This window comes from Massilia sp. PAMC28688 (assembly GCF_019443445.1).
Classification (GTDB): Bacteria; Pseudomonadota; Gammaproteobacteria; order Burkholderiales; family Burkholderiaceae_D; genus Telluria_A.
In genome coordinates, this window is record NZ_CP080378.1 from 4,246,644 (window position 1) to 4,361,193 (window position 114,550).

Below are 114,550 nucleotides of genomic sequence, written 5' to 3' on the forward strand. Positions count from 1 at the left end.
GCCGGCGCCTTGCCCTCGTTCATGCTCGACAAGCGCATCAAGCTCGACCGCATCGGCAGCGTGGACTGGACCCCGGCCAACCTGGAAAAGCTGCGCCTGGGGCGCATCGAGGCGGCCTATTTTTCCAACCACTACACGCCCCAGTACTTCGCCGCCCGCACCGGCATGAAGCTCAAGATCCTCACCCTCCCCACGCGCGGCCTGAGCCTGCAGGGCGCCTTTGCCCCCGGCACGCCCACGGCGCTGCTCGAGCGCTTCCAGCGCGCGGCCGACCAGGCGTTTGCGCACGAGCGCTTCAATGCCTATGTCGACCGGGCCCTGGCTGCCGAACCGGAGCCGGCCGCCACGCCCTGAACGGGCTGCGGTGAGGGCAGGCGGCGCCACTGCGCGTTATAGTTGCGTCATCCATATTCACACACACCATATGAGCGACACGATCGACACCCAGGGCGATGACGACACCCTGCTGCAGGAACTGGCCCTGGAACGCCTTGGCGCGCGCCTGGTCAAGATGGAAGGGCGCGTCTTTGTGCGCCTGGCCGGCGAAGTGGAGGCGGGCGGGCTGGTGGTGCCGTACGACCTGGTCCCGGCCCAGGGCGTGCTGGCCAAGCCGAGCAAGTGGCGCAAACTGGAGCGCGACGCGCGGCGCAGCCTGCTGCTGGAGCGGGTCACGCCGGCCGCCGCAGCCGCCCTGAATGCGAGCGTGGCCGCCTTTGTGGACGATATCTCGGCCCGCTGCGAAGAGCACAACATGGACCCGGTGCTGTTTTTGAGCCAGCTGGCGGAGCTGGAAACGTCGGAGCCGGCCGCCCATGTATTTGAGCGCATCGAACAGCGCCTGGTCCATGCGGTCGAGCGCGAGCAGGAGGAGCGGCATGCGGCCCGCACCAAGGAAAGCATCAACCTGGCCGAGTATCCCGATTCCTTTCACGTGGCACGGCGCATGGCGCGCCGCTTCATTGCCCTGCTGGGCCCGACCAATTCCGGCAAGACCCATCGCGCCATGGAGGCGCTGGCCAGGGCGGACACGGGCGTCTACCTGGCGCCGCTGCGCCTGCTGGCCCTGGAAAACTACGAGCGGCTGCAGCAAGCGCGCCCCGACGGCGAGCCGATCAAGGTCAGCCTGGTCACGGGCGAGGAAAGGCGCATGGTCGAGGGAGGCACCCACGTGGCCAGCACGGTGGAAATGCTCAATACCACCACGCCGGTGGATGTGGCCGTGATCGATGAAATCCAGATGCTGGCCGACCGCGACCGCGGCGCGGCGTGGACGGCGGCCGTGTGCGGGGCGCCGGCCAGGGTGGTGTACCTGGTGGGGGCGCCGGAAGCGCGGCGCGCCATCGAGGCGCTGGCCGAGCGGCTGGAAGTGCCGCTGGAGGTGCATCTGCACAAGCGCATGGGCCCCTTGTCGATGGAAAAGACGGCGGTGCGCAAGCTGCGCAAGCTGCAGCGCGGCGACGCCGTGATTGCCTTTTCCCGGCGCGAAGTGCTGATGTGGCGCGACATGATCACCGAGATGGGCCTGTCGGTGGCCACCGTGTATGGCAACCTGGCGCCGGAAGTGCGGCGCGCCCAGGCCGAGCGCTTTCGCGACGGTTCGGCCGACGTGGTGGTGGCCACCGACGCCCTGGCCATGGGCTTGAACATGCCGATTGCCCGCATCGTCATGACCACCACCGTCAAGTTCAACGGGGTCGAAGAAGAAGAAATTTCAGCCTCGCTGGCGCGCCAGATCGCCGGGCGGGCAGGGCGTTATGGGGTGCATGAAGAGGGCCTGGTGGCCGGCTACGATGACGATACCCATGAAGTGATGCGCGCCTTGCTCAAGGAGAAAATCCCGCCCCTGTCGGCCACCGGGTTTTCGGTCGCGCCCTCGCTCGAACACTTGAACCGGATTGCCTCGGTCACGGGCGAGACCTCCCTGTCCAAGCTGCTCAAGCGTTTCATGCACAATATCGACGTGCCCGACGGCTTTTTCTACCCGCGCATCACGGAGGAGCAATCCGAGCGCGCCCTGTGGCTCGACATGCTGCCATTGTCGGTGAATGAAAAGTTCATGCTCTCGCTGGTACCGGTCTCGACCAAGGTGCCCGCGCTGCAGCGCGCCTGGGAACAATGGGCGCATGCGCTGGCCAAGAAAAAGGTGTCGCGCCTGCACGCCGAGCATGGCGAGCAGGGCGGGGGGCTGAAATGGGCCAACCTGCAAGAGGTGGAAGACACCTGCCGCCTGTATTCGGCCTACGCCTGGCTGTCCTATCGGCTGCCCGAGTATTTTCCCAGCGGGGAACTGGCGCAGGAATTGGCCCGCGCGGCGTCGGAGCGGGTCGATGCCATCCTGCATGCCCAGAACGCGGCGGCGCGCAAGAAGCACGATAAGAAATTCCGCTAGCCAGACCGACGTGAAAAAGCCGCCGGGCGCATGCCGGGCGGCTGGCAGCACGCGCCCCAGGGGCGCGGCGTGGTGCATTACATGGTGATTTGCGCCTTGCGCTCGGCAATCTGCTGGCCCAGCATGGCCATGTCCAGGCCCGCCTTACGCGCTTTCGGGAACATTTCCTCTTCCTCTTCCTTGACGTGGTGCTCGATCATCTCGGACAGCACCTTGACCTTGGCGTCAAACAGGTCTTCGCTGGCGTCCATTTCCATGATCTGGGCGATCAAGTCCTTGGCAGAGGCGTGTTCGACCGTGGCTTCGTCGACCAGGTCTTCCTTGTCCTTGCCCGCTTCGCGCACGGCCGGATAGAAGATTTCTTCTTCGGCCGTGGCGTGCTTGGTCAGCTCCATGCAGATTTCCGTGGCCAGTTTTTTCTTGCTGACGGTGGCGCGGTCACCCAGGCTTTCAAATTTTTCAAACATGGCCTTGACGTTGTCATGATCTTCCGTCAGCAGCTCGATCGCATCGATGCCCTCTTTTCCTTCAGGCATGGTTTTAGGGGTGTTGCGGGTAGTGGTAGATGAGGTTCGCATGATTGCTCCTGTTGTTGTATGGGTCACGCTAGAGTCGCTGGACACGCTAGAAACATTGGGACCGGTGTCCCTTGCTGTTTCATGGCAGGACTTCATAGTAGGCCAACTCGTGGCGCTGTTCAGTAGGCGCACCTGCAGTAACGGCGTAGGACTGCATCCCACCCTCGCGTACGGGAGAAACGATGCAATTCGTCAAGGACCAAGGCCTCGGATATACTTGCCCGCAGGATTAATCACTTCAAGACAAGGCAACAATAGTGGATCAAGACACCAAGCCGGCCGGCCGCGCGCGCCAGGTATATCGCCATGCGGGGCACTTCCTTGGGCAGCGCTACGAACAGCTGCGCGCTTCGCTCATGGCGCGCGCGCCCCTGCAGCGCGCCCTGTTCGTGGTCCTGTGGGGCGGGGCCCTGCTGGTGGCGCTACTGATCCTGTATGCGCTGATCCTGATTCCCTTGACGCCCGGCATTCGCGACCTCAAGCAGGCGCGCGGGGCCAAGGCATCGGTGCTGCTCTCGGCCGATGGCCGCCAGCTGGCCAGTTTCGACCAGGGCTTGCACGAGACGGTCAAGCTGGACCAGATTTCACCGCACGTGCTGGCAGCCCTGGTGGCAACGGAAGACCACCGCTTTTACGATCACAATGGCATTGACTTCAAGCGCACCCTGGCCTCGGTTGCGTACAGCCTGGCCGGCGACGCCCAGGGCGGTTCCACCATTACCCAGCAGCTGGCGCGCAATATGTTCCCGGAAGAGATTGGCCGCTCGCGCAGCATCAACCGCAAACTCAAGGAAATGATCACGGCAGTCAAGATCGAGGCCACCTTCACCAAGACGGAGATCCTGGAAGCCTATCTCAATACCGTGCCCTTCCTGTACAACACCTTTGGCATTGAAACGGCGGCGCGCACCTATTTCGACAAGTCTTCCGCCAAGCTCGACATCCTGGAAAGCGCGACCCTGGTCGGCATGCTCAAGGGCACCAGCTACTACAATCCCGTCAGCAATCCCGAACGCAGCGTGCAGCGCCGCAATGTGGTGCTGGGCCAGATGCTCAAGCACGGCGTGCTCGACAAGAAGCGCCATGCAGCCCTGGTCAAGCGTCCCCTCAAGCTCAATTTCTCGCGCCTGCCCGAGCGCACCGGGTCCGATACCCATTTCACGGCCCACGTGCGCAAGTGGCTGATCCAGTGGGCCGACGAAAACGATTACAACCTGCAGCTTGACGGCCTGGTGGTCCACACCACGCTCGACCATGCCCTGCAGACGGCGGCCCTGCGCGCCGTCGAGCGCCAGGCAGCCCAGCTGCAGATGGTGGCCGATGTGGAGTGGGGCCGGGCCGGCCTGGCCACCTCGTCCTCGGCCGGGGCCTACGCCGCCATGCACGGCAGTGTGCGGCCGTTTGAATATTTCTGGCGCTCCAAGACGGGCCTGGTCAATGCCTTTGTCCGCGAGAGCGCGCAATACAAGGCCGCTGTCGACGCAGGCACCCCGGCGGCCACGGCGCTCAAGACCCTGCGCGCGGACCGCGCCTTCATGGCCCAGCTGCGCAAGACCAAGACGCGCCTGGAAACGGGCTTCGTTGCGCTCGACCCGGCCAGCGGGGAAGTACGGGCCTGGGTCGGCAGCCGCGATTTCCAGAAGGACCAGTATGACCACGTGGCCCAGGCCCAGCGTCAGCCGGGCTCGACCTTCAAGCCCATCGTGTATGGCGCGGCCCTGGAGCAAGGCTTGTCGGCCGACAAGCTGTACCGCGACGAAGTGACCAACATCAAGGCCGGCGATGGCAAGATCTGGCGCCCGACCGATATGAGCGGCTCCACCGGCGCCGACATGACGCTGCGCGAAGGGCTGGTCTTGTCCAAGAACACCATCACGGCCCAGGTCATGCAGGATGTGGGACTGCCCGGGATTGTCAAGCTGGCGCGCGACCTGGGCGTGCGCGACAGCACCCTGGCATCGGTGCCCTCGCTGGCGCTGGGCACGAGCCCGGTCACGCTGCTGGAAATGGTCAGTGCCTATTCCACCATCGCGGCGCTGGGAGAATACCGCAAGCCCGTGTTCGTCAAACGCATCACCGACCGCGACGGCAAGGTCATTGCCGAATTTGGCGACGCCACCGTGGAACGGGCCATGTCGAGCGACTCGGCAGTCATGCTGATCGACATGATGCGCGGGGTGATCAACCGGGGGACGGGCACGGCGATCCGCTATCGTTTCGGCATTTCCGCTGACGTTGCCGGCAAGACCGGCACTACCCAGAACAATACCGACGGCTGGTTCATCATGATGCATCCGCAACTGGTGGCCGGGTCCTGGGTGGGCTTTAATGACAACCGGGTTGCCATGCGCAGCAGCTACTGGGGCCAGGGCGGGCACAATGCCATCCTGGTGGTGGGCGACTTTTTCAAGACCGCGCTGGAAACGGGCAAGATCAGCACGGCGGCGACCTTCCCCGGCGCGCCCCGTGCCGCCATTACCAGCGAGGAAGAGCCGGACATCTTTGAAGAAGGCGGCGACATCCAGCCCGAAGGGGCGCCGCCGCCGGTGCCGGAATACGAGGAAGATCCCAATCCGCCGGAGGAAGAAGAATTGTCGCCGCCCGATGACGAGGAGATACTGCTGCCCCCGCCGGAAGAACCCCAGTACCAGACGGGCGACCGACCGTTCCCCGTCGACGAGCTGCGCTGACGCTCAGCCTGCCATACTAGGGTGCCGGCAGCACTGCCTGCCTTGCACCCAGCCGCCTGAGTAGTAGACGCAGGCGCCCGGTCTGGGCTTCGAAAGGCAGGTGGAACAGCCATGCCGCCAGCACCACGGCGCCCAGCAGCAGGGCGTAGACCAGGAGGCTGGACGGATCGTCGGGCGACAGGCGCCCCTTGTCGAGCCCCGGGGCGAGCTTTGTCTTTGCGAACAGCAACAAGGGCACGTGCACCACGTACAGGGTGAAGGAAAATGCGGCCAGGCGTTCGCCCCAGCGCGCCAGCCAGGCCACGTCGCGCCGGGCCAGGTTGGCGCGCTGCTGCAGGCTGCACAAGAACACCAGAAAGGCCAGGCTGAACACGAGGTCGTGCAGCAGCGAGCCGCGCAGCGTGCTGTCTTCACTGCCCAGCAGGCGAGCCCACACGGCCACTGCCGCGCACAGCGCGGCCAGCAGCCAGATCACGCCCTGGGAGGCGTGCAGGCGCACGCGCGAAAAGAGCACGCCCAACAGCCACAGGAAAAAGTAGAGCTGGATGTCGGGCGCGAGCAGGCTGCCGATTGCCAGCATGGTCAACAGGGCGGCAGCGCGGCGCCCCTGGGTGCGCGCCACGCAGCCCAGGACCAGCAGGGGAAACAGCAGGTAGTACCACACTTCGTTGGCCAAGCTCCACAGCGCGAAATTGCCGCCGAAGCGGGGCACCAGCATGCCCTGCAAGCCCAGCAGATTGCCGACAAACGCCGTGCCGGAAAATTCGTTGGTCGCCGACCAGTCCGCACTGCCGGTGGCAATCGCCCCTTCGGCCGCGCCCAGCGCCAGACTGAGCAAAAAGGCGGGAATCAGCACGATCCACAGCCGCGTGAGCCGGTCGAGGGCGTAATCGACAAATACCCGGGGCCGGTGCAGCTTGTTGAGCAGGCTGCCACCGACCAGCCAGCCGCTCAGCAGGAAAAACACGATCACGGCCAGGTGGGCAAAGCCGGTCAGGAAGGACAGGCCCTGGTACCACAACGTGGGATCGTCCAGCGTGCTGAGGCCAGGATAGAACTGGGCGCGCAGGTGGGCCATGGCGACCTGGAGCGCCGCCAGGCCGCGCACCACCGAGATGACAATGGCGTGGTAATACTGCTGGCTCAAATTCGTTTCTGCCAACAACTCGACGCGGGGAAAGTGGACGCACGGCATGATCAATATCTCGACGGAAGGTATCCGTCATGCTAGGGCCGTCACAGCGGGGCCCCTTGAGGCGCCGCAAATTGCCGGCCGCGAGCGTCTATTGTCTTGCGGGAACCCCGCTTGCGTAGTCCAGCAAGTCTTCGCGCGGCATGGACCAGCCGGGCACGCCGCTGCTGCAGGGCTGGCCGGCAAAGCGCGCAAAGGCGAAGCTGGTGAAGTTCTCGCCCCGATTGCCATAGCGGATATCGGCCGCGCTGTCCTGTTCGACGTGGGGCAGGCGGGCAAAGCGCAGCCATGCGGCAAAATGGCAATTGCGGGCGCGCGCGCGCAGCCTGGCCAGCGGCGTGTGTGCTTGCCACGCCATGCCGACGGCGGCCGTGCCGCCGCTGACGGCCAGGTTCAGCCCGGCAGGACAGGCGGCCTGGGGCAGCAGCGCCGGTGCAATGCTGAGCACGCCGCGGCGCAGGCGATACACTTCGCCTTGTGCGCCCGGCCCCGCTTCCCCCGTCAATTCCACGGTGGCAAAGGTCCAGCATGCGGGATTGGCGGGAAACGCGGTGAGGGCCGCGTCCAGCAGGCGGCTGCCCGGGTCCAGCGTTTGCAGGTGGGCCGCCAGCACCCGCTTGCCGTGGCCGGACGACCAGCCCTGGACACCGACGAACACGGCGGCCAGGGCCAGGCCGGCCACCAGGGGATGGCGCGCCCGTCCGGCCATGGCGGCGCGCGTGCCCAGCAGGGCACTTAGCAACATGGCCAGTGCCGCCGCCGACGCCCAGTGCAGGTAGGCGTGGTACCAGGCCCAGGCCAGGAACAGGGGGAACAGGGCCAGCAGCGCCAGGCGCAGCCAGCGTGCCTGCACCATCAGTACCAGGGGCAGGCCGAAGGCAAACCAGAAAACCGGTTCAAGGATGAAGACCATGTCGCCGTACAGCCAGCGGCCATCGAGCGGGTAGAAGGGATGCAGGCCGTAGCTGTTTAAGTAGTCGAGCAGCAGGTGGCTTCCCAGGCCGATCAGGGCGGCAGCGCACAGGCCGATGCGCGCGCTGCGGCTGGCGCCAAGCAGGCGGCGCGCGCCCGGCCACAGCAGCCACAGCAGCAGCATGAGCGCCAGCGCCTGGGCCAGCGCAAATACGATGGTATGGGTATGGCCGCGGTGGTGGAGCAGGTAGCCCAGCGGCGCCGGGAGCAGCCCGGTCAGTACCAGGTCGAGGTCGGGCAGGTTGGCGCCCAAGGCGCCGGTAAGGAGCAGCAGGCGGCGCCGCAGCCGGCCCGCATGGGGATCGGCCTCCGGCGCCAGGCTGCGCTCGATCAGTTCTCCGATGGCGAGCCCGGCCAGGACGTGGCTGAGATTATCCATCGCTGCACAGGTCGGCGCTGGCGGCGCCGGTCAAGCCCTGCAGCTGGGCCGGGGTCAGGCTGAACACGGCGTGCGGATGGCCCGCGGCCGCCCACAGGAGGGGAAGCTGGAGCAAATGCCTGTCCAGCATGACCAGCACGCCGGTCGCGTGGCCGATGGGGCACACGCCGCCAATGGCGTAGCCTGTTTTTTCTTTCACAAAGCGCGCATTGGCCTTGCCAATGGGGCCCACCAGCGCTGCCACCTTGTCTTCATCGACCCGGGTGGCGCCGCTGGCAATGACCATGACGGCTGCCTCGTCCGCCAGGCGCCGGAACACAATCGACTTGGCAATCTGCGCCACGTCGCAACCCAGGCCGGCCGCTGCCTCGGCCGACGTCTTGCCACTGGCGGGGAGCATGATGACGGGCCGGTCATGGCCCAGTGCCGCCAGGCGGGCGGCAACCCGCTGGACACTGTCGGGAAGCGGAATCGATGACATTGCAATAATGTTGTATGGCGAAGTGATCATTATGCCGCCAATTCCTGTTGTTCGTTGTACGCCTTTCTTGCGGGTATCTTCAAGGTTGGGTAAGCTTGGCGCAACAGCGTGATCAACAGTGAGCGTGACATGAGCAAGGAAGGCGCGGTAAGCGCAGGCACTATCCAGACTGACCAGCGGCTGCGGGAACGGCGCATGCTGGTCGGTTCCCTGTCCTATCTGGTGACCCTATCGCTGGTGCTGGCGTTCTGGTATTTGGGTGACTACAGCTTTGATGTGGTCCGAAACTACATCGCTGCCGTGCTGAGCCTGGTGGCCTTCTTTTTTGTCATGTTTCGCACCAACCAGAACCTGCGCTTCGTTGACCCCAGCATGACGCTGGCCCAGGTATCACTGTCGATCCTGCCGGCCTATTACGTGATGTTCCATTCCCAGCAGTCGCGGCCGGTGTTCCTGATCCTGTGCATCTCGGCTGCCATGTACGGGCTGTTCCAGTTCCGCATGCGCGACTTCCTGACCTTGAGCTCGGTCGTCATCGGCGGCTACGCCCTCATGATTGTGCTCATCTGCCTGTACCGTCCGGCCGAGATCAACCTCAAGTTGGAAATCCTGCAATGGTTTTCGCTCACCGCGACCTTCCTCCAGTTCAGTGGCCTCGGTGGTTTCATTGCCAATCTGCGCAAGAAGGTCAAGGACAATTACAAGGAGCTTGCCACACGCAATGGCGAGCTGGAAACGGCGCTGCAGCGCATTGAAGACCTGGCCATGCGCGACGAGCTGACCGGCGTGTTCAACCGCCGCTTCCTGATGGAGACGATTCGCAACGAAAAGTTGCGCTGCGACCGCACCGGCAGCATGTTTACCTTGTGTATCCTGGACGTGGACCATTTTAAGCAGGTCAATGACCAGCACGGCCATATCGCGGGCGACCAGGTGCTGCAGCAAATTGCCAAGACGGCCAGCGAAGCGCTGCGCCAGACCGATTACTTCGGCCGCTACGGCGGCGAGGAGTTCGCCATGGTGCTGACCGGGACCATGAGCGAGGGGGCGATCATTACGGCCGAGCGGGTCAGGCGCCACATTGAACAGATCGATCTGAGCTCCATCAGCCCGGGCTTTCACGTCACGGTCTCGATCGGCATAGCCGACGCCCGGCGCGGTGAAGACCCGGCGGCGACCTTCAAGCGCGCCGACGAAGCCCTGTATCTGGCCAAGGAAGGCGGGCGCAATCGTTGTATAGTAGCGGAACTGGCCGGCACGGCTGCAGAGCCTGCCAATCCGATGATCGTCAACGCACTACAGGATACATGATGTCCGTTCAACTGACTGTTAACCGCAGCGCCCTGGCGCTTGCCTGCCTGCTGACCCTGGCCGCCTGCGGCGGCGGTGGCGGGGGCGATCATTCGCATGGTCCGGCCCCGAGCCCGACACCGGCGCCGCCGAGCGGGAATGTCGGCGGCAAGGTGCTGGCCAACGTGGTGCGCAGCGGCGTGGCCGGTACCTGGGGCTATACGGCGCCGGACGGTTCGCGCTACGCGCTCATGGGCACTGCCAAGGGTATCCTGGTGCTCGACCTGCGCGATACGGCCAACGTGCGCGTGGTCGATGAAATCGACGGTCCCACCAATACGTCCTCGCCCGGTACCTACTGGCGCGAGATGCGGGTGTACGGCCAGCATGCCTACATCGTGTCCGAGCAGGATAATTTTCGCGGCGGGGTGATGATCCTGGACCTGTCGCAGCTGCCGGCGTCGGTGCGCTACGTGAAAAGCTTCACGCCCCAGGACGGGCGCCTGACGGCCCACACCATCGACATCGACACCGTGCGCGGCCTGGCCTACATCCAGCGCCGCAATGGCACGGCGGTGACGCCGGTGCAGGGGCCCCTGTACGACAGCCCCGGCGGCATGATCTTTGGCGGCGGCGCCCTGCGCGACCCGGGCGGCGAGCATGGGGCAACACCGAACGTGGGCGCCATCGAAGTATGGGACCTCAAGACCGATCCGGAAAATCCGCGCTACGTCACCACCTTCAACCGCGGCCGCAATGTGCACGACATGACGGCGGTGGGCGAGAAGGTGTACGTGGCCGAGGGCGACGCCCACAGCTTTTCGATCTGGAACGTCAGTAACCCCAGCGCGCCGGTGATGGAAGTGCGCTGGAGCGTGCCGGGCAACTACGCCCACAACATCTGGCCGAGCGGCGACGGCACCTTTGTCGTCACCACCGAAGAAGTGCCGCAAGGCTTGCCGGCACGCGTGTGGCGCCTGAACGGCACGGCCGAACCGACCCAGCTGTCGAGCTTCAAGGTCGGTTCCGGCACGCCGCACAATGTGGTCATGGAAGGGCGCATGGCTTACGTCAGCCATTACACGGAAGGCGCGGTGGTGATGGACCTGACCGATCCCGCCAAGCCGAATATGGTGCTGCGCATCGATACCAACCCGGCCACGGGATCGGGCTACGCCGGCTGCTGGGGCGTCTACAAGTTCCCCAACCAGCCGCTGATGGCGTGCAGCGACATGACCACGGGCTTTCACCTGATTGGCATCGGCCAGTAACTGCGATGAGAGCGAGCCATGCAATTTGAGACCCTGGGGGTGTCGCTGGAGCGGCACGTTGCCTCCATCACGCTGAACCGGCCCGACAAGGCCAATGCCATGAACCTGCAGATGTGGCACGACATCCGCAGTGCCTTTCGCTGGGTGGACAGCACGCCGCAGGCGCGGGTGGCCATGCTGGCCGGCGAAGGCAAGTGCTTCACGGCCGGCATCGACCTGCACATGATGATGGGGATGGGCGGCACCATCGCCGACGACTGCGAAGGCCGCATGCGCGAAAAACTGCGCGCCGTGATCCTGGACCTGCAGGATTGCCTGACCGCTCTTGAGCGCTGCCGCAAGCCGGTGCTGGCGGCCGTGCATGGCGCCTGCATTGGCGGCGGCATGGACCTGATCGCGTGCGCCGACATGCGCTACTGTTCCAGCGACGCGTATTTTTCGATCAAGGAGATCGATATCGGCATGGTGGCCGACGTCGGTACCCTGCAGCGGCTGCCGCGCCTGATAGGCGAGGGCATGGCGCGCGAACTGGCCTATACGGGGCGCCGGGTCGACGCTGCCGAGGCGCGCGAGATGGGCCTCGTCAACCGCGTGTTCGGCAGCCGCGAAGCGCTGTATGAAGGAGTGGGCGAGATTGCGGCGGCAATCGCTGCCAAGTCGCCCCTGTCGATCCGCGGCAGCAAGGAAATGATGAATTACGCGCGCGACCACAGCGTGGCCGATGGCCTCAATTACGTGGCGACCTGGAATGCCGCCATGCTCATGTCCGACGACCTGCAGCAGGCCCTGATGGCCGGCCCCGGCGGCCCGGCGCCCACGTTTCGCGACTGAGCGCCGGCCTCAGGGCGCGCTGGCGCTGGAGCTTAGCAGCACCGTGCTCACGGTGCCATTGTCGTGGATGCTGACCTGGTACAGGCGGTCGTATTCATCGTCCCCGATCGGCGCCACCGGCGCGCCGCCCAGCATCCGGACCAGGTCGGGCACGGTGTTGGAGTGGCCCACCAGCAGCGTGGGGCCGCCGAGCGCCTTGATCCTCTCGATGGCCGGCGCCGGCCTGGCGGCGTCATACACTTCCACATTGAGCTTGACCCGCTCGGCCAGCGGCTGGGCCGTCTGGCGCGTGCGCCGCGTGTCGGAGCTGAACACGTATCGGATGTCTGCCCTGTGCAGCAGGGCGGCCAGCATGCGGGCCCGGGCCGCGCCCTGCGCCGTGAGTGCGGGGTCCTTGTCGGCGCCGGTCTTTTCGGCGTGGCGCGTCACGTAGACGACATTGGGCGCGGCCTGCGCCAGCGGGGCCAGCGTGGCGCAGGCGAGGAGCAGGGCGGACAGGGTCAGGGAGATGGACAGGGTCGGTTTCGGCATGGTGGCTTCGGCGTGCAAAACCCTATGTATACCATGCTGGCGCGCTGCTGGCGCACAAATTGCTAACAACAGGTGGCCGGGCGACTTTCACGCCCGCTCCACTGTCAGAATCATGCCAACTACTACCAGCTCTTCCGAACGCAAGCTGCGCATTGTCGTCGTCACCTCCGCGCTGCTCGAAGGCGATGAGCACGAACCGGCGCTGGCCGAGCAGGTGCGGCGCGCCGGCGCCCTGCGCATTGGCTTGCTGGAGGCCGGGTACGACATCGTCGCTTCGCTTCCGGCCGACATGTACCTGCCCGAGCGCGTAGGCCAGCTGCAGCCGGACATGATCATCGTCGACGCCCGCTCCGACGCGCGCGATGTGCTCGAACATATCGTGGTGGCCACGCGCGACGAACGCCGCCCCATTGTGCTGTTTACCGAAGACCAGCGCAGCGGCAGCATGGATGCGGCCATGGCCGCCGGCGTGTCGGCCTATATCGTGGCCGGCCTGCAGCCCGAGCGCATCGAACCGGTGCTGAAGGTGGCGCTGGCGCGCTTTCGGCAGGAGCAAAAGCTGCTGGCGGAGCTCGACGCCACGCGCCACAAGCTGGCCGAGCGCAAGGTCATCGATCGCGCCAAGGGCATCCTCATGGGCAGTCAGCGCCTGACCGAAGAACAGGCCTATCAAAAGCTGCGCAGCATGGCCATGAACAAGAACATGAAGCTGGCCGAGATCGCGCAGCGCATCCTGGACGTGGAAGACCTGCTCTAGGGTCCTCTGCCGATCCACACGGGGCGCACCTTGATAACGCACCGTTTTGGCTGTTGTGCACCGCAATAGAGCGGTCCTGCCGTGCTTTCGCCAATCCTCCCCCTCGATTGCCTGGCACGGCTTTTGCTGAAGCTGTAGTAACGGATCAATGGCGATCCCCTGAATAACGCAGCCGCTCCAACGAAGGAGCGGCAGGACAACGGCGTCCGCCCAGCCCCGGTTCATCGCTGGCGGCTGGCCGGACGCCTTTTTGTTTTTAACAGGATAGATCATGGCCACCAAAGCAAATCACATCGCACTTTTCAGTTTCAACACGCCGCAGATGCGGGCCTTTCACCTGACCTGGATGGCCTTTTTCGTCTGCTTCTTTGCCTGGTTCGCCTGCGCGCCTTTGATGCCGGTCATTAAAGGCGAATTTGGCCTGACCATGGCGCAGGTGGCCAACATCAATATCGCGGCCGTCGCCATCACCATCCTGATCCGGCTGATCGTGGGACCCATGTGCGACCGCTACGGGCCGCGCAAGACCTATACCGCGCTGCTGCTGCTCGGCTCCATCCCTGTGCTGGGCGTGGCCGCGGCCCAGACTTATGAAAGCTTCCTGTTCTTCCGCCTGGGGATCGGCGCGGTGGGCGCGAGCTTTGTCATCACCCAGTACCATACCTCGGTCATGTTCGGACCCAGGGTGGTCGGCACGGCCAATGCGGCCGCTGCCGGCTGGGGCAACGCGGGCGGCGGCGCGGCGCAGGCACTCATGCCATTGTTGCTGGCGGCCGTTGTGATGCTGGGCGTGAGCGAGACCATGGGCTGGCGCGTGGCGCTGGTGGTGCCCGGCGTGCTGATGATCGTGATGGCGGCGCTGTACTGGACCTTCACCCAGGACTGCCCGGAAGGGAACTATGCGCAGCTGCGCGCCGCCGGCGTGCCGCTGGAAGCGGGCAAGAAGGGTGGCTGGGAAAGCTTCAAGGCAGCCAGCGCCAACTACCGCGTGTGGCTGCTGTTTGTCACTTACGGCGCCTGCTTCGGCATCGAGATCTTCATTCATAACGTGGCGGCGGTCTACTACGTCGACCATTTCGGCCTGTCGCTCAAGTCGGCCGGGCTGGCGGCCGGCAGCTTTGGCCTGCTGGCGCTGTTTGCCCGGGCGCTGGGCGGCTACCTGTCCGACAGGATGGCGCTGCGCGGCACGCTCAACAGCCGCGTGACGCTGCTGTTCATCCTCATGATCGGCGAGGGCATTGGCCTGCTGTGGTTTGCCAAGGCCGACACGGTGACCTACGCCGTCATCGCCATGCTGGTATTCGGCCTGTTCACCCACATGGCTTGCGGCGCAACCTACGCGCTGGTGCCGTTCATCGACAAGAATGCCCTGGGCGGGGTGGCCGGGATCATCGGCGCCGGCGGCAATGTGGGCGCGGTGGCCGCGGGCTTTCTGATGAAAGGGACGGGCGACATTGCCCAGACCCTGACGATCCTGTCGGGCCTGGTGCTGCTGTCGGCCCTGTGCGCAATTGCGGTGCGCATGGCACCTCCCGCACCGGCCATGGAAGGAGCGGCGGCATGAAGATCATCGTGATTGGCCACGGCATGGTGGGCCACAAGTTCCTGGAGTCGCTGGCGGGACCGGCGGCCTCGCACCTGGAGGTGACGGTGCTGTGCGAAGAGCCGCGCGCGGCCTACGACCGCGTGCATCTGTCGGAGTTTTTCGCCGGGAAGAGCGCGCAGGACCTGTCGCTGGTGGCGCCGGGCTTTTTTGACCGCGACAATCTGCTCCTCAAGCTCAATGCGCGCGCGGTGCAGGTTGACCGCACGGCCAGGACCGTCACGGTGGCCAGCGGCGAGGTGCTCGGCTACGACAAGCTGGTGTTTGCCACGGGCTCCTATCCCTTTGTGCCGCCGCTGCCGGGAAAGGACCGGGCTGACTGCTTCGTGTACCGCACCATCGAGGACCTGGAGGCGATGCAGGAATGCGGCAAGCGCGGCCGGCGCGGGGTGGTCATTGGTGGCGGCCTGCTGGGCCTTGAATGCGCCAAGGCGCTGCGCGATATGGACCTGGAAACGCACGTGGTGGAATTTGCCCCGCGCCTGATGGCGGTGCAGGTCGATGATGCCGGCGCGCGCGTGCTGCGCACCCGCATCGAGGAACTGGGCGTGACGGTCCATACCCAGAAAAACACCCTGGAAATCACCGATGGTGTCGATGGTACGCACCGCATGGTGTTTGCCGACGGCGGCCACCTCGATACCGACATGATCGTGTTCTCGGCCGGCATCCGGCCGCGCGACGACCTGGCCAGGGCTTGTGGCCTGGTGCTCGGTGCGCGCGGCGGCATCGCGATCGACAACCACTGCCTGACCTCGGACCCGGACGTGTACGCCATCGGCGAATGCGCGCTGTGGGGCGGCCAGGTATTCGGCCTGGTGGCGCCCGGCTATGACATGGCCCGGGTGGCGGCGCGTCATCTGCTGGGCGAGCACGAGGCGCAGTTCGGCGGCGCCGACATGAGCACCAAGCTCAAGCTGATGGGCGTGGACGTGGCCAGCATTGGCGACCCGCACGGCAGCACGCCGGGCAGCCGCTGCTACCAGTTCACCGATGAGCGGCGCCAGATATACAAGAAGATCGTGGTGTCGGAATGCGGCAAGTACCTGCTGGGCGGCGTGATGGTGGGCGACGCCGGCGATTACGGCACGCTGCTGCAGATGATGCTCAACAAGATCGCGCTGCCGGATGCGCCGGAGTTTTTGATCCTGCCCCAGAGCGACGGCAAGGCGCGGCCCGCGCTGGGCGTGGATGCCTTGCCCGATACGGCGCAGATCTGTTCGTGCAATGACGTCTCCAAGGGCGCCATCTGCGCAGCCGTGTGCGGGGGCGCAAGCACGATCGGCGCGGTGAAGAGCTGCACCAATGCCGGCACCAGCTGCGGCGGCTGCGTGGCCCTGGTCACGCAGGTGATGAAGGCCGAAATGAAAAAGCAGGGCATGGCGGTCAACAACCACCTGTGCGAACACTTTGCCTACTCGCGCCAGGAGATTTTCCATCTGGTGAAGGTAGGGAAGATCAGAACATTCGCGGACCTGCTGGCGCAGCACGGCACGGGCCTGGGCTGCGATATCTGCAAGCCGGTGGCAGCGAGTGTGCTGGCCTCGACCTGGAATGACTTCGTGCTCAAGCCCGAACACGCGGGCCTGCAGGATTCAAACGACTACTTCCTCGGCAACATCCAGAAGGATGGCACGTATTCGGTGGTGCCGCGCATGCCGGGCGGCGAAGTGACGGCAGACGGCTTGATCGCAGTGGGGATGGTGGCGAAAAAGTACGGCCTGTACACCAAGATCACCGGCGGCCAGCGGGTGGACCTGTTTGGCGCGCGCGTGGAGCAGCTGCCCCTGATCTGGGAAGAGCTGATCGCGGCCGGCTTTGAATCCGGCCACGCCTACGGCAAGTCGCTGCGGACCGTGAAGTCGTGCGTCGGCTCGACCTGGTGCCGCTATGGCGTGGCCGACAGCGTGGGCTTTGCGATCGCGCTGGAGAACCGCTACAAGGGCTTGCGCACGCCGCACAAGATCAAGTTCGGCGTGTCCGGCTGCACGCGCGAGTGCGCCGAGGCGCAGGGCAAGGATGTGGGCCTGATCGCCACCGAGAAGGGCTGGAACCTGTACGTGTGCGGCAACGGCGGCATGAAGCCGCGCCACGCGGAATTGATCGCGTCCGACCTCGATGAGCAAACCGTGGTGCGCTACATCGACCGCTTCCTCATGTTCTACACCCGCACCGCCGACCGCCTGCAGCGCACCAGCGTCTGGCGCGACAACCTGGAAGGAGGCCTTGGCTACCTGCAGGACGTGATCATCGCCGACAAGCTTGGCCTGGCCGCGGAACTGGAAGCGGACATGGCCCATGTGGTGAGCACCTATGCGTGCGAATGGAAGGCGGCCGTCAGCGATCCCGCCACGCGCCAGCGCTTCCGCCACTTCGTCAACAGTGACCAGAGCGACCAGAACGTGATGTTCATGCCGGAGCGCGGACAGATCCGTCCCGCGACGGTGGAAGAACGCCGCCGCGTCATCCCCATTGCCATCAAGAGCGCCTGAAGGAGAAGCTTATGCACCGCGATATTCATTTCGATAGCTGGACCGCTGTTTGCGCGCTTGACGAGATCGTCCCCAATACCGGCGTATGCGCGCTGGTGGCGGGCCAGCAGGTGGCCGTATTTCACGTGGCCGGGGCCGACAATGCCGTGTTCGCGATCGGGAACTACGATCCCAACAGCGGCGCTTCCGTCATCTCGCGCGGACTGGTGGGCAACCTCGGTGAACGCATTGTCGTGGCCTCGCCCATCTACAAGCATCACTTTGACCTGGCCACCGGCGAATGCCTGGAGGCGCCCGAGCATTCGGTGCCCGCATACCGGGCGCGGATCGAAGCCGGCAAAGTGTGGGTAGGCCTATGAGAGCGCGCGGCAGCCATGCGGATGCACACGCGGCGCCCGTGCCGCCGCGCCAGTCGCTGGTAGTGATCGGGAACGGCATGGCCGGCATGCGCACGGTGGAGGAATTGCTGGCGCTGGCGCCGGACCTGTATGACATCACCGTGTTCGGCGCCGAGCCGCACGGGAACTACAACCGCATCCTGCTCTCGCCGGTGCTGGCCGGCGACAAGAGCATGGCCGACATCATGATACATACCAGGGAGTGGTATGCCGAAAACGGTATCACATTGCATGCGGGCGACCCGATTGTCCACATCGACCGGCGCCGGCGCCTGGTGCGCGCCAGGTCCGGGCGCGAAGTGTGGTACGACCGGCTCTTGATGGCAACCGGCTCGAACCCGTTCATCATCCCGGTGCCCGGTCACAAGCTGGCCGGGGTGATTGGTTTTCGCGACATTCATGATGTCGATACGATGCTGGCCGCGTCCCGCAGCGGCGGGCGGGCGGTGGTCATTGGCGGCGGGCTGCTTGGGCTGGAAGCGGCCAACGGCCTGCAGCGGCGCGGCATGCAGGTGACGGTGGTCCACGTGACGGACAGCCTGATGAACATGCAGCTCGATAAACCGGCGGCGCTCCTGCTCAAGCAGACGCTGGAAGCGAAGGGGCTGCAGTTCATGCTCGACGCGCACACCACGGAGATTGTCGGCAGCGGCCATGTGAGCGGCGTACGCTTCAAGGATGGGCGCGAAATCGGGGCCGATCTGGTCGTCATGGCCGCGGGCGTGCGGCCCAATATCGCGCTGGCCCAGGAAGCGGGGCTGCACTGCGAACGTGCCATCGTGGTGGACGACACGCTGCAGACTTTCGATCCGCGCGTGTACGCGGTGGGCGAGTGCGTGCAGCACCGCTGCGCCATTTTTGGCCTGGTGGCGCCAATCTGGGAGCAGGCCAGGGTGTGCGCGGCCCACCTGGCGCAAAAAGGACACCGCCGCTACGTGCAGGCGGCCACCGCCACCAAGCTCAAGGTGACCGGCGTGGACCTGTATTCTGCCGGTGACTTCATTGGCGGCCAGGGCAGCGAAGACCTGGTGCTGCGCGACCCGCGCCGCGGCGTCTACAAGCGCCTGGTGCTCTCCGCCAACCGCATCATCGGCGCGGTGCTGTATGGCGATGTGCAGGACGGCGCGTGGTATTTCGACCTGATCCAGAACCGCACTGATATTTCAACCATCCGCAGCCGCCTGCTGTTTGGCGAAGCCCTGTGCAAGGAAGCCGCCTAAGCAAGTGCGATGCCGTCAACGAAAGAAAACATGAACCTGGCCCCGATTCCCATGGCTGTGCGCAGCACCTGTCCTTATTGCGGCGTTGGCTGCGGTGTGACGGCTACCCCGATGCCGGACGGCGCCATTGCCATTGCGGGCGACAGCAGCCATATGGCCAACCGCGGCCGCCTGTGCGTCAAGGGTGCGGCCCTGGGCGAGACGCTGGGGACGTATGGGCGGCTGCTGCAGCCGCGCGTGCGGGGCGAGGACGGCATGCGGCAGGTGGACTGGGACGAGGCGATCGGGCGAGTGGCGACCGGTTTTGCCGAGATCATTGCCGAACACGGGCCGGACGCGGTGGCGCTGTACGTATCCGGCCAGCTGCTGACGGAAGACTACTACGTGGCCAACAAGTTCATGAAGGGCTACGTGGGCAGCGCCAACATCGACACCAACTCGCGCCTGTGCATGTCGTCCAGCGTGGCAGGGCACAAGCGCGCCTTTGGCGGCGACCTGGTGCCGGGATGCTATGACGATTTTGACGAGGCTGACATGATCGTGCTGGTGGGGGCCAACAGCGCATGGTGCCATCCCATCCTGTTCCAGCGCATCGCGCGGCTCAAGGAGACGCGTCCCGAGGTGAAGATCGTGGTAGTGGACCCGCGCCGCACGGCCACCTGCGAAATCGCGGACCTGCATTTGCCGGTCAAGCCGGGCACCGACGTATGGCTGTTCAATGGGCTGCTCAGCTACCTGGCGCGCAGCAGCGCCTGCGACGACCTGTTCCTGGCGCAGCACACCAATGGCGCGGCCGAGGCGATCAAGGCGGCCGATGTCGAACTGCTGGAAGTGGCCAGGCAGTGCCGGCTCGATGCCCATGGCCTGCTTCAGTTCTACCGCCTGTTCGAGGCCACGGCCAGGGTGGTGACGGCGTTTTCGCAGGGCGTGAACCAGTCGTCGGCCGGCACCGACAAGGTCAACAGCATCATCAACTGCCACCTCATCACGGGGCGCATCGGCAAACCCGGCATGGGTCCCTTCTCGCTGACCGGGCAACCCAACGCCATGGGCGGGCGTGAAGTGGGCGGGCTGGCCAACATGCTGGCGGCGCACATGGAGTTGGCCAATCCGTCGCACCGGGACCTGGTGCAGCAGTTCTGGGACTCGCCACGCATGGCCAGCAAGCCAGGCCTGAAAGCGGTGGATCTGTTCCAGGCCATTGAAGAAGGCAAGGTCAAGGCAGTGTGGATCATCGCGACCAATCCCATGGTGAGTCTGCCGGACGCAAACCAGGTCCAGCGGGCGCTGGAAAAATGCGAGCTGGTGGTGGTGTCGGACATCGTGGCCAATACCGATACGAGCGCCTTTGCCGACGTGCTGCTGCCGGCACTGGGCTGGGGTGAAAAGGACGGGACGGTCACCAATTCGGAGCGCTGCATCTCGCGCCAGCGCGCATTCATGCCGGCGCCGGGGCAGGCGCGCGCCGACTGGCGCATCGTGTGCGATGTGGCGCGGCGCATGGGCTTTGCGGGATTCGATTTCGCGTTCGTGCACGAAGTGTTCGACGAACATGCGCGCCTGTCAGGCCATCGCAATGAAGAGGGCAGCAAACGGGTATTCAACCTGGCCGGTCTGGCGGGCATGGATGGGCGCCAGTATGACCAGCTCGAACCTGTACAGTGGCCGGTGCTGGCCGGGGGCGCGGGGACGGCGCGCCTGTTCGGCGACGGCCGCTTCGCCCATGCCGACGGCAAGGCCTGCCTGATTGCCACGGTGCCGCGCGGGCCGCACAACGCGGTAACGCCCGAGTTTCCCTTGGCGCTGAACACGGGGCGGGTGCGCGATCAGTGGCATACCATGACGCGCACCGGGCGCGCACCGCGGCTGGCCGACCATACGGCCGAATCATTCATCGACATGCATCCCCAGGACGCGCTGCGCTATGGCGTGCGCGAAGGGGAGCTGGCCCGCGTGTCGAGCCAGTGGGGCGCGATGGTGGCGCGGGTACGCCATGGTGGCGGCATCGCGCGCGGGGCCATCTTTGTCCCGATCCACTGGAACGGCCAGACGGCCTCGGATGCGCGCGTGGGCACCCTGGTCAATCCGGTGGTCGATCCGGTGTCGGGCGAGCCGGAATTCAAGCACACGCCGGTGAAGGTCGAGCGTTTCGGGGTCACCTGGCATGCGTTCGTGCTCAGCCGGTCGGAACTGGCGCTGGACGGCGTGGCGCACTGGACGCGGGTGCAAGGGCGCGGCTTTGTGCGCTATGAAATGGCGGGGCGCGGGGCGCTGGCAGATGCCGGCGCCTGGGCACGCCAATTGCTGGGCGTGACCGATCCGGACGCCGACTGGGTGGATTACCAGGATCGCAGCGATGGCGTGTACCGGGCGGTCCATGTGGTCGGCGAGCGCATCGAACAGTGCATCTTCCTGTCGCCGCGGCCTGACTTGCCCGGCCGCGCCTGGCTGGCGCAACTGTTTTCGGGTGCCGAACTGACCCAGGCCGAGCGTGCCGGCATGTTGTCGGGCCGGGCAGCCGGGCTGCGCGCCGACGCCGGTCCCACCGTGTGTTCCTGTTTCGGCGTGGGCCGCACGACGATTTGCGAGGCCATTGTGGCCAATGACTTGACGACGGTGGCCCAGGTGACGGCCTGCGTCAAGGCAGGCGGCAACTGCGGCTCTTGTGTGCCGGAAATCAAGGTCATCCTGCTGGAAACCCGGCATAAAGAGACCGCCTAGCGAAACGGCGCTAGGCTTTTTTGACGAATTGCGTCTTCAGGCTCATGGCGCCGAAACCATCAATCTTGCAGTCAATATCGTGGTCGCCGTCAACGAGCCGGATGTTTTTGACCTTGGTACCCATCTTGACGGTGCCGCCGCCGCCTTTCAGTTTGAGATCCTTGATCACGGTGACGGTATCACCATCTTGCAGCAGCGTGCCGGAGGCGTCGCGGTAAACCCTGGCCTGGTCGGCTACGGCCGCCTGCGCCTGCCATTCATGGCCACATTCCGGGCATACAAAATTGCTTCCGTCCTCGTAAGTCAGGCTCGACTGGCATTGCGGACAGGGGGGCAGGGCGCTCATGGGGTATCCTTTTACTAAACGGCCAGTATACCGCCCCGTGCGGGTTTCCTTGCATTGCCGCGGCTGGACAGCGCTGGTGCGCCAGCCACCACAGAAAAGGAGTGACCATGCAAAACGCCATCGTGAAAATCTTTGATGTGTACGACCACGCGCAGCAGGCGCGCAACGCCCTCTTGTCGGACGGGTTCCAGGCAGAAGACGTCACGCTGAGCATTGCCAATGACGAGGCGGGTCCCGTCATCGGCAATTTTACTGTCGGAAATAGCCCGACTGAAAGTGCCGGACATACCTATGACAGCAACTACGCCGATGTCAATCAGCCGGGCCAGTGCGTGGTAACGGTGGAAGTGGATGACACCATGCGTGCTTCGCGCGCCGAAATGATCCTGGCGCGCTTCGGTGCGCGCGATGCCGATCCCTTTGCCCAGCCGATGCACTAGGATTTGGCCCGCGTGAATTGGCGGCCTGCGCTGGCGCCGGGTCGCTTCTGTCGCAATGAGCGTTGGGCGATGCCGGCGTTGGGCGATGGAAGCATCGCGCGAAGCAAGCACCGCACGATGCAAGCGCCGGTCGATGCAAGCGCTGCACGATGAAAGCGTTGCTACTTGCAAGCCGTGCGCGATGCAGGTTGCGCGATGTTCGCTTGCGGTCGCCGGTCATCCACGAGCCAACCGCGCGCGTGGAACTGCCAAGCTGGCGCATTAGAAGCCCTCGGGATAGGTCTCCGGTATATCGGCACTGACATCCGGCGTGGCAGGCAAGGGCGTCAGGGCGGTGGTGTGGTCGATTTGGATTACGGCGTCAAACTGGTCATGCATGCAGGCATCGAAGTAGTGACTGGCGCGCTCCGTTTCTGGCCTGTAAATCACGCCGATGGCTCGTTGCAGACGCCGCCGTTGTAACATTTTCGTAGCCGCGCTGCCACAGGTCAGCGGCAGGAAGTAATTACCTTCTTTCGCCTCATGCAAGAGGGCTTCATAACTGCCCGGCAGGGCCGGCACGATATCCTTGCGCTGCGCGGGTCCGTCCCATTGCGACGCAGCCATGACCTGGCCGTCGTAGGTGGAAAAGCCAATCAGGCGCGCCTGGCCGGGATAGCGCTCCCGTACCAGCTGTCCCAGGTTCCATTCACCGAGCTCGCCCATGTGCGTGGCTCGCGCATCGCCCAGGTGCGAGTTGTGCGCCCATACCACAATTCGGGCGGGTTGGCCCGTGACGGACGCCAGGTGCTGTGCCAGGTCGTCGAGCGTATCGGCCATGTGCTTGTCGCGCAGGTTCCAGGACGACACGCGGCCCCGGAACATGGTCCGGTAATATTCTTCGGCATTCTTGATCAGCCGGGCGTTTTGCTTGGCATCGAAAAATGCATCCTGAGCGTCCTTCCCCCGGCCGGCATAGGTTTCCTGTCGCCGCATCAGCTTGTTGAGCATGGTCCGCACCGCATCCTGGCAGGAGGCGCTCAGACCCAGGCCGGCAGCATAGCCGTAAGCCTGGGTATCCGAGCCGTGCTGGTCGAAACAGGCAAAATACGCGCGGGCGTCGTGGGCGGCTATGGGGTCAACCTGTTGCAGATAGTCCAGCACTTCGCCCATGGATGCATGGAGACTGTACAGGTCGAGTCCATAGACGCCGGCCTGGGCGTGCCAGGGGCGCCCGGCATTGTAGTGGCGCAGCCATTCGACACACTTGAGCACGGCGCTGTTGCGCCACATCCATTGCGGAAAGCGCTGAAAGCCGGCCAGGGCAGCGGCCGCGCTCGCGTCATCGGACTGGCCGCGCACAAAGCGGTTCACCCGGTATGCATCCGGCCAGTCGGCCTCGACAGCGACCGCGTGAAAGCCTTTTTCTGCGATGAGGCGGGCACTGATGCGCGCCCGTTCCGCATAAAACTCTTCCGTGCCATGGGTCGCTTCTCCCAGCAGGACAAAGCGGGCCTCGCCGATCAGATCAAGCAGGCCATCATAGTCGCTGTCGGCACCCGTGATCGGGCTGGCCGCGGCGGCGATGGCATTGCGGGATTCCTGGTCAGTCACGCCGAACATGATCAGTGGGGGAAGGTGTGGCGGACCGCCTGGCCTGGCCGCGATGGCGGGTGGCGCAGCCATTTAGCCAGCTGCTTCATGTGGCCCAGGTCATCTTCAAGCTGATGACGCGAATTCCCTTGCCACAGGCAGGCAAGCGCATGACAGTGCGTGCGGGCGGGCAAGCTGCCGGACACGCGTACCATCACCTTGGTACCGTTGCGAAAGGGCGCAGGTTCGCCACGCCACGCCACTTTCTGCAAGCCCTTATTGCTGTCATGTGCCTGTTCCATCAAGCGCCCCTCGCTGTGTACGGCTGGTGTTTCAGGCCGCCTGGCCCTGATCCTGATGCCGCCAGGCCTGCTCAAGCAGCCGGGCAACCTCCTCATCGCTGGTCTGATCGAAGCGCTGATACCACTGTCCCACGGCGCGAAAGCGCGGCGGTTGCAGGGGACACACGAGCGCGTCTGCCTCGCGCGCCAGCGCGGCGCAGGTGTCAGGTGCCCCTACGGGCGCCGCAAGGATGAGCCTGGCGGGATGGCCCGCCCGCGCGACCTCGCATGCCGCGCGCATGCTGGAACCGGTGGCAATGCCGTCGTCGACCAGAATGACCGTGCGTCCGGCCAGCTGCGGCGGTGGGCGCTGGCCACGGTACAGGCGTTCGCGCCTGTGCAGCTCGTGGAGTGCCGCCGCACACAGGGCGTCAAGACGCTCGGGCGGGATCTGGCGGTCATTGATGATGTCGCGCTGCAAGACCCTGACCCCGTCGCTGCCGATGGCGCCGATCGCGTATTCCTCGTGCCCCGGCATGCCCACTTTGCGCACCACCATGATGTCGAGCGGCAGCTTCAGTTCGCTGGCGACGGCAAAGGCCACAGGCACGCCCCCGCGCGGCAAGGCCAGCACAAGGGCGTCAGGCCCCGGCGTGATGGCACGCAGGGCGCGTGCGAGCTGGCGGCCGGCGTGGGCGCGATGCTTGTAAGGCGTGGTCCCGCCCATGGATGCACGGGGGGCGGAGTGAGGTAATTGCATGAGTCCCTCACTCAATGGCACATGGCGCGGCCACGCCGACATGCCTGCTGGACAGGGTGAGAGTGGGAATGCCGCCGGGCACTAGTGGGGCAAAGTGGCCGGACGACGCCGCAACAGCGCGGGAACAAGGGCCCGCCGGCGCCGAACAATACCGCTGAATGATGTTCATGAGTGCCTCGCTTGCGATGTTATCAAACCCGGAAAAGCGCTTGCGCACTTCCCTTTATAAACGCGGTGCCGCGTGATTTCAAGCGGCGCACGCTTCACGGGGCCTGGTCCTGCCCGCACTTTGAGCGCGCGCAGGGCAGCCATGCAAGCGCGGGAACTTTGACCTTGCCCGTGGCTCTGATGCTGTGGGAGGAATGCCATGAGCGAAACAGTCTTGCGTCACTGGTGGCTGCTGGCACTGCGTGGAGCCATTGCAATCGTGTTCGGGGTGCTGGCCATTGCCTGGCCTGCCATAACCCTGCTTACCCTGGCCACGCTGTTCGCCGCGTTCGCCCTGCTGGCCGGCGCCGTCTGGACCTTTGGCGCCGTGGCCAATAGAGCTGAGGACCGGCGCTGGTGGGTGATGCTGGTGCTGGGACTGTTCAGCATGGGTGCAGGCGTCCTGGCGGCGCTGGACCCGGCCCTGACCACATTGGCGCTGGTGCTGGTCATGGGCGCCAATGCGCTGGTGTCGGGCGTGATTGACATCGTGGTGGCGGTGCGGGTGCGCCGCTTCCTCAAGGGCGAGTGGCTGCTCGCGCTCAGCGGCATTGTCGCCATCGTGTTCGGCGTCGTGGTCCTGTTGTTTCCTGCCGGCGCAGGTGCCCTGGCGCTGGCCGTCATGACCGGGTTCTACGCCTTGATCACAGGGGTGCTGCTGATGGTGCTGGCCTGGCAGGTGCGTGCCTGGTCACGCCTGAGCGGTGGGCGCAGCAGCCCGCCGGCGGGCGCAGCCTGAAATTTTCTCAACCGAGGCGGTCGCGGTGAAATTGCAGGTGGTCGTCAATGAAGCTGTTGATGAAGTAATAGCCATGATCGTACGCATCATGGCGGCGCAGTGTCAACGCCTGGCCAGCCTGCTCGCACGCCTGTTCAAAGCGTTCCGGGTGGAGTTGCTCGGCCAGGAACTTGTCGGACAATCCCTGGTCAATCAGGATGCCCTCGGGGAAAGGATTGGCGCTGGCAGCCATGAGGGCGGTCGCGTCGTAGCGGGACCACGCAGCCTGGTCGGCGCCCAGGTAGCCGGTAAAGGCCTTGATGCCCCACGGGCAGTGCGAGGGCGCCGCAATGGGGGCAAAGGCCGACACCGAGCGAAACAGGTCGGGACGGCGCAGGGCATGAACCAGGGCGCCGTGTCCGCCCATGGAATGGCCAAAGACGCCGATGCGCGACGCATCCGCTTTCAGTTCGGCCACGGCCAGGGCGCGCAATTCGAGCAGGTAGCTGTCCATGCGGTAATGCTGACGCCACGGAGTTTCGGTGGCGTCAAGGTAAAAACCGGCACCGACGCCAAAGTCCCAGGCCGCGCTTTCGTTGGCAATCGCGGCGCCGCGTGGACTGGTGTCGGGCGCGATGAGCATCAGGCCCAGCCGCGCTGCCATGCGCTGGGCCCCGGCCTTGGTGGGGAAAGTTTCCTCATTACAGGTCAGACCCGCCAGGTAGAACAGGGTTGGCCGCAAGGCGGCGCCGTTTTCGGGCGGGGTGAACACGGAAAAGCGCATCGGCAAGCCAATGGCGCGCGAGGCATGGCGGTAAAAGCGTTGCGTGCCGCCGTGGCAGGCGTGTTCACTGATCAGTTCAAGCATGAAGGTTCCTTCGGTAACAGGTATCAGGTATCAGGCATCAGGTGCTGAGTATTCAGTGCCGTGCTGTCGTGGTCAGGGCCCGCTGCTGGGGCACGTGGCGCATCAGTATGACGGGCGCCACCTTGCTTGCCAAGGGCCTGCGGCAAGCGTGCGTCTCCCAGCGGTCCGGGCCCGCACCGGCGGCAGCGTCAAGGCGCCGTTTCGCCAAGGCTGGCGCTGACCACCCGTTCGATTTCGTCGAAATCGTTACTGCTTGCCATGAGCTGATGCGCAATGAGCGTATAGCGCGCCCGTACTTCCAGTTCGCGCGGTGTCTGCTGGCCCGGCAGACGGTAAGCGTCGGGCACCTGCCCGACCGGTGCCATGGTGAGCACCTGGGTATGGCTAGACCAGGCCCCGACCCGCACTCCGGCATACAGGAGCTTGGCTTGCAAGGGGGGGCAGCCTCCCGCCAGGCAGGCAAAATAAAACATGGCATCGGCTTCCCGGCGCAGCACGCCTTCCTTGCCAACTGCTGCGTCATGGACCACGGCGGCGCGCCGGTAGCGGCCCGTGTAGGGGCTGCCAACTGACGACCATAGCGTGCGTGGAATGCTGGCGCCATTGACGATGGTTCCCGCGGGAACATCCCAGCGCCGCCCGGCCGGATCGAGATACCAGAAGTCTTCCAGAACCCGCATGTCGCGGTCGTTTCCGTTTTCATCGAGCCATTCGGTCTTGGGATTGCCCGAAAATGTGCCATTGCTCATCGCTCTTCCTCCAGTATGCGTTGCGCCCGCTGTCCGGGCCTTACACGAGCTGCAGCCAGCCCAGCACGGCGCCGGCGGCCAGCACCCACAAGATATGCAGCCGTGTGCGCCAAAGTACAAGCGCACTGATGACTGCCAGCAGCCACAGGGGCCAGTCGTCCATCCGGCCCGCGGCGCTGCCCAGGATCCAGCTGGTGGCGAACATGAGCGCAATGACCACCGGCGCCATACCGAGTTTGAAGGCGCGTACCGCCCGCAGGTCCCGGTTGCGGTGAGCCAAGCGCGCCGCGTTATACGTCAGTATGGTCGATGGCAGCAAGATCCCGCCCATGGTGATGGCCACGCCGAGCACTGCTGCACTGAAGCTTCCGGTATTCATGCCCACGTGCCAGCCCATCAAAGCGACGAACAGCACATTGGGACCAGGCGCGGCTTGGGCGAGGGCAATGGACTCGCTGAACTGGACCTGGCTGAGGTAATGATGTTCCTGCACCAGGAAGCGGTGCATGTCGGGCGACGTGGAAATGGCACCGCCCACGGACAGCAGCGACAGCATCATGAACTGCATGAGCAGGGCCAGCCAGTCGGCACTGCCCAGTACCAGCAAGGGGGCCGTCATGACCGCAGGCGCCGGTAACACAGCACGCAGGCACATGCTCCGGCGATGGGCAGCACATGCAGGAGCGGTACCCGCAGCAGTGCCACCAGGACAAACACCATGAGCGCCAGGGCCACGCACCAGGCCAGCGGCATGGGGTTGCGCGCCAGCGCTGCGGACAGGCGCAAGGCGGAGGCGGCGAACATGCCGGCCGCGGCTGCGGCCATGCCGCGGAACGCACCGGCCACGCCGGGATGGTCGCCGATGCGGGCGTGCAGCAAGGCGAGGCACAGGACGAGCAGCAAAGGCACCAGCAGCATGCCCGCCAGCGCAGCGATGGCGCCGCGCAGGCCGAAATGGCGGCCCCCGATCATCATGGACAGGTTGACGACGTTCGGTCCCGGCATCACCTGTGCCACGGCCCAGTCTTCCAGGAATTCGTCCTGGGTCAGCCATTGCTTGCGCTCGACCAGCTCACGCTGCACGATCGCCACGACCCCGCCAAAACCCTGCAAGGCCAGCAGGGTGAAGGAAATGAACAGCTCGGATGGTGAACGGGGCTGGCGAAGGGCGTTGGCGGTGGCGGGCGCGGTCATGCCCTGATTATGTCCCCGGGCTGGCGCCCTGTAAATGCCGGCCTTAGCCGCCGCCGATGCCCCGCATGACGCGTCCGCTTCCTTCACAGGCGGGGCAGGGCGCGCCACTGGCGAGTGTTCCCTTGCCGCTGCACTGGTCGCAAATATCCTCGGCCGCGCCTGGCGTGCCCGGCGCTGCCTCGTCCCCCGGCTTGAGAGGCGGGTCGCTGTTGATAGCCATGATCTGCTCGCTTCGATGTGATGTAGTGCCTCCTATTGTAGGCAGGCTCCTTGTTCAATGACGTTCGATTCCACCGGGCAAAGACACACACTTTATTCTCACACTGATGGAAACCTGATATTGACTTCGCCGGGTTTTGGGAGATACTCGGAATGCATAAATTTCGTTCCCTTCAGCATGTCCCATGATGTCCCATGATGTCCCATGATGAGTTAAGGAATCGCAATATGACTACTACCCCTCCTGGAAGTCCACTTTGCCCGGGCCGCCCGGCGAGCCAGCCGCGCCGCGATGAGCGCCAGCGCGACATTATCGACCATGCCGTGGCCGTGCAGGCCAGCTGGAACACGGTGGCCGCGATTGAATACCTGAAATCGAACGGGGTGGACCCTTCTCTGATAGAACGCGTGTTGCTCGAGCCCGCGCGCCGCCGCCCCGCACAACACAGGCGTGCCATGCCAGCCTGATGCATCAGCAGATATGGTTCCAGGCCACGCTGTCGCAGGAATGGCGCACGTTCCGAGTCGGCCAGCGAGATTGTTGTCAGTCTTGCATGACATGTATGGCTTTCCGGAACCGTTTCCGCGCCACCTTATGCACAAATTGGACCTGTAGGAAAAATCCTAGAATTTTTTTCGCGCTGCCGTCTTGACTTTGCAAGTCACTGATTTTAAACGACAAAAAATCTGCCTTCAGAACGGGCATTTTGTTGAAACCCGCATCAATGCTGGCTTCCTCGCTGTCAAGGGGCGCTTATCCACAAAGATATCCACAGCGAATGTGGATATCGCAAAAACTCCTTACAAATCGGCCACTTAGCGCCGAAATTGTAATGCTCTTGCAATAAATGGGGTGTACATACGCGCTGCCAAAGCGATGCTTGTCTGCGCGCCTGGTCTTATTATCCTTGCTTTGTACTACTGTGTAAATGTACAGTTGTATTATTTTTCGAGTGTACCTGCATGCCTGACGCCGCCGCCATCTTGTCCGACCCAGCCGACCCCTTCGCCAGCCTCAATAACGAGCAGCGCGCCGCGGTCGACCACGATATCGACGTGGCGGCTGATCAGTCGCGCCCCTTGCTGGTCATTGCAGGGGCCGGCTCCGGCAAGACCAGTACCCTGGCCCACCGTGTCGCGCGCCTGATCATGCGTGGCGCCGATCCCCAGCGTATTTTGCTGCTCACGTTTTCGCGCCGGGCGGCCACCGAGATGGGTAACCGCGCCGGCGCCGTACTGCAGCGCGTGTTTGCGCTGAACGCGGGCCAGGCGCCGGCCAGCCTGCCGTGGGCCGGCACCTTCCACAGCATCGGGGCGCGGCTGTTGCGCGAGTACGCGGGCCGGATCGGCCTGGAGTCCTCGTTCACCATCCATGACCGCGGCGATTCCGAGGACCTGATGGGGATGGTGCGCCACGAAATCGGCCTGACCCAGACCCAGAAGCGCTTTCCTCTCAAGGGCACCTGCCTGTCCATCTATTCGCGGGTCGTCAACAGCCAGGAGCCGCTGGGCCTGGTCCTGCAAAGCACTTTCCCCTGGTGCGCCGAATGGGAGCAGGAACTCAAGACCCTGTTTGGCGCCTACGTCGACGCCAAGCAGGAACAGAACGTCCTCGATTATGACGACTTGCTGCTGTTCTGGTCGGAGATGGCGGCAGACCCCGCACTGGGACCGGAAATTGGCGCCTTGTTCGACCATGTACTGGTGGATGAATACCAGGACACCAACCGCCTGCAGGCGGCCATCATTACCGGCATGAAGCCGGACGGGCAGGGTGTGATGGTGGTCGGTGACGACGCCCAGTCGATCTATTCCTTCCGGGGCGCCACCGTGAGGAATATCCTCGACTTCCCGTCCCAGTTCAGCCGGCAGGCCCGCATCGTGACGCTGGAGCGCAATTACCGCTCCACCCAGCCGATCCTGGATGCATCCAATGCCCTTATTGCGGCGGCGCTGGAGCGCCACGCCAAAACGCTGTGGACCGACAAGGTATCGAGCGCCAGGCCACAGCTGGTGCTCATTCCCGACGAAGCCGAACAGGCACGCTGGGTGTGCAGCCGCGTCCTCGAACAGCGGGAAGCCGGGATGGCGCTGACGTCGCAGGCGGTCCTGTTTCGCGCCGCCAGTCACAGCGCGGCGCTGGAGCTGGAACTGATGCGGCGTAATGTCCCCTTCGTCAAATTCGGTGGCCTGAAATTTCTGGAAGCGTCCCACATCAAGGACGTGCTGGCGGTGCTGCGTTTTGCGCAGAATCCGAGCGGGCGCCTGGCCGGCTTCCGCGTGGCCCAGCTGATCCCCGGGATCGGCGCGGCCACCGCCACCCGCCTGCTTGACGCGGTGGGCGCAGCGGCAGAACCGGTCCGCGCGGTCGAAGAGTTTGCCGCGCCGCCCAAAAGCGCGGGCGACTGGAATGCCTTTGTGGCCCTGTACAAGGCCCTGCGTGCACCGGGCTTGCGCTGGCCGGCAGACATCGAACTGGTCAAACACTGGTATCTGCCGCACCTGGAACGCATGCACGATGATGCGGCGGTGCGCTGCGCCGATGTGGAACAGCTCTCGCGCCTGGCCGGCGGGCACGGATCGCGCGAAAGCTTCCTGGCCGAGATCACGCTCGACCCGCCCGAGGCAACCAGCGACCGCGCTGGTCCGCCCCGTCTCGATGAAGACTACCTCATCCTGTCGACCATCCACTCGGCCAAGGGCCAGGAATGGAAATCGGTGCATGTGCTCAATGTGGTGGACGGCTGCATCCCGTCCGACATGGCCACGGGGAACGCGGCCGACATCGAGGAAGAACGGCGCCTGCTGTATGTGGCCATGACGCGCGCGCGCGAACAGCTGCATCTGGTGGTGCCCAACCGCTTTTTCATCAAGCAGCAGGCCCAGATGGGCGACCGCCACGTGTATGCCGCCCGCACCCGCTTCATCACGCCGCTCATGCTCAAGCACTACGAAGAGTGCGTGTGGTCAAACGCCCAGACTGCGGTGACGAAGAAGCCCATGCCCGACAGCGTACGCATGCTGGTGCGGGACCGGGCCCGCAGTGCATGGAAGTGACAGCTTCGGCGTCAAGCCGGATCGAGGCGCGTGGCCACGGCCACGTACTGGTAAGGCACGCCGTCGGCATCCTTGAAGGCGAGCGCCGCGCAGCGAAGGGTCAGGGGGGCGCCGTCGGGAGTGGTGGTGCGGATGTCGCCGGCCCAACCCGAATCGCGCGCGAGGGCGTCGGTAATGGCGCGCGCCAGCGGGGCCGGGAAGACCCCCGGATGCAGCACGTGGAGGTCGCGCCCCAGCAACTGCGCGCGGTCGCGCTGCGCCAGGCGGCAGGTATAGTCGTTGGCGTCGATGATGCGGCCCTGTGCGTCGAGGGTCAGCACCAGGGCGTGCTGCTCCAGCACGGCCTGCAGCTTTTGCACGCGCGCCAGTTCCTCGCGCAGGCTGCGGCGCTGGGTGGCCGCCGCCTTGAGCGTGGCGTACGCGCGCAGCGACGAGATCACGGTGGTAAACAGCTTGCGCGTGGTCAGGTCGGCCTTGCACCAGAAATCATTGATGTCGTAGTCGACAATGATGCTGTGCTCCAGCGCCTGTCCGGGCTGGCCGGTGCGCAGCACGATGCGCACCAGGTCGTTGCCAAGTTCGCCGCGGATCTGGCGCGCCACGCGCAGTCCGGCGTCGGGCGACTCCATGATCACGTCCAGCAAGACCATCGCGATGTCATCCGTGCCCTGGAGAATGGCAAGGGCCTCCGCGCCGCTGTAGGCGTGCAGAAAGCTCAGGCGCCGTCCCTGGAAATGGGTATTGCTGAGCGCGAACTTGGTGACGACGTGGACATCGACGTCATCGTCGACGATCAGGATACGCCAGGGGGGCGGTTCCGGCTCCCCGCCTTCAGCCCCGTTGAGGGGATCGTCGTCCTGGATGACCAGGTCGCCATGGGCGCTGTCGTCTGCGGGGTTGGTGGGCATGGGTCAACACTATGACACCGCAGCCGCTTTGTCAAAGAAAAAACGACTTATCCCCCGTTTTTCAGTCTTGTAGGAATTTGCCTAAGGTCATGTTGAGCAAGCTCAAGGCCTCAAGTTAAGTCATTGATTTTATTGCGCAAAATTTTTGCCTGCGGAATGTGCATTTTGTCGAAACCCGCTTCAATACTGGGCTTGCGGCTTGTCAAGAGGGGCTTATCCACACTGTTATCCACAATTTATGTGGATATCGGAAAAAACCCAGCAGAATCCGGCACTTAGCTCAGACGGGGACGGTATGACCATGCTGCTGGCCGCTGACCCGTACCAGGCGCTTGAATTCGCGTAAATACGCTTGCTTGGCGTCGTCAGGACCCATGACAACAATTTTTTGGGGCATGGGGCGAACATCGTCAAGATAGCTCCAGCGCTCCGTGGAGTGCGGCATGAGGTCGCGCTTTTCGGTCGCCAGTGCGATGAGGTCGGCCCGCTTGATGGGCGCATAATCGGAAAAATCGACAGCGAAGGTAGTTGCGATGATTGCCGTAACCGCCTCTTCAATGGCGGCAAAAGCCGGCAGCAAGACCTTGAGCGGCTTGACCATGTCGCCCAGATAGGCTTCCGCCGCGTCGTGCAGCAGCGCGGCCAGCCGGAGGTCGGTTGGCACGAGGGAGGCGACAATCAGGCTGTGCTGCGCTACCGAATAGAACTGCTGGGTTTGTCCGTTGAAGCGGCACTGGTAAGCTAGGCCATGGGCAATGTCTTCAATGGCGACCTGATCGATGCGCGGCTCGAGCGGATAGAAGCGGTTGCCCAGAAACGTGGATACATAGGGCGTGGTCACACCGGCGTGGGACGGCGGGAACACGGACGGTGGCAAGGGCTTCTGCATGATCAATGTAGGCTGATACTGTACATGCATACAGTGTAGTCGAATTTGCCGGCCGTGTCACCTGCTCGTCCATTTCCGCGCGCCAAGGGCGCAGGGCCATGCGTGCGCAGGAGGGCCCGCAATCTTTGCGGTAGAACTAGTGCCGCGCCGAAATAGTTGGGACAAGTCAGGTTTTAGGTCACAATCGACCCATGAACAGAATCGACTGTGACGTGCTGGTAGTGGGGGGCGGCATCAACGGGGCCGGCATTGCCCGTGATGCTGCCGGGCGCGGGTTGTCGGTGGTCCTGTGCGAAAAGGATGATCTGGCCTCGCACACGTCATCGGCGTCGAGCAAGCTGATTCATGGCGGCTTGCGCTACCTGGAACATTATCAGTTCGCCCTGGTGCGCAAGGCCTTGGCCGAACGCGAAGTCCTGCTGCGCAGCGCGCCCCACATCATGCGCCCGCTGCGCTTTGTCATGCCGCACGACCGCGGCCAGCGCCCGGCCTGGATGATCCGTGCCGGCCTGTTTCTCTACGATAGCCTCGCGCGGCGCGAATTTTTGCCCGGCTCCCACGCGGCCAGCCTGCGCAGCCATCCGGCCGGACGCGACCTGAAACCGGCATTTACGCGCGCCTTTGTCTATTCCGACGGCTGGGTGGACGATGCGCGCCTGGTGGTCCTGAACGCGATCGATGCGCGCGAACGCGGCGCCACCATTTTCACCCGCACTGCCTGCACCGGGGTTGAACGCGGTCCCGTGTCGTGGCAGGCCACCCTGGCCCATGCCGGCGCCGGCCAGACGGCCGTCACGGCGCGCTGCCTGGTCAATGCTGCGGGACCATGGGCCGCGCGCTTCCTGGGCAATGCCTTGCCGGCCGCGCCCCACGCCGCCCAGCGCCTGATCAAGGGCAGCCACATCGTGGTGCCACGGCTGTTCGAGCATCCCTATGCCTATATTTTCCAGCACCCGGACGGGCGCATCGTCTTTGCCATTCCCTATGAAGGCGCGTTCACGCTGGTCGGCACCACCGATCTTGACTATACGGGAGACCTTGACCAGGTCGCCATCAGCACCGAGGAAGTCGCCTACCTGTGCCAGCTGGCCAACCGCTATTTCGCCCGACCCATTGCGCCGGCCGACGTGGTGTGGTCGTATTCAGGCGTGCGGCCGCTGGTGCACGACCCGGCCGCCAGCGCGGCCGCTGCCACCCGCGACTACCGGCTGGCGCTCGATACCGGAGGCGCACCCCTCCTGAGCGTTTTTGGCGGCAAGATCACCACCTACCGCAAGCTGGCCGAGCAGGCCCTGGCCCGCATCGCGCCGCTGCTGGACAACGCGGCACCGGCCTGGACCGCCCATGCATGCCTGCCGGGCGGCGACCTGTTTGGCGAGCGCCCCACCAAGCGTGGCATCCTCGAATTTGAGGCCTGGGCGCAGCAGCTGGCGTGGTCCTGGCCATGGCTGCCGGCGGCGCTGGCGGCCCGCTTTGCGCGCGCCTATGGCACCCGCACGGCGTGCCTGCTCGCAGGCTGCGCGGGCATGGGCGACTTGGGCAGGCAGATCGTGCCCGGCCTGTACGAGGCTGAGGCGCGCTACCTGATGAAGCATGAGTGGGCCCGCACCGGGGCCGACATCCTGTGGCGCCGCACCAAGCTTGGGCTGCATGCGGGGGCCGGCAGCGAAGCCCAGCTCGACGCCTGGATCAGCGCACTGCCACCAGCGTGAACGCCAGCGCCATGCGGTCCTGCACCGTGATGGCGCCACCCATGACGGACATGGGGGTGATGTCGAAATCAGTCTGCAGCAGCGACAGTTCGCCAATGGCGGTGATGGTATCGGCCGACTGCTCCAGCTTGAGCGGCACGTCCATGGTGCGCGTCACGCCATGCAGGGTCACGTTCAGGCGCACTGCCTGTTCACCAATGCGCTGGGCATGCAGCAGGACCTGGGGAAAGCGCTCGGCATCGAGCACCCGCCCCAGCATGTTGCCGCGCGTACCTGCGATGGCTTCGGCCGAAGGCTGGGTATCGAGGCCGGCCGCCGCGCGCAGGGCCGCTTCGTCCACCGTCAGCTGGTCCAGCCGGAACTGGAAGTCGGCGCGCCCCGCCTGTGGCGCCACCAGGCCGGTAACGGTGCGGCTGGCAATCACGTGGTCGTGTCCCAGGCGCGCCAGGGCGCCGCCGCGGCGCACCGTGATGACAATGATCGAACGCGCCGGGTCGATGCGGTAAATATGCTGCCCCTTGCGCGCGGCATCCTGGTACCACGCGGCGCTGGCTGCGGCGGCCACCGGGAGCGCCGGCATGGCAGTCGGCGGCAAGGGCCTGGCGGAACAGGCGGCGAGCAGCAATGCGGGCAGCAGCAGGTGGAGTGGTCTCATGACCGTATTGTGGCACGGCGCGCGGGCGGCAGGCGCCTGCCTGCATGTGTTCAATCGTGCAAAGGCGGTCAATCATGGCCGCTTCGGCAACCTCGCCCAAATGGCGCTATGATCTCTGGTGCACGACTTGAACCGGAAAGGATTGCCATGATCGATTTGTACTCGGCCGCGACGCCGAACGGCCACAAAGTGTCGATAGCGCTGGAAGAACTGGCGCTGCCCTATGAACTGCATACGCTCGACCTGCACGCGAACACCCAAAAGGAACCGTGGTTCCTGGCCCTTAACCCGAACGGCCGCATTCCGGCCATTGTCGACCGGGCCGAAGACAATTTCGCCGTCTTTGAATCGGGCGCCATTCTCGTCTACCTGGCCGAAAAGACCGGCCAGCTCATGCCCGCCGGCGCCAAGGGCCGCTCGCGCGTGATGCAGTGGCTGATGTTCCAGATGGGCGGGGTCGGACCGATGATGGGGCAGGCCAATGTCTTCTTCCGCTACTTTCCTGAAAAGATCCAGCCGGCGATCGACCGCTATCAGGGCGAGAGCCGGCGCCTGTTCACGGTCCTGGACGGCCACCTCAAGGACCATGAATACCTGGCCGGCGACTATTCGATTGCCGACATTGCCAACTGGGCCTGGGTGCGCACCCACAGCTGGTCCGGCGTGGCCGTGGACGACCTGCCGCACCTGAAGCGCTGGCTCAATGCCATTCGCGCCCGTCCGGCCGTCCAGAAGGGCATCCTGATGCCGGCCTCGGAGCGCGACCTGGAAAAAATGAGCGGCGAAGATGCCGAGAAATTCGCGGCCAGCGTGCGCGGCCTGGTTGAAACGGGCCGCACCACCAGCAAGGAGAATGCATGAAACTGTACGTCAGCGGCTTTGCCCCCAACCCGCGCCGGGTGGCCATGTTCATTGCCGAGAAAGGCATCACCGGGATCGACAGCGTCACGCTCGACCTCATGACGGGTGAGCATCGCAGCGATCAATTCCGCGCCAAGAACCCGATGGCGCGCACGCCGGCGCTGGAACTGGACGACGGCCGCGTGCTGTCCGAATCGCGCGCCATCTGCACCTACCTGGAAGGCTTGCATCCGCAGCCGAACCTGATGGGCGAGGGGGCGGAAGAGCGTGCCTTCATCGAGATGGCCGACCGGCGCGCCGAGATGCACCTGCTGCTGGCTATTGCCAACTGCGCGCGCCACACGCATCCGGCGCTGGCGGTGCTCGAGCAGCCGCAATTTCCCGACTTTGCCGCAGCCCAGGCGGTCAAGCTGCGCGAACATGCAGCCTGGCTCGATCAGATGCTCAGCAAGCAGGCGTTCATGGCCGGCGAGCGCTTCACGATTGCCGACATCACCGCCTTCTGCGCGCTGGAATTTGCGCGCGGGATGCTGAAGTACAAGCCGGGCAGCGAAGGGCTGGCCAACCTGCAGGCCTGGCGCGACCGCATCGCCGAACGGCCGTCGGCGTCGGTCAGCAAGTAGGCACGCGCCGCCGGCGGCGCGCTGCCGGTCAGCGGTGCAGCCAGACCCGCATCAGCGACAGCAGCTGCGCCACATCCACCGGCTTGGTGATGTAGTCCGAGGCGCCTGCGGCAATGCACTTGTCGCGGTCCCCCTTCATTGCCTTGGCGGTGAGGGTGATGATGGGCAGGGAGCGGAACCTGGGGATACGGCGAATCGCGCGCATGGTGTCGTAGCCATCCATCTCGGGCATCATGATGTCCATCAGGACGATCTCGATGCTCGGGTCCTTTTCCAGCACTTCAATTCCGTCGCGCCCGTTTTCCGCAAACGAGACCTGCATCTGCTGGCGTTCGAGGAGCGACGACAGGGCAAAGATATTGCGCAGGTCGTCGTCCACGATCAGGACCTTGCGCCCGTCCAGGCCGCCATCGGCGGCGTGGATTTCTTCCAGCATGCGGCGCTGCTGCTCGGGCAGGGAAGCCTGGGAGCGGTGCAGGAACAGGGCCGTTTCGTCGAGCAGGCGTTCCGGTGAGCGTGCATCCTTGACCACGATGGTCTTGGCATAGCGCTTGAGCTTTGTCACTTCCTTGCGCGTCAGTTCCTGGGCGGTGTAGATCACGATCGGCAAGTCGCGCAGGGAGCTGTCCCTGCCGATGATATCGAGCAGATCGAAGCCGCTGATATCGGGCAGCGTCAGGTCCAGCACCATGCAGTCGAAATGCGCGCTCTTGAGCGCATCGAGCGCCTGCTGCCCGGTTTCCACCGCCATGATGTGCAGATCGCTGTCGCCAATGAGCGAGACGATCGCATCGCGCTGCATCTTCTCGTCATCTACCACCAGCAGGCTGCGCTTGCCGCCCATCAGGAACTTCTGGATGCGGGTGAATTCTTCTTCCAGCATCTCGCGCGAGACGGGCTTGTTGATGTACGAGATCGCGCCCTGGCGCAGCGCGCGTTCGCGTTCGCGCAGGCTGGACATGACATGCACCGGGATGTGGCGCGTGCCGGGATCGCGCTTGAGGCGTTCGAGGACGGTGAAGCCGTCGATGTCGGGCAGGTCGATGTCCAGGATGATGGCCGAAGGCAGATAGTCTCGCGCCAGCGACAGGGCCGAGTCGCCCTTGCTGGTGACAATCGTCTTGAAGTGCTTTTCACGGGCGAAGTCAACCAGCGCCATGGCAAAGCGTTCGTCATCCTCGACCAGCAGCACCGACGGGTCGCCCGGGGCGATCAGGCCGCGGTCGTCCTGCACCGGGGAATACTGGATCAGCTGCTGCTCGTCTTCCCCGGCGTCGCCGGCCGACAAGTCCTGGCTCAGCGACTGGGGGGCGCTGGTATAGATCACCTGTGCCGGCGGAGCCGGTGGCGCCAGGCGCGCAACCTGGGGCTGGCGGCCCTGTTCATAGTTGATGAAGCCGGCGCGGTTATAGGGCAGGAACAGGGTGAAGGTCGAACCGCTGTTGACGGTTGACTCGACCCGGATTTCGCCGCCCAGCAGGCGCGCCAGCTCGCGCGAGATGGACAGGCCAAGGCCGGTGCCGCCATACTTGCGGGCGGTGGAGCCGTCGGCCTGCTGGAAGGCTTCGAAAATGAGCTGCAGCTTGTCGGCGGCAATGCCCACGCCAGTATCGCGCACGGCAAAGGCCAGCACTGCATCGGCATGCACCAGGTTGGGATGATCCGACGTCCAGCCGCTGGTGACGAGGGAAATCTCGAGCGCCACCTGGCCGTGGCTGGTGAACTTGAAGGCGTTCGAGAGCAGGTTTTTCAGCACCTGCTGCAAGCGCGTGGTGTCGGTCATGACAGCGGTGGGCAGCGAGTCGGCCAGTTCCACCGTAAATCCAAGGTGCTTGGCTTCGGCCATGTGGCGGAAGGTGCGATCGACGTAATTGCGCAGGTTGGCGAAGCGGTACTCCGACACGTCCAGCGTCACGGTGCCCGATTCGATCTTGGACAGGTCCAGGATATCGTTGATGAGGGTCAGCAGGTCGGAGCCGGAACCGTGAATCGTCTTGGCGAATTCCACCTGCTTGCCCGACAGGTTGCCTTCCGGGTTGTCCGACAGCTGCTGCGCCAGAATCAGCAGAGAGTTGAGCGGCGTGCGCAGCTCGTGCGACATGTTGGCCAGGAATTCGGACTTGTACTTCGACGACAGGGCCAGCTGCGTGGCCTTTTCTTCCAGCGCCAGTTTGGCCTGTTCCACCTCGCGGTTCTTGCGCTCGACCTCGATGTTCTGTTCCGACAGCAGGCGCGCTTTTTCGGCCAGCTCCTGGTTGGTCTGCTGCAGTTCCTGCGCCAGCGACTGCGACTGGGTGAGCAGGGACTCGGTGCGGCTGTTCGCTTCGATGGTGTTGAGCACCACGCCGATCGACTCCATCAACTGGTCGAGGAAGGAGAGGTGGGTTTCGGTAAAGCGGTCGAGCGAGGCGATTTCGATCACCGCCTTGACCTGCTGCTCGAACAGGATCGGCAGCACCACGATGTTGGTGGGCGGCGCCGCGCCCAGCCCGGACGAGACCACGATGTAATCGCGCGGGACATCGGTGAGCCAGATGCGGGTCTTCTCCAGCGCGCACTGGCCCACCAGGCCTTCGCCCGGCAGGAAGGACGTGGCCAGCTTGCGGCTGGAACGGTAACCGTAGCTGGCAATCATGCGCAGGCGTGCGTCCATCTCCTGCGAGTCCATCATGTAGAACACGCCGTGGTGGGCAGATACCAGCGGCGCCAGCTCCGACAGGATCAGGCGCGTGACGGCCTGCAGGTCGCGCTGGCCCTGCAGCAATCGGGTAAAGCGCGCCAGATTGGTCTTGAGCCAGTCCTGCTGCGCATTCTTTTGTGTAGTCTCCTTGAGGTTGCGGATCATTTCATTGATGTTGTCCTTGAGGTAGGACACTTCGCCCCGCGCTTCCACCTGGATCGAGCGAGACAGGTCGCCGCGCGTGACGGCGGTTGCCACTTCGGCGATCGCGCGCACCTGGTTGGTGAGGTTGGCCGCCAGCTGGTTGACGTTCTCGGTCAGGTCCTTCCAGGTGCCGGCCACGCCCGACACGTTGGCCTGGCCGCCAAGCTTGCCCTCGGTACCCACTTCGCGCGCCACGCGCGTGACTTCCGAGGCAAACGACGAGAGCTGGTCCACCATCACGTTGATGGTGTCCTTCAGTTCCAGGATTTCCCCCTTGACGTCCACCGTGATCTTCTTGGACAGGTCGCCGCGCGCCACCGCCGTCGTCACCGCGGCGATATTGCGCACCTGGCCGGTCAGGTTGGAGGCCATGAAGTTGACGTTGTCGGTCAAATCCTTCCAGGTGCCGCCCACGCCCGGGACATAGGCCTGGCCACCGAGCTTGCCCTCGGTGCCGACCTCGCGCGCCACGCGCGTGACTTCCGATGCGAACGAGGACAGCTGGTCCACCATGACGTTGATGGTGTTCTTCAGCTCCAGGATCTCGCCCTTGACGTCGACCGTGATCTTCTTCGACAGGTCGCCGTTGGCTACCGCCGTGGTCACGTCGGCGATGTTGCGCACCTGGCCAGTGAGGTTGCCGGCCATGGAGTTCACGCCATCGGTCAGGTCTTTCCAGGTGCCGGCCACACCGGGCACGTTGGCCTGGCCACCGAGCTTGCCTTCGGTACCAACTTCGCGCGCCACGCGCGTGACTTCGGATGCGAAGGAATTGAGCTGGTCCACCATGACGTTGATCGTGTTTTTCAGTTCCAGGATCTCGCCCTTGACGTCCACCGTGATTTTCTTGGACAGGTCGCCATTGGCCACGGCCGTGGTCACGTCGGCGATGTTGCGCACCTGGCCGGTCAGGTTGCCGGCCATGGAGTTGACGGAGTCGGTCAGGTCCTTCCAGGTGCCGGCCACGCCCTTGACCTGGGCCTGCCCGCCAAGCTTGCCCTCGGTGCCCACCTCGCGCGCCACGCGGGTGACTTCCGATGCGAACGACGAGAGCTGGTCGACCATGACGTTGATGGTGTTTTTCAGTTCCAGGATCTCGCCCTTGACGTCCACCGTGATCTTCTTGGACAGGTCGCCATTGGCCACGGCGGTGGTCACGGCGGCGATGTTGCGCACCTGGCCGGTCAGGTTGGACGCCATGAAGTTGACGTTGTCGGTCAGGTCCTTCCAGGTGCCGCCCACGCCCGGCACGTAGGCCTGCCCGCCCAGCTTTCCTTCGGTGCCCACTTCGCGTGCCACGCGCGTGACCTCCGAGGCAAAGGAGCGCAGCTGGTCGACCATGACGTTGATGGTGTCCTTGAGCTGCAGGATTTCGCCGCGCACGTCCACCGTGATCTTCTTGGACAGGTCGCCATTGGCAACGGCGGTGGTCACCTCCGCGATGTTGCGCACCTGGGACGTCAGGTTGCCGGCCATCGAGTTGACCGAGTCGGTCAGGTCCTTCCAGGTGCCGGCCACCCCCTTGACCTGGGCCTGGCCGCCGAGCTTGCCCTCGGTGCCCACCTCGCGCGCCACCCGCGTCACCTCTGACGAGAAGGACGAGAGCTGCTCGACCATGGTGTTGGCACTGGTGGCTGCCCGCAGGTATTGCCCCTTGAGGGGATGGCCGTCCACTTCCAGCGCCATGGTCTGCGACAGGTCGCCCTTGGCCACGGCACCAATCACGCGCGCCATTTCCGTAGTCGGGCGCACCAGGTCATCGATCAGGGTATTGACGGAGCTGATGATGGTGGCCCAGCCACCGACCACCCCGGGGACATTGGCGCGCTGGGTCAGGCGCCCCTCGCGCCCGACCACGCGCGAGACGTCAGTGATGGCCCCCACCATCTTTTCCTTGGTCTCGATGATGTCATTGAGCGTGTCCGCGATCTTGCCCGAGATGCCGGTCAGGTCAGAGGGCATGCGCGCCGTGAAGTCGCCCTTTTTCAGCGCCATGAGGGTGGCGAGCAGCATTTTGGGATCAAGTTCGTCTGCCAGTTCAATCATGTGGTTCATCGGCGTGGTCCTCGTTGTCTTGGGTTTTTTGGTGGCGCGGCGGCTTGGCCGGCAGCGGCCCCCGGCAAGCGGCTTTCCATGGCGGCGGCGGGCATGGGCTGGCCCAGCAGCTCGCCCTGGAACTGGTCGCAGCCAAGGGAGGCGAGCATGGTGAGCTGGCGCTCGTGCCGCACGCCCTGTGCCAGCACCCGCATGCCCAGGGCGCGGCCAAGATGGATGATGGCGGCCACCATGTCGGCGCCGCCCTCGGTATCGATGGCGTCCACAAAGGCGGCGTCAATCTTGAGAATGTCCAGTGCCAGCGCCCTGAGCGTGGTGAGGGAGGCACCCGCGTTGCCGAAGTTGTGGACCGCCAGGCGTACCCCGGCCTCACGCAGCTGGTCCAGCACCGGGGCCGCGTCGGCGCACTTGACCAGGAGCCGCTCCGGGATGTCGAGCTCCAGCCAGCCCGGCGCCAGCGCGCACTGCGCCATCCGGGATCTGACCAGCGGTGCCAGGTCGGCGGTCAGCGTCATGACCGGCAGCTCCACCGCCAGGCGCAGGCCATCGAGCTGGTGCCCGGCCGCCTGCCAGTGCGAAAACCGGGCGCAGGCAGCGGCAATGGTCCAGCTGCACACCTGGTCGAGCAGGGCGCGGTCCGAGATCCCGGGTAGAAATTCGGTGGCGCCGATGCGGCCCAGGCGCGGGTGATGCCAGTACAGCAGTGCCTCGATGCCGCACAGGGTACGCTCGGGCAGGGTGGCGCGCGGCTGGAACAGCAGTTCGAGCTGGCCGCCGGCCAGGGCCGTCTGCAGCTCGGCCACCCAGCGCGCCCGTTCGGTTTCGCGGGCGTTGAGCTCTTCGCGAAAGAATTCGATGCTGCCGCGCCGGTTTTGCTTGGCGTGGTACATGGCAGTGTCGGCGTTTTTCATCAGCTGCGCGGCGCTGGCCGCGTCCTGCGGGTACAGGCCGATGCCGATGCTGGTCGAGGTATGCACGCGGTGGCCGAGGATGTCGAAATGGCGCCGGTGCGCTTGGTCGATCTTGCGTGCCACGCGCGCGGCGTTGGCCGAGGCGCCGGCACCGGGGAGCATGACCACGAATTCATCGCCGCCCAGGCGCGCCACCACATCGGACTGACGCACGGCGCCCAGCAGGCGCGCGGCCACCTGGCGCAGCAGCTCGTCGCCCACTTCGTGGCCCAGGGTGTCGTTGATCGACTTGAACTTGTCCAGGTCCAGGAACAGCAGGGCGAACTCGCTGCCGCTGCGGTCGGCCGTGGCCACGGCATGCTCGAGCTGCTGGATCAGGGAGCGGCGATTGACCAGGCCAGTCAAGGCATCGCGGATCGACAGTGCATGGGCGCGCTCCTCGGCGCTTTTGCGTTCGGCCACTTCCAGTTCAAGCTCGTGGTTGATGCGTTCGAGGTCCTGCACCCGCTGCACCCGCAGGTCCTGGTTCAGGCGCGCCAGCTCCTCGCTCTTGGCCTGCAGTTCGAGGGCGCGCCTGGTCAGTTCCACGAACACGGCAACCTTGGTCTGCAGCACCTGCGCAATCACCGGCGTAAACAGGTAATCGGCTGCGCCCTTGCCATAGGCTTCGAGCCGGTGCATCTCGTCGGCATAATGGGCCGTGATAAAGATGATGGGCGTGGTACTGCTACGGGGGTGGGAATGGATCGCGGCGGCCGTCTCGAACCCATCCATGCCCGGCATGTTCACATCAAGCAAAATGACGGCAAACTCATGGTTGAGCACATGGCGCAACGCCTGGTGGCCGGAGGTGGCGGTAATGAGTTCGTAATCGGCGGCACCTGCCGCAGCGAGCAGCAAGGTTTTGAGGGCAAACAAGCTTGCCGCATCATCATTGACCAGTAGAACTTTCGGAATCTGCACGAGAAGTGGAGCCCTGGAGTGAAAGTGAACTTGCCGATCTCGACACGCACGCGCTTGCCTGGGCGGCGGGCCGGATATCTCGATTGAACAAATGTACTTGATACTGTGCCAGCGATTCACCCAAAAGTGTAGCGCAAAGAATATTTCTGCCACGCACAATTATGAGCAAGGTATAAAGTGGCATTTTCGCAACGTACTTTTGGTAGATTGGGTGGACAGGATTCGCGGGCATTACTGTCGAGTAATGGGAATATTGTCACAACATCTCCACATTTTGGTCAAATAACAACGTAACTTTGGGTTGGTATTGGTTGAGTTTTAGTTAAATTGGCCCTACGATCTAGTGTCATTACGCAAATACGCGGGTGACCGCATTGGAAAAGGGCACGTGCATGGTGGAAATTGGTCAGCTGATGGCCCTGTTGAAGAGCACGACAGAAGCGGGCTGGACCTCTGCCCTCTTTGCACTTGCGCACAGCCAGGGTTTCGACAGCGTGCTGTATGGCGCGGTCGCTTCCAAGCATGCCAAGCTGGAAAACGCTTTTCTTCACAGTAATTACTCAAGTACGTGGCGCGCCCGGTACGACGCCGAAAAGCTGCATTACATCGATCCCACCGTGGCCCATTGCGCGAGCAGTTCGGTACCGATCGTGTGGGAGCCCGACACGTTTGGGGATCCAGCTCAGCGCGCCATGTACGAGGAAGCCTGTGCCCATGGCATTCGTTCCGGCATCACCTTGCCCATCCACGGGCCCGGCGGCGAGTTCGGGGTCGTCAGTTTTGCCTCGGACGCGCGGCCGAACATGGATTTCGACCGTCATATTGTGCAGCTCATGCCGGCCCTGTCCCTCATTCGCGACTATGCCTTTGAGTCATCGCTCAAATTCATTCACGAAGTCAAAGGCGCTGAGCCCGTGCCGCGTTTGACCAAGCGCGAGCTTGAAGTGCTCAGCTGGGTGATGGTGGGCAAGTCGTCCTGGGAGATTTCAAAAATTACGTCCTGCTCCGAGGCGACGGTAAATTTTCATATTGCGAACATCCGCCAGAAATTTAACGTCAACACCCGGCAGCAGGCGCTGGTCAAGGCGATCAGCCTTGGTTTGCTCAGCCCGGAAGATCACCATCGCTGAGGCGGCCCTTCAGGTACAGCTTGACGAGAATGGCCACGGGCGGCGGGATGCCCAGCCCGGTTTCAAAGCGGCTGCCGCTGGACTGGGTGACGCCAAAGCGGCCCCAGAATTTTTCCTGGCTTTCGCGTTTGCTGAGCCTGAATTTCTTCAATTCTCCGTGTGGGGTGGAAGGGGTCGGCGCCGGTGCCTGTCCCTCCTTGATTGCGGGTGCGCCGGGTTCGCTGTTGGCCTGGGCCTGGTACTTGAAGTCGTCGTCTTGAGCCATCATTTCCTCTCGTGCAAAATTGCAGTATTCCACCCACGGTCTCCCGCAGCCACCTAGCAACTCTGCTAGTTATGTTCATATGCTTTTTGCATGAATCTTATGCAAGCCGCATAACTTTGAGAGGGAGAAAAACCATGACACTGCACATCCGTATTGCACCGAGGCGCGACTTCAAATCCCGTGATTTGTGGGAAATGCACAAGTTGCGGGCCAAGGTATTCAAGGACCGGCTCGGATGGGAGGTTCCCATCCTGAGTGGCATGGAGATCGATGGCTATGACGCCCTCGAACCGCTCTACATGATGATCCGCGAGCCGGGCGGCGGCACCCTGCGCGGCTGCTGGCGCCTGTTGCCGACCGAAGGCCCGTATATGCTCAAGGATTCGTTTTCCGAGTTGCTGCATGGCCAGCAAGCGCCCCAGGATGCGCGCATCTGGGAATTGTCGCGCTTTGCCATTGAAACCGACGGCAATGCCTGTTTCGGCTTTTCCGAAATCACCATGGAGTCGATTGGTGAAATCATCAGCCATGGCTACCATGCCGGCATCGACCAGTATGTGACGGTGACCACCACCGCCATTGAACGGCTGTTGCGCCGGGCCGGCGTGGTGACGCGCCGCTTCGGCCCGCCCATGATGATCGGGATCGAACGGGCCGTGGCCCTGTACGTGGACATTCCCGCCACCCACGCCGTCATGTTCGACACCCGTCTGGCCTCGTGATGCTGCGCCCCTGAGCGCGATTGCCCAGCCGGCTTGCGCTGTGCGCCAGTGCTTCCCAGTGGGGCGCTGCGTACAGCAGCTGGCCGGCCAGTTCGGCATCGGGCAGCAGCGACTGGCTCGCCTGCAGGCTGCGCCAGGCTTCAAGCAGGGAGCGGGCCGCGCCCAGCATGGCGCGCAATGATCCGCCCATGCGGTCCAGTCCGGCCAGGTAAGTGGCAAAGGAAGGCAGCAGCTGCTGCAGGTAGCGGGCCTCGGCCTGGACGGCCGCCTGCTCCGCCCGTAAATGGTCGAGCTGGCGCCGAACCCCCTCGCGCGCGCTGCTGTGCATGGCGATTTCGTGGCGGATCTGCTCGGCATGCGGGCCGAGCAGCCAATAGGCGTGCTGGCGCATGGTGGCGTCGTCCAGTTTGCTTTGCAGGGTGCTCGCTTGCTGCGACAGCATGAGCGCGTGCACCTGGTCGGCCTGCATGCGCTCGCTCAGCAGGCGTGTATCGTTGTCAAGTTCGCACCCGGCCCGGGCCATCTGGTCCAGGCTGGCGGAAAATGCCGTGTTCAAGGGTGCCAGCAGCGCGACGGCGCCCGCCATGCGCCTTGCCAGGGCCGTCCCCACACTGCCGCAAGGCTTGCCCGCATGGGCCTTGCGCAGGGCGGGCAGGAGCACCCCATTGCCCACCCCTGCCAGCGCGGCGGCGGCCTCGCTCAGCGCGGGCCGGTGCTGGCTGGTCCACAGCTCGGCCAGCTGTCGGACTGCTGCCAGATAGGCGCCCACGGCAGGCCGGGTCAGGCCCACCCGATCGGGCAGGCGGGCGATGCTCGCAGACATGTGGTCCAGATGACTGGACAGATCGGCGACGACGGCCAGACTGCCGCCCAATGCGGCGCACCAGAAGGTTCCTTCGGCGGCGCCGGGGAACTGGCGCGGCGGCAGGCCACCCCTGGCGGCAGCGCGTGGCCGAAGTTGCGTCACAGTACTCATTGGCTTCTCCTGTCCGTGGATGCGGCTGCCGCGCCCGCGTGGCCGGCTGGCTACAAGGGTGGTGCGTTGTGGCCGGCTGGCCACAAGTGTGGTGCGCCGTGGCCGGCTGGCACAAACTTTGTCCAGATCGGCCATGTGCCCCGTTTGCGCCATTCGATAGTAGGCGAGCGCGCAGCCGGCTCGTTGATCCTGATCAAGGTGCTTGTCGTCTGCCTGAACGGTGACGGCCCGGTCGGGTCTGACCGTGACCACTTGGAGGAATCATGGAGACACCTAAAAGCAAATGGGACGTGGAGCGGGCGGCCGCCTGGCTGCGCCGGCACACTTGGGGCGGGGCCGGGGAGGAGCGGCCCGAAGACATGGATGACGACTTGCTGGCCGCCGCCGAGGCCGAATCAGAAACCATCGAGGTGGGCGATGACGATATCGACATTGCGTGCTGGCCCGCGCTGGTCGCTCCCTTTTATGACTAGGAGGCCGCATGCCACCATCATCATTGCCACCAACATCAATGCCCCCATCATCGTCGCCGCCCGGGCGGCAGCTGGCCGTGCCGGCCCTGCTGCGCGCTGTGTTCCGGCGCTGGAGCGAGCCGTGCGACGCGGCACTGGCGCGTCCGGACTGCGCCGGCTCGCCACAGCTGTACCGGCAACTGGGCAGTGCAAGCGGGGCGCTGACCGTGTCGCCCGCAGCACTGGCGCTCATCGAGGCTGACGCCTGCTACAACGCCCGGTTCGGCCAGTTTGCCGAACTGCGGCGCGAGGGACAGTGCGTGCTGGCCTGGGTGCGCGCCTTGCCGGGGTGGGGGCCTGCCGCCCCGCACCTGTTCATACCTTACTGAAGCATCTGGCGCAGGAAGGTATACGTCAGGGCCCACATGCGCGCCTGCTGGGCATTGTCGGCGGCGCCGGCATGGCCGCCGTCCGTGTTTTCCCAGTACAGCACATCGTGCCCCTGGGATTGCATCAGGGCCGCCATCTTGCGGGCGTGGCCCGGATGTACCCGGTCGTCGCGGGTGGACGTGGTGAGCAGCATGCGCGGATAGCGCCGTCCGGCATGGACATTGTGATACGGTGAATAGCGTGCCAGGAAAGCCCAGTCGGCGCCATCGTCGGGATTGCCATATTCTCCCATCCACGAGGCGCCGGCCAGCAAGCGGTGGTAGCGCCGCATGTCCAGTAGCGGTACCTGGCACACCACCGCCCGGAACAGTTCGGGGCGCTGGGTCATGGCTGCGCCCACCAGCAGGCCGCCATTGCTGCCGCCCATGATGCCCAGATGGCGGGCACTGGTGACGGCTCGCGCAATGAGGTCTTCAGCCACGGCCACAAAGTCGTCAAAGGCGCGCTGGCGATGTTGTCGGAGTGCAGCCTGGTGCCAGGCCGGGCCAAATTCGCCCCCGCCGCGGATATTGGCCACCACGTAGGCGCCGCCCTGGCTCAGCCAGGCGGCTCCGGTGGCGCCGCTGTAGCCGGGTTTGAGCGAGATTTCAAAGCCGCCATACCCATACAGCACGGTGGGCAGGGTGCCGTCGCAAGGCGTATGCCTTGCCTTGACAACAAAGTAGGGTACCGCTGTGCCGTCTGCCGAGCGCGCATGATGCTGGGTCACGCTCAGTGTAGCGGCATCAAACACGGCGGGCAGGGACTTGAGCAGGGTAGGGACATCGCTGCCCACCTGGCCCAGGTGCAGGCTGGGCGGCGTCAGGAAGTCGTTGGCCGTCATGAAATAGGCATCCGAACCATGGCGGTCGGCCGCGGCCACATCGACACTGCCAAAGGCAGGCGTGGTCACCACGCGGCGCTGCCAGCGGCCATCGTGGCGCGTATATTCGGCCAGCCGGTTGCTGACATTGTCCAGTTCCGTCAGCAGCAGGGCATGGCGGGTGACGGTCATGCCGTCGAGTGAACGGGTGGGGCCGGGCGTGAACAGGGTTTCGAAGTCGCGCGCGCCGTCCAGGAATGGGCGTAGGCCAATCGACAGCAAGGCGCCGCGCGGGTAGAGGATGGCGCCGGCTTGCCAGTCCGAGCGCAACTCGATCAACAGCTGGTCGCGCACCGTCAACGCATTGGCGTCATCGGGCTTGTCGATGCGGCGCAGCGCGGCGCCTTCGCGCAGGTACAGTTCGCTTGTATAAAAACTCATCTGGCGCCGGATGAATTGCTGCTGAAAGCCGGGCGTGAAGACCTGGTAGCCGGACACGCCGAGGTCGTCCTCCAGGCCTTCAAACACGACGGGCGCCCCGGCCACGGGCGTGCCGCGACGCCACTGGCGCACCTGGCGCGGGTAGCCCGAGCGCGTCATGGTGCCAGGGCCGGTATCTGCCGCCACCAGCAAGTGGTCGCGGTCGATCCAGGTCACGTCACTCTTGCCTTCCGGCAGCGCGAAGCCATCGGGAACAAAGGCGCAGCGCTGCAGGTCAAACTCCCTGACCACGCAGGCGTCGCCCCCGCCGCGCGAGAGCAGCACCAGGCAGCGTTCGCCGTCCGGTGGCAGCGAGCGCACGCCTGCCCATACCCAGTTTTCACCTTCTTCGCGGGCCAGCTGGTCCAGGTCGAGCACGCTGTGCCACGCCGGTTCGGGCAGGCAATACTGCTCTAGCGTGGTGCGCCGCCACAAGCCCCGTAAATGGGTGGCGTCGCGCCAGAAGTTGTAATACCAGGGGCCATGCTTGACCACGTAGGGAATGCGGTCGCTGGCGTTGAACATTTTCGCCAGCCGGCGCTGCAGTGGCGCGTAGCCCGGTGCGCTTTCCAGTTCGGCCAGCGTCACGCTGTTCTGGTGGCCTACCCAGGCCAGCACCGCTTCGCTGTCTATCGCTTCCAGCCAACCAAAGGGATCGGCCGGGGCGGCCTCGCGGGTGTCGTGCATGCTGTCGTCCTGGGATATGTCAGGCTGCGATCCTAGCATCCGGCCGGGGAGCGCGGCCATTCGGCGTGCCAGTGAACCTGTCGCAAGCGCGGCGGTCTACTTATGGTCATCTCTTCCATACGCTGTGGCGCACAACGTGGTGCCAGTGACACGACGGCTGGTGACAAGGTGTGCGGGAGTATTTATCAATTGCATGTTACCGTTGCAACAAGTAACCTGATGCTCGATGCATACACTGCCGGCACGCCGGCGCACTTTGACATATTCCTCCGAAAGCACGGGTACGCGATGACGCACGCTATGACGCGTTCGAGGGAAAGCTTGGCCCGTAACTGGCCGGCCCTGGGCCGCCTGTTGCTCAAGGGGGCGGGCCTGCCCTTGTCGCTGCTGATCGCCATGTCGCTGTATGTCGCAGCGGAGCGGGCAGTCAGCACCGACGCGCGCCTGCAGTTTGACGTCATCACCCGCAGCGCGCAGGCCAGCCTGAACATGCGCATCCACGCCCATGCCGATGTGCTGCGCGGCCTGGCGGCCACTTTTCAGACCCACGATGCGCCTCTCACGCGGGACCAGTTCCGCCGCTACGTTGCAGCGCTGGATATGCAAAAAAACTTTCCTGCAATCGAGGTGGTGACATTTGCCAGTTACGTGCCGCATGCGCAGCGCGCGGCATTCGTGGCGGCGGTACGCGCCGATGACAGCCTGGTCCCGGGGGGCTACCCGGCCTTCGACATCACCCCGCCCGGCGTGCGCGATGCCTATACAGTCATTGACTTTGTCGAGCCGCCCGATGCGCAGGTGGCGCGCATGGGGCGCGACCTCGGGGCCGACCCGCGCCGTGCCGGCATCCTGGCCGCCGTGCGCGACAGTGGCCGGCTCAGTTCCTCTGGCCTGCCGATTGTCCATACCCTGCCTGATCCGCATGTTGTTGTGGGCATCCGCCTCCCCGTCTACCGCAGCGGGGCCGCGTACCACACGGTGGCCGAGCGCCGCGCCGCCTACCTGGGGTCGGTGGGCATCGGCCTGTCGGTGCCGGTGCTGGTCCAGGGCGCGCTCGACGAATTTGTCATGCATGGGACCCAGGTGGCAGTGTATGCCGATGGCGAGGCCGAGCGTGCAAAACGCGCGCTGCAGATCGGGCCGGCTGACCGCTTGCTGGCAGGCGCGGGCGGCGTACTGCAGGCGCTGCCGGCATTGCCCCCGGGCGGAGGGGGCTATCTGGAAACGGTGCTGCCCGTCGACTTCCATGGCAAGCCGTGGAAAGTCCAGTTCCGCATTCCGCGCGACAACCTGGTTCAGGGCCTGGACCGCTACTTTCCCCTGGTCGCGCTCCTTGCCGGCTTTACGGTCAGCATGCTGTTTTCTGCTTTTATTACGACGCTGTTCCGCTCGCGCCGGGCGGCGGTCGAGCAGCGGGTGCTGCTCGATTCCGTGCTCGACAGTGTGGACGCCCATGTGTACATGAAGGACCGCGAGCGGCGTTACCTGTATGTCAATGCGCGCACGGCGCGGGCCATGGGGATTCCGGCGGAAAACATCATTGGCAAGCTTGACCGCGACGTGCTGCCGCCGGCCAAGGCCGATGCCTACTGGGAGCAGGACAAGCAGATTTTCGCCGATGGCCAGCCCCATCCGGGCCAGCTGGTCGAATACACGCAGCCCGACGGCGATGTGCGCATGCTTTGGACCGTGAAAGTACCCATCGTGCACGATGGCAAGGTCAATGCCGTGATCGGCCTGTCCACCGATGTGACGGAACTGCACACGCTCAAGGCCCAGGCCGACGCTGCCAGCCGCGCCAAGAGCAATTTCCTGTCCAATATGAGCCATGAAATCCGTACGCCCATGAACAGCATCATCGGCATGTCGCACCTGGCGCTCAAATCGGTCACCCATCCCAAGCAGCGCGACTACCTGGAGAAAATCTATCACTCCAGCCAGCACCTGCTGGGCATCATCAACGACATTCTCGACTTTTCCAAGATCGAGGCCGGTAAGCTTGAGCTGGAAATGCTCGATTTCGGGATTGACACGCTGATGCAAAACGTCGTCAGCCAGCTGGGCGAAGCAGCGCTGGCGCGGCGGCTCACCCTGGTGCTTGACATTGGCGCCGGCCTGCAGCAGCCGGTACGGGGCGATCCCTTGCGCCTGGAACAGGTGCTGCTCAACTTTACCAGCAATGCCATCAAGTTTTCCGAGCAGGGCAGCGTCCACCTGCGCGCGCGCCTGGTGCGCGACGAGCAAGACACCATGCTGGTGCGCTTCGAGGTCAGCGACGCCGGGATCGGCATGAGCAGCGCCGACATGGGCGAATTGTTCCAGTCCTTCCACCAGGCCGATCCCTCGACCACGCGCAAGTATGGCGGCACCGGACTGGGGCTTGTCATCAGCAAGCAGCTGGCCGAGCTGATGGGCGGTGAAGTGGGCGTGGAAAGTGCGCCGGGGCAGGGCAGCACCTTCTGGTTTACGGCGCAGCTGGGCAAGGCGCCCCACTTTCTGCCGGTGGAAACGGAAACGGCCAGCGCGCAAGTGCTCGACTGCCTGCATGGTGCCTACATCCTGCTGGTCGAAGACAATGTATTTAGCCAGCAGGTAGGCCAGGAATTGCTGGAGCAGGTCCATGCCAGCGTGGTAGTGGCCGGCAATGGCAAGGAAGCCATCGACCTCATGCTGCGGCACCGCTTTGACTGCGTGCTCATGGATGTGCAAATGCCCGTCATGGATGGCTTTGAAGCCACGCGCATCATCCGTTCCGACCCGCGCCTGAAAAGTGCCGTGGTCATTGCCATGACCGCCAATGCCGGCATCGATGACCAGGCCCGCTGCCTGGCCGCCGGCATGGACGAGTTCGTGACAAAGCCCATTTCGCCGCGCCTGCTGTTCGAGGTCATTGCCAAGTGGCTGTGTACGCGCCCCGTGCGCGGCGGGCGGCGCCATCCGCCACCGGCCCTGCACACGGTCGTGGGCACCGGCAGCACCGAACTGATCGACATGGCCGCGCTGGCCCTGACTTTTGGCGGCAACCCGGCCAAGATGCGTAAATATGCCTTGCTGTTCCTCGAGTCGGCCCAGCACGCCATGCAGGACATGCAAGCTTCCCTGGCCCGCGGCGACTACGGCCGCCTGGCCGAACTGGGCCACCGCATCAAATCGTCGGCCAGGGCCGTGGGGGCGGTGGGTTTTGCCAACCTGTGCGAGGCGCTGGAAACCCAGGCCAGCCAGCCTGATGCGGAACAGGCTGCCGCCCTGGTACAGCGCCTTGGTGTCCTGCTGACCCTGCTCGCCGGGCACATTGAACGGGAAGTCATCTTGCCGCAGGTATAACAGTGTTGCGCTTTCGCGAGCGCCATAAAAATAGTATGCTGTGCGGTTGCCAATCCCTTGCCCGCGCTTTTCCGGAGTTTCATGTCGCCACCCGTCGCACCAGGCTTGCTCATCCTCCACGGGAACCAGATGGAGCAGTTGCGTGCGGCCGTGTTTGGCTGGCTGCGCAACAATCCGCTCGGCCCCCTTGAAACCGAGACCATCCTGGTGCAGTCCAACGGCGTGGCCGAGTGGCTCAAGATCGCGCTGGCCCAGGAACTGGGGGTGTGCGCCGCCACCCGGGTGGCCTTGCCGGCCCGCTTTTTATGGGAAGCCTACCGCGGCATGCTGGGCCGCGAACGGGTGCCGAGCCGGGCGCCGTACGACAAGGGTCCGCTCACCTGGCGCCTCATGCGCCTGCTGCCCACGCTGCTTGGCCAGCCCGTATTTGCGCCACTGCGCCACTTCCTGCGCGACGGCGACCCGGAGCGCCGCCTGCAGCTGGCCGAACGCCTGGCCGACCTGTTCGACCAGTACCAGGTGTACCGCGCCGACTGGCTGCAAGACTGGGCGGCCGGACGCGACGTGCTGCGCACTGCGCGCGCCGAAGCGCTGCCACTGGCGCCCGACCAGCGCTGGCAGGGCGCCCTGTGGCGCGCGGTCAACGCCAGCCTGCCGCCGCACGAACGCGATTCCGGCCGCGCCACCATCCACCAGCAGTTCGTCGATGAGAGCGCAACGCGCACGCCGGCCGCCCGCCTGCCGCGCCGCGTGGTGCTGTTTGGCATGTCCACCCTGCCATACCAGACCCTGCAGGCTGTCGCGGCCCTTGCGCACCACACCCAGGTACTGCTGGCCGTGCCCAATCCCTGCCAGTTTTACTGGGGTGACATCATTGAAGGGCGCGAACTGCTGCGCGCCGCCCACAAGCGCCACCGGCAGCGCTCCGGCATCGACCTGTCTACCGTGGCGCTGGAAGACCTGCACGCGCACAGCCACCCGCTGCTGGCCAGCTGGGGACGCCAGGGGCGCGACTTCATCCGCATGCTCGACGAATTCGACACTGCTTCCGGCGAGCGGGCCGGCCAGATGCGCATTGACCTGTTCAGCGAAGGGGAGGGGGATTCTTTGCTGGAACAGGTGCAGGCGGCCGTGCGCGACATGCTGCCGCTGCGCGAGCACCCGCGCCATGCGCCCGCCGGCGGCGACCGCTCGATCCAGTTCCACCTCACCCACAGCGTGCAGCGCGAAGTGGAAGTGCTGCACGACCAGCTGCTGTCATGGTTTGCGGCCGACCCCTCGCTGCGCCCGCGCGACGTGGTGGTCATGGTGCCCGACATTGATACCTTTTCGGCCGCCATCCATGCGGTATTCGACCAGCACAAGCGCAGCGACCCGCGCTTCATCCCGTTCGAGATCGGCGACGTCAAGGACCGCAGCGTCAATCCCCTGCTGGTGGCGCTGGAGTGGCTGCTGCGGCTGCCCGAACAGCGCTGCCGCCAGAGCGAAATCCGCGACCTGCTCGACGTGCCGGCCCTGGCGCGCCGCTTCGGGCTCGGTGACGAGGACCTGGCCACGCTCGGCCACTGGATCGAGGGCGCCAGCGTGCGCTGGGGCCTGGACCAGCAGCATCGCGATGGCCTCGGACTGGGCTCCGCGGGCGAGCAGAATGCCTGGATCTTTGGCGTGCGCCGCATGCTGCTCGGCTACGCCACCGGCGCCGGGTCCAGCTTCCAGCACATCGAGCCCTACGCCGAAGTCGGTGGCCTCGATGCCGCCCTGGCGGGATCGCTGGCGCAGCTGATCGAAACACTGCTGGCCTGGCGCGCGCGCCTGGCCGGCCTTCACACCCCGGTGCAGTGGGGCCAGCATGCGCGCGACCTGCTGGCCGCGTTTTTCGACCCGTTCGAGGAAGCCGACCGCCTGACGCTGGGCCAGCTCGATGACGCCCTGCAGGGCTGGCTGGAAACCTGCGGCGACGCCGGCTTTGATGAAGCAGTCCGGCTGGCGGTCCTGCGCGAAGCGTGGCTGGGCGCGCTCGACGAGCCAACCCTGAACCACCAGTTTGTCTCCGGCGGCGTGACTTTCTGCACCCTGATGCCGATGCGCGCCGTGCCATTTCGCGTGGTGTGCCTGCTTGGCATGAACGACGGCGACTTTCCGCGCCGCGCGCGCCAGGCCGATTTCGACCTGCTGGCGCTGCCCGGCATGGCGCGCCCCGGCGACCGCTCGCGGCGCGACGATGACCGCTACCTGATGCTCGAAGCGGTGCTGGCCGCGCGCGAGCGCCTGTACGTAAGCTGGGTGGGGCGCAGCGTGCGCGACAACAGCGAGCAGCCACCGTCGGTGCTGGTGTCGCAGCTGCGCGACTACCTGGCGGCCGGCTGGGACCTGGACCTGCGCGCCATCACCACCGAACATGCGCTGCAGCCGTTCAGCCGCCGCTATTTCGAAGAGGGCGGCATGCTGACCTACGCCGGCGAATGGCGCGCCGCGCACGGCGAGCGCCAGGCCAGCGACACGGCTCTGCCGCCGTTCGAGCCGGAGGCCGACGTGCGCCTCAAGCTCGATGAGCTGCGCCGCTTCCTGCGCCAGCCCGCCACCTATTTTTTCCGGCGCCGCCTGGGCGTGACAGTTGCCGATGCCGGCGTGGTGGGCGAGGACGAAGAGCCGTTTGGCCTGAGCGGCCTGCAGCGCTACACCATCGAAGACCGCCTGCTTGATGACCAGGGCGAGCCGGAACCGCTGGACCAGGTGCGCGCCACGCTGGCCCTGCGCGCCGAACGCCTGGTGCGCGAAGGCGTGCTGCCCATTGGGCTGATGGGCCAGCACTGGCAGCGCCAGCTGGTCGATGGCCTGGTGGCGCCGCGCACTGCCTGGCTGGCATTGTGCACCCGCTACGCACAGCCGGCGCCCAAGTTGGCGGTCTCGCTGGAACTGGGCCAGTTCATGCTGGAAGACTGGATCGACAAGCTGCGCGTGGGCCAGGCCGGCACGGCCTGGCTGATGCAGATGTCATCGAAGGCGCTGGACAAGAAGGCAAGGCCGCGCGGCGACAAGCTGATTGCGTGCTGGCTGCGCCAGCTGGCCAGCGCGGCCATCGGCCAGCCCCTGACCGGTTACCTGGTGGCCCGCGATGCGGTCCTGACCATGGCCCCGCTCCACCCCGCCCAGTCGCGTGATCAGCTGGCCGCCATCGTCCGGCTGTGGCGCAGCAACCTCGATGCACCGCTGGTGGTGGCCTGCAAGAGTGCACTGGCGCGCCTGCAGGGAGGAGACGCCCGCACCACCTACGACGGCGGTTTCGACCCCACCGGCGAAGCCATGCCGGAAGGGCGCGAGTGGGCGCTGTCGCGCCTGTGGCCGGACTTCGCCACCCTGGTTGGCAGCGGCGACTGGCTGGCCAACGGTGAAGCCTTGTATGGCCCGCTGGCCGCGTGGATGCGCGATGCCGTGCAGGCCGAGCCGCACGAGAAGGCGGGACCATGAGCGAACTGCTTGATGCCCTGCGCTTTCCCCTGCACGGCTCGCGCCTGATCGAAGCGAGCGCCGGTACCGGCAAGACCTGGACCATCGCCGCGCTCTACCTGCGCCTGGTGCTGGGCCATGGCGGGGATGCCGCCTTTGGCCGGCCGTTGATGCCATCCGAAATCCTGGTCATGACCTTCACCCGGGCCGCCACGCGCGAGCTGTCGAACCGGGTGCGCGAGCGCCTGATCGAGGCGGCAGCCTACTTTCGCGGCGAACTGGCGCACGACGATCCGCTGCTGTCCGAGCTTTCCAGCGCCTGCCACAGCGACGCCGACCGGCGCATGGCCGCGCATCGCCTGCAGGGCGCGGCCGACACCATGGACGAAGCGGCGATATTCACCATCGATGCCTGGTGCCAGCGCATGCTGCGCGAGCACGCCTTCGACAGCGGCAGCCTGTTTGACGAAGAGCTGATCAGCGACGAGCGCGCGCTGCTCGAAGACGCGGCGCACGACTACTGGCGCCAGAATGTCTACCCGCTCGACGCCGCGGCGCTGCGCACGCTGCTCGCATGCTGGCCCGACGTGGTCACGCTCAAGCGCAAGGTGCGTGATCTGGTGCCGCGCGCGGCCACCTTTGGCCAGGTGCCGGACGAATCGCTCGCCGCGCTCATGGACCGCGTGGCGGCTGAACAGAAGGCGATCCTGGCCCCCCTCAAGCAGGGCTGGCACGCGCGCGCCGATGCCATGGAGGCGTGGATCGCGCAGCAGCGCGAGGCCAATCCCGACTGCTTCCACAAGGCGTGGATGGCGCCCAAGTCGGTGAGCGAATGGCTGGCGGCGCTGCGCACCTGGGCGCTTGACGAGACCATGCACATGCCCGAACTGAGCGACAGCGCCTGGGGACGGCTGACGCCGGAAGGCATCCGCAAGGCGACCCGGAAGGGCCTCGAACTCGCACTGCCCGACTGCTTCGATGTCACGGCCGCGCTGCGGCTGGCCCTGGAAACGGTCGACCCGGTGGAACATGCCCTGCACCGGCATGCCGCCTGCAGCATCGCGCGCCGCATGGCGCAGCTCAAGGCGCGCGGGCGCCTGTTCGGCTTTGCCGACATGCTGCAGCGGCTCAAGGCGGCGCTGGAAGGACCCAACGGCGAGGCCCTGCGCCAGCGCATCACCGACCAGTATCCGGTCGCCATGGTCGATGAATTCCAGGACACCTCGCCCGACCAGTACCGCATCTTCGACCTGCTGTACCGGGTGGCCGACAACGACCGCGCCCTCGGCCTGTTCCTGATCGGCGATCCCAAGCAGTCGATTTACGGCTTTCGCGGCGCCGACATCCACAGCTACCTCGACGCGCGCCGCGCCACGGCCGGGCGCCACTACCAGCTGGGCACCAACTACCGCGCCACGGCCGCCCTGGTGGACGCGGTGAACCACCTGTTCCTCAACGCCGAGGGCGACGGCGCGCGGCCCGGCTTTGCCAGCGGCGCCTTCCGCTTTCGCCAGGGCGATGACAACCCGCTGCCTTTCGAGCCGGTGGCCGCCAAGGGCAGGCCGGAGCAGCTGGTCGGCGTCGATGGCGCCTACCAGGCCATGGCCGTGTGCTGCACCGGGCGCGATGACCTCAAAGCCGACGACTACCGCAACTTTTTCGCCCACCACTGCGCCGAACACATCGTGGGCCTGCTCAACGACCCTGCCGTGGGCTTTCGCCATGACCAGGCCTTGCGGCGCCTGGTACCGGCCGACATCGCCATCCTGGTGCGCGACCGCAAGGAGGCGCTGGCCATCCGGCGCGCCCTGGACCAGCGCCAGGTACCCAGCGTCTACCTGTCCGACAAGGATTCCGTGGTCGACAGCGTGGAAGCGGCCGACGTGCTGCGCTGGCTGCAGGCGGTGGCCAATCCGCTCGATGGGGCACTGGCGCGCGCTGCCTTTGCCACCCGCACCGCGGCGCTGCCGCTGGCCGAACTGGCGCGTTTGTCGTCCGACGAACTGGCGTGGGAAGAGCGCGTGGAGCAGCTCAAGGCCCTGCACGTGGTGTGGCAGCGCCAGGGCGTGCTGGCCATGCTGCGCCGGATGATCCACGAGCTGGGTCTGCCCGCATCGCTGCTGCACCAGGCCGGCGGCGAGCGGCGCCTGACCAACCTGCTGCATCTGGCCGACATCTTGCAGTCGGCCAGCGGCCAGCTGGACGGGGAACAGGCCCTGATCCGCTGGTTCGCCGAGCAGATCAGCGGCGACGGGGAGGGCGGCGAAGAGCGCGTGCTGCGCCTGGAGAGCGATGCAGAACTGGTCAAGGTGGTCACGGTCCACAAGTCCAAGGGCCTTGAGTACCCGCTGGTGTACCTGCCATTCGCCGTCACCGCGCGCAAGACCGAGCGCCGCAACCGCAGCTTTTTCGAGTATGTGGGCGCGGACGGCAAACGCTGCCTCGACCTGTCCCTGTCCGACAAGGCCAGGGACGCCGTGGAGCGCGCCCGGCTCGAGGAAGACCTGCGCCTGCTGTACGTGGCGCTCACGCGCGCGCGCCACTTCGTGTGGCTGGGTGTGGCGGCGCTGGACGGCCGCCTGCACGAATCGGCCCTTGGCTATCTGCTGGTGGGCGAGACGCAGGCCGCCGCCGCCGACCTGGGCGGGCACTGGGAACGGCTGCGCGCCGGAAAGGACGCTATCGGCCTGCACATGCTGCAGCACCCGCAAGCGGTCACGCAGCTGGCCCGCAATGAGCAACAGCTGCCGCTGGGCGCCGCCGCACGCTTTAGCGCACGCTTCGAGCGCAACTGGACGGTCGGCTCCTTTACCTCGCTCACGCGCCAGACCAGCGCCGCGCCCATGCACGCACAGGAAGAAACCCTGCTCGACGAAGATCTGGCGCCGCCGCTGCCGACGCCGCGCCTGGCCGACGAGGCGCCGTGGCACCGCTTTCCGCGCGGTTCCGTGCCCGGCAACTTCCTGCACGAACAGCTCGAGTGGATGGGGCAGGAAGGCTTTGCCATTGCCGATGACCCCAAATTCGACGAAAAGCTCGGCTTGCGCTGCGAGCGCGCCGGCTGGGGCCATCGCAAGGACGACGCCATCGCCTGGCTGCGCACGGTGGCCCTCACGCGCCTGCCGCACCTGGCCGCGCCCCTGTCCGGGATCGGCGCCGTGCTGCCGGAGATGGAATTCTGGTTTCCCAGCGAACGCCTGGATGTGGGCGCGCTCGACGCATTGTGCAGCGCGCGTCTGTTGGGTGGCGCGCCCCGTGGCGCGCTGCCCGAACGGGAACTGCACGGCATGCTCAAGGGCTTCGCCGACCTGGTGTTCGAGCATGACGGGCGGTTCTGGGTGCTGGACTACAAATCGAACGCACTGGGCGCCAATGATGCCGCCTATGGCACCGGGGCCATGGCCGCCGGGATGGCCGCGCACCGCTACGACATCCAGGGCGCCATCTACCAGCTGGCCCTGCACCGCCTGCTGCGCAGCCGCCTGGGCAGTGCCTACGATCCTGGCCGGCAGCTCGGTGGCGCCATCTTCATGTTCCTGCGCGGGATCGCCAATGTGCACACACGCGGCTGCTACCTGCTGGAGCCGGACCTGGTCCTGCTCGACGGCCTCGATGCATTGCTGGGCGGGGAGGGCGCATGAAGCCGGAAACCGTGAGTGAGGCGCTGTGGACGCAGGTGGCGGCGATGACGGAAGATGGTCACTTACGGCGCCTGTCGGGCACCTTTGCGCGCTTCGTGTCCACGCTGGGCGCAGCCACGCCGCCCCTGATGGTGGCGTGCGTGCTGCTGTCTGAACTGGAGGGGCGCGGGCATAGCTGCCTGATGCTCGACGAACTGGCCAGCGATCCCGCCACCCTCATGGGCTGGAGCGACGAGCAATGGTCGCAGCTGGCGCAGGCGGCAGGTACCTTGCCGAAGCATCTGAAAGGCTGGATTGCCCAATTGGGCGCCTGCGACCAGGTGTGGCAGGTGGGCGACTTTGACTTCGACGAGCCGCTGGTGCTCGATGGCGAACGTCTGTACCTGCGCCGCTACTGGCGCGACGAGACGCTGGTGGCGCAGGCGGTGCGCAGCCGCGCACGCGCGGTGCGCCCGGTCGATGCGCCAAAGGCGCGCGCCTGGCTCGACATCCTGTTCGCGTCCGAGCGCAAGAGCGAGCCGCCCGACTGGCAGAAATTCGCCTGTGCCATTGCCCTGCGCGGCGCGCTGGCCATCATCACTGGCGGCCCGGGAACGGGCAAAACCTATACCGTGGCGCGGCTGCTGGCGCTGCTGTTTGCCGTGGCCCCGGATGCGGCGCACCAGCGGGTGGCGCTGGCTGCCCCCACCGGCAAGGCGGCAGCGCGCCTGAAACAGTCGATCGACAAGGCCTTGAACGACCTGGCCGACAAGGTGGGCGAGGCACTGCCCCTGCGCGAACTGACCGCGCGCATGGGGGCGGCGCGCACGCTTCACAGCCTGCTCGGGGCCCGTCCCGACACCCGCTCCTTTGCCCATCATCGCGGCAATCCGCTCGATGTCGACGTGCTCATTGTCGACGAAGCGTCGATGGTGCACCTGGAAATGATGGCCGCGCTGCTCGACGCCCTGCCGCCGCACGCCACGCTGATCCTGCTCGGTGACAAGGATCAGCTGGCCTCGGTGGAAGCGGGCGCCGTGCTCGGAGACCTGTGCCGCGATGCCCAGAGCGGCCGCTACGACGCGGCCACCGTGGCCTATGCACTGGCTGCCAGCGGCGAAGCGATTGCCCCGCACTGGCACGGCGACGGCGGCGCGCTGGCCCAGCAAACCGTCATGCTGCGCCAGAGCCGGCGCTTCGGTGGGCCCATCGGCCAGCTGGCGCTGGCGGTCAACGCTGGCGACAGCGCGCGTGCCCACGAGATCCTGCGCGGCGGCGGCGAGGCGGTGCGCTGGATCGAGCACGCCCATCCGCACCATGTGGTGCAGCTGGCAGCCGAGGGTTACGCCCCCTGCCTGGAGCTGGTGGCAGCCGGCCCCGGGGCACTGCCTCACGACGCCTGGGTGGGCGCGGTGCTGCACAGGTTCGAGGCGTTCCGCGTGCTGTGCGCGGTGCGCGAGGGCGAGTGGGGCGTGACGGGCCTGAACGAGGTGATCGAGCAGCGGCTGGGCAGCATGGGACTGCTGCGCCGGCGCAGTGAATGGTATGTGGGGCGGCCCGTCATGATTACCCGTAATGACTACGGCACCCGCGTATTTAACGGCGACATTGGCCTGACGCTGCCCGATCCGGCGCGGCCAGGTGTTTTGCGGGTCTACTTCCTGGAAGGCGATGACGTGCGCAGCGTGCTTGCCACCCGCCTGCGCCATGTGGAGACGGCGTACGCCATGACGGTGCACAAGTCACAGGGATCGGAATTCCGGCACACGGTGCTGGTGCTGCCCAGGGAGCGGGGCGCCATGATCGCCCGCGAGCTCATTTATACCGGCATCACCCGCGCCAGTGAGCGCTTTACCCTGGTTTCCCCTGGCAGTGCGATCCTGGCAGAGGCGATTGCGCGCCGCACGCGGCGGGCCAGCGGCCTGCAGGACATGATCGGCGACAGCCAGGGTAGCTAAGGGGAGGGCGCCACGGGCCGGTGCCCATGGCGCCGGAGAGCTCAGGCGCTGCGGCGGCGCTGCTTGCTGGTTTTGGCCTTTTCGCGCGTGCGCAGGCCAGTCTTGATGATGGGCGCGTTTGGCCCGTTCAGGGAATGACGCGGGCGATGCCGCGAACGGACCTTGGCCACCTTGACCGGCTCGCCGGAAATGAAGCGGCGGATGCTGAGCGCGTCCATGATCCGGGTCGAGCTGGCCCTGGCATTGAGCAGAACCAGCGTGGCATTCTTGCCGGCCGACTTGATGCGCATGATCAGGCACTTGCCTGCTTCGTCCGTATAACCGGTCTTGGACAGGCCAATTTCCCAACCGTTTGCCCCCACCAGGCGGTTGGTATTGCGGTATTCCACATTGCGCCCGCTGATGTTGATCAGGTCGCTCGTTTCCGTCGTCATCTGGGCAATTTCAGGATACGTCGACGCGGCAGCGGCCATCTTCACCAGGTCCTGGGCCGTGGACTTGTTGTTCGGCGACAGGCCGGTGGGTTCCTCAATCACCGTGCTGAGCATGTTCAGCGCCGCAATCTTGGCGCGCACAGCAGCCTTGAAGCCTTCCGGGCCGCCCTGGAAAGTGCGGGCCAGCGAGGCGGCCGCGCGGTTATCGGACGACATCAGGGCCAGGCGCAGCACATCGGCACGGCTGATGCGGGCACCGACCGGCACCCGCGAGGAACTGTGCTTGACCACGTCCACATCGCTGCGGTCGATGGCAATCAATTCATTCATATCCTGGCCGGCATCGATCACCACCATTGCCGTCATCAGCTTGGTGAGCGAGGCAATGGATACGACCTGGTCTGCATTCTTCTCGAGCAGCACCTTGCCGGTGCTGTCTTCGATCACCAGCACCGAGTGCGAGCCAAACGGCAATGCCAACGCGGCACTGGCGGTGATGGACATCACTACGGCAGCGAGCAGTCTCTTCATTTTGGGGATCCCTTGTTGCAAAGCGTTCAATGCGAGTGCCGCGGAACAGCGCGACCCTGTAGGCATGAGCGTGGTATGGCTCTAAAGCAACTACTTAAGGGTTGAAGATAGCACTATCAGAGAAATGTGTCTATGGCGCACGAGAGCAAACTCGGCAGAAGCGCAAAAAATACTGGATAAAGGCGTGCAGATGAGCACTAATTTTCGCTTTTACAAGATTTTAGTCCCGATTTCGCCCGTGGAAGCACGCCTTTGCGACGCGATTCACGGTGAATGTATGCATGGCTTACAATGGAGGAAGCATGCTGGTCTCCATGGAACTATTCTTGGTGCAAGCGGCAGGCAGGAGTGACTGGTGATGGCGCAATACAACGCCTGGCGCCGGGCTTTATTTTATAGTCGCGGCTGGAATTTTTTTAGCAGCAACACGTTTTACTTGCCGTTATGATGATGAATGATTCGCAGAAGCTTATCGAGATCCGTCCAGCCCTGGCACAAGATGCAGGGGCCGCCTGTCTGGTCTTGCGCCGCTCCATCACGGAGTGCTGCGTGGCCGATCACTGCGGCCAGGCCGGCATTCTCGACGGCTGGCTCGGCAACAAGACCGCCGACAATGTCGCCAGCTGGATTGCCTCTCCCAGCAATTACACGCTGGTTGCCGTGCGCGAGGGTGAAGTGGTGGGCGTGTCGCTGCTGACCCAGGCCGGCAAATTATCGCTTTGCTACCTGCTCCCCGAAGCACTGCACCAGGGTGTTGGCAAGGCCATGCTGCAGGCGGTCGAGCGCCAGGCACGGTCCTGGGGCATCAGTGTCCTGCGCCTGCACAGCACGGCCACGGCCCGCGATTTTTATCTGCGCAATGGCTACATATCCGCAGGCAAGGAAAAGTCGTGCTACGGGGTGGAATGCGACTTCCTGTGGAAAAAACTCAACGCCGATCCTGCCGACGACGGTAACAAGCCACGGCGATTCTGTAACTGTAGTGCGCAATAGCCGGGCCTTGCGTTATAGTAGCGGCCACTGATCACCGCAATTGTCCCTATGCTTACGCGCAGAAAATTTCTCCAAAAAAGTTTGTCCACGGCTGGCGTGATCGCCGTGCCCATGATCGGTCTCGGCAGCGTCCAGACGGCCGCGGCTGCCCAACCGGGCGCGCCCGGCGTGGCCATGGAGCCACCACCTGACCTGTTCGACGCCCAGGTCCTGGACCTGGAATTCTGGATCAAGCCGCGCACCCTGACCGTCACCCGCCCCCAGAGCGGCGAGCGGGCTTCGGTCCTGTACTGGAAAGATGGCGAGATCATCGACTCGGCCTATCAGGAACTGTGCCATCTGCTACGCGATGTCAATGGCAAGGAAACGGCGCCGATTGACCCCAAGCTGTTCGAGACGCTATGGGGTACCCAGGCGTTCATTGCCCGCTACGGCATCGTGGAGCCGCTGGAAATCCTGTCTGGCTACCGTACGGAAAAGAGCAACAAGAACCTGATCGAGCAGGGCGTACCGGCCGCGCGCCAGTCGCTGCACCTCAAGGGCAAGGCGGCCGACATCCGCATCGCGAACCTGAACGCCGAAGTTTTGGGCGGCCTGGTGCGCAGCTTCCGCCAGGGCGGGGTGGGCTACTACTACCGCCAGGGACCGCGCGGCGGCTGGATTCATGCCGATACGGGCCTGCAGCGCAGCTGGAAAGGCTGACCCGGCGCTGTTTGCAGGACGCTAAGCGTAGGGTTTGAAGGGAACTTCGCTTTCGCGCAGGTGCGCAAGGCCGTTGCGGTCGGTAGGGCGGTCCCACCAGATGTACCAGCCGCGGCGCTGGTCTTCCTCCACCTCGGGATGGCGGGCCAGGAAGTCCTCCATGAATTGTTCAAAATCAGAAACGTATGCGAATGCCTGCGGCCGCTGGGCCCCAGGCGGTGTGCTGGTGCGCATGCTGTCACCTCCTGTCTGTTCGACCTGGCGTGTGGCCATTGGTTCCCTCCCTCGTGTCGATGCCGCGAATATGCCGTAACATACTGCGCGTATCCGCACTATTTTTCAGGAATCAATGAATACCGAAGCACCCAAAGTGGCCGCCCCGGCGCCACGCTTTCGCCCCCGCCCATGGACGGCGCTACTCACCGTCCAGGATGTCGAGATCTGGATTGATGAACATAACCGCAGCCTGATGGAGCACATCGGTCCGCAGGAAACGGGCGTGGGCGTGTGCTTTACGCTCGCCGGCGGCGGCGACATCTACATGCAGACCACGGCCGATGCCGTCATCCTGGACGTCGAGGCCGACGCCCAATGGGTGGCGCCCCTCATCATGGCCGCCACAGGCAGCGCGATGCCGGCCGGCCAGGTGTGGATCCTGCCCGACGACAAACTGGTGCAACTGATTGTCGGCTTGTCGAGCCTGGTTGCCAGCACCACCCTGGTGGCCGGCCACAACTTTACCGGGCGCGTCAACAAGCTGCCCTTGCGCCGCTGACCGAGGAAGGCAACAATCCCGTTCGCACCCCATGCTGCCGAGAACCAGTGCGGCCGCTGTCACAGCAAGGCCAGGCAGTGTGGGGAATAAGCAGTGTCGATTCAGCGGAAAGTGTCAGCCTGGAACAGCCGGGATCTGGTCTTTACGCTCGTGCTCGTCACCGCTGACCACCACCGCGAGGGTGCCAAACACGTCTCCATCGCCATCGGCCCATGCGGCCAGATCGGTACGAATCTCCGGTTCGTCGATGTTGAGCTCACTGGTGAGCAGCGTCTGCAGGAATGGGGCCCAGTCCGCAAGGCGCACATTCAGCTGAAACACGATCAGCTTGTTGGAGAAACGCTGAATATCGGCGACCATTGCGCCTGCATCGCCGAGTCGCAGGCGCGCCAGTTGCATTGTATCGGCCATCGAGAGGCGTGAATACGCGGTCAGTTGAAATGCAGGGATATGACTGCGTGACATATGTGTCCTCTTGAGTGCTGCGGCGCGTTTTGACTCCTGCACTGCCGAAGCGAGGCAGACGTAATGCTAACACGGCCCAGCGATGCCACATCTTGCAGACGACGCATTCGCATATTGAACGTGGCAAGGCTGGGCGGAAACTGACGGACGCATCCATGGGCGATATTCCTGGATGCCCATCGCCTGCCAGAGCACGTGACCCGGGCGTACCTGACTGGTCTGCGCACTGAGGGATACAACGACGCATCGTCGCATAAAGCCAACCGGCGCCGTTGTTTCGGTGCCTGACGCACTTGCCCTATCAGCACGGATAGGGTGCGTACTCGACATTGACTGTACGCACGTGATAGTCTTCACCCAGACGCTCCCGATCGATCACGTGTGAGGTGAGATGGAACACGATGTGGATGCAGCACCAGGCGCCGGCCCCGTCACCATGGGCCGCAGGACCGGCAACGGCATGTCGCTGCAGGCAGAGAGCGCCCTGACGGCCGAACGGCTGCGCTTTGAGCAGGAACAGTCGTATTACAACGAACTCTATCTGCTGGCGCCGGTCGGCTACTTCCTGGTTGCCTTCGACAGTGCCATCTTGCAGACCAACCTGGTGGGCGCCGACATGCTCGGCATCGTGCGCGACGACTCGCTGCGCCACCATTTTCGCTCCTTTATCCGCACCAGCTTTCTGCCCGATTACGACCGCTTCATCAGCAATGCTTTCAACTGCGTGGAACAAAAGCAGTGCCGGCTCCAGATGCAGCGCGCCAGCGGCGAATCCTTTTATGTCACCCTGCTGGCCAGTGCCGACGGCAGCGGCCAGGCTTGCCGCGTGGTGGTCGAGCGTGCCGAAGGCAAGCTGGAAGCGCTGGAACGCAGCGAGGAACGCTTTCGCCGCATTGTGCACAGCGCCGAAGAAGGCATCTGGGAAATCGATGCCGCCTCCTGCACCAGCTTTGTCAATCCGCGCATGGCCGACATGCTCGGTTACCGCATCGAAGACATGCTGGGCAAGCCGCTGGTGAGCTTTATGGATGGCGAGGGCCGTGCCATCCTGGAGCGTAATATCGCGCGCCGCCAGGAAGGCGTGTTCGAGCGTCACGAATTCAAGTTCCAGCACCGCGACGGGCGGGCCGTGTACACCACCATGGCCACCAATCCCATTTTCGACGGCACCGGGCGCTACGTGGGCGCCCTGGCGCTGGTGTCCGACATTACCGAACACAAGCAGTCGAAGGAATTGATCTGGCAGCAGGCCAACTATGATGCCCTGACCAAGCTGCCCAACCGGCACATGTTCATGGACCGGCTGCACAACGACATGCGCAAGGCAGACCGCAACTCGGCCTTTCTGGCCTTGCTGCTGATTGACCTCGACCATTTCAGGCACGTCAATGACCGCCACGGGCACCTGATGGGCGACATGGTGCTGGTGGAGGCGGCGCGCCGCCTTGCCAGTTGCGTGCGCGCCACCGACACCCTGGCGCGGATTGGCAGCGACGAATTTACCGTGATCCTGTCCGGCCTGGACCTGGTGGGCAATGTAGACCGCATCGCCCGCTCCATGGTGTCCCTGCTGGCACTGCCGTTTGACCTCCATGGCGAAAAATCGTTCCTCTCTGCGAGCATCGGCATTGCCCTGTACCCGCCGGACGCAGGCGGCATCAATGAGCTGGTGGAGCGCGCCGGCAGCGCCATGCACGCGGCCAAGGCGGGCGGCAGCAACCGTTTCAGTTACTACACGCCGGAACTGCAGGAAGCCGCCCAGGCCCGCCAGACCATTGCCGCAGACTTGCGTCAGGCCATTTCGGCCCAGCAGTTCGAGATCTTGTACCAGCCCATCGTGTCGCTGCAAACGGGTGCCGTGCACAAGGCCGAAGCCTTGCTGCGCTGGCGCCATCCCACCCGTGGCCTGCTGGGCCCGGCAGAATTCATTCCCTTTGCCGAATCAAACGGCCTGATCGTGGAAATTGGCGACTGGGTCTTCAAGGAAGCGGCGCGCCAGGCCCAGCGCTGGCAGCGCCTGGTCGACCCGGCGTTCCAGGTCAGCGTCAACAAGTCGCCCCTGCAATTTCGGCGCGATGCACGCCTGTATGAAGGCTGGATTGCCCACCTGCAGGAGCTGGCCTTGCCGTCGAACAGCATCGTGATGGAAATTACCGAGAGCGTGCTGCTGGAAGGCGTGGAAAACGTGATCGAGCGCTTGCGCCAGTACCGCGCCATGGGCCTGCAAGTGGCGCTCGACGATTTCGGCACCGGCTACGCCTCGCTGTCGCACCTGAGGCGCTTTGACATCGACTTCGTCAAGATTGACCAGTCCTTCATTGCCACGCTGGAGGATGACGGCGGCGACCTGCTGCTGTGCGAAGCCATCATTGCCATGGCACACAAGCTGGGCTTGAAGGTGGTGGCAGAGGGCGTGGAAACGGCAGTGCAGCGCGCGCTGCTGGTTGACGCCGGCTGCGACTATGCCCAGGGCTACATTTTCGCGCGCCCCATGCCGGCCGCCGAATTTGAAGCGATGGCCATGGCCGCCGTGCCGCGCCTGCCGCATTGACGACAGGCCGATAAAAAAAAGGCCGCGATCTGCGCGGCCTTCGGTATTACATGTTGGGATAGTTCGGTCCGCCGCCGCCTTCCGGCGTCACCCATACGATGTTCTGGGTCGGATCCTTGATATCACAGGTCTTGCAATGCACACAGTTTTGCGCATTGATCTGCAGGCGGTCTTCGCCGGCATCGGTCTTGACGAATTCATACACCCCTGCCGGGCAATAGCGCGATTCCGGACCGGCATACTTGGCCAGGTTGACCGCCACCGGCACGCTGTTGTTCTTGAGCGTGAGGTGGATGGGCTGGTCTTCCGCATGGTTGGTGTTGGAAATGAACACCGACGACAGCTTGTCGAAGGTCAGCTTGCCATCGGGCTTGGGGTACACGATGGGCGCGTAATTGGCCGCCGGCTTCAGGCACTCGTGGTCGCCGTAATTGCGGTGCAACGTCCATGGCGCCTTGCCGCGCAGGATGAGCTGGTCGATGCCCGTCATGATGGAGCCCAGGTACAAGCCCTTGGACAGCCAAGGTTTGACATTGCGCGCCACGTGCAGTTCCTCGTGCAGCCACGACGCTTCAAAGGCGGCAGGGAAGGCTGCCAGTTCATCGTGCTGGCGCTGCTCGCCGAGCGCGCCAAAGGCCGCTTCAGCCGCCAGCATGCCCGTCTTGATGGCCGCGTGGCTACCCTTGATGCGGCTCATGTTCAGAAAGCCCGCATCGCAGCCAATCAGCGCGCCGCCCGGGAATACCAGCTTGGGCAGGGCTTGCAGGCCGCCGGCGGTAATCGCGCGCGCGCCATAGGAAATGCGCTTGCCCCCTTCAAAGAAGGTGCGGATTTCCGGGTGTGTCTTGTAGCGCTGGAATTCCTCGTACGGATTCAGGTAAGGATTTTCGTACGACAGGCCAATCACATAGCCCACCACCACCTGGTTGTTTTCCATGTGGTACAGGAAGGAGCCGCCATAGGTATCGGACTTGAGCGGCCAGCCGGTGGTGTGGATCACCAGGCCCGGCTTGTGCTTGGCCGGATCGATTTCCCACAATTCCTTGATGCCGATGCTGTACGACTGCGGGTCGCGGCCCCGGTTCAGGTCATACTTGGCCATCAGCTGGCGGCCCAGGTGGCCGCGCGAGCCTTCGGCAAAGAAGGTGTACTTGGCGTGCAGTTCCATGCCGAGCTGGAAGGCATCGGTCGGATTGCCATGGCGGTCCACGCCCATGTTGCCGGTCGCCACACCCTTGACCGAGCCATCGTCGTTGTACAGGATTTCTGCGGCGGGAAAACCCGGGAAGATTTCCACGCCCAGCGCTTCGGCCTGCTGGCCCAGCCAGCGCGTCACATTGCCCAGCGAGATCACGTAATTACCGTGGTTCTCAAAGCAGGCCGGCGTGGCAAAGCCCGGCGTGCGGAACGCTTTCTTTTCGGTCAGAAACAGGATGCGGTCTTCCGTCACGGCCGTATTGAGCGGCGCGCCCATTTCCTTCCAGTTGGGGAACAGCTCAGTCAGGGCGCGCGGGTCCATCACGGCGCCCGACAGGATATGGGCGCCAATCTCGCCGCCTTTTTCCAGCACGCATACCGATACTTCCTGGCCTTTTTCAGCTGCCAGCTGCTTGAGGCGGATCGCCGCGGACAGGCCGGCAGGGCCGCCGCCGACGACAACGACGTCGTATTCCATCGCTTCGCGGGGGCCGTATTGTTCGAGAATATTGATTGGCTCTGTCATGGTCTCATCATGGGTAGAAAAATTTAAGCACGAGTGTGCGGGTTTTTGCCTCGGATTGCAACTTGGGCGCCATTTTACGGGCAATATTAGACGGTGCCATCTAATAGTGTCGTTTTGTGTAATCATTGTGCTTTCGCCGCTGTCCCGGACTGCAAGCCAGGCGCGGCACACCCTACAGGAGCCGAACGTGGGAATTGAAGTCAATTTTGAAGGTAAGATCGCCCTGATCACAGGCGCCTCGAGCGGGCTCGGCGCCCGTTTTGCCAAGGCCCTGGCCGGCGCCGGCGCCCAGGTGGTGCTCGCTTCGCGCCGCGTCAACCACCTCAAGGAACTGCGCGCCGAAATCGAGGCCGATGGCGGCGCCGCCCACGTGGTCACGCTAGACGTGACGGACCTGGCCAGCATCAAGTCGGCCATCGCCCACGCCGAGACCGAAGCCGGCCCCATCGATATCCTGGTCAACAATTCAGGCGTGTCGACCACCCAGCGCCTGGTGGACGTGACGCCGGAAGACTATTCCTACGTCATGGATACCAACCTGCGCGGCGCCTTCTTTGTGGCCCAGCAGACGGCCAAGCGCATGATTGCGCGCGCCAAGGGCGACCCTCGCAAGCAGCACCGCATCATCAACATCGCGTCGGTGGCCGGCTTGCGGGTGCTGCCGCAGATCGGCGTGTATTGCATGAGCAAGGCGGGCGTGGTGCAGATGACCAAGGCCATGGCCGTGGAATGGGGCAAGTACAACATCAATACCAATGCCATTTGCCCTGGCTATATTTCCACCGAAATCAATGAAGAGTATTTCGGCACCGAGCAGGGCAAGAAGCTGATCGACATGCTGCCGCGCAAGCGCGCCGGCAAGCCGGAAGACCTCGATGGCCTGCTGCTGTTGCTGGCGGCCGAGGAAAGCCACTTCATCAATGGCGCCATCATCACGGCCGACGATGGCATGACGGCGCAGTAAAACCGCTCAGCGGCTCACGCCCACCAGCTTGTGGACCAGCTCGGAGGAAGTGGACGCTGAAAACTTGCGCATCAGCTTGGCGCGGTGCATCTCCACCGTGCGCGGACTCAAGTCCGTTTCACGCGCAATGATCTTGCTGGTCTTGCCTTCCACCAGGAGCGCGGCGATTTCGCGCTCGCGCGGCGTCAGTTCCGCCGTCACCGGGCGCTTTTCGCTCACATCCTCGAACGTCCAGACCCCGGCGCCCAGCGGCTCGCGCGCGTCGATGGCGCGTCCGCTCACGTGGCACCAGAACAGTTCGCCGCTGGCGCGGCGCATGATGCGCTCGTCGGAATAGACGCCCTTGGCATTCATGACGGGAATGATGCGGTCGCCCGTGCGCAGGAATTCATCCATGGTGGGATAGAGCACCTGGAAGGACTGGCCGTCGAGCTCGCCGTGCCCATAGCCGAACATGGTGCTGACCGCATCGTTGCAGGATTTGATGACCCGGTTCACCGAAATGCACATGCCCACCGGTGCATATTGAAAAATCATTTCGTAATCGATCGATTGCAGTGCGTTCATCTGATCCAGGGCAAGTCGTACGGACAAAGGCGGATTTCCCGTATTTCTACGGTATTGTGCTTTTAGCGGGCCTATTTTATGCTGAGAATCTAGACAGTAGTACAGAACGGGCGAATTTAGCTCTCACTATACAAAGGGACGGGTAATGAACAAAGTTTATCCTGACGCGGCATCGGCGCTGGCCGGCATCGTGAGCGACGGCCAGACCATCGCAGTTGGCGGTTTCGGCCTGTGCGGCATTCCGGAAGCGCTCATCCTCGCGCTGCGCGACTCGGGCGTCAAGAACCTGACCGCCATTTCCAACAATGCCGGCGTGGACGATTTTGGCCTGGGCCAATTGCTCACCACGCGCCAGATCAAGAAAATGATTTCATCGTACGTGGGTGAAAACAAGGAATTCGCGCGCCAGTACCTGGCCGGCGAACTGGAGCTGGAATTCACGCCCCAGGGCACGCTGGCTGAAAAGCTGCGCGCCGGCGGCGCCGGCATTCCTGCCTTCTTCACCAAGACCGGCGTGGGAACCATCGTGGCCGAAGGCAAGGAAGTGCGCGAGTTCGATGGCGAGCAGTACGTCATGGAGCGCAGCCTGGTGGCTGACGTGGCGCTGGTCAAGGCTTACATGGCCGACCGTGCCGGCAACCTGGTGTTCCGCAAGACTGCGCGCAACTTCAATCCCAATGTTGCCATGGCCGGCAAGATTACGGTGGTGGAGGTGGAAAAGCTGGTGGAAGTGGGCGAGATCGATCCCGACCAGGTGCACACGCCCAGCATTTTCGTCCACCGCATCGTCCTCAATGCCAATCCGGAAAAGCGCATTGAACAGCGCACCGTGCGGGCCAACTAAGATCAATCGGAGAGAAACATGGCATGGACTCGTGATGAAATGGCCGCGCGTGCGGCGAAAGAGCTGCAGGACGGCTTTTATGTGAACCTGGGCATTGGTTTGCCCACCCTGGTGGCCAATTACGTGCCCCAGGATATGGAAGTATTCCTTCAGTCGGAAAACGGTTTGCTGGGCATTGGCCCATTCCCGACCGACGAAGAAGTCGACGCCGACCTGATCAACGCCGGCAAGCAGACCGTGACGGCGCTGCCGGGCGCTGCCTATTTCAGCTCGGCCGATTCCTTCGGCATGATCCGCGGTGGCAAGATCAACCTCGCCATCCTGGGCGCCATGCAGGTGTCGGAAAAGGGCGACCTGGCCAACTGGATGATTCCGGGCAAAATGGTCAAGGGCATGGGCGGGGCGATGGACCTGGTGGCCGGCGTCAAGCGGGTGGTCGTGGTGATGGAGCACGTGGCCACGGCCAAGGATGGCAGCACCTCGCACAAGATCCTGAAAAAATGCGACCTGCCGCTGACCGGCGTGGGCGTGGTGGACCTGATCATTACCGATCTGGGCGTGATCGAAGTGACCGGCTCTGGCCTCAAGCTGGTGGAACTGGCACCGGGCGTCACGCCCGAGCAGGTGCAGGCTGCCACCGGCGCCGAACTGACCGTGGCCGTGGGCTGAAACCGGCACCGGCCAATCTTTGGCGGCACCAGACAAAACACCGGCTCATGGCCGGTGTTTTGTTGTGGGGCCGAAGCCCCAGTCCATCCTCAATCGCGCCTCAATCGCGCCTCAATCGCGCCACAATCGCGCCTCAATCGCGCGTCAATTGAGCATCAATTCAGCGTCCACACGTACTGCATTTCCATCCAGGCCTGCACCGGCTTGCCGCCGGCGCGGCCGGGGATGAACGAGCACTTGGCAATGGCCCTGTGCGCGGCGGCGTCCAGGCCTGCATGGCCACTGGTGCGGTTTACACGCGACGCCACCACTTTGCCGTGGACATCGACCTCAAATCCGAGCCGGGTGGTGCCGGTGTGGCCGGCCGCCAGGTCCGCTGCCGGGTACTGTGGTTTGGCGCAGCTGTCAAACAGGGCGACCGGCATCTGGTCCAGTACTGCAAGCTGTGGGTTTGCCAGCTGTGGGGTGGACGCATGCGCATACAGCCCCAGGCACGCCGCCGCCAGGCCCAGCGCGGGCAGCACGGCCGTCCAGTTCAGCGCCTGCGCATCTGGCCGGACCAGGCGCTTGACGCGTGCCAGCAGCTCGCCCCCGTCCGCGCCGACCGCCAGGTGGTGCGAGGAAAACTGGAAACGCTCGAGCTCCGACAGGGCGCGGGCCAGCGTGCGCGGTGAGCCTGTGTGCCGGGCAGCCAGGTCGTCGGCAATCTGTTCGCGTTCGGCCCGGATGCGGCGCGACAGCCACCATACCGCGGGCTGGTAGAAGAAGATGATCTCCACCGCATGCTGCATCAGGTTGACGATGTAATCGTGGCGCCGGATGTGGGCCATTTCATGCGCCAGCAGCGCTTCCAGGAGGTCGGGCGGCATGCCGGTGGCCAGCGACGCCGGCACCAGCACCACGGGACGAAACCAGCCAGCCGTCTGGGGGCTGGACAGCTCTGGCACCACGCGCAGCAGCACCTTGCGCGACACGCCGAAGCCGCCGGCCAGGCGGGTTACGGTTGCCTGCAGCCTGGCGTCGGTGCCGTGTCCGGCGCGGCTGCGCTCAATCCACAGCAGGCCCAGTCCCATGCGCAGGGCCAGCACGGCCGCGCAGCTGGCCCACAGCCCGACAATCCACAGCATCTGGCCTTGCAGGAAGGCCGACAGGCCATCGGCCGAGCCGCCCGCGCCGGTGAACAGGGCATCGGCAAAGCGCATCTGGGCCGTGACCATGTCGGCGCCTTGCAGGCGCAAGGTCAGTTCGGCGGCCGGCCACATGACACAGGCCAGAAGCCCGGCGCAGGCCACGTTGTAGCGCACCATGGGACCGGCGTTGCGCAGCGCGGCAAGCAGCAGCGCCGTGATGCTGCCCACCAGCGCGCCCTGCCAGATGAAGTGCAACAGGGTCCAGCCCAGGCAGTCGACCAGGAAGGGCAGGGTCATTGGTCGCCGCCTTCCTTGAGCAGTTTTTCAATTTCGTCGCGCTCTTTTTTGGAGATGCCGCTTTTAAGCGCCGTCATCACCAGTGCCTTGGCCGAACCGGCAAACGCCTTTTGCATAAGATCCTTGAGAAGATTGGTCTGCAGCGCGTCGCGTGCCTGGGCCGGGGCATACACGTGCGAGCGTTCGCTTTCGTCGCGGATCAGGATGCCCTTGGTGTGCATGATCTGCATCAGCCGCAGCACGGTGGCGTAGGTGACCTCGGGCCGCTCTTGCATCATCTTTTGATGCACCTGTTTGGCCGTCGCCGAGCCGAGTGGCCACAAGGTTTGCAGCAGATCAAGTTCGGCGGCGGTCGGCTTGGGCGGGGCAGGGCTTTTGGTCATGGCAGGGCAGGCAGGAGAAAAACCTAGAATAACGCATCTAGACCGCCATGTCTAATACCGCGCCCCCTCGAGGCAATAAAAAGATTGCCCGCGCTATCTCGTGAACGTAGTAAAGACAAGTCTGTCTAGGCGGCCGCGAGCTAGTTCATGCTGCCACGCCGTGGCGCCACGCTGCGGCTGACGGCCGCGACGGTGGCAGCCTCATGCGCGCGCCGGATCTGGATACAGCTCCCTGTCCTCCTCAAGGTGGGTAGGATGGCGCAGTTCCGCTGCGAGCCGTTCGTGATTGAGTTCCTTTTCCCAATGCGACACCACCACCGTCGCCACGCCATTCCCCACGAAATTTGTCAGGGCGCGGCATTCGCTCATGAAGCGGTCGATCCCGAGGATGAGTGCCATGCCCGCCACCGGCACCGTCGGCACCACCGCCAGCGTGGCCGCCAGGGTGATGAAGCCGGCCCCGGTGATCCCGGACGCCCCTTTGGAGGTGAGCATGGCCACGCCCAGGATGGTCATCTGCTGCGTGAACGTGAGCTCTGTGTTGGTGGCCTGCGCCACGAACAGGGCCGCCATGGTCATGTAGATGTTGGTGCCATCGAGGTTGAACGAGTAGCCAGTGGGGACCACCAGGCCGACGACGGATTTGGAGCAGCCCAGTTTTTCCAGCTTGCGCATCAGGGCAGGCAGGGCGCTTTCGGAGGAACTCGTGCCCAGCACGATCATCAGCTCTTCCTTGATGTAGGAAATGAAGCGGAAGATCGAAAAGCCGGTGAACCACGCAATGCCGCCCAGGACCACGAACACGAACAGCGCGCAGGTGAGGTAGAACGATCCCATGAGGGCGGCCAGCGGCACCAGCGACGCCAGCCCGAATTTGCCAATGGTGAAAGCCATGGCGCCAAAGGCGCCGATCGGGGCCACCTTCATGATGATGCCCACCACGCCGAAGATCACGTGCGACAGGTCGTCAATCAGCCTGGTGACGGGCCGTGCGCGTTCGCCCAGCATGGACAGGGAAAAGCCGAACAGGATCGCGAACAGCAGCACCTGCAGAATGTCGCCCTTGGCAAAGGCATCGACAGCAGTATTGGGAATGATATTGAGCAGGAAATCGGTCATGCTCTGGGACTTGGCCTTGCTCGTGTACTCGGCGATGGCGCTGGTGTCGAGCGTGGCCGGGTCGGCGTTGAAACCGTCGCCCGGTCGCACCAGGTTGGCCACCAGCAGACCAATGGCAAGCGCAATCGTCGACACCACCTCGAAATACAGCAATGCCTTGCCGCCCACACGCCCGATCTTCTTCATGTCTTGCATGCCAGCAATGCCGGCCACCACGGTGCAAAAAATGACGGGCGCGATAATCATCTTGATCAGCTTGATGAAACCATCGCCAAGCGGCTTCATGCTCACGCCCAGCGAAGGATACAACGCGCCCAGCACGATTCCGCATGCAATGGCGAACAGCACCTGGACGTAAAGGATCTTATAGAAAGGTTTTTTCACGGGGAACAAAGGGCGCGACGCCTGGATGAAGGTTCCCCATTATTCATCATTTATCGACCTGAATCAGTGCCGAAAAAATATTTTCACCACTGTCGACACTACTTTGACTTGGCGCAAAACGGCGACGTTTGAATCAGGATTCGCTAAGAGACTATTCCCTTGCCGTGGCGCGAGCCAGGGCCTCGATGGCCGCGACCAGGAGCGCCCTCAGTGCGGGATCGCTGCTGATCCCGGTCACGGAATCATGTTGATTGGCCACGGCAATCACAGGCGACGCCTCCGCAATGACGCGCCAGCCCATGGTGGTGAGAATTTCCACCAGCGCGGCGTGCGCGTGCACGGCGCGGGCCGATGTATTGATCAGCGCGACGGGTTTGGGTGCCAGCTCCGCACAGCCTACGGCCCAGTCCAGCGCGTTCTTGAATGCGCCCGGCACGCCATGGGCGTATTCAGGGCAGGCAATCATGATCCCGTCGCAATCGCGCAGCAGGCAGAGCCATTCGTCGACCGCTGGTGGCCGCTCGTGCTCGATATCAGGATTGAAGTGCGGCAGACTGGCCAGCTTGTCAAACAGTGTGATTGCCGTGCCGGCCGGGGCCAGTGCGATGGCCGCGCGCAGCAGGGCGGTGTTGACGGACGCGCGGCGCAGGCTGCCCGATACGGCAAGAAGCCGCGTCATGGCCCCCTCCTTGGGTGCGACGGGAACGATAAAGGTGGTTTCATTGTCAGACAGGGGATTGACCGGGAAAATGCAAGGCTTGCGCGCACGGCTGTATCATGGCGGAATGACACATCCATCTTCCAGCCGCCGCGCCCTGTTCATCTGCAGCCAGAACCGCCTGCGCAGCCCCACGGCCGAACAGGTTTTTGCCAGCTGGCCCAACGTGGAGACCGATTCGGCGGGATTGGGCGGCGACGCCAGCGTCCCGCTTTCGCCATAACAGATTGCCTGGGCTACCATCATTTTTGTGATGGAAAAGCGCCACCGCAACCGTCTGGGCGAGCGCTTTCGCCAGCATCTCAACGGCAAGCGCGTAATCTGCCTTGATATTCCGGACGATTATGCGTACATGCAGCCAGAGCTGATCACGCTGCTGAAAGCGAAGGCCGGCAAGTTCCTGCGCTAAGGCCGGGTGCACTTATTGGGCCGTCCAGCCGCCGTCCATATTCCATGCCACGCCGCGCACTTGCGAACCGGCAGGGCTGCAAAAGAAGACAGCCAGCGCGCCCAGTTCTTCGGGCGTGACAAATTCGCCGGACGGCTGCTTTTCAGCCAGCAAGGCCTTCTTGGCAGCCTCATTGGAAAGGCCATCCCGGGCGGCGCGGTCGTCCACCTGCTTTTGCACCAGGGGCGTGAGCACCCAGCCCGGGCAGATGGCATTGCAGGTCACGCCCGTGCTGGCCGTTTCCAGCGCAGTCACCTTGGTAAAGCCGACCAGGCCGTGCTTGGCTGCCACATAGGCTGATTTTTGCGCCGAACCCACCAGGCCGTGGACCGAGGCCAGGTTGATGATGCGGCCCCAGTTCTTTTGCTTCATGCCCGGCAGGGCCAGGCGCGTGGTGTGGAATGCCGAGGTCAGGTTGATGGCCAGGATCGCGTCCCACTTCTCGGCCGGGAAATCCTCGATGTTGGCCACGTGCTGGATGCCGGCATTGTTGACCAGGACATCGACGCCGCCAAACTTTTCCTGCGCAAACTGCATCATGGCTGCAATTTCTTCCGGCTTGGACATGTCGGCGTTGTGATAGGCCGTCTGGACCTCGAATTCCCTGCCTACATCGTTGTACAGCTTGTCGATCTGCTGGGCGTCGCCAAAGCCGTTGAAGACGATGTTGGCGCCTTGCTGGGCCAGCGAACGTGCGATGCCAAGGCCGATGCCGGAGGTCGATCCGGTGACCAGTGCTGTTTTGCCGCTCAACATGCTTGTTTTCATTCTGTCCTCTGTAGGAAAGGTAAGTGGGTGATGATGTAGAATTCTAAACCTTAAAGATAAAGTGCATACCATGACCGCAGCGAAAATTAAATCCGTGCAGTGCTGCTCGCCCACCGGTCTGCATCACATGTCGTACAAGGAATGGGGCGACGAGAGCAATCCGGAAATCCTCATCTGCGCGCACGGCGTCACGCGCGTGGGCGACGACTTCGATGTCATGGCACAGTCGCTGTCGGACCACTACCGCGTGATCTGCCCGGACGTGGTGGGGCGCGGCCGCTCAGGCAAGCTGCTCGATCCTGCCATGTACCAGGTGCCCCAGTACGTGAGCGACATGGTCACCCTGATCGCGCGCGTCACCGCGCATCGCGATGATGCGCAGGTCGACTGGTTCGGCACGTCCATGGGTGGCCTGATCGGCATGGCGCTGGCCTCCCTTCCCGGCAACCCGGTGCGCAAACTGGTCCTCAACGACATCGGTCCCACCATCGACCCGGTCGCGCTGCGCCGCATTGGCGACTACATCGGCCAGGATCTGCGCTTTCCCGATTTTGAGATGGCCGCGCGTTTTGTGCGCGAAGTCTCCGCCTCGTTCGGCGAACACACCGAAGAACAGTGGCACAAGCTGGCCACCGACGTGCTGCGCCAGCAGGACGACGGCCAGTGGGTGCGCCACTATGACATGGGCCTGGCCAAGCCATTTAGCGCCGCCACGCCGGAATCGGCCAAAGCTGACGAGGCGCGCCTGTGGGCGGCCTACGATGCCATCCGCTGTCCCACGCTGCTCATCCGCGGCGAGAATTCGGACTTGCTTTCGCGCGATACCGCGCACATCATGACCAGCCGCGGCCCCAGGGCGCAGCTGGTCGAAATCCCCAACGTGGGCCACGCGCCTACCTTCATGCATGACGACCAGATCGCCATCGCACGCAAATTTTTGATCGGATAAATACCATGGAAATCACCCGTCTCCACGTCGGCAAGCGCCTGTCGGAAGTCGCCATTCACAACGGTACTGTGTACCTCGCCGGCCAGATCGCCGACGACACCAGCGCCGATATCGGCGGCCAGATGCGCGAAGTGCTTGGCCACGTGGACCGCCTGCTGGCCGAAGCCGGCAGCGACAAGACCTGCATCCTGATGGCCCAGATCTACATTGCCGACATGGCCCAGTTCCCCGGCATGAACGAGGTATGGGACAGCTGGGTCGCCACCGGCCACACGCCGCCGCGCGCCACCGTTGAAGCCAAGCTGGCCAATCCCGCGTGCCTGGTTGAAGTGGTCGTCACCGCAGCCCTGCGTTAATTCGCCATGGTGTCAATCGCCGCGCTGGGCAGCGCTACCACCCAGCTGGTACAGGGACTCGGTCCCGAGGACAGCGAACGGGTGCAGGCGGCGCTCGATTACGCCAGTGAGGCTTACCTCGACAAGGTGTGCGCGTCGGGCCAGAACGCGCTGGAGTTCGCGCTCGGCGTGGCCAGCACGCTCGCCTTCCTGCGCAGCGATGCTGAAACGCGCATCGCGGGGCTCATGTTCGAACTGACCGTGCTCGATCCGCAGGCTGTCGCCGGCCTCGAAGGGCTGGTCGGCAAGGAAGCGACCGACCTTGTCACCGGCGTGCGCCAGCTGATCCGGCTGCGCGACATGACGGTGGGGAAGGAGAGCGTGGGGCGTGGCAAGAACGCTGCCCAGCGCGCCGTGGCCCAGGTTGAGACGCTGCGCAAGATGCTGTTGGCAATGGCCAGCGACATGCGCGTGGTGCTGGTGCGCCTGGCCTCATGCGTGACGACGCTGCGCTATTTCGCCGACCAGAAGCTGTTCAACGACATGACCGAAGCGTACGGGCGCGAGACGCTGGAACTGTACGCGCCGCTGGCCAACCGGCTTGGCATCTGGCAGCTCAAATGGGAGCTGGAAGACCTGTCATTCCGCTTCATCGAACCGGATACCTACCGGCGCATTGCGAAAATGCTCGAAGAAAAGCGCATGATGCGCGAGGGCTTCGTGCAGACCGCCATCGTGCGCCTGCAGACGGAACTGGCGGCGGCCGGCATCAAGGCGGAAGTGTTCGGGCGGCCCAAGCACATCTACAGCATCTGGAGCAAGATGCGCGGCAAGGAACTCGATTTCGCCGAACTGTACGACGTGCGCGCCTTTCGCGTGATTGTGGCCGACGACAAGACCTGCTACAGCGTGCTGGGCGTGGTCCACAATATCTGGACCCCGATTCCCAAGGAATTCGACGATTACATCTCGCGCCCCAAGCCCAACGGCTACCAGTCGCTGCACACGGTCGTCACGGCCGAAGACGGGCGCCCGCTGGAAGTGCAGATCCGTACCCAGGAAATGCACAACTTCGCCGAATACGGTATCGCCGCGCACTGGCGCTACAAGGAAGAGGGCGGCTCAAACTTCAAGGGCCAGAAGTATGACGAAAAGATCGCCTGGCTGCGCCAGCTGCTGGCGTGGAAGTCCGACGTGGCCGACGCGGTCGTGGGCCAGGAAGAGATTCAGCGCGAATGGGTGGAAAAACTCAAGTCGACCTCCCTCGACGACCGGATTTTCGTGCTGACGCCGCAAGCGCGGGTGCTGGAGCTGCCGGTGGGCGCCACGCCGATTGACTTTGCCTACCACCTGCACAGTGAAGTTGGCCATCGCTGCCGCGGTGCGCGCGTGGACGGCGTCATGGTGCCGCTCAACACGCCGCTCAAGAGCGGGCAGACCTGCGAAATCATCACCGCCAAGGGGGCCCCTGGCACGGCCGGGCCATCGCGCGACTGGCTCAGTGCAGGCTACACGGTCAGCACCCGCACCCGCGCCAAGGTACGGGCCTGGTTTCACGCGATCGACCTGCAGGAGACACTCTCGCACGGGCGCGCCATGGTGGAAAAATCACTCCAGCGCGAGGGCAAGACGGCCGTCAACCTGGAGTCGCTGGCGCACAAACTGGGCTTTAACAAGGTCGATGACCTGTTCATTTCCGTGGGCAAGGAGGAATTCAGCCTGCGCCACGTGGAGCAGGCGCTGCACGAAACGGGCGAAGTGGTGGTCCCGGAAGATGCGGTTGTGCTCAACAAGAGCCGCGCATCGAGCGTGGAAAAGGGCGCCAACTCGGGCGTGCTCGTGGTGGGCACCGATGGCCTGATGACTGCGCTGGCCAAGTGCTGCAAGCCCGCACCGCCCGACGGCATCGTCGGCTTTGTCACGCGCGGCAAGGGCGTATCGATCCACCGCGCGACCTGCAAGAACTTTGCCGAGATGCGCGCCAAGGCGCCCGAACGCGTGATCCACACCGACTGGGGACGCACCGGGCAGGATACGGTCTACCCGGTCGATATCTTCATCCTGGCCGGTGACCGCCAGGGACTGCTGCGCGACATTTCCGAGGTGTTCTCGCGCGAGAAGATCAACGTCACCGGCGTGAACACGCAAAGTGCCAAAGGCCAGGCGCGCATGACCTTCACGGCCGAAATCGGGTCGACCGCGCAGCTGCAAAAGGCCCTGCTGGCGATTGCGGAAGTGAGCGGAGTGCAGCAGGCCAACCGTCAATAGCATGATGCCGCCACGCTCCTTCCTGTACGCCAAGCCCGGAGAATGGGCAGGCCTGCTCACGCGCTACCTGGCCAGCTGGTGGTATACCGTGTACCTGGGCGCGGTGGCGCTGGTGATGGCGTTTTCGCCGGGGACCTACGACCGCGAAAACCGCATCGCCACCTCGCGCCACATTTACAGCAGCACCTGGCTGGTGCTGCCGTGGTTTACGCTGCTCTCGGCGCTGGTCAGCCTGGTGCTGATCCGGATCGTGGTGGTCACCGCCCTCAGCTACGGTCCTGTCGCGCTATGCGCTTGAAATGGTGGTGCGGGTGCTGGTGCTCGAACTCATTCCCCTGACCGCGGCCATGTTCGTGGCCCTGCGCGCAGGCCTGGCCTACAATGCCGGCGACGCGCGTGCGGTCATGGCCACCGCTTCCGACAACGAGGCGTCGTCCATCCGCGCGCAGCGCCGGCTGCGGCGCGAACTGGTGCCGCAGGTGATCGCCAACGCCTTTGCGGTCCTGAGCCTGGCCATGGTCAGCAGCGTCATTGTGCTGATCCTGGCCTACGTGAGCGTGTATGGCGGCTCGCCCTGGGGTGTGCTGGAATACACGCGCACCGTGGGGCGGGTGTTCGATCCCGCGGTGACCATCGGCTTTGTCTTCAAGACCGTGTTCTTTGGCCTGGCCGTGGCCGTGATCCCCACTGCCGCCATCCTGGAAAACTACCGCCTGGGAATCGTGTCGCCCTCGACCGTGCAGCCAGGCGCCATGCGGCTGCTGTTTGTGCTGTTCGTCATCGAGGCCGCGTCACTGGCCATCAAATATATCTGAGGACTGCATCATGAATGAAAATGACGCCGAGTCGCCCGCCGAACCGGTCGCCCATGTCGAGATCAAGGCCGTGATCCTGCTGGTGCTCATGGGGGCGCTGGTGCTGACCTTCCTGCTCTACATCATGTACGCGCGCGGCGTGTTTGAAAATACCCAGCGCCTGATACTGCTGTCGGAAGACTCGGAAGGCGTCATTCCGGGCATGGATGTCACGTTTTCCGGCTTTCCCATCGGCCGCGTGCAGCGCGTGGAGCTGGCGCCGGACGGCAAGGCGCGCATTTTGGTGGACGTGACACAGAAGGACGCCAAGTGGCTGCGCTCGTCGAGCGTATTCACGGTCGAGAAAAGCATGGTGGGCGAAACGCGCATCCGTGCCTATTCCGGCATCCTCACCGATCCGCCGCTGGAAGACGGCGCGGTGCGCACCGTGCTGCGCGGCGACACGGCCGCCGAAATTCCCAAGCTGGTGGCGAGCGCGCGCACGCTGCTCGAAAACCTGGACAACATGACGCGCGACGGCTCAGCGATCAACAACACCCTGGCCAATATCGAAGCGGTGACGGGGCGCTTCAGCGGCAAGTACGGCATGCTCGGCGGCGCGCTGGGCAGCGACGACGAGGCGCGCAAGATGCTGCAAACGCTCGACCGGGTGGACGCGCTGCTGATCAAGACGGACCAGCGCGTGTTCGGCAAGGCCGGCGTCATGGATGATACCCAGGCAGCGGTACGCCAGCTCAACGTGGTGCTCAAGGATGCCAGCGCAAGCCTGAAGAAGGTGGACGCCGTGCTGGTGGAGGCGCAGGCGGCTGCCAGCAATGCCAAGGATGCCACCCAGGACCTGGGCGCATTGCGGGCGGAAGTCGATGCCAGCCTGCGCAAGGTCACCCGGCTGATCGAGGAGATCAACCGCAAGTGGCCATTTGCCCGCGAACAGGAGCTCAAGCTGCCATGAAAAACCTCGCTTTGATGATTGCAGCGGTTCTCGCTGCCGGCTGCGGCAGCAAAGCCGTGCAGCCGGACTGGAAGACCAACGCCGGCTCTTCGCTCAAGGCGTACAGCCAGGCCTACCTGAAGGGCGAGAGCACGAGGGCTGATGCCGAATTTGCGCGCGCCCGGAGCGAAATGGCCAGTACCGGCCGCCCGGACCTGGTGGCGCACGCGGAGCTGTACCGCTGCGCCACGCGCACTGCGGCGCTGGAGATGGACGATTGCCCCGGCTTCGCCGCGCTGGTGCAGGACGCCACGGCGGCCGAACGGGCCTACGCGCAATACCTCACCGGCCGCTGGGAGGGACTCGATGCCGCCCTGCTGCCAGAGCAGCACCGCGCGGTGGTGCAGGGCAGGGGGGCGCTGTCGGCGATTGCCGATCCGTTGTCGCAACTGGTGGCAGCCGGGGTGCTAATGAGGGCGGGCCGCGTCACGCCGGCCGATATTGCTGCGGCCACCGCAACCGCATCGGCCCAGGGCTGGCGCCGGCCATTACTGGTGTGGCTGGGCGTGTCGCACCAGCGCGCCATGGCGGCGGGCGACACGGCAGAAGCGGCGCGGCTGCAGCGCCGCATCGATCTGGCGGCAGGGACCAAGTGATCCGGCGCCTGGCACTGGCATGCGCGATTCTTGCGGCGTCTGATGCGCTGGCGGCCCCGAGCCAGTGTTTCGGGCGGGCCGCTGCGGGCCGGCTGGAACACGGCGTGCGCCTGCCCCTGGCCGGGACCAACTACACCTCGTACAGTACCATCGCCGCTGTCCACGCGGGCATCGGCCAGGTGATCCTGGACCCTGCCTTCACGGTGCAGTTGCTGGCAACCCGCCGCGGCCCGTATCTCCAGCGCCACGTCAAATTTATGAAAGGCAAGCCGTGGGTCCGGCATGACGAGCATTACCATGTCGACTTCGCCGTGCCTTGCCGTCCCTGATCCTTGACCTTACGTGCGCGCTTTCATGGCGCGCGGCCGGCAGCGCGGTTGTCGCCAAACTTTACACTCGTGCAGTGCTCGCGCCTGCTATTGACCCGTGGCGCCACGAGGGCTGTGAAAACTCCTGAAGTGGCATGAATATTGCTAATCGCCATCTTTGCGTTCAGGCGCCCGCCTGGCGCATTCAAGCTGTCACAGTCGCGCCGGCGGCAACATCCACCTCCGGCGCACATTGCTGACTAACTGTTCGGAGAAGAGATGAAAAATTATATTTCCGCAATATTTGCCGCTGGATCGCTTATCGTTGCTTCGCAGGCGTGGGCCTCGCCAACCCTGACCACCTTCGGGTCCAGCGCCCAGACCGGCGTATTTGACTGTGCGTGGAACGCTGCCCGCACGGCCTGCAATCTCGTGTCAAACGATGATTACAATGGCACGACCGTGCACCGGCCGACGGGCGTCTTGTCGCAATCGAGCGACGCGCGCGGCAGCGCATGGGCCAGCGCTGAAATCAGCACAACGTCTTATCTGCCTTCATTGCACGCCTACGCCTACAGCAATCCGGCGGCCACCGGCCCGTCGAACACGAACTATGGCGGCAGTTCCTGGGCCGACGCCAATGTATGGGGCGTTCAGGGCTATACCTATACTGGCGACACGCCGTTTCTGCTGACGTTGACAGCGACGCTCGATTCCGTCTTTTCCCGGCCCAACGTGGACCGCCAGGGTAATCATTCGACCTTCCAGGTCAGCATTTTCGACACGAGCGGATATTCTTTCGGATATTCGGACAACGGTCTGGCAGGGGAAGAACTGTGTCCCATCCTGTTCGCCGGACCGGTCCGTGGCCGCTGTCTGAACATGCCGGCAGTCTTCGCCAGGGGTTCAGAGACCTTGTACGACACCGGGATGGTCTCGACGACCGTCAACTATCTGCTGACGCCAGGGCAGAGTTTCTTTGTCGGCGCCTTCCTGGACGCGAGTGTGTGCTGTGGCGCCACCGTCGATTCGAGCCACTCGCTCAATATGCTGTTCAACGATGCGACGCTCCTGCGCAGCTTCGCTGTGCCAGGCGCCGTGGTAGCAGTGCCGGAGCCGGCCAGCTTGCCTGCCGCGCTTCTGGCGCTGGGCATTCTCGCCGGCATGCGGCGCCAGACGTGGAGAAAAGCCGCCGCCTGACCTATAAAAGTCATATCGCGGCCGTGCTGCTCATGCGCTCGGTCGCGCCCGCTTCAGGGCCGGCGTAACTCGAATCGCCACTCGCGCCCGCGTGGCTTGTAAATCCACATGAGTGGGTTGAAGGCGATGAAGTCCTCGTCTTGGTACTGGCGGATGGCGCTCATCGCCGTGCGGGCAGATTCGGCCAGCGCCCGGTAGGACTCCCCGAAAGACGCTTTCGACATATCGATTTCCGTTTCGTTGATCATCATGCCGCCTCCGCGCATGGCTGTGGTGATGGCTTCCACAGTGGCATTCAGCGTTTTCACGGCTTTGATGCGCGCTTGCCGCGATTCTGGCATCGCACTGATGTCGAAGTCATCGAACCGGGTGCCGGGATCGTCGTGGCGCAGGTCCGATGCCGGTCCTTCGACCAGATTCCAGCCGCGCCAGGTGACCCGGTTGAACAGGGTGACAATCGCGTCATTGTCAACACGTACGTCAGTGACAAAGTTAATGGCAAGGTTGGTCGCGCGGGAGCGCTCAATGCCGTACAAGTTCATCATCATCTCGACAATGGGCTTGCGGTCAGACGTCTTTTTCGCAAGCGCTACGGCAAAGTTCCAGAAAACCTTGAGCTGCTCGAACGAGATGTTATGGTGCAGCGCGAAATTGTCGAAGGACTTTGTGGTACGGCCGTCCGTTGCATTGACCGGGTACACGGTTTTCCAGGGCATGGGCTTGCGAGGACGGTAAACATAGACGTTTTTCACGCCCACGGCAGGCGAGGGGCCGTGCGTTGCTTCGTACGAAGCCTTCAACATCTGCTGCTTGCCGCCGTATTTGCCCATCAAATACAGGTATTGGCGCATATTGTCCTTGGCCTGCTCCTGGCCGTCGCCGGGGTCGACGTTAAGCTGCACCATCTCGATCCCGTCCGTCACAGTCGCCATTTTCTGGCCTGGCAGGGTCCTGGCCGCGAGTTGGCCAGTGGCATGATCGACGGCGTAGATCTGGCACAGCATGACCGCATCGCCCGATGTCTTTTTGCCGGCCCAGGAGTCGGGCATGTCGCCGCGCTGATTATCCTTGCTGAAGAACCCCGTGCTTGTCAGCATGTTTCACTCTCCACAAAAAACCCATGGGGAAAACGCAAAGTGCAAGCATTGCACATTGGTCGCTGTGGTTTTCAAAGGGTCTCTCTGGAAGAAACCGGCCGCGCGAGTGGCTCAGTGCAAACCGTTTCTTATTCGCAATGCAAGCTTGACTAAGCCTTAACTCTGATGGGCGTTTGTCGACGTCGGCGCGTGCATGTCGTGACGCGCCTTTGCAGCCTGCCCCGTCAGGAAAATGCCTGGATGTGACGACCGATTTATTCGAAGCGCACGAACGTGCTGCAGGATTAATTTCTTACGGCTATATGAAAACCGTTGCCTTAAAAAAAGTGTTGTGAATGCAGCAGCGAGGGGCTTCACCGATCAATTGTCGCAGTACAATAAATCATAACGTCAAACAATGTACAAGGGACGTTCATGGCTTATCGAAATTTCCGACTGGCTTTACTGGCGAGCGTGATGGCAGCCGCCACCATTTCCGCACAGGCTTCCACGGTAGAGGTACCGCTGGAAAGGACACGCTTACTGGCGCTCCAGGACGATCCGCAGGCGCAATTCGACCTCGCCGTTTATCACGACAAAGGCATTGGCGTTGCACTCAACAAGATGGCAGCGGCCCAGTGGTACCAGAAAGCCGCCAGCCGGGGGCATAGCAAGGCACAGTACAACCTGGCACTGCTGCACATCAATGGCGAAATTGGCCCAGTCGACCATAAATCAGCCTTGTCATTGCTGACCGCGGCCGCTGAGCAGGGACTGGCGGCAGCGCAATATAACCTGGGCGTGATGCTGGCCAACGGCATGGGCACGGCCCGTGACCCCAAGGCTGCCGCTGCGTGGTACGAAAAGGCGGCAGCCGCGGGCAATATGGACGCGGCAGTCAACCTGGCGTCCATGTTGCGCACCGGCCGCGGTGTTGAGAAGGATCTTGCGCGATCGGCAAACCTGTACCGCAAGGCAGCCGAAGGCGGCAACGCCGTGACGATGGAGCGCCTTGGTTATCTCCATGCGACCGGCCAGGGCGTGCCGAAGGACGCGGTGCTGGCCACCAAATGGACGGCAATGGCGGAGCTGGCAGGAGTCAAGCCGCTTGAACGGGACAAAATCATCTCGGCGACGCCCTGAATTGTCGTGGCAGCGCATTGTGGATAGCAGTGGCCGCCACGGCCGCCTGGCCTGCTGCCACGCTAATTTGATTCAATCCCTTGACCACGTCGCCCACGGCGTACAGGCCCGGCACAGTGGTACGCTGGTGCTCGTCGACTTCGAGCTCCATGCAGTTGCCGGTCCTGGCGCCTAGTTCCTGGGCCAGATCCGAGCGCGCCGCTTCGCCCAGCATGGGATAGACCACATCGAAGTGGTGCGCTTCGTCGTCTGCCGTGTGCAGGATGGGCGTCATGTCCTCGCTCATGGTGATTCCCTTGAGCGGCGCAAGCACATATCGCACATTGGCGGCCTCCAGCTTGCGGCGCTGCTCGCCGTCGAGCCGCACTTCGTCCCGTTCAAACAGCGTGACGCTTGATGAAAACGTGCGCATGAACAGGGCGTGGCCCACGGGATTGGTATCGGATGACACGATGGCGATTCGCTTGTCGAGCACGTCAAAGCCGTCGCAGACGGGGCACAGCCTGACGGCGCCGGCCGCGACTGCCTCGCGCCAGTTTTCAATGGGAAGGCCAGCGTCTGCAATGCCCGTGGCAAGCAAAACGGTGCGGGCGCGCAATTGCCCACCGTCGTACTCTGCCACGAACAGGTCGCCTTCCTTGCGCAAGGCCGTCACTTCCCCTTCAGTCACCTCGCCGCCGTAGTTGCCCAGCTGGCAGCGCAGGTTGTCCAGCAATTGAAAGCCCTTGATCCCGTCCGGAAAGCCCGGGAAGTTGTGGGTGACGGGAATGAGATCGAGCCGGCTGCGGCCCTTGTCAATGACGATGGTTTCGCGGCGAAAGCGGCGCAGGTAGATGGCGGCGGTAAGGCCCCCGGGGCCGCCGCCAATGATGAGGGTGTCATGCACTTGGATAGTCATGCAGCCATTGTGGGCGGTACGGCGCCTGCGGCCAATCGGCACTCGTCCCGGTCACGGGTAAGACAGCGCCGACACCGGCCTGCACGGGGGCACTAATCGTGGGCTTCGGGCTGCAGGGTGATGTGATCAATGCCGTGGCGGGCGAGCAGCATCTGGTGGACGGCGGTGAGCACCTCGGGCCACTCGCGCAGGCTGCGGATGCGCAGGTGTCCTATCAGGGCCGGCTGGCCGGGCGACATGTCCCACACATGCAGGTCGTGCACGGACAGCACGCCCGGCACAGCGGCAATGTCCTCGCCCACTTGCAGGTAATCGATGCCGTGCGGGACGCCTTCCATCAGCGAATGGTAGGATTCGCGCAAAATGGCGGCGGTCGACTTGAGAATCAGCAGCGATACCAGCACCGACAGCAGCGGATCAATCTGCATCCAGCCGGTCAGGTAAATGACGGCACCGGCGGCAATGGCGGCCACGGAGCCAAGCACGTCGCCCATCACATGCACGAGGGCGGCGCGGGTGTTGATGCTGGCCTGGTCGCGCGAGAGCATCCACGCCACGCCCAGATTGATCACCAGACCGATGCTGGCGACGATGAAGACCGTGGCGCCCTCGACCGGGCGCGGCGCGCCAAAGCGCTGTACCGCCTCAAACACGATCCAGCCCACCACTACCAGCATCCCGAGGCCATTGACAAAGGCGGCGAGCGCTTCGGCGCGGCCAAAGCCGAACGAGTGCCGCGCCGAGGGCGGGCGCTTGGCAATGATCTGCGCCAGCAAGGCCAGGCCTAGCGAAGCGGCATCAGTGACCATGTGCCCGGCGTCGGCCACCAGGGCCAGCGAATTTGCGAGGATGCCGGTGACGGCCTCGATGGCGGCAAACGACAGCGTCAGGGCCAGGGCTACGGCCAGGGCGCGGTTGCTGCGTCCTTCAGCAATATGGCGGTGCTTGGCGTCGCCGTGATGGTGGGCGTGCAGGTGGGCGGAAGGCGAGGGCGGTGTCGATGGGTGCATGTCACAAGTGTAATACAAGCGATGGCGGCGCACCGAATGCGGGATTTTCCCCGGCGCTGCGTTTTCCTTGAAATAGCCCTTGTTTTTCTCAAAACGCCTCTCTATAATGCTGGTCTTCGGGCGGTTAGTTCAGCTGGTTAGAATACTTGGTCGACATCCAAGGGGTCGGGGATTCGAATTCCTCACCGCCCACCAGAACATGCAGTACTAGGTAAGAGCGAGAAAGGCATCATGGTTATGACACCGCGAACTACGACGGAGTTATTCCAGCGACACTAGTCGAGGTGCTTCCTTTTGCTCTACGAAAAAGAAAACGCGGCTAGTCCGCGTTTTTTTTCGTCCGCGTTTTTGTTTGACGTATTTTGTAAAGTTCATCGCAGTTTTTGTTCAGGAGAACAACATGGTTTCAGTCCGCCTTCCCGATGGTTCCGAGCGCCAGTTTGACGGCCCAGTCACCGTAGCCCAGGTTGCAGCGAGCATCGGCACCGGACTGGCCAAGGCCGCGCTGGCCGGCAAGGTCGATGGCAAGGTGGTCGACACGTCCCACCTGATCGAGAAAAACGCTGACCTTGCCATCATTACCGACAAGGACCCGGAAGGGCTGGACGTGATTCGCCATTCCACGGCCCACCTGCTGGCGCATGCGGTCAAGGAACTGTTTCCGGATGCCCAGGTCACCATTGGCCCGGTCATCGAAAACGGCTTTTACTACGACTTTTCATACAAGCGCCCGTTCACGCCGGAAGACCTGGCGGCGATCGAGAAAAAGATGACGGAGCTGGCCAGGAAGGACGAGAAGGTGGCGCGCTCGGTCATGCCGCGCGACGAAGCGGTGGCGTATTTCAAGTCCATTGGCGAAGCCTACAAGGCGGAAATTATCGCGTCCATTCCCGCGGGCGAAGACGTGTCCCTGTACGGGCAGGGCGGCTTTACCGACCTGTGCCGCGGTCCGCACGTCCCATCCACGGGCAAGCTCAAGGTCTTCAAGCTGATGAAACTTGCCGGCGCCTACTGGCGTGGCGACTCCAAGAATGAAATGCTGCAGCGCGTGTACGGCACGGCCTGGGCCAGGAAGGAAGACCAGGAGCTGTACCTGCACAACCTGGAAGAAGCGGAAAAGCGCGACCACCGCAAGCTGGGCAAGCTGCTCGACCTGTTCCACTTCCAGGAAGAAGCGCCAGGCTTGATTTTCTGGCACCCCAAGGGCTGGACCATCTGGCAGATGGTGGAACAGTACATGCGCAAGAAGTACCAGGACAATGGCTACCTGGAAGTAAAGGCGCCGCAAATCCTGGACCGCACGCTGTGGGAAAAGACGGGCCACTGGGAAAACTACCGTGAAAACATGTTTTCCACGGAGTCGGAAAACCGTAGCTACGCGCTCAAGCCGATGAACTGCCCGGGCCACATCCAGATCTACAACTCCGGCATGAAGAGCTACCGCGATTTGCCGCTGCGCTTTGGCGAATTTGGCCAGTGCCACCGCAACGAGCCGTCGGGCGCGCTGCACGGCATGATGCGGGTGCGCGGCTTTACCCAGGATGACGGCCACATTTTCTGCACCGAAGAGCAGATCGCGCCGGAAGTGACGGCCTTCCACGCCCAGGCCATGGAAGTGTATGACGACTTTGGCTTCGAGAATATCGATGTCAAGATTGCCCTGCGTCCCGACAACCGCATTGGCTCGGAAGAAGTGTGGGACACGGCCGAAGAGGCGCTGCGCTCGGCCCTGCGTTCCTGCGGCGTGCAGTGGACGGAGCTGCCGGGCGAGGGCGCATTCTACGGTCCCAAGATCGAATACCACCTCAAGGATAGTCTTGGCCGTCCCTGGCAGGTCGGCACCATGCAGGTGGACTTTTCCATGCCGGCCCGCCTTGGCGCCGAGTACACGGGCGACGACAACAAGCCGCGCGTGCCGGTCATGCTGCACCGCGCGATTGTCGGTTCGCTGGAACGTTTCATTGGCATCCTGATCGAAAACCATGCGGGCGCCATGCCGCTGTGGCTGGCGCCGCTGCAAGTGTCGGTCTTGAATATTTCCGACGCGCAAGCCGAGTACACCAAGGAAATCGCCGCCCAGTTGAGGAAAGCGGGATACCGTGTTCACGCTGATTTGCGGAACGAGAAGATTACCTATAAAATACGCGAACATTCCGTCCAAAAAGTGCCTTACATTCTTGTAATCGGCGATAAAGAGCGGGATGCCAACACTGTGGCCGTGCGCGCACGGGGCAATGTCGATCTGGGCGTCATGTCGGTCGAGGCCCTGCTGGAGCGACTCAAGCAAGAGGTCGATTCCAAAGCGTAAGCGAGAGCGGCCCGGGGCAACCCGGGAGCGCGGCTAATTCATCAGATTTTAAAAGGAAACAACATAGCTACTGACAAGTCACATCGCATCAACGGCGAAATCACCGCCCCTGAAATGCGTTTAACCGGGGTCGATAACGAGCCGCTTGGCATTGTGAGCCTGGCGGAAGCGTTCCGGCTGGCCGAAGAGGCAAACGTCGACCTGGTGGAGATCGCGCCCACTGCGCAACCGCCGGTATGCCGCTTGATGGACTACGGCAAGTTCAAGTATTCGGAGCAAAAGAAAGCTCACGAAGCCAAGCTCAAGCAAAAGATCATCCTCGTGAAGGAAGTTAAATTCCGTCCGGGTACCGATGATGGCGACTACAACATCAAGCTGCGCAACCTGATCAAGTTCCTTGACGAAGGCGATAAAACCAAGATCACGCTGCGTTTCCGCGGCCGTGAGATGGCGCACCAGGACATTGGTTTCCGCATGCTCGAGCGCCTGAAGGCCGACCTTGAGCCGTATGGCCAGGTTGAGCAATTTCCCAAGATGGAAGGGCGCCAGATGATCATGATCCTGTCGCCGAAAAAGAAGAAGTAAGCTGTTTCGCCAGCAATAAAAAACGCGCTTTACCGGAGGGTAAAGGGCGTTTTTGTATTTGGCCAAAGTAAAAGAGGCGCGACAACCTATTTATTAGCTTGGTCGTGGAGTTGGTGGAGGAATTTCCAACTTTTATGTTTGAAATCTGGACGGCAATCTTGAGGCAGTTGAATGCCACTGTCTCTATTCTTGATGAAGTCGAATGCTTTTCTAGTCGCAATCCCTTGAAGGGGTTTGTCTAAGAGCTCTGGCACAAACCAAAATCCTAGTAGCACAATAAAGCCGCCCAAGATGGCGGATATTAACGGATCCACTGTCGATAGGTATGCAGCTAACCCCGCCGCAGTCGCAAAAAGGATAGCAATCATCCACCGTAACCGTCCATAAGTCTTCAGTCCATGTGCAAACCCATTTTGAGCTATAGAAAGTTTACGACGTGCATCGGCGCGAGATTTTGTTAGGATCTCGTTAGTTAAAGCATCGTTTTTCGACGCCAGCTGAGCGTGCTCTTCATGAAGTTGCATTTTTAAACGGTTTTCTTCTTTTAGGTCTGCCGCATGCCTCTTTTCGGTTTCAATGAGTGCTTGTGACACTCGTTCAATCTCTGCTTGATAAGCAGTACTCCTTTCTAGCAGAATAAGCTCCCCTTCTTCGCGGGCTCGAACTGCTGCGTATTCGCCGGCGCTGAGTTTTATCTGTTCGAGAATGAAGGGAAGGCGTTCTGTCGTGACGTCTTCTGGATCGCCAGCAACTGCACACATTAGTGCTTTTGCCCCCTCTCGATCTTCTAGCAGTGCTATAAGATCGTCCGCTTGCTCTTTTCCGTCTAACTCAAGTACGAGGTTGTATGCCTTTGCTTTGATATCGTCTCGCGGTCTTACGGCAGCAGAACAATTTGCAAGTAATCGAGCGATGGGGATATGATTCCTTTGGCCTCCAGAGCGCGCCCATATATACCCGGCAAATTGTTTGTCAGACATCGCAATTGGCGCCCATTTATCAATATGCGTGGCGCTGTGTTTCGTTGTGCTTTTTAGCCAACGATTCCATGAAGCGTTACCAATTTTTACCAAAGCAGTATTGCGGCTTAAAAAAAGCCAACTCGAGTCGCATATTCGAGGGCATGGCTGCGAACAATCCCTCAACGAAATTAGAGACCACACTGACTTTCGATCGTGCGCTTTAGCTTCGACATTCCCCCATGCTTGCATACTTGTATTCATCGTAGATTCGATGTCTCCAACAGCAACCGGGTGCCGCCGATGTAGATTAATATCCGGATCCCGTTCCACCGAAATTCCCAATCGGCTAATAGCACGTTCCCCGACGCGATTTTTTAATGCCGCAAGCAAATCTGGTGTTGCCGACATGTTCCATCGATTCACTGTATTCTTGGTGCCTGAGCGCAAGTATGCAAGTTTCGCGGTGATAGCGTTTTCGGCTTCCATCACGCAATGATCGAACACAGCTACACGCGCGCCGCTGTTTTTAATTGTGGAAAGCAGCTCTGTGCCGTAAGCCGCATATTCTTCATTAACACCGAGCATGTCCAATAGAATTGGAGAGTCCAAATAAACCGTCAGGCCATCAAGAGAGTTATGGGCCGTTGTTGGTTCGTGAAATACTGCTATTGCTTCAGCCGCCATATTTGCGAACGCGACGTCTGAAACGAGGTTGAACGCTTGAGTATCTTTTCGCTGAATGTCGAGTAAAAACTGTGAAGTCTTAAAGTCTAAGTGGAGTTCTGTGGCGTGTTTGGCCTCAGTGCGCTCGTCTGGGCGATTCAAAGTTAACGTCGCTGCAGTTCGCTTCGTATTGCCACTTGCTTCTTTTCGGCTCAAAATACGCATAGAGTCGGCGTTAAGCAATCTGTGCAAAAACGCGAGTTCTAGTTCTGTTTTGTCGAGTGCCTTCAGGAACTCGTCCTCGACGCAATAAGTGCAGAAGTCCTCTAGTACCCTCTCTACCTGTCCTTCCGTAATTTGATTTACCGACTCGTGTGTGGGTACGACAGACGCATGCTTATAGACGGTTCTTGTTCCGTCACGTGAGACTACGTGTAGAAGTCCTGCGCTTTCCAACTGCTCCGTCAATCCAAGCGCGGCAAGTCGGGGGATGCTGAATCCAAACCGACGTGCTACTGCAGCTGAGAATTTTTCTGCGTCGAAGAGTTGCCCGACAAGTTCGTGATTGGCTTCAACGAAAAATGGTAGTAGTGCATGCGTTATATTGGCGCCGGGGAACGTCAGTCGTTGAGCTAGGGAAGCACTGATTAATTCGAGCGCGCCTGTTTCCATCGTCAGCCAGACCTGAGACAATACCGGTACTTTCACCGCGCCGCCATCGATCATGCAAAAGAGCTTTTCCGACCTTGAGTACGCCGCTAAGAAGAAGCTGACGCGCCGCGACCGCTTCCTCGCTGAGATCGACGTGGCGACGCCGTGGGGCAAGCTGCATAAGCTGATCGAGCCGCACTATCCGAAGGTGACTGGTGCAGGCCGTCCGCCGATCGGCTTGGCGCGCATGCTGCGCATGTATGTGGCCCAGCAGTGTTTTGGTCTGTCCGATGAGGGTATTGAGGACGCCATTTACGACAGCCAGGCGATCCGCGCTTTTGTTGGTATAGACCTCAATCGCGAGAGCGCACCGGACGCGACGACGCTGCTCAAGTTTCGCCACTTGCTCGAAGCAAAGGGGCTGACGCAGAAGATCTTCGAAGCGATCAACGCGCACCTGGCGGCCAAAGGATTGATGATGCGCGAAGGGACCATTGTGGATGCCACCTTGATTGCCGCGCCACCGTCGACCAAAAACAAAGACGGCGAGCGCGACCCGGAAATGCACCAATCGAAGAAGGGCAATGACTGGCATTTCGGGATGAAAGCGCACATCGGCGTTGACGCTGCATCGGGCCTTGTGCATACCGTCGTGGGCACCGCTGGCAATGTCTCCGATGTGACGCAAGCACACGCTCTGCTGCACGGCGATGAAGTGGCGGCCTTTGGCGACGCCGGTTATCAGGGTGTTGAAAAGCGGGCCGAGAACATCGGCAAACCGGTGACTTGGCACGTGGCGATGAAGCGCGCTAAACGCAAGGCGCTGCCGAAGAACAAGCTTGGCCGCATGACCGAGAAGCTTGAGCATCTCAAGGCGAGCGTGCGCGCGAAAGTCGAGCATCCATTTCATGTCATCAAGAACCTGTTCCGTCATCGGAAGACGCGTTACCGTGGTTTGGCGAAGAACACCGCCCAGTTGTTCACGCTGTTCGGCTTCGCCAATCTGGTACTGGCCGGCAGGCGATTTACGATCACTGAAACCCGAAGAGCGTCCTGAGCGCCGAAAGGCGCAAGGAATACTGCAATTTCGTTGAAAACCCGGCAGAAACGGCACCGAAAAAGCGCGTCGCGATTCTTCGGCGAGGTCGATTCCTCCAAATTTCGGGAACCCGCTGAAATCGTCAATTGATCAGCGCCTCCCTAGCGCGCAATAGGCCAGTAGCGCTCTTTTAGGTCTGCTGTTGAGATCCAATCGAAGCTCCTTCGTTTTGTCTTAGCACTTATACGGTGAACTATAAGTTTCTTGCATGAATCATACCATTCATCATTGTCGAAAACAAAATGCCGCGATACTTCGATCAACTATTCTGGCGTACCATAAATGTGGGGGCAGGGAAAAGAATTCTTGTTGCAAGCGAGGATTAAGTGAGAAGATTGCGTCTGCGGCGTCTCTATTAACTTCCTGTGTAACTGGTCGCGTCGAATCAGGGCGTCTTCTGCGACCGCGCCTGGTAGCGCTCGGCGCTCGACTTTTCAAAGAAGGTGACGATGGACTTGCCGCTTGCCGCCTGGCCGTAATGCAGGTACAGGGGCCCGGTACCGGGGAATTTGTGCGGCAGGCTATTGCTGAAACCCACCGGCACCGTCATGCGGCGCTCACGCATGACAATGTCATGCCGGCCATCGATCACTTCCACGCACAGCGTTTCCCCCACCTTGAGCGGGGCGATCGGCTGGCCGTCGACGTACAGCACCGGTGCGTCGGGATGCAGGCGGCCCACCAGGGCGGTGCCGCGATAGAGCACGATCGAACAGGCTTGCGGATCGGCCAGGGGGATCACGCGGGCAACGGCAACCGCTGCCGGCGCGGCGGCGCGGGGAACATGGGTGGCGCAGCCGGCCAGCAGGAGGGCTGCCAGCGGCGCAAGGCGAATCAGGTGCATGGTGAATATCCAGCAAAGGTGGGAATAGGAAACGTATAATATGTCACCCGGGAAAGCCATTGCCAGCTTTTTTTGCTGTTGCAAGCCAACAGCGATGCCAATTGCGCGGCAATAGTGTGCTATGATCACGGGCTTCGTTCTGCAAAGAGCGAAGACACATGTGAAAGCAGGCATCTAAGCGCAGCGAGTTGCTGCCACCTGCAATCCTGCTACTGGAGCTGTCTACGGACAGAACTACTATGCCAAAAATGAAGACCAAAAGCTCCGCGAAGAAACGTTTTCGCGTGCGTCCAGGTGGAACCGTCAAGTCGGGTCACGCTTTCAAGCGCCACATCCTGACCAAGAAGACCACCAAGAACAAGCGCCAGCTGCGCGGCACCCGCAACATCAACGCATCGGATGTCACGTCCGTCATGCGCATGATGCCATCTGCTTAATCTCACAACTAAGGAGAAACTATGCCTAGAGTAAAACGTGGGGTTACAGCTCGTGCCCGTCATAAAAAGATTCTTGTACAAGCTAAAGGCTACCGTGGTCGCCGCAGCCGCGTGTATCGTGTTGCCAAGCAAGCAGTCATGCGCGCTGGCCAGTACGCTTACCGCGATCGCCGTAACAAGAAGCGCGTATTCCGCCGCCTGTGGATCGCCCGTATCAACGCCGCTTCCCGTGAGCATGGCGTGACGTACAGCGTATTCATGAACGGTCTGAAGAAAGCATCGATCGAACTGGACCGTAAAGTCCTGGCCGATATGGCTGTGATGGACAAGCCGGCCTTCGCCGCGATTGTCAACGCAGTGAAAGCAAAGATCGCTGCGTAAGCTGTGACCTTTGTCAGACGCCGTTCGCATGGACGGCGCCAAAGAAGCGGGGCAGAGGTGAGAACCTGTGCCCCGTTTTTGATTGTGGCGTGCATCCACGCTATCCTCAACCGGAAAACCACAACGCATGAATTCCCTCGACAACCTCGTCGTGTCGGCCCAGGCTGACTTTCTCGCCGCCGAAGACGCTGCCGCACTGGAAAACGCCAAGGCCCGATACCTTGGCAAGACCGGCCAGATCACCGAGCAGATGAAGGGGCTGGGCAAGCTTGACCCGGACCAGAAAAAGGCGCAGGGCGCCCTCATCAATGCCGCCAAGGTGCAGATCGAAGCCGCGCTGACCGCGCGCCGTGATGCCCTGGCCAATGCCCAGCTCGAAGCACGCCTCAATGCCGAAGCCATCGATGTCACCCTGCCGGGCCGTGGCCGCGCCATGGGCGGCATCCACCCAGTCATGCGCAGCTGGGAGCGGATCGAGGAAATCTTCCGTTCCATCGGTTTCGATGTGGCCGACGGCCCCGAGATCGAGACCGACTGGACCAATTTCACCGCCCTGAACAGCCCGGAAAACCATCCGGCCCGTTCCATGCAGGATACCTTTTATGTGGAAGGCCAGGACAGCACCGGGAAGCCTTTGCTGCTGCGCACCCACACCAGCCCGATGCAGGTGCGCTACGCGCGCACCCACACCCCGCCCATCAAGGTGATCGCGCCGGGCCGCACGTACCGCGTCGACAGCGATGCGACGCACTCGCCCATGTTCCACCAGGTCGAAGGCCTGTGGATTGCCGAAGACATTTCTTTCGCTGACTTGAAAGGTGTGTACCTGAATTTTGTGAAAGCGTTTTTCGAGACCGACGACCTGCAGGTGCGCTTCCGCCCGTCCTACTTCCCGTTCACGGAACCCTCGGCCGAGATCGACATTGCCTTTGGCAGCGGACCGCTCAAGGGCCGCTGGCTCGAAGTGTCCGGCGCCGGCCAGGTCCACCCGACGGTGGTGAAGAACTTTGGCCTCGATCCGGAAAAGTTCATCGGCTTTGCCTTCGGTTCGGGCATCGAGCGCCTGACCATGCTGCGCTACGGGATCAATGACCTGCGCCTGTTCTATGAAGGCGATCTGCGCTTCCTGAAGCAATTTAACTAATTCAAGGTCCACATATGCAATTTTCTGAACATTGGCTCCGTACCATGGTCGATCCGAAGATGACTTCGGATGAGCTGGCCCACCTGTTGACCATGTCCGGCCTCGAAGTGGAAGAGGTCGAAGCCGTCGCGCCGCCGTTTTCCAACGTGGTGGTGGCCGAAGTGCTGGACGTGGTGCGCCATCCAAATGCGGACCGCCTCAATGTGTGCACGGTCGATGCCGGTACCGGCACCCTGCTCAAGATCGTGTGCGGCGCCCCCAATGTGCGCGCCGGCATGAAGGCCATTTGCGCCATGGCCGGCGCCGTGCTGCCGCCTGGCGCCGACGGCAAGCCGTTCGTGATCAAGGTGGGCGAACTGCGCGGCGTGGAGTCGCAGGGCATGATGTGTTCGGCCAAGGAGCTGAAGATCTCGGAAGAGAGCAATGGCTTGATGGAATTGCCGCCCACGGCGCCGGTGGGCCAGAACATCCGCGACTACCTGGCCTTGAACGACCTGAAATTTACCATCAAGCTCACCCCCAACAAGGCCGACTGCCTGTCGGTGCTCGGTGTGGCGCGCGAAGTGTCGGCCCTGACCGGCACACCCCTCACGCTGCCGCAGACGCGCCAGGTGGCCGTGGGCGGCAGCGAAGTGCTGCCCGTGACGATCAGTGCGCCCGACCTGTGCGGGCGCTTTTCCGGGCGCGTGATCCGCGGCCTGAACGCGCGCGCGGCCACCCCGCAATGGATGTGCCAGCGCCTTGAGCGCAGCGGCCAGCGGCCGGTGTCGGCCCTGGTCGACATTTCCAATTACGTCATGCTGGAACTGGGCCGTCCTTCGCACGTGTTCGACCTCGACAAGATTCACGGCAGCCTGGACATTCGCTGGGGCCGCAAGGGCGAAACGCTCAAGCTGTTAAATGGCACCACCATCGAGGTGGACGAGTGGATGGGTGTGATCGCCGACGAACAGCAGATTGAATCGCTGGCCGGCATCATGGGCGGCGATGCCACCGCCGTCACGCTCGACACCACCAATATTTACCTGGAAGCGGCCTTCTGGTGGCCCGGCGCCATCCAGGGCCGCGCCCGGCGCCTGAATTTTTCCACCGATGCCGCCCACCGTTTCGAGCGCGGCGTCGATTACGCCACCACTGTCGAACACATCGAGCGCATCACGGCGCTGATCGTGGAAATCTGCGGCACGCCCGAGACCACGGTCGGCCCCGTGGACGACCAGGTGGTCAATCTGCCGCAGCGCGCCCCGGTACAGATGCGCACCGCGCGCGCGCAAAAGGTGATTGGCGTGCCCATCACCGATGCCATGGTGGCCGATATCTTCACCCGCCTGGGCCTGGAATTTACCGAGCGCGATGGCGTCTTTTCCGTGACGTCGCCATCGTTTCGCTTCGATATCGAGATCGAGGAAGACTTGATCGAGGAAGTGGCGCGCGTCTACGGTTTTGAAAACATCCCGGCCCTGCCGCCGGTGGCCGCCAGCCAGATGCTGGCCACGCCGGAAAACACGCGCTCGCTGTTTGCCGTGCGCCACCAACTCGCCGACCTGGGCTACCAGGAAGTGGTCAACATGAGCTTTGTGGAGGCGGCGTGGGAGGCGGACTTTGCCGGCAATTGCGAGCCCATCAAGCTGCACAACCCGATCGCCAGCCAGATGAGCGTGATGCGCTCGACCCTGATCGGCAGCCTGGTGGCCAATGTGCGCTACAACCTGAACCGGAAGGCGGGCAGGGTGCGCGTGTTTGAAGTGGGCGCCATCTTCCGGCGCAATCCGGCAGCCGTCGATGGGCCGCTGGCCGTGGCCGGGTTTGACCAGCCCAAGCGGGTGGCAGCAATTGCCTACGGTCCCGCCCTGGACGAGCAGTGGAGTGTGCCTGCACGCGCCGTGGATTATTTCGACGTCAAGGCCGATGTGGAAGCCATGTTTGCCCCGCGCCAGCTGCGCTTTGTGAAGACGGTCCATCCGGGCCTGCACCCCGGGCGCAGCGCTGCCATCATGCTCGACGGGGCCGAAATCGGCTTCCTTGGCGAGCTGCACCCCAAATGGCTGCAAAAGTACGACCTGCCCCAGGCCCCGGTCGTATTCGAGGTGGACGCTGTTGCCTTGCAACAACGCGTGGTGCCGCAATATAATGAGATCTCCAAGTTCCCGGGCGCCACGCGCGACCTGGCCCTGGTGGTGGCGCACAGCGTGACGGCACAGGATCTGCTCGATGCTTTTAATGCTGAGTTGCAAATAAATCCAGCAGGAAAGATTGTGCAAGCCATTGTTTTGTTTGATGAATATCGCGGCAAAGGCTTGGAGACGGACGAAAAAAGCCTTGCTTTCCGCTTTAGCTTGCAAGATACTCAAACCACCTTGCAGGACGATGTGGTGGACGCGGTCATGACTGCCGTGGCCGCTGCCGCCACGGGCAAGCATGGCGCCAAACTGCGCTCGTAACATCCGACAAGCTGACATGAATTAAAGGCGGGGCTGCAAAATTAATAACAACGACGTTGATTCCGCCGTACTCCAGTCGGCTCTTGCGGCCGACCTGCATCGTGCGATGCAGGTCGCCAAAGTGCGCCAGGCAGCGGAAAAAGATTTGCCGACCTTGACCAAGGCGGAACTGGCAGAGCTGCTGTTCGAGCAGGTGGGCTTGAACAAGCGCGAAGCCAAGGACATGGTTGAGACCTTCTTTGACGAAATCCGTAACGCACTCGAGCGGGGGGAAGCGGTCAAGCTGTCGGGCTTTGGCAACTTCCAGCTGCGCGACAAGCCGCAGCGGCCCGGCCGCAATCCCAAGACGGGCGAGGAAATCCCCATCACGGCGCGGCGCGTGGTCACTTTCCACGCCAGCCAAAAGCTCAAGGGCATGGTGGAAGACGCCACGCCACTGTCGCGCGCCGCCTGAGCTGAGCGATGACCGAGCGTCCCAGCAAGTCCGATGTCATCGTGCTGCCGGCCATTCCGGCCAAGCGCTATTTCACCATTGGCGAAGTGAGCGAGCTGTGTGGCGTCAAGCCCCATGTGCTGCGCTACTGGGAACAGGAATTCACGCAGCTCAAGCCCGTCAAACGGCGCGGCAACCGCCGCTACTACCAGCACCACGAGGTGCTGCTGATCCGGCGCATACGCGAGCTCCTGTATGAGCAAGGCTTTACGATCAGTGGCGCCCGTAACAAGCTCGACAGCCGCAGCAGCGAGGCGGTGGACGAGGTGCCGGCCGGGGGGGCGGAGGAGGTGGCGGCAGCGGCGCCGACCCTCGATCTGCCCATGCTGAGGGCGGAATTGCAGGCCATCCTCGCCATCCTCAAGCCGCTCGCCTGACACGAGGCGGTGCGACAGCAGCCGCGGGGTCAAGCGGCTATAATCACATAGCGGGCGGCGCTGCCAGCAGCGCAAAAATAACGTCAGCGCGTGTACACCGTTTCACGGTGTCGCACGTTTGCTGTTGTGTTTGTACAAAACAAGCAGAGTGCTAGAATGCTAATGGATGCGCAGTGCCGGTGTGAGGCTTGCTTCGGGCGGGCTGCCCCGTGCCTCTTTCCTGTACCAGGAAAATTTAAGGGAAGACAATGATACGCGTTGCCATATGTGACGATCACCAGATAGTAAGAGCAGGCTTCAAACAGATTTTTTCGTCTTCCGATGATTTCGACGTCGTCGCCGAAGGCGCTACCGGGCGCGAGGCGCTGGACATCGCACGGCGCGAAATCTGCGACGTGCTGCTGCTCGATATCGCCATGCCGGACCAGAGCGGCATCGATATCTTGCGCACCATCCGCCAGGGTCAGCCCAACCTGCCCGTGCTGATCCTGTCCGGCTATCCGGCGCAGCAGTACGCGCTTAACTTGTTCAAAATGGGTGCCAACGGCTACCTGAACAAGGAATGCGAGGCAGATGAACTGAAAACGGCCGTGCGCACCGTCTTCCAGGGCCGGCGCTACGTCAGCTCCACCGTCGGTGAGCTGCTGGCCCAGAGTTTTGACCGCGACCCCAGCACGGCCTTGCATACCGAATTGTCGGACCGCGAATTCCAGGTGTTCCTGCGCCTGGCCAAGGGCGCGACCGTGTCCGACATTGGCGTGGCGCTGTCGCTGTCCATCAAGACCGTCTCGACCTACCGTACCCGCATCATGGAAAAAATGGGCTTGCAGTCAAACAGCGACCTGACCTATTACGCCATGAAAAACAACTTGCTCGACTAAACCGGCAAGCGCGGCGGCACCGCCCCGGTGTCGCTTTTCCGCCTCGCAATTGTCGAGGTTGTCGTCCCGGCCAGGCGCCGCCGCCCCGCGGCAGCTGGTCCTCCCTGTCTCGCCGCGCCGCCGGCGGGGAGGGTGTTTCTTTACAGCAGAGCTTGGCTGCGCTGCAGCATTTCCCGGTCTATAATTGCCCCCAAGATTTGGCTTTGCCACGCGCAAAAGGATTCTGGATGCATTTCACCACCGAACCACCCGTCAAGGCGAGTTTGCCCTGGTACCTCTCCGTCGTGGCCCTGATCTGCATGCTGATCCTGGTGGCCAATGGCTGGAGCCTGTACCACAACCTGTCGTCGCTGCGCGCGGCCAATGCCCTGCAAAGCCGCACGGCCCAGGTGACGGACAAGGTCCAGTATCTGAATGTGCTGATCATGGATGCCGAAAGCAGCCTGCGCGGCTACTACCTGTCCGGCTCGGAAGTCTACCTTGGCCCCATGCGCACTGTCGCGGCCGAGATCGACAAGCAGGCCAATGACCTCAATGTGCTGCTGGCGGACAATCCGGTCCAGCGCCGCAACCTGGCCCAGCTGCGCACCCTGCTGCACCGCAAACTCGACAATATGAACCAGACCCTCGAGGTCTACCGCAAGGGCGGCCTGGCAGATATCGTGGCCATTGCCGCCACCGATGACGGCAAGGCCTTGCTTGATGAAATCCGGCTGCAGGTCGTGATCATGGTCCAGGAGCAGACCGAGCAGCTGGCCAGCGGGCGGGCCGCCTTCTACAAGGAGTATGAATACGCGGTGGTGGCCGGGATCGGCATCAATGCTGCCGCCATCCTCGTGCTGGCCCTGTTTTACCGCCTGATCCGGCGCGGCTACGTGGCGCGCGTGGCGGCCGAGCGCATGCTGCAAAATGCCAATGAAAACCTGGAATCGATGGTGGTGCTGCGTACCGAGCAACTGTCGGTCCTGTCGCGCCACTTGATCAGCGTGAGCGAAAAGGAAAAGGCGAGCCTGGCGCGCGAGCTGCACGACGAACTGGGCGCCAACCTCACGGCCATCAATATCGACCTCAATGCCGTGGCCGACCGCCTGCGCGAGCAGGAACCGGTGCTGGCCGACATGCTGGACCGGGCCCGCGGCACCCTGCTCAACACGGTGGAACTGAAGCGCCGCATTGTCGAAGACCTGCGTCCGAGCATGCTCGACAACCTGGGCCTGTCCATGTCGCTGCAAAGCTATTGCGGCGATTTCGCGCGCGTGACGGGCGTCGATTGCGAAGCCTTGATTGAAGGCGATATCGACGTGGCCGGTCCCATGCAGTCGATTGCCGTGTTCCGCATCGTGCAGGAGTCGCTCAACAATATCGCCAAGTATGCCCAGGCCCGCCAGGTGATCGTGCACGTGGCGCGCGAAGGCGAGCAGCTGTCGCTGGAAATCAATGACGATGGCGTGGGCATCGATCCCGAGGAACTGGCCACGCCCAAGTCGCATGGCTTGCTGGGCATGCGCGAGCGTGCACTGCTGCTGGGCGGCACCTTGCGGGTCAAGCGGGGAGTGAACAACCGGGGAACGACGGTGGAAGCGGTGATACCGGTGGGCGACGTGAATCAGCCCCTGATGCAAAACGGGCAGCCTGAGAGGCTGCCCGGGGATGCCTTTAACGCGCTACATCCATCAGCAGACGATCGTATTCCGTCTTTGCCACCTTGTAGCATTCGCCGGCATATTCCTCAAGGCCACGACGGTTGATGACGGTGATGTTGCCGCGGCGGTAAGTGATCAGGCCATCATCCTGCAGCTTGCCGGCAGCGGCGGTAATGCTTTCACGGCGCACGCCGAGCATGATGGAAATGAGTTCCTGCGTCACCTTCAGTTCGTTCGATGGGGAACGGTCGAGGCGGTCAAGCAGCCAGCGGCACAGTTTCTGTTCGATCGAGCTGTGGCGGCCGCCGACGGCGTTCTGGGCCATCTGGGCAAACAGCGCATTGGTGTAGCGCATCAAGAGCTGGGGCAGGGCGCCGCCCTGGTTGAAGGCATCGCGCAGGTACTGGGTCTTGAGGCGGTAGCCGTAGCCGGCGCTCTGCACCACGGCACTGCACATGGCGCGCTCACCCATGAACAGGGACACGCCAACCACGCCTTCATGGCCAACCACGGCGATCTCGGTGGTGGCGCCATCTTCCATCACGTACAGCAGGGAGACAATGGCCGTGGTGGGGAAATACACGTTTTCCAGTTTGCTACCGTATTCAAACAATTCTTTGCCAAAGGGCAGGGCGACCAGCTCAAGGTGCTCGAAGAGCGTTTCCAGATCGTGGCGGGGAAGCGCGGCCAGCAGTTCGTTTTGCTGGGTGCCGCTGTAGCTGACAACAGGCCGGGACGCAACTTTTGACTCCAGCGCCGGGGCAGGAATCTGGCTTACCTTCTGCGCATTCTGCGCGGTAGTACCAAGTTGAGTGTTGTTCATTTGTTTTCCTCTATCTCTTCATTACTACATGGACGCTCTGCACAGTGCAGCAGACACGCGATGGGTGAACATTAAAGCTTGCGTGCGTTGTCGAACATAAGATTAGCAGTCGCCCCCATGTAGGCTGTATGCATAATCTTTTGTGGTCCTAGTCCTACTGGGGGAAATGCTGGATTTGCCCCTTTTTTTTGCAGTTTTTCTGCGCGTAATTGCCATTGCCGCCCTTGAACTGCCGCCGCTTGTCCCTACATCACGACACTTTCCCCGGCCAGCGCCTGCACCCGGACTACAGCCGGGGGTGCAAAATGCCGCATAATGTGCATAACGCAACTACACGATCGCCCGCATGCACGTTCTACTGGTGGAAGATGATGCCGTCCTGGCCGATGGCCTGACCCGGGTCCTGCAAGGCCATGGCATGGCGGTGGACGTGGTGGCCAACGGCAGCCAGGCCGACCAGGTCCTGCATGGTGCCGACACGATTGCCGCGCTGGCGGTGGTGGTGCTCGATATCGGCCTGCCCGGCATTGACGGCTTTGAAGTGGTGCGCCGCCTGCGCGCCCGTGGCAGCAGCGTGCCGGTGCTGCTCCTGACCGCGCGCGACGCGGTGGAAGACCGCGTGCGCGGCCTGGAACTGGGGGCCGACGACTATCTCGTCAAACCCTTCGCCACCGCCGAGCTGGTCGCGCGCATCAAGGCCCTGGCCCGGCGCAACCAGCCCAAGCCGTCCACGCTCACCCTGGGCCGCCTGACGCTGGACACGGCCACCCGGCGCGCCCTGATCGACGAGCACGCGGTCGAGCTGTCGGTGCGCGAATGGGCGGTGCTCGAATACCTGCTGCAGCAAAGCGGACGCGTCGTGTCCAAGCAGCAGATCATCGACGCCATCCTGCCCTGGGGCGACGACCTGACCACCAATGCGGTGGAAGTGTATATCTCGCGCGTGCGGCTCAAGATCGCCGACGCCGGGGTGTCGATCCGCACCATCCGCGGCTTTGGCTACATGCTGGAGCACGGTGCATGACCAGCATCCGCCTGCGGCTGCTCAAGTGGCTGCTGGGCCCGATTCTGATCATCAACCTGGCCGGCGCCAGCCTGACCTATATGCTGGCCTGGATGCCGGCCCAGCTCGCATTTGACCAGAGCCTGGCCGACGCCGCCGGCGCCCTGGCCGCACGCGTGCGCGGGCGCAGTATTGAACTGCCGCCGGCCGCCGAACAGGTGTTGCGCGCCAATGAAGTCGATGCCGTGTATTTTGCCGTGCGTTCGGGCCCCCACCTGCTGGCCGGCGACAGCGATTTTCCTTTTCTGCGCGGCAGCGACGGCGCCGCCCATGACGCCACCATGCGCGGCGAACCGGTGCGCATGCTGTACCGCACCGTGGGCACGGGCGGCGAAGCCTTGACCATCGGCGTGGCCAAGACCATGCGCAAGCCGCTCCAGATCCGCGCCGCCGTGGTGCGGGTGCTGGTGCTGCTGGAGAGCCTGTTCACCCTGGCGCTGGTGGGATTGATCTGGTTTTCGGTCGGCAATGGCCTGCTGCCCCTGTCGCGCCTGCGGGCCAACCTGTCGGGGCGGGAAGCGGAGGACCTGGCCCCGATCGATCCGGCCACGGTGCCGGAAGAACTCAATCCCGTGGTCGGCGCCTTCAATGAGCTGCTGGCCAAGGTGCGGGCCGGCGCCGAAGCCCAGCAAAACTTCATTGCCGACGTGGCGCACCAGCTGCGCACGCCCCTGGCCGGCTCCAAGCTGCAGCTCGAATGGCTGGCCGCGCGCCATGCGGACGACCCGGAATCGGTGCATTCACTGGGTCTCATGCTGCAATCGAACCAGCGCATGATCCGCCAGTCCAACCAGCTGCTGGCCCTGGCCCGCGCCGAACCGAGCCACTTTGGCAAGGAGCGCCTGGGGACGGTGGATTTGGCCAAGCTGGTCGAACAGGTGGTGCAATACTTTGTGGAAGAAGCGGGCAAGAAAAAGATCGACATTGGGTTTGACCTCGAGCCCACCATTGTGGCCGGCGACAGCTTTCTGCTGCGCGACCTGATCGACAACCTGATCGACAATGCCGTGCGCTACACCCCCGAGCATGGCACGGTGACGGTGCGCAGTTTTGCACGGGCCGGCCACGGCATGCTGCAGATCGAAGATTCCGGCCCGGGCATCGCGCCCCAGCACCGGGCCATGGTGTTCCAGCGCTTTGTGCGCCTGGACGACCAGCAGGCCGGCAGTGGCCTGGGACTGGCGATCGTGCGCGATATCGCCCAGGCCCACGGCGCCGCCATCGAAATCGACGGCGGCGCCGGCGGCAAGGGCTTGCTGCTGACCGTGCTGTTTCCCCGCCCCTAGCGCCGCAGCAGGGCCGCTGCCGTGCAAGTCGCCTTGCCTGACCGGTTGCGCCCCACACCGGCCAGTGCTGCGCTGGCAGCGCAAAAAAAAGAGCCGGCAGGCGCCGGCTCCTGCTTAGCTGCGTTCCCGATTAATCCACGGCTGTATTGGTGTAGGTGCGTTTGCGGGCGCGCGTGAGCGCAGGAATGATTTGCTGGGGGCTGAAGGCCACGTTGGCACCGACGCCATCGCGCTGCACGGCGCCGATGGCAACCGTTGCGTACACCGTCTCGACCGTACCGTTGGCCGAGGTGCGCTGGATCGGCACCGAGCTGGCCAGCACCGGGGTGGGCGGCAGGCCGCCGGTGACAAACTCGCTGCTGCGTGCGCCACCGCAGGCTGCGCCGTCGGGATTGATGGCGCCCGACGCGTTGATCAGGTTGAGCCAGTAGCCGTGGGCATGGCCCAGCGCGGTGCGGCAGGTGCCCGAGGCCTCCGGGTTGGGGCGGTTGGTGTTGAAGGTCACCATGCCGCCGGCAATCAGGGGCGAGGTGACGCCCTGTTCGCCACGGCCGTTTTCCAGGTTGATGAACCAGCCCCGGATGTCCGAACCGGGACCGACGCCCGCCGCGCCGCAGGCCGTGCCGGAACTGAAATTGGACAGGGTGTCAAAGTCCTGGGCCGCACCGGTAGTCGTGTTCAGGTCGTCGCGGTAGACGTAGGCGCGGTTCTGGACGCTGCTGGCGTAGGGATAATGCATTTCCAGCGGATGCTCGCGGTCGCCCGTGGTAATGGCGATGTACACACTGTCGCGGTTGTGCAGCAGGGCCGGGGCGAACAGGAACTTGCGCCCCCCGGCAGCGTCGAGCTGGCCAATCTTGCGGCTGGTCCATTGTGGCGGCGACAAGGCCGTGGTGCTGGTGCTGCCACTGGAAAAGCTGATGCGGTACATATTGCCGCCGGTGTCGGCCGCGTAGGCATAGTCGACATTGCCGTCGTCGTCCGTGTCGACCATGGCAATGTCCGCGGCCACCGGGCGCGCCGTTTCAAAGGAGCGGATCAGTTCACCCGTGTTCGCATTGAGGATATACACCATGCGGCCCTTGGCACTGTCGCAGCCGGTGGTGACCTTGGCGTTGACGTCTTCGCAGCGGTCGTAGCCGCCGCCGAAGACGAGCACCGGAACGGCGCCGCTCTCGCCGACCGGCGAGAAGCCCTTGATAAAGGCGGGAATCGGCGTCGACCAGGTCTGGCCAATGTTGCCGAAGCCGGCGTCGCAGTTTTCCTGGTCATTCAAATTGGGGCAGCCTTTCTTCCACATGAAGGTCGGTGTGTTCGGATTGGTCACGTTCAGGGCGTAGATGCTGCGCCCCCCACGGCGCATCGATGGATAGATCTGGACCTGCGAACTGTCTTCGTTCTGGTACAGGCCCACCGAGCCGTCGAAGAAATAATCCTTGCGGGTCGATACCAGCGCCTGCGCTGCCGTTTCGCCGGCATAGCTGACCAGTGGCAGGTTGTTGTACAGGCGGCTCAGGCGGGGGAAGAATTCCGGCGCCACGAACGACCAGCGCTCCACCCCGGTGGCGGCGTCAACCGCGTGCAGGGCGCCATCGTTGGCACCGTAAAACACGGTCACCCCAGCCTGCGAAGCCGGACGCGAGCTGGAGGCCTCGCCATAATTGACGGGCAGCGGGCGCGAGTGAATCACGTCGCCATGGATCGAAGGCCGCGTCAGGGTGGTGCTGGCACCGAGCTGCTTTTCATTGTTGACGTCCGCGCCGCGGATGAAGTTGACGATATTGGCCGGCATGGTGGCCGCCGGTACGTTGGTGGTGTTGAAGTCCACCAGGCTGGTCACGCCAACATTGTTGGTGACCAGGGTCTTCATCTGGCGGTTGAGCGCGCGGCTGGTGGCGGCGGCGGACGCCGAATTGCCCTGACGCAGAACTTGCGCGGCAGCCCCTTTTTCCACCAGTTCGCCGTCGGGCAGGTCGGAAAACTTGGTCAGCGGATTACAGGTGCCTTCGACAGCTTCGCCCGGCAATGGAATGTTCCAGTAGTCGACGCTGTCCGAACTCCAGAAGCTGCGTGCGCAGGGGCTCAGGAAGCCGTTGGTATTGTTGACAGCCACTTGCGGCGGCGAGGAATTGTCGCCCAGTTCCACCCGCTCGCCCTGCAAAATCAGCTGGTAGCGCTTGAGGTTGCCAAACCAGCGCGGGCGGCGCACACCGTCCGGACGGAACATGCCGATAAACACCTGATTTTCATTCTGGGTGCGGTTGGTGGCGTTGACCGGCAAACTGGTCGAGGCAAAGGCGCTGTTGGTGGCCTGAATCTCTGCCATGATCGTTTCAAGCGCATCAATGATGGCCTGTTCCGTCGTCGCCTTGAAATACTTGCCCTTGCCATACTTGGCCATGTTCAGCAACAGGCCGGTGAAGTGCGGGTCCGGATGGTTCTTGTGCACGTCGATGGTGTAGGTGGCCACCGGCGAGCGTGTGTTGCCCACGACAACGCCTTTTTCGGCCAGCATGCGGGCCCATTCATCGGCGTGGAACTGGCGGCTGGTCGACAGCGTGCCACTGGTGGGGAAGTTGGTGGTCACCACGCTGGTGCCCAGTACTGCGTACTTGTTGTGTCCCGTGCTGCACGAGGTGGAACTTGCTTCCACCGGTCCGCCGACGGCGCAGCCGCGGTTAAAGAAGGAACACGCCTCGACGATGTGGGACTCCTGCAGCGCGGCCTGGGCACTGGCCTGGGTGTCGTAGCAGACATTGGACACGCCGGCCGTCTCCGTGACCGGGGGGCCTTCGCGCGATTCCGAACGGGGCAGGGACAGCTCGGTGCGGTCGCTGGTCAGGGCGTGCAGGGCCGTGCGGTTCGCTTCGGTATCCGAGCTCGGTCCGCCATTGTTGACGTTGCCAATGAAGACGATAAAGCTCTTGCCGCACAAATTGTTGCTGGTCAGGGGGGACCTGAACTTGGTGGGTAGATTGACGTAGCCTGCGCTGTCGGCTTTGCTCGTCATGACACTGCCAGGACTGAGTGCGTTACCGCCTGCAAAATACAGATAAGCGCTATGCATGATGTTGCCGTACCCGACATTGGACGATGCTTTTTCGGTAGGGTCGTTGGTACTGATGCCGTTTAGCATGCTGGTGAACGCCGTCTTGTAGGCATCCGTGACCGGCTTGATGGCCTGGCGGATGAAGCCGGCATCCGAGTTCGGCGAGCCGGTCGTAAATTCCATCATGCCGATGCTGATGTTGGGGTTCATGCGCGAGACGACGGAGCGGATGGCGCGCAGTTCCGAATCGCCCTGCATGGTGCCGCGCGGGGTCCAGCCTTCGCTGGCTCGCGACCAGTTGGCCGAGTTGTCCAGCACGATCAGGATGCGCGGATTGGTGGCGTCACCGGCCGAGGCGCCGGTAAAGATGTCGATATCGTCGCCGGCGGCAATGGCCGGCGCGGCGCACAGCCAGCTGCACAGGGCCATCGTCATCAATTGGGAGGCGTGGTTCAGTTTCATGGGGTTCTCCGGTCGTTACGGGCAATACGTTTTAATGGTGTCGGTGTCGGTCATGACCGCAACGCCCTGGGTGACGGTGGCACTGGCTTCGGTGGCATCGTCCATGGCCCGGGCCTGCACTTCCCAGATCGAGTCCGAGCACAGTGAATTGCCTGAACTGGAGCCGACCACGCCGGGGGTCTGGCCCGCACCCACGGCGCAGTTGAGCTGCTCGGTGGCCAGGTTCAGCGTCGAATTCTTCACATTCCTGACCTTGACGCAGCTGGGCGGCGCGGTAATGGTGACCGTCACGTCATGGGCGCCGTCGCCATTGATGTCGAGGCAGCGCTTGTTTTCCGTGTCGCTGCTGCAGTTGGGCTGGGCAGGCAGGGTGCGGCTGGGCGAATTCATGAAGCGCGTGCCGCTGATGACTTCCTCCATCACCGAGCGCGCCGCGAACAGGGCGGCATCGCGCTGCTGCATATTGCTCACTATCTGCATATTGGTCTGGCTGACATTAAAGCTCGACAGCGCGAGCATGGTCAGGATGATGAGCATGATCATCGCCATGAACAGTGTCACGCCCTGCTGCCTGTGCAAGGTCTTCATGGGGTTCTCCTTCCGGCGGTGTTGGGAATGGCCACGGTGGACTGGAACACGTGGCGCTTGAAGCGGTCATTGGCGGGGCCCACTTCGTTGTCCGACAGGTCTGCCTTCAAACCCAGCGTATAGGTCTTGGTATCGGTAAAACCTGCCGTGGGCGTGGTGTTGCGTGCCAGCAGATGGATTTTGGTCGCCACCGCCCCCGTCCAGCGGGTATCGCCGCACGCGGCGGAGCCGGGGCAGCTGGCATTGGCGCCGGGGTTGGCGCGGTACAGATCGGGGGCGCCGTCGGCATTGTTGTCAATGCCATACTCGAGTTGCATGTTCTCGATCCCTTCCACCACCGGCTCAATGGTCCAGGTGCCGGCGCCGCCGGCAGCCACGGCCAGTTCGCCTTGCATCAGGGTGGGAATGCCATCGCCTGCCTTGTGGTTGTTGGCCACGTAATACACATGCACCACGAAGCGCCGGATCGGCGCGGCGCCGCTACAGGCCCGGTTGGTGCGGTCCAGGGCAGCGACGCTGGTGTCGAGACGGAAATGGTTGAGCGGCGACGATGCGCCCAGCTGGGTCTTGCTGGCGCATAGTGCCGGCTGCAGCAGCATGCCGCCGGCGCTGGCTGCCGCGCAATTGCCGGTGCCGGCCACGCACGTCTGGGTGCGCTGCACCACCAGTACGTCGGTACCTTCCTTGATGTCGTCGAGGCAGGGCACATCGGCGGCGGCGGCATTGTCCACCCCATGCACGGGTGCGCGCAGGTTGGCGCGCACATCGGCCAGGTTCGGCGTGCAAATGGTCGGGGCGGCCGCCGCGGCGCTCAGCGGCGTGGGATCGAATTCACCGTAATAGCCGGCGTTGCCCAGGTCGCTCGTGATGAGCTGCATGGCATAGCGCCCGTTTTCCACCTGGCGATTGCTTTTCTCGACCTCGGTCTGGGCCCGGTTGTTGGTGACAAACAGGGTCGCCATGCCGGCCAGCAGCAGCATGCCCACGGCCATGGCAATCATCATTTCGGCCATCGTGAAGCCGGCACTGCGGTGGCGCACAAGCGCGTTGGTAGGCATCATCGGCAACCTCACGGAATCGGAATGAAAGTGGACGTGGGCGACATGGGGCAGGTCGGCACGCCGATCGAGACGCGCGTGGAGATCACGCGGCGATACTCTTCCTCGCCGTACAGGTCCCTGCCGCAGGCCAGGCCAGCCGCCGGCGGCTTGGTCTTGTGCAAGCCTTGCCAGGCGACGGAGACGATGTAAATGCCGTGCTGGCACTGGTTCGGGACATTGCTCGCCGCGACCACCTGCTGCACGCAGCCGCGCGCGCCGGCCATGGCGCCCACATT

At 63.5% G+C, this 114,550-nt stretch carries 99 protein-coding genes, 1 tRNA gene and 1 pseudogene (2 of these 101 only partly in view); 59 read left to right on the forward strand and 42 right to left on the reverse strand.

Annotated elements, in window-relative coordinates:
- Positions 1–354, forward strand: partial view of an ABC transporter substrate-binding protein gene (locus KY495_RS18950; protein WP_219880894.1) — the end only. It extends 423 nt beyond the left edge of the window; only the last 354 of its 777 coding nucleotides appear in the window; its start codon lies beyond the left edge, outside the window; it ends in the stop codon at positions 352–354.
- Positions 355–424: 70 nt separating this feature from the next.
- Positions 425–2,389 (forward strand): helicase-related protein, encoded by a 1,965-nt coding sequence (locus KY495_RS18955; RefSeq protein ID WP_219880895.1) that lies wholly within the window; start codon positions 425–427, stop codon positions 2,387–2,389.
- Between the two features lie 77 nt (positions 2,390–2,466).
- On the opposite strand, the gene KY495_RS18960 is transcribed toward KY495_RS18955, so the two are convergent.
- A complete protein-coding gene (locus KY495_RS18960) occupies positions 2,467–2,967 on the reverse strand; it encodes a hemerythrin domain-containing protein (RefSeq protein WP_219880896.1) in 501 nt (166 codons plus the stop codon).
- A 257-nt stretch (positions 2,968–3,224) separates the two neighbouring features.
- Between KY495_RS18960 and KY495_RS18965 the strand changes: the two genes are divergently transcribed.
- Complete coding sequence (locus KY495_RS18965; RefSeq protein WP_374040964.1) at positions 3,225–5,657, forward strand: penicillin-binding protein 1A; 2,433 nt, start codon at positions 3,225–3,227, stop codon at positions 5,655–5,657.
- A 16-nt stretch (positions 5,658–5,673) separates the two neighbouring features.
- Here KY495_RS18965 and KY495_RS18970 read toward each other — a convergent pair whose 3' ends face one another.
- The 3 genes from KY495_RS18970 to KY495_RS18980 form a co-directional block, all read right to left on the reverse strand.
- The gene (locus tag KY495_RS18970) at positions 5,674–6,804 is read right to left on the reverse strand and encodes an acyltransferase (RefSeq protein WP_219880897.1); all 1,131 of its coding nucleotides are present in this window, start codon (positions 6,802–6,804) and stop codon (positions 5,674–5,676) included.
- 136 nt (positions 6,805–6,940) lie between these two features.
- On the reverse strand, positions 6,941–8,200 hold the full coding sequence (locus KY495_RS18975) for a metal-dependent hydrolase (RefSeq protein WP_219880898.1): 1,260 nt from the start codon (positions 8,198–8,200) through the stop codon (positions 6,941–6,943).
- Complete coding sequence (locus KY495_RS18980) at positions 8,193–8,711, reverse strand: YbaK/EbsC family protein (RefSeq protein ID WP_229518366.1); 519 nt, start codon at positions 8,709–8,711, stop codon at positions 8,193–8,195. The genes KY495_RS18975 and KY495_RS18980 overlap by 8 nt, the downstream gene beginning before the upstream one ends.
- Before the next feature lie 78 nt (positions 8,712–8,789).
- On the opposite strand from KY495_RS18980, the gene KY495_RS18985 reads away from it, so the two are divergent.
- Genes KY495_RS18985 through KY495_RS18995 form a run of 3 tightly spaced genes read left to right on the forward strand, consistent with a single transcriptional unit; the run spans position 8,790 to position 12,073 of the window.
- Positions 8,790–9,992 carry a GGDEF domain-containing protein gene (locus KY495_RS18985; RefSeq protein ID WP_219880899.1) on the forward strand — a complete coding sequence of 401 codons (1,203 nt, stop codon included), beginning with the start codon at positions 8,790–8,792 and terminating at the stop codon, positions 9,990–9,992.
- Positions 9,989–11,242: an LVIVD repeat-containing protein gene (locus tag KY495_RS18990; RefSeq protein ID WP_219880900.1), complete on the forward strand. Its 1,254-nt coding sequence runs from the start codon at positions 9,989–9,991 to the stop codon at positions 11,240–11,242. The genes KY495_RS18985 and KY495_RS18990 overlap by 4 nt, the downstream gene beginning before the upstream one ends.
- An 18-nt stretch (positions 11,243–11,260) precedes the next feature.
- Positions 11,261–12,073, forward strand: a complete 813-nt coding sequence (locus KY495_RS18995) for a crotonase/enoyl-CoA hydratase family protein (protein ID WP_219880901.1) — start codon at positions 11,261–11,263, stop codon at positions 12,071–12,073.
- 9 nt (positions 12,074–12,082) lie between these two features.
- Here KY495_RS18995 and KY495_RS19000 read toward each other — a convergent pair whose 3' ends face one another.
- Positions 12,083–12,604 carry a histidine phosphatase family protein gene (locus tag KY495_RS19000; protein WP_229518367.1) on the reverse strand — a complete coding sequence of 174 codons (522 nt, stop codon included), beginning with the start codon at positions 12,602–12,604 and terminating at the stop codon, positions 12,083–12,085.
- A gap of 112 nt (positions 12,605–12,716) precedes the next feature.
- Between KY495_RS19000 and KY495_RS19005 the strand changes: the two genes are divergently transcribed.
- The 6 genes from KY495_RS19005 to KY495_RS19030 all read left to right on the forward strand — a co-directional run bounded on the left by KY495_RS19005 (position 12,717) and on the right by KY495_RS19030 (position 21,795).
- Positions 12,717–13,361, forward strand: coding sequence for an ANTAR domain-containing response regulator (locus KY495_RS19005; RefSeq protein ID WP_219880902.1), 645 nt, complete (start codon positions 12,717–12,719; stop codon positions 13,359–13,361).
- 271 nt (positions 13,362–13,632) lie between these two features.
- Positions 13,633–14,925 (forward strand): MFS transporter, encoded by a 1,293-nt coding sequence (locus tag KY495_RS19010; protein WP_219880903.1) that lies wholly within the window; start codon positions 13,633–13,635, stop codon positions 14,923–14,925.
- Complete coding sequence (gene nirB, locus KY495_RS19015; RefSeq protein WP_219880904.1) at positions 14,922–17,456, forward strand: nitrite reductase large subunit NirB; 2,535 nt, start codon at positions 14,922–14,924, stop codon at positions 17,454–17,456. Before KY495_RS19010 ends, nirB begins: the two co-directional genes overlap by 4 nt.
- A gap of 11 nt (positions 17,457–17,467) precedes the next feature.
- A complete protein-coding gene (gene nirD / locus KY495_RS19020; RefSeq protein ID WP_219880905.1) occupies positions 17,468–17,815 on the forward strand; it encodes a nitrite reductase small subunit NirD in 348 nt (115 codons plus the stop codon).
- Positions 17,812–19,074, forward strand: coding sequence for an NAD(P)/FAD-dependent oxidoreductase (locus KY495_RS19025; protein WP_229518368.1), 1,263 nt, complete (start codon positions 17,812–17,814; stop codon positions 19,072–19,074). Before nirD ends, KY495_RS19025 begins: the two co-directional genes overlap by 4 nt.
- A 30-nt stretch (positions 19,075–19,104) precedes the next feature.
- Positions 19,105–21,795, forward strand: a complete 2,691-nt coding sequence (locus KY495_RS19030) for a nitrate reductase (RefSeq protein WP_219880907.1) — start codon at positions 19,105–19,107, stop codon at positions 21,793–21,795.
- 10 nt (positions 21,796–21,805) lie between these two features.
- Here the strand turns inward: KY495_RS19030 and KY495_RS19035 are convergent, their stop codons facing one another.
- The gene (locus KY495_RS19035) at positions 21,806–22,141 is read right to left on the reverse strand and encodes a zinc ribbon domain-containing protein YjdM (protein ID WP_219880908.1); all 336 of its coding nucleotides are present in this window, start codon (positions 22,139–22,141) and stop codon (positions 21,806–21,808) included.
- 107 nt (positions 22,142–22,248) lie between these two features.
- Here KY495_RS19035 and KY495_RS19040 point away from each other — a divergent pair, with 107 nt between their 5' ends.
- Positions 22,249–22,581, forward strand: coding sequence for a hypothetical protein (locus KY495_RS19040; protein WP_219880909.1), 333 nt, complete (start codon positions 22,249–22,251; stop codon positions 22,579–22,581).
- Positions 22,582–22,842: 261 nt separating this feature from the next.
- Here the strand turns inward: KY495_RS19040 and KY495_RS19045 are convergent, their stop codons facing one another.
- Genes KY495_RS19045 through KY495_RS19055 form a run of 3 tightly spaced genes read right to left on the reverse strand, consistent with a single transcriptional unit; the run spans position 22,843 to position 25,194 of the window.
- On the reverse strand, positions 22,843–24,246 hold the full coding sequence (locus tag KY495_RS19045) for an erythromycin esterase family protein (RefSeq protein ID WP_229518369.1): 1,404 nt from the start codon (positions 24,244–24,246) through the stop codon (positions 22,843–22,845).
- On the reverse strand, positions 24,186–24,455 hold the full coding sequence (locus KY495_RS19050) for a hypothetical protein (protein WP_219880910.1): 270 nt from the start codon (positions 24,453–24,455) through the stop codon (positions 24,186–24,188). Before KY495_RS19050 ends, KY495_RS19045 begins: the two co-directional genes overlap by 61 nt.
- A 31-nt stretch (positions 24,456–24,486) precedes the next feature.
- A complete protein-coding gene (locus tag KY495_RS19055; protein WP_229518370.1) occupies positions 24,487–25,194 on the reverse strand; it encodes a phosphoribosyltransferase in 708 nt (235 codons plus the stop codon).
- A gap of 367 nt (positions 25,195–25,561) precedes the next feature.
- Between KY495_RS19055 and KY495_RS19060 the strand changes: the two genes are divergently transcribed.
- Positions 25,562–26,140 (forward strand): HdeD family acid-resistance protein, encoded by a 579-nt coding sequence (locus tag KY495_RS19060; protein WP_219880911.1) that lies wholly within the window; start codon positions 25,562–25,564, stop codon positions 26,138–26,140.
- Between the two features lie 7 nt (positions 26,141–26,147).
- Here KY495_RS19060 and fghA read toward each other — a convergent pair whose 3' ends face one another.
- The 5 genes from fghA to KY495_RS19085 all read right to left on the reverse strand — a co-directional run bounded on the left by fghA (position 26,148) and on the right by KY495_RS19085 (position 29,150).
- Positions 26,148–26,987, reverse strand: coding sequence for an S-formylglutathione hydrolase (gene fghA, locus KY495_RS19065; protein ID WP_219880912.1), 840 nt, complete (start codon positions 26,985–26,987; stop codon positions 26,148–26,150).
- 188 nt (positions 26,988–27,175) lie between these two features.
- The gene (locus tag KY495_RS19070) at positions 27,176–27,736 is read right to left on the reverse strand and encodes a DUF1353 domain-containing protein (RefSeq protein WP_219880913.1); all 561 of its coding nucleotides are present in this window, start codon (positions 27,734–27,736) and stop codon (positions 27,176–27,178) included.
- A gap of 40 nt (positions 27,737–27,776) precedes the next feature.
- A complete protein-coding gene (locus tag KY495_RS19075; RefSeq protein ID WP_219880914.1) occupies positions 27,777–28,355 on the reverse strand; it encodes a chromate transporter in 579 nt (192 codons plus the stop codon).
- Positions 28,352–28,930, reverse strand: coding sequence for a chromate transporter (locus tag KY495_RS19080; protein ID WP_219880915.1), 579 nt, complete (start codon positions 28,928–28,930; stop codon positions 28,352–28,354). The genes KY495_RS19075 and KY495_RS19080 overlap by 4 nt, the downstream gene beginning before the upstream one ends.
- Positions 28,931–28,973: 43 nt before the next feature.
- On the reverse strand, positions 28,974–29,150 hold the full coding sequence (locus tag KY495_RS19085) for a hypothetical protein (RefSeq protein WP_219880916.1): 177 nt from the start codon (positions 29,148–29,150) through the stop codon (positions 28,974–28,976).
- Positions 29,151–29,377: 227 nt separating this feature from the next.
- On the opposite strand from KY495_RS19085, the gene KY495_RS19090 reads away from it, so the two are divergent.
- Together KY495_RS19090 and KY495_RS19095 are read left to right on the forward strand one after the other, a co-directional pair.
- A complete protein-coding gene (locus tag KY495_RS19090; protein WP_219884413.1) occupies positions 29,378–29,617 on the forward strand; it encodes a hypothetical protein in 240 nt (79 codons plus the stop codon).
- Positions 29,618–30,112: 495 nt separating this feature from the next.
- Positions 30,113–32,206 (forward strand): ATP-dependent helicase, encoded by a 2,094-nt coding sequence (locus tag KY495_RS19095; protein ID WP_219880917.1) that lies wholly within the window; start codon positions 30,113–30,115, stop codon positions 32,204–32,206.
- Between the two features lie 11 nt (positions 32,207–32,217).
- Here KY495_RS19095 and KY495_RS19100 read toward each other — a convergent pair whose 3' ends face one another.
- Positions 32,218–33,114, reverse strand: a complete 897-nt coding sequence (locus tag KY495_RS19100) for a PAS domain-containing protein (protein WP_219880918.1) — start codon at positions 33,112–33,114, stop codon at positions 32,218–32,220.
- 280 nt (positions 33,115–33,394) lie between these two features.
- Positions 33,395–34,003, reverse strand: coding sequence for a phosphohydrolase (locus tag KY495_RS19105; RefSeq protein ID WP_219880919.1), 609 nt, complete (start codon positions 34,001–34,003; stop codon positions 33,395–33,397).
- 191 nt (positions 34,004–34,194) lie between these two features.
- Here KY495_RS19105 and glpD point away from each other — a divergent pair, with 191 nt between their 5' ends.
- Positions 34,195–35,715, forward strand: coding sequence for a glycerol-3-phosphate dehydrogenase (glpD, locus tag KY495_RS19110; protein WP_219880920.1), 1,521 nt, complete (start codon positions 34,195–34,197; stop codon positions 35,713–35,715).
- On the opposite strand, the gene KY495_RS19115 is transcribed toward glpD, so the two are convergent.
- Positions 35,693–36,370, reverse strand: a complete 678-nt coding sequence (locus tag KY495_RS19115) for a YceI family protein (protein WP_219880921.1) — start codon at positions 36,368–36,370, stop codon at positions 35,693–35,695. The genes glpD and KY495_RS19115 overlap by 23 nt on opposite strands.
- A 147-nt stretch (positions 36,371–36,517) precedes the next feature.
- On the opposite strand from KY495_RS19115, the gene KY495_RS19120 reads away from it, so the two are divergent.
- Together KY495_RS19120 and KY495_RS19125 are read left to right on the forward strand one after the other, a co-directional pair.
- Positions 36,518–37,231, forward strand: a complete 714-nt coding sequence (locus KY495_RS19120; protein ID WP_219880922.1) for a glutathione S-transferase family protein — start codon at positions 36,518–36,520, stop codon at positions 37,229–37,231.
- A complete protein-coding gene (locus tag KY495_RS19125) occupies positions 37,228–37,854 on the forward strand; it encodes a glutathione S-transferase family protein (RefSeq protein WP_219880923.1) in 627 nt (208 codons plus the stop codon). The genes KY495_RS19120 and KY495_RS19125 overlap by 4 nt, the downstream gene beginning before the upstream one ends.
- Before the next feature lie 28 nt (positions 37,855–37,882).
- On the opposite strand, the gene KY495_RS19130 is transcribed toward KY495_RS19125, so the two are convergent.
- Both KY495_RS19130 and KY495_RS19135 read right to left on the reverse strand, forming a co-directional pair.
- On the reverse strand, positions 37,883–42,793 hold the full coding sequence (locus tag KY495_RS19130; RefSeq protein ID WP_219880924.1) for a response regulator: 4,911 nt from the start codon (positions 42,791–42,793) through the stop codon (positions 37,883–37,885).
- Positions 42,790–44,667, reverse strand: a complete 1,878-nt coding sequence (locus tag KY495_RS19135; RefSeq protein WP_219880925.1) for a bifunctional diguanylate cyclase/phosphodiesterase — start codon at positions 44,665–44,667, stop codon at positions 42,790–42,792. The genes KY495_RS19130 and KY495_RS19135 overlap by 4 nt, the downstream gene beginning before the upstream one ends.
- 392 nt (positions 44,668–45,059) lie before the next feature.
- Here KY495_RS19135 and KY495_RS19140 point away from each other — a divergent pair, with 392 nt between their 5' ends.
- Positions 45,060–45,797: a LuxR family transcriptional regulator gene (locus KY495_RS19140; protein ID WP_219880926.1), complete on the forward strand. Its 738-nt coding sequence runs from the start codon at positions 45,060–45,062 to the stop codon at positions 45,795–45,797.
- Here KY495_RS19140 and KY495_RS24110 read toward each other — a convergent pair.
- On the reverse strand, positions 45,772–46,065 hold the full coding sequence (locus tag KY495_RS24110; RefSeq protein ID WP_229518372.1) for a helix-turn-helix transcriptional regulator: 294 nt from the start codon (positions 46,063–46,065) through the stop codon (positions 45,772–45,774). The genes KY495_RS19140 and KY495_RS24110 overlap by 26 nt on opposite strands.
- Before the next feature lie 131 nt (positions 46,066–46,196).
- Here KY495_RS24110 and KY495_RS19150 point away from each other — a divergent pair, with 131 nt between their 5' ends.
- Positions 46,197–46,784, forward strand: a complete 588-nt coding sequence (locus KY495_RS19150; protein ID WP_307728200.1) for an acyl-homoserine-lactone synthase — start codon at positions 46,197–46,199, stop codon at positions 46,782–46,784.
- Here KY495_RS19150 and KY495_RS19155 read toward each other — a convergent pair.
- Complete coding sequence (locus KY495_RS19155) at positions 46,756–47,760, reverse strand: hypothetical protein (RefSeq protein WP_219880927.1); 1,005 nt, start codon at positions 47,758–47,760, stop codon at positions 46,756–46,758. The two genes, KY495_RS19150 and KY495_RS19155, sit on opposite strands and share 29 nt — an antisense overlap.
- A gap of 263 nt (positions 47,761–48,023) precedes the next feature.
- On the opposite strand from KY495_RS19155, the gene KY495_RS19160 reads away from it, so the two are divergent.
- Together KY495_RS19160 and KY495_RS19165 are read left to right on the forward strand one after the other, a co-directional pair.
- Positions 48,024–48,233 (forward strand): hypothetical protein, encoded by a 210-nt coding sequence (locus KY495_RS19160; protein ID WP_219880928.1) that lies wholly within the window; start codon positions 48,024–48,026, stop codon positions 48,231–48,233.
- 38 nt (positions 48,234–48,271) lie between these two features.
- Entirely contained in the window at positions 48,272–48,601 is a 330-nt protein-coding gene (locus tag KY495_RS19165) for a hypothetical protein (RefSeq protein ID WP_219880929.1), read from the forward strand.
- Here KY495_RS19165 and KY495_RS19170 read toward each other — a convergent pair.
- Entirely contained in the window at positions 48,595–50,691 is a 2,097-nt protein-coding gene (locus KY495_RS19170; protein WP_307728201.1) for a prolyl oligopeptidase family serine peptidase, read from the reverse strand. The two genes, KY495_RS19165 and KY495_RS19170, sit on opposite strands and share 7 nt — an antisense overlap.
- A 261-nt stretch (positions 50,692–50,952) precedes the next feature.
- On the opposite strand from KY495_RS19170, the gene KY495_RS19175 reads away from it, so the two are divergent.
- The 4 genes from KY495_RS19175 (at position 50,953) to recD (ending at position 62,980) form a co-directional block, all read left to right on the forward strand.
- Positions 50,953–53,955 carry a CHASE domain-containing protein gene (locus KY495_RS19175; protein WP_229518374.1) on the forward strand — a complete coding sequence of 1,001 codons (3,003 nt, stop codon included), beginning with the start codon at positions 50,953–50,955 and terminating at the stop codon, positions 53,953–53,955.
- 81 nt (positions 53,956–54,036) lie between these two features.
- The gene (gene recC, locus KY495_RS19180) at positions 54,037–57,423 is read left to right on the forward strand and encodes an exodeoxyribonuclease V subunit gamma (RefSeq protein WP_219880930.1); all 3,387 of its coding nucleotides are present in this window, start codon (positions 54,037–54,039) and stop codon (positions 57,421–57,423) included.
- Entirely contained in the window at positions 57,420–61,043 is a 3,624-nt protein-coding gene (recB, locus tag KY495_RS19185) for an exodeoxyribonuclease V subunit beta (protein ID WP_219880931.1), read from the forward strand. The genes recC and recB overlap by 4 nt, the downstream gene beginning before the upstream one ends.
- Positions 61,040–62,980, forward strand: coding sequence for an exodeoxyribonuclease V subunit alpha (gene recD / locus KY495_RS19190; RefSeq protein ID WP_219880932.1), 1,941 nt, complete (start codon positions 61,040–61,042; stop codon positions 62,978–62,980). Before recB ends, recD begins: the two co-directional genes overlap by 4 nt.
- Positions 62,981–63,021: 41 nt before the next feature.
- On the opposite strand, the gene KY495_RS19195 is transcribed toward recD, so the two are convergent.
- Positions 63,022–63,945 carry a serine hydrolase gene (locus KY495_RS19195; protein WP_219880933.1) on the reverse strand — a complete coding sequence of 308 codons (924 nt, stop codon included), beginning with the start codon at positions 63,943–63,945 and terminating at the stop codon, positions 63,022–63,024.
- Between the two features lie 450 nt (positions 63,946–64,395).
- On the opposite strand from KY495_RS19195, the gene KY495_RS19200 reads away from it, so the two are divergent.
- Both KY495_RS19200 and KY495_RS19205 read left to right on the forward strand, forming a co-directional pair.
- Entirely contained in the window at positions 64,396–64,938 is a 543-nt protein-coding gene (locus KY495_RS19200; protein WP_219880934.1) for a GNAT family N-acetyltransferase, read from the forward strand.
- Between the two features lie 174 nt (positions 64,939–65,112).
- Complete coding sequence (locus tag KY495_RS19205; RefSeq protein WP_229518642.1) at positions 65,113–65,640, forward strand: DUF882 domain-containing protein; 528 nt, start codon at positions 65,113–65,115, stop codon at positions 65,638–65,640.
- A 21-nt stretch (positions 65,641–65,661) separates the two neighbouring features.
- On the opposite strand, the gene KY495_RS19210 is transcribed toward KY495_RS19205, so the two are convergent.
- Positions 65,662–65,913 carry a DUF3460 family protein gene (locus tag KY495_RS19210; protein ID WP_229518375.1) on the reverse strand — a complete coding sequence of 84 codons (252 nt, stop codon included), beginning with the start codon at positions 65,911–65,913 and terminating at the stop codon, positions 65,662–65,664.
- 76 nt (positions 65,914–65,989) lie between these two features.
- Here KY495_RS19210 and KY495_RS19215 point away from each other — a divergent pair, with 76 nt between their 5' ends.
- The gene (locus tag KY495_RS19215) at positions 65,990–66,415 is read left to right on the forward strand and encodes a hypothetical protein (protein ID WP_219880936.1); all 426 of its coding nucleotides are present in this window, start codon (positions 65,990–65,992) and stop codon (positions 66,413–66,415) included.
- A 114-nt stretch (positions 66,416–66,529) separates the two neighbouring features.
- Here KY495_RS19215 and KY495_RS19220 read toward each other — a convergent pair whose 3' ends face one another.
- Positions 66,530–66,880: a hypothetical protein gene (locus tag KY495_RS19220; RefSeq protein ID WP_219880937.1), complete on the reverse strand. Its 351-nt coding sequence runs from the start codon at positions 66,878–66,880 to the stop codon at positions 66,530–66,532.
- 403 nt (positions 66,881–67,283) lie between these two features.
- Between KY495_RS19220 and KY495_RS19225 the strand changes: the two genes are divergently transcribed.
- Positions 67,284–69,431, forward strand: a complete 2,148-nt coding sequence (locus KY495_RS19225; RefSeq protein ID WP_229518376.1) for a bifunctional diguanylate cyclase/phosphodiesterase — start codon at positions 67,284–67,286, stop codon at positions 69,429–69,431.
- Between the two features lie 46 nt (positions 69,432–69,477).
- Here KY495_RS19225 and KY495_RS19230 read toward each other — a convergent pair whose 3' ends face one another.
- On the reverse strand, positions 69,478–71,154 hold the full coding sequence (locus tag KY495_RS19230; RefSeq protein ID WP_219880939.1) for an electron transfer flavoprotein-ubiquinone oxidoreductase: 1,677 nt from the start codon (positions 71,152–71,154) through the stop codon (positions 69,478–69,480).
- 187 nt (positions 71,155–71,341) lie between these two features.
- Here KY495_RS19230 and KY495_RS19235 point away from each other — a divergent pair, with 187 nt between their 5' ends.
- Positions 71,342–72,118: an SDR family oxidoreductase gene (locus tag KY495_RS19235; protein ID WP_219880940.1), complete on the forward strand. Its 777-nt coding sequence runs from the start codon at positions 71,342–71,344 to the stop codon at positions 72,116–72,118.
- A 6-nt stretch (positions 72,119–72,124) separates the two neighbouring features.
- On the opposite strand, the gene KY495_RS19240 is transcribed toward KY495_RS19235, so the two are convergent.
- Positions 72,125–72,685, reverse strand: coding sequence for a PAS and helix-turn-helix domain-containing protein (locus tag KY495_RS19240; protein WP_219880941.1), 561 nt, complete (start codon positions 72,683–72,685; stop codon positions 72,125–72,127).
- 145 nt (positions 72,686–72,830) lie between these two features.
- Here KY495_RS19240 and KY495_RS19245 point away from each other — a divergent pair, with 145 nt between their 5' ends.
- Both KY495_RS19245 and KY495_RS19250 read left to right on the forward strand, forming a co-directional pair.
- Entirely contained in the window at positions 72,831–73,529 is a 699-nt protein-coding gene (locus KY495_RS19245) for a CoA transferase subunit A (RefSeq protein WP_219880942.1), read from the forward strand.
- An 18-nt stretch (positions 73,530–73,547) separates the two neighbouring features.
- Complete coding sequence (locus KY495_RS19250) at positions 73,548–74,198, forward strand: 3-oxoacid CoA-transferase subunit B (protein ID WP_219880943.1); 651 nt, start codon at positions 73,548–73,550, stop codon at positions 74,196–74,198.
- Positions 74,199–74,353: 155 nt separating this feature from the next.
- Here KY495_RS19250 and KY495_RS19255 read toward each other — a convergent pair whose 3' ends face one another.
- From KY495_RS19255 to KY495_RS19270, 4 genes are all read right to left on the reverse strand, one after another.
- Complete coding sequence (locus tag KY495_RS19255; RefSeq protein WP_219880944.1) at positions 74,354–75,625, reverse strand: M56 family metallopeptidase; 1,272 nt, start codon at positions 75,623–75,625, stop codon at positions 74,354–74,356.
- Positions 75,622–76,008, reverse strand: a complete 387-nt coding sequence (locus KY495_RS19260; protein ID WP_219880945.1) for a BlaI/MecI/CopY family transcriptional regulator — start codon at positions 76,006–76,008, stop codon at positions 75,622–75,624. Before KY495_RS19260 ends, KY495_RS19255 begins: the two co-directional genes overlap by 4 nt.
- A 201-nt stretch (positions 76,009–76,209) precedes the next feature.
- Positions 76,210–77,511 (reverse strand): dicarboxylate/amino acid:cation symporter, encoded by a 1,302-nt coding sequence (locus KY495_RS19265; protein WP_219880946.1) that lies wholly within the window; start codon positions 77,509–77,511, stop codon positions 76,210–76,212.
- A 151-nt stretch (positions 77,512–77,662) separates the two neighbouring features.
- The gene (locus tag KY495_RS19270; RefSeq protein ID WP_219880947.1) at positions 77,663–78,190 is read right to left on the reverse strand and encodes an NADPH-dependent FMN reductase; all 528 of its coding nucleotides are present in this window, start codon (positions 78,188–78,190) and stop codon (positions 77,663–77,665) included.
- 106 nt (positions 78,191–78,296) lie between these two features.
- Here KY495_RS19270 and KY495_RS19275 point away from each other — a divergent pair.
- Positions 78,297–78,638 (forward strand): annotated as a pseudogene (locus tag KY495_RS19275) (low molecular weight protein tyrosine phosphatase family protein).
- A gap of 12 nt (positions 78,639–78,650) precedes the next feature.
- On the opposite strand, the gene KY495_RS19280 reads toward KY495_RS19275, so the two are convergent.
- Positions 78,651–79,433 (reverse strand): 3-hydroxybutyrate dehydrogenase, encoded by a 783-nt coding sequence (locus KY495_RS19280; RefSeq protein WP_219880948.1) that lies wholly within the window; start codon positions 79,431–79,433, stop codon positions 78,651–78,653.
- An 82-nt stretch (positions 79,434–79,515) separates the two neighbouring features.
- Here KY495_RS19280 and KY495_RS19285 point away from each other — a divergent pair, with 82 nt between their 5' ends.
- From KY495_RS19285 to KY495_RS19320, 9 genes are all read left to right on the forward strand, one after another.
- On the forward strand, positions 79,516–80,394 hold the full coding sequence (locus KY495_RS19285; protein WP_219880949.1) for an alpha/beta fold hydrolase: 879 nt from the start codon (positions 79,516–79,518) through the stop codon (positions 80,392–80,394).
- 5 nt (positions 80,395–80,399) lie between these two features.
- Positions 80,400–80,750: a RidA family protein gene (locus tag KY495_RS19290; RefSeq protein ID WP_219880950.1), complete on the forward strand. Its 351-nt coding sequence runs from the start codon at positions 80,400–80,402 to the stop codon at positions 80,748–80,750.
- Between the two features lie 6 nt (positions 80,751–80,756).
- Positions 80,757–82,997 (forward strand): bifunctional (p)ppGpp synthetase/guanosine-3',5'-bis(diphosphate) 3'-pyrophosphohydrolase, encoded by a 2,241-nt coding sequence (locus KY495_RS19295; protein WP_219880951.1) that lies wholly within the window; start codon positions 80,757–80,759, stop codon positions 82,995–82,997.
- A 1-nt stretch (position 82,998) separates the two neighbouring features.
- The gene (locus tag KY495_RS24320) at positions 82,999–83,295 is read left to right on the forward strand and encodes a hypothetical protein (protein WP_307728202.1); all 297 of its coding nucleotides are present in this window, start codon (positions 82,999–83,001) and stop codon (positions 83,293–83,295) included.
- Between the two features lies 1 nt (position 83,296).
- Entirely contained in the window at positions 83,297–83,812 is a 516-nt protein-coding gene (locus KY495_RS24325) for an ABC transporter permease (protein ID WP_307728203.1), read from the forward strand.
- Between the two features lie 10 nt (positions 83,813–83,822).
- Positions 83,823–84,764, forward strand: a complete 942-nt coding sequence (locus KY495_RS19305; protein WP_219880952.1) for an MlaD family protein — start codon at positions 83,823–83,825, stop codon at positions 84,762–84,764.
- The gene (locus KY495_RS19310) at positions 84,761–85,399 is read left to right on the forward strand and encodes a hypothetical protein (protein WP_219880953.1); all 639 of its coding nucleotides are present in this window, start codon (positions 84,761–84,763) and stop codon (positions 85,397–85,399) included. The genes KY495_RS19305 and KY495_RS19310 overlap by 4 nt, the downstream gene beginning before the upstream one ends.
- Positions 85,396–85,728, forward strand: coding sequence for a hypothetical protein (locus tag KY495_RS19315; RefSeq protein WP_219880954.1), 333 nt, complete (start codon positions 85,396–85,398; stop codon positions 85,726–85,728). Before KY495_RS19310 ends, KY495_RS19315 begins: the two co-directional genes overlap by 4 nt.
- Before the next feature lie 258 nt (positions 85,729–85,986).
- Complete coding sequence (locus KY495_RS19320) at positions 85,987–86,907, forward strand: PEP-CTERM sorting domain-containing protein (RefSeq protein WP_219880955.1); 921 nt, start codon at positions 85,987–85,989, stop codon at positions 86,905–86,907.
- 53 nt (positions 86,908–86,960) lie between these two features.
- Here the strand turns inward: KY495_RS19320 and KY495_RS19325 are convergent, their stop codons facing one another.
- Positions 86,961–88,004 (reverse strand): hypothetical protein, encoded by a 1,044-nt coding sequence (locus tag KY495_RS19325; RefSeq protein WP_219880956.1) that lies wholly within the window; start codon positions 88,002–88,004, stop codon positions 86,961–86,963.
- A 456-nt stretch (positions 88,005–88,460) separates the two neighbouring features.
- Here KY495_RS19325 and KY495_RS19330 point away from each other — a divergent pair, with 456 nt between their 5' ends.
- Entirely contained in the window at positions 88,461–89,126 is a 666-nt protein-coding gene (locus KY495_RS19330; RefSeq protein WP_219880957.1) for a tetratricopeptide repeat protein, read from the forward strand.
- Here the strand turns inward: KY495_RS19330 and KY495_RS19335 are convergent.
- Both KY495_RS19335 and KY495_RS19340 read right to left on the reverse strand, forming a co-directional pair.
- A complete protein-coding gene (locus KY495_RS19335; protein ID WP_219880958.1) occupies positions 89,107–90,024 on the reverse strand; it encodes an NAD(P)/FAD-dependent oxidoreductase in 918 nt (305 codons plus the stop codon). The genes KY495_RS19330 and KY495_RS19335 overlap by 20 nt on opposite strands.
- Positions 90,025–90,116: 92 nt before the next feature.
- Positions 90,117–91,034, reverse strand: coding sequence for a cation diffusion facilitator family transporter (locus tag KY495_RS19340; protein ID WP_219880959.1), 918 nt, complete (start codon positions 91,032–91,034; stop codon positions 90,117–90,119).
- A gap of 118 nt (positions 91,035–91,152) precedes the next feature.
- On the opposite strand from KY495_RS19340, the gene KY495_RS19345 reads away from it, so the two are divergent.
- The 3 genes from KY495_RS19345 to infC all read left to right on the forward strand — a co-directional run bounded on the left by KY495_RS19345 (position 91,153) and on the right by infC (position 93,927).
- Positions 91,153–91,229, forward strand: a tRNA-Val gene (locus KY495_RS19345).
- A 205-nt stretch (positions 91,230–91,434) separates the two neighbouring features.
- Positions 91,435–93,342 carry a threonine--tRNA ligase gene (thrS, locus tag KY495_RS19350; protein WP_219880960.1) on the forward strand — a complete coding sequence of 636 codons (1,908 nt, stop codon included), beginning with the start codon at positions 91,435–91,437 and terminating at the stop codon, positions 93,340–93,342.
- A gap of 45 nt (positions 93,343–93,387) precedes the next feature.
- Positions 93,388–93,927 carry a translation initiation factor IF-3 gene (infC, locus tag KY495_RS19355; protein ID WP_307728284.1) on the forward strand — a complete coding sequence of 180 codons (540 nt, stop codon included), beginning with the start codon at positions 93,388–93,390 and terminating at the stop codon, positions 93,925–93,927.
- 86 nt (positions 93,928–94,013) lie between these two features.
- Here infC and KY495_RS19360 read toward each other — a convergent pair whose 3' ends face one another.
- Complete coding sequence (locus KY495_RS19360; RefSeq protein ID WP_219880961.1) at positions 94,014–96,278, reverse strand: hypothetical protein; 2,265 nt, start codon at positions 96,276–96,278, stop codon at positions 94,014–94,016.
- Between KY495_RS19360 and KY495_RS19365 the strand changes: the two genes are divergently transcribed.
- The gene (locus KY495_RS19365; RefSeq protein WP_219879812.1) at positions 96,277–97,260 is read left to right on the forward strand and encodes an IS5 family transposase; all 984 of its coding nucleotides are present in this window, start codon (positions 96,277–96,279) and stop codon (positions 97,258–97,260) included. The genes KY495_RS19360 and KY495_RS19365 overlap by 2 nt on opposite strands.
- Before the next feature lie 427 nt (positions 97,261–97,687).
- Here the strand turns inward: KY495_RS19365 and KY495_RS19370 are convergent, their stop codons facing one another.
- Positions 97,688–98,146 carry a DUF2846 domain-containing protein gene (locus KY495_RS19370; protein ID WP_219880962.1) on the reverse strand — a complete coding sequence of 153 codons (459 nt, stop codon included), beginning with the start codon at positions 98,144–98,146 and terminating at the stop codon, positions 97,688–97,690.
- Between the two features lie 239 nt (positions 98,147–98,385).
- Here KY495_RS19370 and rpmI point away from each other — a divergent pair, with 239 nt between their 5' ends.
- The 8 genes from rpmI to KY495_RS19410 all read left to right on the forward strand — a co-directional run bounded on the left by rpmI (position 98,386) and on the right by KY495_RS19410 (position 106,048).
- On the forward strand, positions 98,386–98,583 hold the full coding sequence (gene rpmI / locus KY495_RS19375; RefSeq protein WP_073213547.1) for a 50S ribosomal protein L35: 198 nt from the start codon (positions 98,386–98,388) through the stop codon (positions 98,581–98,583).
- A 21-nt stretch (positions 98,584–98,604) separates the two neighbouring features.
- Positions 98,605–98,964, forward strand: a complete 360-nt coding sequence (gene rplT / locus KY495_RS19380) for a 50S ribosomal protein L20 (RefSeq protein WP_183745576.1) — start codon at positions 98,605–98,607, stop codon at positions 98,962–98,964.
- Between the two features lie 127 nt (positions 98,965–99,091).
- Positions 99,092–100,108, forward strand: a complete 1,017-nt coding sequence (gene pheS, locus KY495_RS19385; RefSeq protein ID WP_219880963.1) for a phenylalanine--tRNA ligase subunit alpha — start codon at positions 99,092–99,094, stop codon at positions 100,106–100,108.
- A gap of 14 nt (positions 100,109–100,122) precedes the next feature.
- Positions 100,123–102,549 carry a phenylalanine--tRNA ligase subunit beta gene (pheT, locus tag KY495_RS19390; protein WP_219880964.1) on the forward strand — a complete coding sequence of 809 codons (2,427 nt, stop codon included), beginning with the start codon at positions 100,123–100,125 and terminating at the stop codon, positions 102,547–102,549.
- A 106-nt stretch (positions 102,550–102,655) separates the two neighbouring features.
- Complete coding sequence (locus tag KY495_RS19395; RefSeq protein ID WP_219880965.1) at positions 102,656–103,003, forward strand: integration host factor subunit alpha; 348 nt, start codon at positions 102,656–102,658, stop codon at positions 103,001–103,003.
- An 8-nt stretch (positions 103,004–103,011) separates the two neighbouring features.
- On the forward strand, positions 103,012–103,419 hold the full coding sequence (locus tag KY495_RS19400; RefSeq protein ID WP_219880966.1) for a MerR family transcriptional regulator: 408 nt from the start codon (positions 103,012–103,014) through the stop codon (positions 103,417–103,419).
- 248 nt (positions 103,420–103,667) lie between these two features.
- The gene (locus tag KY495_RS19405) at positions 103,668–104,300 is read left to right on the forward strand and encodes a response regulator transcription factor (RefSeq protein WP_219880967.1); all 633 of its coding nucleotides are present in this window, start codon (positions 103,668–103,670) and stop codon (positions 104,298–104,300) included.
- Positions 104,301–104,527: 227 nt separating this feature from the next.
- Positions 104,528–106,048, forward strand: coding sequence for a CHASE3 domain-containing protein (locus KY495_RS19410; RefSeq protein WP_219880968.1), 1,521 nt, complete (start codon positions 104,528–104,530; stop codon positions 106,046–106,048).
- Here KY495_RS19410 and KY495_RS19415 read toward each other — a convergent pair.
- Positions 105,957–106,766: a Crp/Fnr family transcriptional regulator gene (locus tag KY495_RS19415; protein ID WP_219880969.1), complete on the reverse strand. Its 810-nt coding sequence runs from the start codon at positions 106,764–106,766 to the stop codon at positions 105,957–105,959. The two genes, KY495_RS19410 and KY495_RS19415, sit on opposite strands and share 92 nt — an antisense overlap.
- A gap of 346 nt (positions 106,767–107,112) precedes the next feature.
- On the opposite strand from KY495_RS19415, the gene KY495_RS19420 reads away from it, so the two are divergent.
- Together KY495_RS19420 and KY495_RS19425 are read left to right on the forward strand one after the other, a co-directional pair.
- A complete protein-coding gene (locus tag KY495_RS19420; RefSeq protein WP_219880970.1) occupies positions 107,113–107,790 on the forward strand; it encodes a response regulator transcription factor in 678 nt (225 codons plus the stop codon).
- The gene (locus KY495_RS19425) at positions 107,787–109,115 is read left to right on the forward strand and encodes a sensor histidine kinase (RefSeq protein ID WP_219880971.1); all 1,329 of its coding nucleotides are present in this window, start codon (positions 107,787–107,789) and stop codon (positions 109,113–109,115) included. Before KY495_RS19420 ends, KY495_RS19425 begins: the two co-directional genes overlap by 4 nt.
- Before the next feature lie 130 nt (positions 109,116–109,245).
- On the opposite strand, the gene KY495_RS19430 is transcribed toward KY495_RS19425, so the two are convergent.
- The 4 genes in view from KY495_RS19430 to KY495_RS19445 are tightly spaced (at most 15 nt apart) and all read right to left on the reverse strand, a layout consistent with a single transcriptional unit that may run on beyond the window.
- The gene (locus KY495_RS19430; RefSeq protein WP_219880972.1) at positions 109,246–112,626 is read right to left on the reverse strand and encodes a pilus assembly protein; all 3,381 of its coding nucleotides are present in this window, start codon (positions 112,624–112,626) and stop codon (positions 109,246–109,248) included.
- Positions 112,627–112,641: 15 nt separating this feature from the next.
- Positions 112,642–113,214, reverse strand: coding sequence for a PilX N-terminal domain-containing pilus assembly protein (locus KY495_RS19435; protein WP_219880973.1), 573 nt, complete (start codon positions 113,212–113,214; stop codon positions 112,642–112,644).
- Positions 113,211–114,275, reverse strand: coding sequence for a PilW family protein (locus KY495_RS19440; protein WP_219884335.1), 1,065 nt, complete (start codon positions 114,273–114,275; stop codon positions 113,211–113,213). The genes KY495_RS19435 and KY495_RS19440 overlap by 4 nt, the downstream gene beginning before the upstream one ends.
- 8 nt (positions 114,276–114,283) lie before the next feature.
- Positions 114,284–114,550, reverse strand: partial view of a type IV pilus modification protein PilV gene (locus KY495_RS19445; RefSeq protein WP_229518378.1) — the 3' end only. Its footprint extends 366 nt past the window's final position; 267 of the gene's 633 nt are visible here — the last part of the coding sequence; its start codon lies off the right edge, out of view — the gene reads right to left on this strand; it ends in the stop codon at positions 114,284–114,286.

Excerpts from the sequence above, each read along its gene's own strand:
- KY495_RS19405 (WP_219880967.1), top strand. The coding sequence starts at position 103,668 with ATGATACGCGTTGCCATATGTGACGATCACCAGATAGTAAGAGCAGGC.
- KY495_RS19130 (WP_219880924.1), bottom strand. The coding sequence starts at position 42,793 with ATGAACCACATGATTGAACTGGCAGACGAACTTGATCCCAAAATGCTG.
- KY495_RS19140 (WP_219880926.1), top strand. The coding sequence starts at position 45,060 with ATGGTGGAAATTGGTCAGCTGATGGCCCTGTTGAAGAGCACGACAGAA.
- KY495_RS19000 (WP_229518367.1), bottom strand. The coding sequence starts at position 12,604 with ATGCCGAAACCGACCCTGTCCATCTCCCTGACCCTGTCCGCCCTGCTC.
- KY495_RS19080 (WP_219880915.1), bottom strand. The coding sequence starts at position 28,930 with ATGACCGCGCCCGCCACCGCCAACGCCCTTCGCCAGCCCCGTTCACCA.
- recD (WP_219880932.1), top strand. The coding sequence starts at position 61,040 with ATGAAGCCGGAAACCGTGAGTGAGGCGCTGTGGACGCAGGTGGCGGCG.
- recB (WP_219880931.1), top strand. The coding sequence starts at position 57,420 with ATGAGCGAACTGCTTGATGCCCTGCGCTTTCCCCTGCACGGCTCGCGC.
- KY495_RS19370 (WP_219880962.1), bottom strand. The coding sequence starts at position 98,146 with ATGCACCTGATTCGCCTTGCGCCGCTGGCAGCCCTCCTGCTGGCCGGC.
- KY495_RS19200 (WP_219880934.1), top strand. The coding sequence starts at position 64,396 with ATGAATGATTCGCAGAAGCTTATCGAGATCCGTCCAGCCCTGGCACAA.
- fghA (WP_219880912.1), bottom strand. The coding sequence starts at position 26,987 with ATGCTTGAACTGATCAGTGAACACGCCTGCCACGGCGGCACGCAACGC.
- KY495_RS19245 (WP_219880942.1), top strand. The coding sequence starts at position 72,831 with ATGAACAAAGTTTATCCTGACGCGGCATCGGCGCTGGCCGGCATCGTG.
- KY495_RS19105 (WP_219880919.1), bottom strand. The coding sequence starts at position 34,003 with ATGCAGAAGCCCTTGCCACCGTCCGTGTTCCCGCCGTCCCACGCCGGT.
- KY495_RS19430 (WP_219880972.1), bottom strand. The coding sequence starts at position 112,626 with ATGAAACTGAACCACGCCTCCCAATTGATGACGATGGCCCTGTGCAGC.
- KY495_RS19230 (WP_219880939.1), bottom strand. The coding sequence starts at position 71,154 with ATGACAGAGCCAATCAATATTCTCGAACAATACGGCCCCCGCGAAGCG.
- KY495_RS19360 (WP_219880961.1), bottom strand. The coding sequence starts at position 96,278 with ATGATCGATGGCGGCGCGGTGAAAGTACCGGTATTGTCTCAGGTCTGG.
- KY495_RS19045 (WP_229518369.1), bottom strand. The coding sequence starts at position 24,246 with ATGGCTGCGCCACCCGCCATCGCGGCCAGGCCAGGCGGTCCGCCACAC.
- KY495_RS19025 (WP_229518368.1), top strand. The coding sequence starts at position 17,812 with ATGAGAGCGCGCGGCAGCCATGCGGATGCACACGCGGCGCCCGTGCCG.
- KY495_RS19155 (WP_219880927.1), bottom strand. The coding sequence starts at position 47,760 with ATGAGTACTGTGACGCAACTTCGGCCACGCGCTGCCGCCAGGGGTGGC.
- KY495_RS19250 (WP_219880943.1), top strand. The coding sequence starts at position 73,548 with ATGGCATGGACTCGTGATGAAATGGCCGCGCGTGCGGCGAAAGAGCTG.
- KY495_RS19295 (WP_219880951.1), top strand. The coding sequence starts at position 80,757 with ATGGTGTCAATCGCCGCGCTGGGCAGCGCTACCACCCAGCTGGTACAG.
- KY495_RS19095 (WP_219880917.1), top strand. The coding sequence starts at position 30,113 with ATGCCTGACGCCGCCGCCATCTTGTCCGACCCAGCCGACCCCTTCGCC.
- KY495_RS19220 (WP_219880937.1), bottom strand. The coding sequence starts at position 66,880 with ATGTCACGCAGTCATATCCCTGCATTTCAACTGACCGCGTATTCACGC.
- KY495_RS19205 (WP_229518642.1), top strand. The coding sequence starts at position 65,113 with ATGGAGCCACCACCTGACCTGTTCGACGCCCAGGTCCTGGACCTGGAA.
- KY495_RS19165 (WP_219880929.1), top strand. The coding sequence starts at position 48,272 with ATGCCCCCATCATCGTCGCCGCCCGGGCGGCAGCTGGCCGTGCCGGCC.
- KY495_RS19280 (WP_219880948.1), bottom strand. The coding sequence starts at position 79,433 with ATGTTGAGCGGCAAAACAGCACTGGTCACCGGATCGACCTCCGGCATC.
- KY495_RS19330 (WP_219880957.1), top strand. The coding sequence starts at position 88,461 with ATGGCAGCCGCCACCATTTCCGCACAGGCTTCCACGGTAGAGGTACCG.
- KY495_RS18995 (WP_219880901.1), top strand. The coding sequence starts at position 11,261 with ATGCAATTTGAGACCCTGGGGGTGTCGCTGGAGCGGCACGTTGCCTCC.
- KY495_RS19040 (WP_219880909.1), top strand. The coding sequence starts at position 22,249 with ATGCAAAACGCCATCGTGAAAATCTTTGATGTGTACGACCACGCGCAG.
- glpD (WP_219880920.1), top strand. The coding sequence starts at position 34,195 with ATGAACAGAATCGACTGTGACGTGCTGGTAGTGGGGGGCGGCATCAAC.
- KY495_RS19340 (WP_219880959.1), bottom strand. The coding sequence starts at position 91,034 with ATGCACCCATCGACACCGCCCTCGCCTTCCGCCCACCTGCACGCCCAC.
- KY495_RS19150 (WP_307728200.1), top strand. The coding sequence starts at position 46,197 with ATGACACTGCACATCCGTATTGCACCGAGGCGCGACTTCAAATCCCGT.
- KY495_RS19415 (WP_219880969.1), bottom strand. The coding sequence starts at position 106,766 with ATGAACAACACTCAACTTGGTACTACCGCGCAGAATGCGCAGAAGGTA.
- KY495_RS19115 (WP_219880921.1), bottom strand. The coding sequence starts at position 36,370 with ATGAGACCACTCCACCTGCTGCTGCCCGCATTGCTGCTCGCCGCCTGT.
- KY495_RS18990 (WP_219880900.1), top strand. The coding sequence starts at position 9,989 with ATGATGTCCGTTCAACTGACTGTTAACCGCAGCGCCCTGGCGCTTGCC.
- KY495_RS19435 (WP_219880973.1), bottom strand. The coding sequence starts at position 113,214 with ATGAAGACCTTGCACAGGCAGCAGGGCGTGACACTGTTCATGGCGATG.
- KY495_RS19290 (WP_219880950.1), top strand. The coding sequence starts at position 80,400 with ATGGAAATCACCCGTCTCCACGTCGGCAAGCGCCTGTCGGAAGTCGCC.
- rpmI (WP_073213547.1), top strand. The coding sequence starts at position 98,386 with ATGCCAAAAATGAAGACCAAAAGCTCCGCGAAGAAACGTTTTCGCGTG.
- KY495_RS19240 (WP_219880941.1), bottom strand. The coding sequence starts at position 72,685 with ATGAACGCACTGCAATCGATCGATTACGAAATGATTTTTCAATATGCA.
- KY495_RS19050 (WP_219880910.1), bottom strand. The coding sequence starts at position 24,455 with ATGGAACAGGCACATGACAGCAATAAGGGCTTGCAGAAAGTGGCGTGG.
- KY495_RS19335 (WP_219880958.1), bottom strand. The coding sequence starts at position 90,024 with ATGACTATCCAAGTGCATGACACCCTCATCATTGGCGGCGGCCCCGGG.
- KY495_RS19395 (WP_219880965.1), top strand. The coding sequence starts at position 102,656 with ATGCAGGTCGCCAAAGTGCGCCAGGCAGCGGAAAAAGATTTGCCGACC.
- KY495_RS19310 (WP_219880953.1), top strand. The coding sequence starts at position 84,761 with ATGAAAAACCTCGCTTTGATGATTGCAGCGGTTCTCGCTGCCGGCTGC.
- thrS (WP_219880960.1), top strand. The coding sequence starts at position 91,435 with ATGGTTTCAGTCCGCCTTCCCGATGGTTCCGAGCGCCAGTTTGACGGC.
- KY495_RS19085 (WP_219880916.1), bottom strand. The coding sequence starts at position 29,150 with ATGGCTATCAACAGCGACCCGCCTCTCAAGCCGGGGGACGAGGCAGCG.
- KY495_RS19365 (WP_219879812.1), top strand. The coding sequence starts at position 96,277 with ATGCAAAAGAGCTTTTCCGACCTTGAGTACGCCGCTAAGAAGAAGCTG.
- KY495_RS19005 (WP_219880902.1), top strand. The coding sequence starts at position 12,717 with ATGCCAACTACTACCAGCTCTTCCGAACGCAAGCTGCGCATTGTCGTC.
- nirD (WP_219880905.1), top strand. The coding sequence starts at position 17,468 with ATGCACCGCGATATTCATTTCGATAGCTGGACCGCTGTTTGCGCGCTT.
- KY495_RS19400 (WP_219880966.1), top strand. The coding sequence starts at position 103,012 with ATGACCGAGCGTCCCAGCAAGTCCGATGTCATCGTGCTGCCGGCCATT.
- nirB (WP_219880904.1), top strand. The coding sequence starts at position 14,922 with ATGAAGATCATCGTGATTGGCCACGGCATGGTGGGCCACAAGTTCCTG.
- KY495_RS19100 (WP_219880918.1), bottom strand. The coding sequence starts at position 33,114 with ATGCCCACCAACCCCGCAGACGACAGCGCCCATGGCGACCTGGTCATC.
- KY495_RS19125 (WP_219880923.1), top strand. The coding sequence starts at position 37,228 with ATGAAACTGTACGTCAGCGGCTTTGCCCCCAACCCGCGCCGGGTGGCC.
- KY495_RS19120 (WP_219880922.1), top strand. The coding sequence starts at position 36,518 with ATGATCGATTTGTACTCGGCCGCGACGCCGAACGGCCACAAAGTGTCG.
- KY495_RS19305 (WP_219880952.1), top strand. The coding sequence starts at position 83,823 with ATGAATGAAAATGACGCCGAGTCGCCCGCCGAACCGGTCGCCCATGTC.
- KY495_RS19260 (WP_219880945.1), bottom strand. The coding sequence starts at position 76,008 with ATGACCAAAAGCCCTGCCCCGCCCAAGCCGACCGCCGCCGAACTTGAT.
- KY495_RS24320 (WP_307728202.1), top strand. The coding sequence starts at position 82,999 with ATGATGCCGCCACGCTCCTTCCTGTACGCCAAGCCCGGAGAATGGGCA.
- KY495_RS19195 (WP_219880933.1), bottom strand. The coding sequence starts at position 63,945 with ATGAAGAGACTGCTCGCTGCCGTAGTGATGTCCATCACCGCCAGTGCC.
- KY495_RS19410 (WP_219880968.1), top strand. The coding sequence starts at position 104,528 with ATGCATTTCACCACCGAACCACCCGTCAAGGCGAGTTTGCCCTGGTAC.
- KY495_RS19170 (WP_307728201.1), bottom strand. The coding sequence starts at position 50,691 with ATGGCCGCGCTCCCCGGCCGGATGCTAGGATCGCAGCCTGACATATCC.
- KY495_RS19285 (WP_219880949.1), top strand. The coding sequence starts at position 79,516 with ATGACCGCAGCGAAAATTAAATCCGTGCAGTGCTGCTCGCCCACCGGT.
- KY495_RS19440 (WP_219884335.1), bottom strand. The coding sequence starts at position 114,275 with ATGATGCCTACCAACGCGCTTGTGCGCCACCGCAGTGCCGGCTTCACG.
- KY495_RS19070 (WP_219880913.1), bottom strand. The coding sequence starts at position 27,736 with ATGAGCAATGGCACATTTTCGGGCAATCCCAAGACCGAATGGCTCGAT.
- KY495_RS19425 (WP_219880971.1), top strand. The coding sequence starts at position 107,787 with ATGACCAGCATCCGCCTGCGGCTGCTCAAGTGGCTGCTGGGCCCGATT.
- KY495_RS19215 (WP_219880936.1), top strand. The coding sequence starts at position 65,990 with ATGAATACCGAAGCACCCAAAGTGGCCGCCCCGGCGCCACGCTTTCGC.
- KY495_RS19210 (WP_229518375.1), bottom strand. The coding sequence starts at position 65,913 with ATGGCCACACGCCAGGTCGAACAGACAGGAGGTGACAGCATGCGCACC.
- KY495_RS18955 (WP_219880895.1), top strand. The coding sequence starts at position 425 with ATGAGCGACACGATCGACACCCAGGGCGATGACGACACCCTGCTGCAG.
- KY495_RS19075 (WP_219880914.1), bottom strand. The coding sequence starts at position 28,355 with ATGACGGCCCCCTTGCTGGTACTGGGCAGTGCCGACTGGCTGGCCCTG.
- KY495_RS24110 (WP_229518372.1), bottom strand. The coding sequence starts at position 46,065 with ATGATGGCTCAAGACGACGACTTCAAGTACCAGGCCCAGGCCAACAGC.
- KY495_RS19035 (WP_219880908.1), bottom strand. The coding sequence starts at position 22,141 with ATGAGCGCCCTGCCCCCCTGTCCGCAATGCCAGTCGAGCCTGACTTAC.
- pheT (WP_219880964.1), top strand. The coding sequence starts at position 100,123 with ATGCAATTTTCTGAACATTGGCTCCGTACCATGGTCGATCCGAAGATG.
- KY495_RS18975 (WP_219880898.1), bottom strand. The coding sequence starts at position 8,200 with ATGGATAATCTCAGCCACGTCCTGGCCGGGCTCGCCATCGGAGAACTG.
- recC (WP_219880930.1), top strand. The coding sequence starts at position 54,037 with ATGTCGCCACCCGTCGCACCAGGCTTGCTCATCCTCCACGGGAACCAG.
- KY495_RS19320 (WP_219880955.1), top strand. The coding sequence starts at position 85,987 with ATGAAAAATTATATTTCCGCAATATTTGCCGCTGGATCGCTTATCGTT.
- KY495_RS18960 (WP_219880896.1), bottom strand. The coding sequence starts at position 2,967 with ATGCGAACCTCATCTACCACTACCCGCAACACCCCTAAAACCATGCCT.
- KY495_RS19030 (WP_219880907.1), top strand. The coding sequence starts at position 19,105 with ATGAACCTGGCCCCGATTCCCATGGCTGTGCGCAGCACCTGTCCTTAT.
- KY495_RS19090 (WP_219884413.1), top strand. The coding sequence starts at position 29,378 with ATGACTACTACCCCTCCTGGAAGTCCACTTTGCCCGGGCCGCCCGGCG.
- KY495_RS19325 (WP_219880956.1), bottom strand. The coding sequence starts at position 88,004 with ATGCTGACAAGCACGGGGTTCTTCAGCAAGGATAATCAGCGCGGCGAC.
- KY495_RS19055 (WP_229518370.1), bottom strand. The coding sequence starts at position 25,194 with ATGCAATTACCTCACTCCGCCCCCCGTGCATCCATGGGCGGGACCACG.
- pheS (WP_219880963.1), top strand. The coding sequence starts at position 99,092 with ATGAATTCCCTCGACAACCTCGTCGTGTCGGCCCAGGCTGACTTTCTC.
- KY495_RS19255 (WP_219880944.1), bottom strand. The coding sequence starts at position 75,625 with ATGACCCTGCCCTTCCTGGTCGACTGCCTGGGCTGGACCCTGTTGCAC.
- KY495_RS19060 (WP_219880911.1), top strand. The coding sequence starts at position 25,562 with ATGAGCGAAACAGTCTTGCGTCACTGGTGGCTGCTGGCACTGCGTGGA.
- KY495_RS18980 (WP_229518366.1), bottom strand. The coding sequence starts at position 8,711 with ATGATCACTTCGCCATACAACATTATTGCAATGTCATCGATTCCGCTT.
- KY495_RS24325 (WP_307728203.1), top strand. The coding sequence starts at position 83,297 with ATGGTGGTGCGGGTGCTGGTGCTCGAACTCATTCCCCTGACCGCGGCC.
- KY495_RS19420 (WP_219880970.1), top strand. The coding sequence starts at position 107,113 with ATGCACGTTCTACTGGTGGAAGATGATGCCGTCCTGGCCGATGGCCTG.
- KY495_RS19270 (WP_219880947.1), bottom strand. The coding sequence starts at position 78,190 with ATGACGCGGCTTCTTGCCGTATCGGGCAGCCTGCGCCGCGCGTCCGTC.
- KY495_RS19160 (WP_219880928.1), top strand. The coding sequence starts at position 48,024 with ATGGAGACACCTAAAAGCAAATGGGACGTGGAGCGGGCGGCCGCCTGG.
- KY495_RS19010 (WP_219880903.1), top strand. The coding sequence starts at position 13,633 with ATGGCCACCAAAGCAAATCACATCGCACTTTTCAGTTTCAACACGCCG.
- rplT (WP_183745576.1), top strand. The coding sequence starts at position 98,605 with ATGCCTAGAGTAAAACGTGGGGTTACAGCTCGTGCCCGTCATAAAAAG.